The 112,707-nt window shown below is 60.8% G+C and carries 105 protein-coding genes, 3 pseudogenes and 1 riboswitch (2 of these 109 only partly in view); of the genes and pseudogenes, 55 read left to right on the forward strand and 53 right to left on the reverse strand.

What is annotated here, in order from left to right:
* A protein-coding gene (locus C4J91_RS19355; RefSeq protein ID WP_124363797.1) for a sigma-54-dependent transcriptional regulator crosses the window boundary here: on the reverse strand, nt 1-776 show its 5' portion. The gene continues 787 nt to the left of window position 1, outside the view; 776 of the gene's 1,563 nt are visible here — the first part of the coding sequence; its start codon is at nt 774-776; the stop codon falls past the left edge of the window.
* Nucleotides 777-1,033: 257 nt separating this feature from the next.
* On the opposite strand from C4J91_RS19355, the gene phhA reads away from it, so the two are divergent.
* The 3 genes from phhA (at nt 1,034) to C4J91_RS19370 (ending at nt 3,472) form a co-directional block, all read left to right on the forward strand.
* Entirely contained in the window at nt 1,034-1,825 is a 792-nt protein-coding gene (gene phhA / locus C4J91_RS19360; RefSeq protein ID WP_124363798.1) for a phenylalanine 4-monooxygenase, read from the forward strand.
* A gap of 97 nt (nt 1,826-1,922) precedes the next feature.
* Nucleotides 1,923-2,279, forward strand: a complete 357-nt coding sequence (locus C4J91_RS19365; protein ID WP_124363799.1) for a 4a-hydroxytetrahydrobiopterin dehydratase — start codon at nt 1,923-1,925, stop codon at nt 2,277-2,279.
* Complete coding sequence (locus C4J91_RS19370) at nt 2,279-3,472, forward strand: amino acid aminotransferase (protein ID WP_124363800.1); 1,194 nt, start codon at nt 2,279-2,281, stop codon at nt 3,470-3,472. The genes C4J91_RS19365 and C4J91_RS19370 overlap by 1 nt, the downstream gene beginning before the upstream one ends.
* A gap of 126 nt (nt 3,473-3,598) precedes the next feature.
* On the opposite strand, the gene C4J91_RS19375 is transcribed toward C4J91_RS19370, so the two are convergent.
* Nucleotides 3,599-4,408 carry a UDP-2,3-diacylglucosamine diphosphatase gene (locus C4J91_RS19375; protein WP_124363801.1) on the reverse strand — a complete coding sequence of 270 codons (810 nt, stop codon included), beginning with the start codon at nt 4,406-4,408 and terminating at the stop codon, nt 3,599-3,601.
* A 137-nt stretch (nt 4,409-4,545) separates the two neighbouring features.
* Here C4J91_RS19375 and C4J91_RS19380 point away from each other — a divergent pair, with 137 nt between their 5' ends.
* Entirely contained in the window at nt 4,546-5,295 is a 750-nt protein-coding gene (locus C4J91_RS19380) for an AraC family transcriptional regulator (RefSeq protein ID WP_124363802.1), read from the forward strand.
* Between the two features lie 94 nt (nt 5,296-5,389).
* On the forward strand, nt 5,390-6,271 hold the full coding sequence (locus tag C4J91_RS19385; RefSeq protein WP_124363803.1) for a DMT family transporter: 882 nt from the start codon (nt 5,390-5,392) through the stop codon (nt 6,269-6,271).
* Between the two features lie 2 nt (nt 6,272-6,273).
* Here the strand turns inward: C4J91_RS19385 and C4J91_RS19390 are convergent, their stop codons facing one another.
* Entirely contained in the window at nt 6,274-6,561 is a 288-nt protein-coding gene (locus C4J91_RS19390; protein WP_124363804.1) for a SelT/SelW/SelH family protein, read from the reverse strand.
* A gap of 83 nt (nt 6,562-6,644) precedes the next feature.
* On the opposite strand from C4J91_RS19390, the gene C4J91_RS19395 reads away from it, so the two are divergent.
* On the forward strand, nt 6,645-8,834 hold the full coding sequence (locus C4J91_RS19395; RefSeq protein WP_124365191.1) for a patatin-like phospholipase family protein: 2,190 nt from the start codon (nt 6,645-6,647) through the stop codon (nt 8,832-8,834).
* A 130-nt stretch (nt 8,835-8,964) separates the two neighbouring features.
* On the opposite strand, the gene C4J91_RS19400 is transcribed toward C4J91_RS19395, so the two are convergent.
* Both C4J91_RS19400 and recQ read right to left on the reverse strand, forming a co-directional pair.
* Nucleotides 8,965-9,399 carry a MarR family transcriptional regulator gene (locus C4J91_RS19400; protein ID WP_065884521.1) on the reverse strand — a complete coding sequence of 145 codons (435 nt, stop codon included), beginning with the start codon at nt 9,397-9,399 and terminating at the stop codon, nt 8,965-8,967.
* Between the two features lie 121 nt (nt 9,400-9,520).
* A complete protein-coding gene (recQ, locus tag C4J91_RS19405; protein WP_124363805.1) occupies nt 9,521-11,647 on the reverse strand; it encodes a DNA helicase RecQ in 2,127 nt (708 codons plus the stop codon).
* A 277-nt stretch (nt 11,648-11,924) separates the two neighbouring features.
* Here recQ and C4J91_RS19410 point away from each other — a divergent pair, with 277 nt between their 5' ends.
* The 3 genes from C4J91_RS19410 (at nt 11,925) to C4J91_RS19420 (ending at nt 16,504) form a co-directional block, all read left to right on the forward strand.
* Nucleotides 11,925-12,512, forward strand: a complete 588-nt coding sequence (locus C4J91_RS19410) for a YecA family protein (protein ID WP_124363806.1) — start codon at nt 11,925-11,927, stop codon at nt 12,510-12,512.
* Nucleotides 12,513-12,532: 20 nt separating this feature from the next.
* Nucleotides 12,533-12,916 carry a YbaN family protein gene (locus C4J91_RS19415; RefSeq protein ID WP_124363807.1) on the forward strand — a complete coding sequence of 128 codons (384 nt, stop codon included), beginning with the start codon at nt 12,533-12,535 and terminating at the stop codon, nt 12,914-12,916.
* Between the two features lie 117 nt (nt 12,917-13,033).
* Entirely contained in the window at nt 13,034-16,504 is a 3,471-nt protein-coding gene (locus C4J91_RS19420) for a hybrid sensor histidine kinase/response regulator (RefSeq protein ID WP_124363808.1), read from the forward strand.
* Between the two features lie 123 nt (nt 16,505-16,627).
* Here C4J91_RS19420 and rmuC read toward each other — a convergent pair whose 3' ends face one another.
* Nucleotides 16,628-17,992: a DNA recombination protein RmuC gene (gene rmuC, locus C4J91_RS19425; RefSeq protein ID WP_164484589.1), complete on the reverse strand. Its 1,365-nt coding sequence runs from the start codon at nt 17,990-17,992 to the stop codon at nt 16,628-16,630.
* Nucleotides 17,993-18,167: 175 nt separating this feature from the next.
* Nucleotides 18,168-18,491 carry a sel1 repeat family protein gene (locus C4J91_RS19430; RefSeq protein WP_124363809.1) on the reverse strand — a complete coding sequence of 108 codons (324 nt, stop codon included), beginning with the start codon at nt 18,489-18,491 and terminating at the stop codon, nt 18,168-18,170.
* Nucleotides 18,492-19,337: 846 nt separating this feature from the next.
* On the opposite strand from C4J91_RS19430, the gene C4J91_RS19440 reads away from it, so the two are divergent.
* From C4J91_RS19440 to C4J91_RS19450, 3 genes are all read left to right on the forward strand, one after another.
* Nucleotides 19,338-19,562, forward strand: a complete 225-nt coding sequence (locus tag C4J91_RS19440; RefSeq protein WP_010208698.1) for a hypothetical protein — start codon at nt 19,338-19,340, stop codon at nt 19,560-19,562.
* Nucleotides 19,563-19,838: 276 nt separating this feature from the next.
* Nucleotides 19,839-20,321 (forward strand): hypothetical protein, encoded by a 483-nt coding sequence (locus C4J91_RS19445; RefSeq protein WP_124363810.1) that lies wholly within the window; start codon nt 19,839-19,841, stop codon nt 20,319-20,321.
* 145 nt (nt 20,322-20,466) lie between these two features.
* Nucleotides 20,467-21,744: an OmpP1/FadL family transporter gene (locus tag C4J91_RS19450; RefSeq protein WP_124363811.1), complete on the forward strand. Its 1,278-nt coding sequence runs from the start codon at nt 20,467-20,469 to the stop codon at nt 21,742-21,744.
* Between the two features lie 65 nt (nt 21,745-21,809).
* Here the strand turns inward: C4J91_RS19450 and C4J91_RS19455 are convergent, their stop codons facing one another.
* From C4J91_RS19455 to cobO, 13 genes are all read right to left on the reverse strand, one after another.
* On the reverse strand, nt 21,810-22,361 hold the full coding sequence (locus C4J91_RS19455) for a glutathione peroxidase (protein WP_124363812.1): 552 nt from the start codon (nt 22,359-22,361) through the stop codon (nt 21,810-21,812).
* Nucleotides 22,362-22,511: 150 nt separating this feature from the next.
* Nucleotides 22,512-23,720 (reverse strand): MFS transporter, encoded by a 1,209-nt coding sequence (locus C4J91_RS19460; protein WP_124363813.1) that lies wholly within the window; start codon nt 23,718-23,720, stop codon nt 22,512-22,514.
* A gap of 54 nt (nt 23,721-23,774) precedes the next feature.
* On the reverse strand, nt 23,775-24,179 hold the full coding sequence (locus C4J91_RS19465) for a MarR family winged helix-turn-helix transcriptional regulator (protein WP_124363814.1): 405 nt from the start codon (nt 24,177-24,179) through the stop codon (nt 23,775-23,777).
* Nucleotides 24,180-24,221: 42 nt separating this feature from the next.
* Nucleotides 24,222-24,950: an adenosylcobinamide-GDP ribazoletransferase gene (locus tag C4J91_RS19470; protein ID WP_124363815.1), complete on the reverse strand. Its 729-nt coding sequence runs from the start codon at nt 24,948-24,950 to the stop codon at nt 24,222-24,224.
* A gap of 2 nt (nt 24,951-24,952) precedes the next feature.
* Nucleotides 24,953-25,528 (reverse strand): alpha-ribazole phosphatase family protein, encoded by a 576-nt coding sequence (gene cobC, locus C4J91_RS19475; protein ID WP_124363816.1) that lies wholly within the window; start codon nt 25,526-25,528, stop codon nt 24,953-24,955.
* Nucleotides 25,525-26,580 (reverse strand): nicotinate-nucleotide--dimethylbenzimidazole phosphoribosyltransferase, encoded by a 1,056-nt coding sequence (gene cobT, locus C4J91_RS19480; protein ID WP_124363817.1) that lies wholly within the window; start codon nt 26,578-26,580, stop codon nt 25,525-25,527. Before cobT ends, cobC begins: the two co-directional genes overlap by 4 nt.
* Nucleotides 26,577-27,098, reverse strand: a complete 522-nt coding sequence (gene cobU, locus C4J91_RS19485) for a bifunctional adenosylcobinamide kinase/adenosylcobinamide-phosphate guanylyltransferase (protein ID WP_124363818.1) — start codon at nt 27,096-27,098, stop codon at nt 26,577-26,579. The genes cobT and cobU overlap by 4 nt, the downstream gene beginning before the upstream one ends.
* A gap of 148 nt (nt 27,099-27,246) precedes the next feature.
* Nucleotides 27,247-28,698, reverse strand: coding sequence for a cobyric acid synthase (locus C4J91_RS19490; protein ID WP_124363819.1), 1,452 nt, complete (start codon nt 28,696-28,698; stop codon nt 27,247-27,249).
* Nucleotides 28,695-29,684, reverse strand: a complete 990-nt coding sequence (gene cobD / locus C4J91_RS19495; RefSeq protein ID WP_124363820.1) for a threonine-phosphate decarboxylase CobD — start codon at nt 29,682-29,684, stop codon at nt 28,695-28,697. Before cobD ends, C4J91_RS19490 begins: the two co-directional genes overlap by 4 nt.
* Entirely contained in the window at nt 29,677-30,585 is a 909-nt protein-coding gene (cbiB, locus tag C4J91_RS19500) for an adenosylcobinamide-phosphate synthase CbiB (protein ID WP_124363821.1), read from the reverse strand. The genes cobD and cbiB overlap by 8 nt, the downstream gene beginning before the upstream one ends.
* Nucleotides 30,582-31,232: a 5,6-dimethylbenzimidazole synthase gene (gene bluB, locus C4J91_RS19505; protein WP_124363822.1), complete on the reverse strand. Its 651-nt coding sequence runs from the start codon at nt 31,230-31,232 to the stop codon at nt 30,582-30,584. Before bluB ends, cbiB begins: the two co-directional genes overlap by 4 nt.
* A complete protein-coding gene (locus C4J91_RS19510; RefSeq protein WP_124363823.1) occupies nt 31,229-32,611 on the reverse strand; it encodes a cobyrinate a,c-diamide synthase in 1,383 nt (460 codons plus the stop codon). The genes bluB and C4J91_RS19510 overlap by 4 nt, the downstream gene beginning before the upstream one ends.
* A complete protein-coding gene (gene cobO, locus C4J91_RS19515) occupies nt 32,608-33,219 on the reverse strand; it encodes a cob(I)yrinic acid a,c-diamide adenosyltransferase (protein ID WP_124363824.1) in 612 nt (203 codons plus the stop codon). Before cobO ends, C4J91_RS19510 begins: the two co-directional genes overlap by 4 nt.
* A 78-nt stretch (nt 33,220-33,297) precedes the next feature.
* Nucleotides 33,298-33,559: riboswitch (cobalamin riboswitch) on the reverse strand.
* A gap of 99 nt (nt 33,560-33,658) precedes the next feature.
* On the opposite strand from cobO, the gene C4J91_RS19520 reads away from it, so the two are divergent.
* Nucleotides 33,659-34,972: a sorbosone dehydrogenase family protein gene (locus C4J91_RS19520; RefSeq protein WP_124363825.1), complete on the forward strand. Its 1,314-nt coding sequence runs from the start codon at nt 33,659-33,661 to the stop codon at nt 34,970-34,972.
* A gap of 134 nt (nt 34,973-35,106) precedes the next feature.
* On the opposite strand, the gene C4J91_RS19525 is transcribed toward C4J91_RS19520, so the two are convergent.
* The 5 genes from C4J91_RS19525 to C4J91_RS19545 form a co-directional block, all read right to left on the reverse strand.
* On the reverse strand, nt 35,107-35,646 hold the full coding sequence (locus C4J91_RS19525; RefSeq protein WP_124363826.1) for a C40 family peptidase: 540 nt from the start codon (nt 35,644-35,646) through the stop codon (nt 35,107-35,109).
* Nucleotides 35,647-35,790: 144 nt separating this feature from the next.
* Nucleotides 35,791-36,420, reverse strand: a complete 630-nt coding sequence (locus C4J91_RS19530; protein WP_124363827.1) for a C40 family peptidase — start codon at nt 36,418-36,420, stop codon at nt 35,791-35,793.
* Between the two features lie 213 nt (nt 36,421-36,633).
* Nucleotides 36,634-37,338, reverse strand: coding sequence for a DnaA regulatory inactivator Hda (gene hda / locus C4J91_RS19535; protein WP_124363828.1), 705 nt, complete (start codon nt 37,336-37,338; stop codon nt 36,634-36,636).
* A gap of 205 nt (nt 37,339-37,543) precedes the next feature.
* Nucleotides 37,544-38,617 carry an AI-2E family transporter gene (locus C4J91_RS19540; RefSeq protein WP_124363829.1) on the reverse strand — a complete coding sequence of 358 codons (1,074 nt, stop codon included), beginning with the start codon at nt 38,615-38,617 and terminating at the stop codon, nt 37,544-37,546.
* Nucleotides 38,618-38,669: 52 nt separating this feature from the next.
* The gene (locus C4J91_RS19545) at nt 38,670-39,710 is read right to left on the reverse strand and encodes a DUF2066 domain-containing protein (protein ID WP_124363830.1); all 1,041 of its coding nucleotides are present in this window, start codon (nt 39,708-39,710) and stop codon (nt 38,670-38,672) included.
* 340 nt (nt 39,711-40,050) lie between these two features.
* Between C4J91_RS19545 and purM the strand changes: the two genes are divergently transcribed.
* The 7 genes from purM to C4J91_RS19580 all read left to right on the forward strand — a co-directional run bounded on the left by purM (nt 40,051) and on the right by C4J91_RS19580 (nt 48,479).
* Entirely contained in the window at nt 40,051-41,109 is a 1,059-nt protein-coding gene (gene purM, locus C4J91_RS19550) for a phosphoribosylformylglycinamidine cyclo-ligase (RefSeq protein WP_124363831.1), read from the forward strand.
* Nucleotides 41,109-41,759, forward strand: coding sequence for a phosphoribosylglycinamide formyltransferase (purN, locus tag C4J91_RS19555; RefSeq protein ID WP_124363832.1), 651 nt, complete (start codon nt 41,109-41,111; stop codon nt 41,757-41,759). Before purM ends, purN begins: the two co-directional genes overlap by 1 nt.
* An 8-nt stretch (nt 41,760-41,767) precedes the next feature.
* On the forward strand, nt 41,768-42,481 hold the full coding sequence (locus tag C4J91_RS19560) for a DUF3108 domain-containing protein (RefSeq protein WP_124363833.1): 714 nt from the start codon (nt 41,768-41,770) through the stop codon (nt 42,479-42,481).
* 358 nt (nt 42,482-42,839) lie between these two features.
* Nucleotides 42,840-43,028, forward strand: a complete 189-nt coding sequence (locus tag C4J91_RS19565) for a hypothetical protein (RefSeq protein WP_124363834.1) — start codon at nt 42,840-42,842, stop codon at nt 43,026-43,028.
* A 198-nt stretch (nt 43,029-43,226) separates the two neighbouring features.
* The gene (locus tag C4J91_RS19570; protein ID WP_124363835.1) at nt 43,227-45,152 is read left to right on the forward strand and encodes an IucA/IucC family siderophore biosynthesis protein; all 1,926 of its coding nucleotides are present in this window, start codon (nt 43,227-43,229) and stop codon (nt 45,150-45,152) included.
* A complete protein-coding gene (locus C4J91_RS19575) occupies nt 45,142-46,368 on the forward strand; it encodes an MFS transporter (RefSeq protein ID WP_124363836.1) in 1,227 nt (408 codons plus the stop codon). Before C4J91_RS19570 ends, C4J91_RS19575 begins: the two co-directional genes overlap by 11 nt.
* Nucleotides 46,365-48,479, forward strand: coding sequence for a TonB-dependent receptor (locus C4J91_RS19580; protein WP_124363837.1), 2,115 nt, complete (start codon nt 46,365-46,367; stop codon nt 48,477-48,479). Before C4J91_RS19575 ends, C4J91_RS19580 begins: the two co-directional genes overlap by 4 nt.
* A gap of 66 nt (nt 48,480-48,545) precedes the next feature.
* On the opposite strand, the gene C4J91_RS19585 is transcribed toward C4J91_RS19580, so the two are convergent.
* From C4J91_RS19585 to cysM, 5 genes are all read right to left on the reverse strand, one after another.
* Nucleotides 48,546-49,091 (reverse strand): DUF2058 domain-containing protein, encoded by a 546-nt coding sequence (locus tag C4J91_RS19585; protein WP_014719402.1) that lies wholly within the window; start codon nt 49,089-49,091, stop codon nt 48,546-48,548.
* Nucleotides 49,092-49,116: 25 nt separating this feature from the next.
* Complete coding sequence (gene mazG / locus C4J91_RS19590) at nt 49,117-49,950, reverse strand: nucleoside triphosphate pyrophosphohydrolase (protein WP_124365193.1); 834 nt, start codon at nt 49,948-49,950, stop codon at nt 49,117-49,119.
* Nucleotides 49,951-50,104: 154 nt separating this feature from the next.
* Entirely contained in the window at nt 50,105-52,348 is a 2,244-nt protein-coding gene (gene relA / locus C4J91_RS19595; RefSeq protein WP_124363838.1) for a GTP diphosphokinase, read from the reverse strand.
* 119 nt (nt 52,349-52,467) lie between these two features.
* Nucleotides 52,468-53,820 carry a 23S rRNA (uracil(1939)-C(5))-methyltransferase RlmD gene (gene rlmD / locus C4J91_RS19600; RefSeq protein WP_124363839.1) on the reverse strand — a complete coding sequence of 451 codons (1,353 nt, stop codon included), beginning with the start codon at nt 53,818-53,820 and terminating at the stop codon, nt 52,468-52,470.
* Nucleotides 53,820-54,722: a cysteine synthase CysM gene (cysM, locus tag C4J91_RS19605; RefSeq protein ID WP_124363840.1), complete on the reverse strand. Its 903-nt coding sequence runs from the start codon at nt 54,720-54,722 to the stop codon at nt 53,820-53,822. The genes rlmD and cysM overlap by 1 nt, the downstream gene beginning before the upstream one ends.
* A 288-nt stretch (nt 54,723-55,010) precedes the next feature.
* Between cysM and C4J91_RS19610 the strand changes: the two genes are divergently transcribed.
* Nucleotides 55,011-56,159 carry a DDE-type integrase/transposase/recombinase gene (locus C4J91_RS19610; RefSeq protein WP_124361143.1) on the forward strand — a complete coding sequence of 383 codons (1,149 nt, stop codon included), beginning with the start codon at nt 55,011-55,013 and terminating at the stop codon, nt 56,157-56,159.
* Between the two features lie 79 nt (nt 56,160-56,238).
* Here the strand turns inward: C4J91_RS19610 and C4J91_RS19615 are convergent, their stop codons facing one another.
* Nucleotides 56,239-56,838, reverse strand: a complete 600-nt coding sequence (locus C4J91_RS19615; RefSeq protein ID WP_124363841.1) for a tRNA-uridine aminocarboxypropyltransferase — start codon at nt 56,836-56,838, stop codon at nt 56,239-56,241.
* 5 nt (nt 56,839-56,843) lie between these two features.
* A complete protein-coding gene (locus tag C4J91_RS19620; RefSeq protein WP_003175387.1) occupies nt 56,844-57,737 on the reverse strand; it encodes a LysR family transcriptional regulator in 894 nt (297 codons plus the stop codon).
* Nucleotides 57,738-57,889: 152 nt separating this feature from the next.
* Between C4J91_RS19620 and speB the strand changes: the two genes are divergently transcribed.
* The 4 genes and pseudogenes from speB (at nt 57,890) to C4J91_RS19640 (ending at nt 60,857) form a co-directional block, all read left to right on the forward strand.
* Nucleotides 57,890-58,840: an agmatinase gene (gene speB / locus C4J91_RS19625; protein WP_124363842.1), complete on the forward strand. Its 951-nt coding sequence runs from the start codon at nt 57,890-57,892 to the stop codon at nt 58,838-58,840.
* Nucleotides 58,840-59,203 (forward strand): annotated as a pseudogene (locus C4J91_RS19630) (DUF4440 domain-containing protein). Before speB ends, C4J91_RS19630 begins: the two are co-directional and overlap by 1 nt.
* A 21-nt stretch (nt 59,204-59,224) precedes the next feature.
* Nucleotides 59,225-59,374 (forward strand): annotated as a pseudogene (locus tag C4J91_RS19635) (hypothetical protein); the annotation flags it as partial.
* Between the two features lie 100 nt (nt 59,375-59,474).
* On the forward strand, nt 59,475-60,857 hold the full coding sequence (locus tag C4J91_RS19640; RefSeq protein WP_124363844.1) for a sodium:solute symporter: 1,383 nt from the start codon (nt 59,475-59,477) through the stop codon (nt 60,855-60,857).
* A gap of 53 nt (nt 60,858-60,910) precedes the next feature.
* Here C4J91_RS19640 and C4J91_RS19645 read toward each other — a convergent pair whose 3' ends face one another.
* The 3 genes from C4J91_RS19645 to C4J91_RS19650 form a co-directional block, all read right to left on the reverse strand.
* Nucleotides 60,911-62,989: an FAD-dependent oxidoreductase gene (locus tag C4J91_RS19645; RefSeq protein ID WP_124363845.1), complete on the reverse strand. Its 2,079-nt coding sequence runs from the start codon at nt 62,987-62,989 to the stop codon at nt 60,911-60,913.
* A 397-nt stretch (nt 62,990-63,386) separates the two neighbouring features.
* On the reverse strand, nt 63,387-63,509 hold the full coding sequence (locus C4J91_RS27865) for a PA1414 family protein (RefSeq protein ID WP_017737772.1): 123 nt from the start codon (nt 63,507-63,509) through the stop codon (nt 63,387-63,389).
* 143 nt (nt 63,510-63,652) lie between these two features.
* Nucleotides 63,653-64,546 carry a LysR family transcriptional regulator gene (locus tag C4J91_RS19650; RefSeq protein ID WP_124363846.1) on the reverse strand — a complete coding sequence of 298 codons (894 nt, stop codon included), beginning with the start codon at nt 64,544-64,546 and terminating at the stop codon, nt 63,653-63,655.
* Nucleotides 64,547-64,649: 103 nt separating this feature from the next.
* Here C4J91_RS19650 and C4J91_RS19655 point away from each other — a divergent pair, with 103 nt between their 5' ends.
* Nucleotides 64,650-65,849 (forward strand): MFS transporter, encoded by a 1,200-nt coding sequence (locus C4J91_RS19655; protein WP_124363847.1) that lies wholly within the window; start codon nt 64,650-64,652, stop codon nt 65,847-65,849.
* Here C4J91_RS19655 and C4J91_RS19660 read toward each other — a convergent pair.
* The 3 genes from C4J91_RS19660 to C4J91_RS19670 all read right to left on the reverse strand — a co-directional run bounded on the left by C4J91_RS19660 (nt 65,761) and on the right by C4J91_RS19670 (nt 68,687).
* Nucleotides 65,761-67,203: an NCS1 family nucleobase:cation symporter-1 gene (locus tag C4J91_RS19660; RefSeq protein ID WP_124363848.1), complete on the reverse strand. Its 1,443-nt coding sequence runs from the start codon at nt 67,201-67,203 to the stop codon at nt 65,761-65,763. The genes C4J91_RS19655 and C4J91_RS19660 overlap by 89 nt on opposite strands.
* Before the next feature lie 195 nt (nt 67,204-67,398).
* Nucleotides 67,399-67,797, reverse strand: coding sequence for a DUF2177 family protein (locus C4J91_RS19665; RefSeq protein ID WP_124363849.1), 399 nt, complete (start codon nt 67,795-67,797; stop codon nt 67,399-67,401).
* A gap of 53 nt (nt 67,798-67,850) precedes the next feature.
* Nucleotides 67,851-68,687 (reverse strand): S1 RNA-binding domain-containing protein, encoded by an 837-nt coding sequence (locus C4J91_RS19670; protein WP_124363850.1) that lies wholly within the window; start codon nt 68,685-68,687, stop codon nt 67,851-67,853.
* A 324-nt stretch (nt 68,688-69,011) separates the two neighbouring features.
* Here C4J91_RS19670 and C4J91_RS19675 point away from each other — a divergent pair, with 324 nt between their 5' ends.
* The 3 genes from C4J91_RS19675 (at nt 69,012) to C4J91_RS19685 (ending at nt 71,054) form a co-directional block, all read left to right on the forward strand.
* Nucleotides 69,012-69,191 (forward strand): hypothetical protein, encoded by a 180-nt coding sequence (locus C4J91_RS19675; protein WP_003193095.1) that lies wholly within the window; start codon nt 69,012-69,014, stop codon nt 69,189-69,191.
* A gap of 204 nt (nt 69,192-69,395) precedes the next feature.
* Complete coding sequence (locus tag C4J91_RS19680; RefSeq protein WP_124363851.1) at nt 69,396-70,118, forward strand: TorF family putative porin; 723 nt, start codon at nt 69,396-69,398, stop codon at nt 70,116-70,118.
* 66 nt (nt 70,119-70,184) lie between these two features.
* A complete protein-coding gene (locus C4J91_RS19685) occupies nt 70,185-71,054 on the forward strand; it encodes a DUF6279 family lipoprotein (protein ID WP_124363852.1) in 870 nt (289 codons plus the stop codon).
* 41 nt (nt 71,055-71,095) lie between these two features.
* Here C4J91_RS19685 and C4J91_RS19690 read toward each other — a convergent pair whose 3' ends face one another.
* Nucleotides 71,096-71,497: a transcriptional regulator gene (locus C4J91_RS19690; RefSeq protein WP_124363853.1), complete on the reverse strand. Its 402-nt coding sequence runs from the start codon at nt 71,495-71,497 to the stop codon at nt 71,096-71,098.
* Nucleotides 71,498-71,653: 156 nt separating this feature from the next.
* Here C4J91_RS19690 and C4J91_RS19695 point away from each other — a divergent pair, with 156 nt between their 5' ends.
* On the forward strand, nt 71,654-71,926 hold the full coding sequence (locus tag C4J91_RS19695; RefSeq protein WP_124363854.1) for a hypothetical protein: 273 nt from the start codon (nt 71,654-71,656) through the stop codon (nt 71,924-71,926).
* Between the two features lie 116 nt (nt 71,927-72,042).
* Here C4J91_RS19695 and C4J91_RS19700 read toward each other — a convergent pair whose 3' ends face one another.
* Together C4J91_RS19700 and C4J91_RS19705 are read right to left on the reverse strand one after the other, a co-directional pair.
* The gene (locus C4J91_RS19700; RefSeq protein WP_124363855.1) at nt 72,043-73,389 is read right to left on the reverse strand and encodes a DEAD/DEAH box helicase; all 1,347 of its coding nucleotides are present in this window, start codon (nt 73,387-73,389) and stop codon (nt 72,043-72,045) included.
* Nucleotides 73,390-73,529: 140 nt separating this feature from the next.
* Nucleotides 73,530-74,291 carry a methyltransferase domain-containing protein gene (locus C4J91_RS19705; RefSeq protein WP_124363856.1) on the reverse strand — a complete coding sequence of 254 codons (762 nt, stop codon included), beginning with the start codon at nt 74,289-74,291 and terminating at the stop codon, nt 73,530-73,532.
* Between the two features lie 107 nt (nt 74,292-74,398).
* On the opposite strand from C4J91_RS19705, the gene C4J91_RS19710 reads away from it, so the two are divergent.
* Complete coding sequence (locus C4J91_RS19710; protein WP_124363857.1) at nt 74,399-75,211, forward strand: DUF1206 domain-containing protein; 813 nt, start codon at nt 74,399-74,401, stop codon at nt 75,209-75,211.
* Between the two features lie 132 nt (nt 75,212-75,343).
* Nucleotides 75,344-76,405, forward strand: a complete 1,062-nt coding sequence (locus tag C4J91_RS19715) for an SDR family oxidoreductase (protein WP_124363858.1) — start codon at nt 75,344-75,346, stop codon at nt 76,403-76,405.
* Nucleotides 76,406-76,409: 4 nt separating this feature from the next.
* On the opposite strand, the gene C4J91_RS19720 is transcribed toward C4J91_RS19715, so the two are convergent.
* Nucleotides 76,410-76,775 carry a histone-like nucleoid-structuring protein, MvaT/MvaU family gene (locus tag C4J91_RS19720; protein ID WP_124363859.1) on the reverse strand — a complete coding sequence of 122 codons (366 nt, stop codon included), beginning with the start codon at nt 76,773-76,775 and terminating at the stop codon, nt 76,410-76,412.
* Between the two features lie 341 nt (nt 76,776-77,116).
* On the opposite strand from C4J91_RS19720, the gene C4J91_RS19725 reads away from it, so the two are divergent.
* Nucleotides 77,117-77,434, forward strand: coding sequence for a hypothetical protein (locus C4J91_RS19725; protein ID WP_124363860.1), 318 nt, complete (start codon nt 77,117-77,119; stop codon nt 77,432-77,434).
* On the opposite strand, the gene C4J91_RS19730 is transcribed toward C4J91_RS19725, so the two are convergent.
* The 3 genes from C4J91_RS19730 to C4J91_RS19740 form a co-directional block, all read right to left on the reverse strand.
* Nucleotides 77,427-78,290, reverse strand: coding sequence for a carboxylate/amino acid/amine transporter (locus tag C4J91_RS19730; RefSeq protein ID WP_124363861.1), 864 nt, complete (start codon nt 78,288-78,290; stop codon nt 77,427-77,429). The genes C4J91_RS19725 and C4J91_RS19730 overlap by 8 nt on opposite strands.
* Before the next feature lie 202 nt (nt 78,291-78,492).
* Nucleotides 78,493-79,092 (reverse strand): FMN-dependent NADH-azoreductase, encoded by a 600-nt coding sequence (locus tag C4J91_RS19735; protein ID WP_124363862.1) that lies wholly within the window; start codon nt 79,090-79,092, stop codon nt 78,493-78,495.
* Nucleotides 79,093-79,243: 151 nt separating this feature from the next.
* A complete protein-coding gene (locus C4J91_RS19740) occupies nt 79,244-79,558 on the reverse strand; it encodes a 3-phosphoglycerate kinase (protein ID WP_124363863.1) in 315 nt (104 codons plus the stop codon).
* A gap of 49 nt (nt 79,559-79,607) precedes the next feature.
* Here C4J91_RS19740 and C4J91_RS19745 point away from each other — a divergent pair, with 49 nt between their 5' ends.
* From C4J91_RS19745 to C4J91_RS19760, 4 genes and pseudogenes are all read left to right on the forward strand, one after another.
* Entirely contained in the window at nt 79,608-80,531 is a 924-nt protein-coding gene (locus C4J91_RS19745) for a LysR family transcriptional regulator (RefSeq protein ID WP_124363864.1), read from the forward strand.
* Between the two features lie 64 nt (nt 80,532-80,595).
* Nucleotides 80,596-80,819: pseudogene (locus tag C4J91_RS19750) on the forward strand (alpha/beta fold hydrolase); the annotation flags it as partial.
* 3 nt (nt 80,820-80,822) lie between these two features.
* Nucleotides 80,823-81,386, forward strand: a complete 564-nt coding sequence (locus tag C4J91_RS19755; RefSeq protein WP_124363865.1) for a peptidylprolyl isomerase — start codon at nt 80,823-80,825, stop codon at nt 81,384-81,386.
* A 94-nt stretch (nt 81,387-81,480) separates the two neighbouring features.
* Nucleotides 81,481-83,313 (forward strand): ABC transporter ATP-binding protein, encoded by a 1,833-nt coding sequence (locus C4J91_RS19760; RefSeq protein WP_124363866.1) that lies wholly within the window; start codon nt 81,481-81,483, stop codon nt 83,311-83,313.
* A gap of 143 nt (nt 83,314-83,456) precedes the next feature.
* Here the strand turns inward: C4J91_RS19760 and C4J91_RS19765 are convergent, their stop codons facing one another.
* On the reverse strand, nt 83,457-84,581 hold the full coding sequence (locus C4J91_RS19765) for a GNAT family N-acetyltransferase (protein WP_124363867.1): 1,125 nt from the start codon (nt 84,579-84,581) through the stop codon (nt 83,457-83,459).
* Between the two features lie 283 nt (nt 84,582-84,864).
* Here C4J91_RS19765 and C4J91_RS19770 point away from each other — a divergent pair, with 283 nt between their 5' ends.
* Nucleotides 84,865-86,187, forward strand: a complete 1,323-nt coding sequence (locus C4J91_RS19770; protein ID WP_124363868.1) for a putative porin — start codon at nt 84,865-84,867, stop codon at nt 86,185-86,187.
* Between the two features lie 31 nt (nt 86,188-86,218).
* Here C4J91_RS19770 and C4J91_RS19775 read toward each other — a convergent pair whose 3' ends face one another.
* The 4 genes from C4J91_RS19775 to hrpA all read right to left on the reverse strand — a co-directional run bounded on the left by C4J91_RS19775 (nt 86,219) and on the right by hrpA (nt 92,416).
* Complete coding sequence (locus C4J91_RS19775) at nt 86,219-86,452, reverse strand: anti-sigma factor (protein ID WP_124363869.1); 234 nt, start codon at nt 86,450-86,452, stop codon at nt 86,219-86,221.
* Nucleotides 86,446-87,060, reverse strand: coding sequence for an RNA polymerase sigma factor (locus tag C4J91_RS19780; RefSeq protein WP_124363870.1), 615 nt, complete (start codon nt 87,058-87,060; stop codon nt 86,446-86,448). Before C4J91_RS19780 ends, C4J91_RS19775 begins: the two co-directional genes overlap by 7 nt.
* Before the next feature lie 26 nt (nt 87,061-87,086).
* Entirely contained in the window at nt 87,087-88,208 is a 1,122-nt protein-coding gene (locus C4J91_RS19785; protein ID WP_124363871.1) for a beta-ketoacyl-ACP synthase III, read from the reverse strand.
* 296 nt (nt 88,209-88,504) lie between these two features.
* The gene (hrpA, locus tag C4J91_RS19790) at nt 88,505-92,416 is read right to left on the reverse strand and encodes an ATP-dependent RNA helicase HrpA (protein ID WP_124363872.1); all 3,912 of its coding nucleotides are present in this window, start codon (nt 92,414-92,416) and stop codon (nt 88,505-88,507) included.
* 331 nt (nt 92,417-92,747) lie between these two features.
* Here hrpA and C4J91_RS19795 point away from each other — a divergent pair, with 331 nt between their 5' ends.
* Nucleotides 92,748-93,986, forward strand: coding sequence for a hypothetical protein (locus tag C4J91_RS19795; RefSeq protein WP_124363873.1), 1,239 nt, complete (start codon nt 92,748-92,750; stop codon nt 93,984-93,986).
* Nucleotides 93,987-94,119: 133 nt separating this feature from the next.
* On the opposite strand, the gene aceK is transcribed toward C4J91_RS19795, so the two are convergent.
* Nucleotides 94,120-95,850 carry a bifunctional isocitrate dehydrogenase kinase/phosphatase gene (gene aceK, locus C4J91_RS19800; protein ID WP_124363874.1) on the reverse strand — a complete coding sequence of 577 codons (1,731 nt, stop codon included), beginning with the start codon at nt 95,848-95,850 and terminating at the stop codon, nt 94,120-94,122.
* 153 nt (nt 95,851-96,003) lie between these two features.
* Here aceK and C4J91_RS19805 point away from each other — a divergent pair, with 153 nt between their 5' ends.
* A complete protein-coding gene (locus C4J91_RS19805) occupies nt 96,004-96,888 on the forward strand; it encodes a DMT family transporter (protein ID WP_124363875.1) in 885 nt (294 codons plus the stop codon).
* A gap of 32 nt (nt 96,889-96,920) precedes the next feature.
* On the opposite strand, the gene C4J91_RS19810 is transcribed toward C4J91_RS19805, so the two are convergent.
* A complete protein-coding gene (locus tag C4J91_RS19810) occupies nt 96,921-97,781 on the reverse strand; it encodes a DMT family transporter (protein ID WP_124363876.1) in 861 nt (286 codons plus the stop codon).
* Between the two features lie 423 nt (nt 97,782-98,204).
* Between C4J91_RS19810 and C4J91_RS19815 the strand changes: the two genes are divergently transcribed.
* Both C4J91_RS19815 and C4J91_RS19820 read left to right on the forward strand, forming a co-directional pair.
* A complete protein-coding gene (locus C4J91_RS19815) occupies nt 98,205-98,996 on the forward strand; it encodes a CPBP family intramembrane glutamic endopeptidase (RefSeq protein ID WP_124363877.1) in 792 nt (263 codons plus the stop codon).
* 95 nt (nt 98,997-99,091) lie between these two features.
* Nucleotides 99,092-100,657 (forward strand): PAS domain-containing methyl-accepting chemotaxis protein, encoded by a 1,566-nt coding sequence (locus C4J91_RS19820; RefSeq protein WP_124363878.1) that lies wholly within the window; start codon nt 99,092-99,094, stop codon nt 100,655-100,657.
* A 95-nt stretch (nt 100,658-100,752) separates the two neighbouring features.
* Here the strand turns inward: C4J91_RS19820 and C4J91_RS19825 are convergent, their stop codons facing one another.
* Nucleotides 100,753-101,445, reverse strand: a complete 693-nt coding sequence (locus tag C4J91_RS19825; protein ID WP_124363879.1) for an alpha/beta family hydrolase — start codon at nt 101,443-101,445, stop codon at nt 100,753-100,755.
* A 79-nt stretch (nt 101,446-101,524) separates the two neighbouring features.
* Between C4J91_RS19825 and ccoN (C4J91_RS19830) the strand changes: the two genes are divergently transcribed.
* The 13 genes from ccoN (C4J91_RS19830) to C4J91_RS19890 all read left to right on the forward strand — a co-directional run.
* Nucleotides 101,525-102,949 carry a cytochrome-c oxidase, cbb3-type subunit I gene (gene ccoN, locus C4J91_RS19830; protein WP_124363880.1) on the forward strand — a complete coding sequence of 475 codons (1,425 nt, stop codon included), beginning with the start codon at nt 101,525-101,527 and terminating at the stop codon, nt 102,947-102,949.
* 10 nt (nt 102,950-102,959) lie between these two features.
* The gene (ccoO, locus tag C4J91_RS19835) at nt 102,960-103,568 is read left to right on the forward strand and encodes a cytochrome-c oxidase, cbb3-type subunit II (protein ID WP_124363881.1); all 609 of its coding nucleotides are present in this window, start codon (nt 102,960-102,962) and stop codon (nt 103,566-103,568) included.
* Between the two features lie 3 nt (nt 103,569-103,571).
* On the forward strand, nt 103,572-103,772 hold the full coding sequence (locus tag C4J91_RS19840) for a cbb3-type cytochrome c oxidase subunit 3 (protein ID WP_124363882.1): 201 nt from the start codon (nt 103,572-103,574) through the stop codon (nt 103,770-103,772).
* Nucleotides 103,769-104,683: a cytochrome-c oxidase, cbb3-type subunit III gene (gene ccoP / locus C4J91_RS19845; protein ID WP_124363883.1), complete on the forward strand. Its 915-nt coding sequence runs from the start codon at nt 103,769-103,771 to the stop codon at nt 104,681-104,683. The genes C4J91_RS19840 and ccoP (C4J91_RS19845) overlap by 4 nt, the downstream gene beginning before the upstream one ends.
* A gap of 391 nt (nt 104,684-105,074) precedes the next feature.
* Nucleotides 105,075-106,517 (forward strand): cytochrome-c oxidase, cbb3-type subunit I, encoded by a 1,443-nt coding sequence (gene ccoN, locus C4J91_RS19850; RefSeq protein ID WP_124363884.1) that lies wholly within the window; start codon nt 105,075-105,077, stop codon nt 106,515-106,517.
* Nucleotides 106,517-107,125: a cytochrome-c oxidase, cbb3-type subunit II gene (gene ccoO / locus C4J91_RS19855; protein ID WP_124363885.1), complete on the forward strand. Its 609-nt coding sequence runs from the start codon at nt 106,517-106,519 to the stop codon at nt 107,123-107,125. Before ccoN (C4J91_RS19850) ends, ccoO (C4J91_RS19855) begins: the two co-directional genes overlap by 1 nt.
* Before the next feature lie 5 nt (nt 107,126-107,130).
* A complete protein-coding gene (locus C4J91_RS19860) occupies nt 107,131-107,316 on the forward strand; it encodes a CcoQ/FixQ family Cbb3-type cytochrome c oxidase assembly chaperone (protein WP_003193169.1) in 186 nt (61 codons plus the stop codon).
* Nucleotides 107,313-108,290: a cytochrome-c oxidase, cbb3-type subunit III gene (gene ccoP / locus C4J91_RS19865; RefSeq protein WP_124363886.1), complete on the forward strand. Its 978-nt coding sequence runs from the start codon at nt 107,313-107,315 to the stop codon at nt 108,288-108,290. Before C4J91_RS19860 ends, ccoP (C4J91_RS19865) begins: the two co-directional genes overlap by 4 nt.
* A 170-nt stretch (nt 108,291-108,460) precedes the next feature.
* Entirely contained in the window at nt 108,461-108,715 is a 255-nt protein-coding gene (locus tag C4J91_RS19870; RefSeq protein ID WP_124363887.1) for a type II toxin-antitoxin system Phd/YefM family antitoxin, read from the forward strand.
* Nucleotides 108,715-109,125, forward strand: coding sequence for a type II toxin-antitoxin system VapC family toxin (locus tag C4J91_RS19875; protein WP_124363888.1), 411 nt, complete (start codon nt 108,715-108,717; stop codon nt 109,123-109,125). Before C4J91_RS19870 ends, C4J91_RS19875 begins: the two co-directional genes overlap by 1 nt.
* A 206-nt stretch (nt 109,126-109,331) precedes the next feature.
* Nucleotides 109,332-110,735, forward strand: coding sequence for a cytochrome c oxidase accessory protein CcoG (gene ccoG / locus C4J91_RS19880; protein ID WP_124363889.1), 1,404 nt, complete (start codon nt 109,332-109,334; stop codon nt 110,733-110,735).
* A 15-nt stretch (nt 110,736-110,750) separates the two neighbouring features.
* On the forward strand, nt 110,751-111,290 hold the full coding sequence (locus C4J91_RS19885) for a FixH family protein (protein ID WP_124363890.1): 540 nt from the start codon (nt 110,751-110,753) through the stop codon (nt 111,288-111,290).
* Between the two features lie 123 nt (nt 111,291-111,413).
* Nucleotides 111,414-112,707, forward strand: the 5' portion of a protein-coding gene (locus C4J91_RS19890) for a heavy metal translocating P-type ATPase (RefSeq protein WP_124363891.1). It continues 1,151 nt past the right edge of the window; 1,294 of the gene's 2,445 nt are visible here — the first part of the coding sequence; its start codon is at nt 111,414-111,416; its stop codon lies off the right edge, out of view.

Below are 112,707 nucleotides of genomic sequence, written 5' to 3' on the forward strand. Positions count from 1 at the left end.
GGCGACTGGCCGCGCGGGCTGGCGAGGTGACAGGCACGGGCCAGCAGTTCCTTGCCGGTTCCGGTTTCGCCTTCTATTAATAGAGGTGCATCCAGCGGCGCCATGCGCCGGGCTTCGCGCACCACGGCGGCCATCACCTTGGAACTCTGGAAGATGCTGTCGAAGCCGCGCAGTTCCTGCTTGCGCACGTTGTAGATACGCTCGCCCACCCGGTCGGCGCGGTGCAGGGTCAACACCGCGCCGGCCATGGCTTCGCTGTCATCGTGTTCGGAAGATTGCAGCGGCGCGATATCCGCCAGGAACACATCGCCCTTGACCTTGACCCGCAGCCCGTTGATCCGCGACTTGCTGGCGCGCACCAGTTCCGGCAAGTCGAAGTCTTCGGCGTAGCGCGACAGGGGAATGCCCGGCACTTCGTCCACCCGCACCCCGAGCAACTGCGCCGCCGCACGGTTGGCCGCAACGATGGAGCCGCCCATGTCGATGGACAGCACCGGAAACTCCAGGGCGCCCAGCAGCGCATTGAGTTCCATGTGCCGACGCTCGCTGGGCATCAGCCCTACCCTTTTCACGCCGAATACGCCGGCGATCGCCTCGAACTGCGGGCGCAACGCCTGGAACTGCATGTTCACCAGGTTTGGGCAGAACAGGTAGATGGCATTGCCATGCTCGCCGCCGACCTCGCCCTTGGCGACGTTCACGCCGTACTCCACCAACAGGTTGAGGATGTCCCGCAGGATGCCGATGCGGTTCTGGCAATGCACTTTGATACGCATGAAAAGGCCCGAAAAGTGGGTAGGCGCCGCGTCTTTTTGCCGCTGGGCGCAGATAGTCGTCAAGATTATGTGACAGCTCGGGCGCTTTTCCCAGCCTAAGGCAACGACGAGCGTCGCACCCGTAACGAATAGTTTACAAAATTCGGTAATTTTTCCTACTCAAAGGCCTTTGAAGCCGCTGAAAACCTGCGCTGCGCGGGTTATCAATAGACACACAGCAGGACATAACAAGAACGAATGCCTAGCAGGAGAACCGTATGAAGCAGACGCACTACGTGGCCCGCGAGCCCGATGCGCAAGGTTTTATCCACTACCCACCGGAAGAACACGCGGTGTGGAACACCCTGATCACGCGCCAGTTGAAAGTGATCGAGGGCCGTGCCTGCCAGGAATACCTGGACGGCATCGACAAGCTTGGCCTGCCCCTGGATCGCATCCCACAGTTGGGCGAGATCAACAAAGTGCTGGCCGACACCACCGGCTGGCAAGTCGCCCGCGTGCCGGCGCTGATCCCTTTCCAGACCTTCTTCGAATTGCTTGCCAACAAGCAGTTTCCGGTAGCGACCTTCATTCGTACCCGTGAGGAACTGGACTACCTGCAAGAGCCGGATATTTTCCACGAGATCTTTGGCCACTGCCCGCTGCTGACCAACCCCTGGTTCGCCGAATTCACCCACACCTACGGCAAGCTCGGCCTGGCGGCCACCAAGGAGCAACGGGTGTACCTGGCGCGCCTGTATTGGATGACCATCGAGTTTGGCTTAGTGGATACCCCAGAAGGCCGGCGCATCTACGGTGGCGGTATTCTGTCATCGCCCAAGGAAAGCGTGTATTGCCTGTCGGACGAGCCTGAACACCAGGCCTTCGACCCGCTGGAGGCGATGCGCACGCCGTATCGCATCGACATCCTGCAGCCGCTGTACTTCGTGCTGCCCGAGCTCAAGCGCCTGTTCGACGTGGCGCAGGAAGACATCATGGGCATGGTCGAGCGCGGTATGCAGCTAGGTCTGCATGCGCCGAAGTTTCCTCCAAAACCCAAAGCCGCGTGAACCTTGTGTTTTAACGCCAGGTGAATCTGTTCCCTGGCCCCGCGTTGCTTTAGGGTAACGCCACTGACCTTCAATCATTCGAATTCAGGACACCTTCATGACCACCTTGAACCAAGCCCATTGCGAAGCCTGCCGCGCCGACGCCCCACAAGTCAGCGATGAAGAACTGCCGGTACTGATCAAACAGATCCCGGACTGGAACATCGAAGTGCGCGACGGGGTGATGCAATTGGAAAAGGTTTTCCTGTTCAAGAACTTCAAGTTCGCCCTGGCCTTCACTAACGCCGTGGGTGAAATCTCCGAAGCCGAAGGCCATCACCCTGGCCTGCTCACCGAATGGGGCAAAGTCACCGTGACCTGGTGGAGCCACTCCATCAAGGGCCTGCACCGCAACGACTTCATCATGGCCGCGCGCACCGATGAAGTGGCCAACAGCGCCGAGGGCCGCAAGTAATGCATTTCGATGCGATTGGCCGCGTGCCGGGCGACCCGATCCTCGGGCTGATGGACCTGTATGCCCAGGATGCCAACCCGAACAAGTTCGACCTCGGCGTGGGCGTCTATAAGGATGACCAGGGCCTGACGCCGATTCCGCACTCGGTAAAACTCGCCGAGCAACGCCTAGTCGATAGGCAAACCACCAAGACCTACATCGGCGGTCACGGCGATGCAGCGTTCGGCGCACTGATCAGCGAGCTGGTGCTTGGCGCCGATTCGGCGCTGCTGCGTGAACAGCGTGCCGGCGCCACCCAGACGCCAGGCGGCACCGGGGCCCTGCGCCTGAGCGCCGACTTTATCGCCCACAGCCTGCCCGGCCGTGGCGTGTGGCTGAGCGACCCGACTTGGCCGATCCATGAAACCATTTTCGCCAAAGCCGGGCTCAAGGTCAGTCACTACCCTTATGTGGGCAGCGACAATCGCCTGGATGTGGCGGCGATGCTTGCCACCCTGTCCGGCGTGCCCGAGGGCGACGTGGTCTTGCTGCACGCCTGCTGCCATAACCCGACCGGCTTCGACCTGTCCCAGGATGACTGGCGCCAGGTGCTGCAGATTGTGCGCGAGCGCCAATTGCTGCCGCTGATCGATTTTGCCTACCAAGGCTTTGGCGACGGCCTGGAGCAGGACGCCTGGGCGGTGCGCCTGTTCGCCACCGAACTGCCGGAAGTGTTGATCACCAGTTCGTGCTCGAAAAACTTTGGCTTGTACCGCGACCGCGTTGGCGCCTTGATCGTGTGTGCGGCCGATGCGCAAAAGCTTACGGATGTGCGCAGTCAACTGGCCAATATCGCGCGTAATCTGTGGTCAACGCCGCCGGATCATGGTGCCGCCGTGGTCGCGACCATCCTCGGCGATGCCGAGCTGAAACAGCAGTGGAGCGATGAAGTCGAGGCAATGCGTTCGCGCATCGCGCAGTTGCGCGCCGGGCTGGTGGACGCGCTGGCACCCCACGGCCTGGCCGAGCGGTATGCGCATATCGGGACGCAGCGTGGGATGTTTTCCTATACCGGGTTGAGTGCCGAACAGGTCCAGCAACTGCGTGAAAAGCACAGTGTGTATATGGTCAGTACGGGACGGGCCAACGTGGCGGGGGTGGACGCCACGCGCTTGACGCTGCTGGCCCAGGCCATCGCCGACGTCTCCAACTGACTAAACCGGGAACTAAATGTGGGAGGGGGCTTGCCCCCGATGGCGGTGGATCAGCTAGAGATAAGCTGGCTGACATTCCGCTATCGGGAGCAAGCCCCCTCCCACATTTTGACCGAGTCAGGACCTTCAGCTCGTGACCATCTCGGCCTTCAACTGCGCGTCCCTGGCCTGCGCATCCGCCAGCCGATACAACTCGATATGCCCATCCCAGTGCTCGATCAGCGCCGTGCACGACTCCACCCAATCGCCGCAATTGAGGTAATCCACCTCCCCTACCTTGCGGATTTCGGCATGGTGAATATGCCCGCACACCACCCCGTGCAACTCCCGCTTGGTCACTTCGTGGGCGATTGCCTCTTCGAAATCGCTGATAAAACTCACGGCGGTTTTCACCTTGTGTTTCAGGTAAGCCGAGAGCGACCAATACCCGTAGCCATAGCGCGCTCGCCAGTGATTGAGCCAGCGGTTCAAGGTAAGGGTAAACTCGTAGGCCGAGTCGCCCAGGAAGGCGAGCCAGCGGTGATAACGGGTGATCACATCGAACTGATCGCCATGGATTACCAGCAGATGGCGACCGTCGGCGGTCACGTGCACGGCCTCGTCCACCAGTTGGATATTGCCCAGGATCAGCTTGGAATAGCGCCTTAGAAACTCGTCATGGTTGCCGGTGACGTAAATCACCTCGGTGCCGCGCTTGGCCATGGTCAGCAGGCGGCGAATGACGTTGGTGTGGGCTTGCGGCCAATACATGCCGCCACGCATTTTCCAGCCATCGATAATGTCGCCGACCAGATACACCTTGTCGGCGTGGTAGCCCTTGAGAAAGTGCGACAAGTGCTCAGCCTGGCAATCCCGAGTGCCCAGGTGCACATCGGAAATCCACAGGGTACGCACCCGTTGCTTGCGGCTGGGCTTGGCGAATTCGGCACGGGTCATGGGGGTCCCTCGACGCTGTTTTCGCGAGCTTGCGCCCTGGCGATTAATAGCCCGTGACAACTGCGCGTCAGTCTGATGACAACGCTTGGCCGCCCTTAAGCGATGTAGACTGGGGACTTGCCGCCCAGGAGAGCGCAATGAGCCCCAGTCTTACGCTTCGCCAGTACACCGATGCCCCCATCGCCCATAGCCATGACCATGCGCAATTAGTGTTCGGCCTGTCCGGGCGCCTGGATTTCGAAGTGGATGGCTGCGGCAACCAAGTGCAGGAAAGCAGCGTGATGATCCTGCCCTTTGCCGCTCACCACGCCTGCGGCAGCCGCGAGGGTAGCCGCTGCCTGGTGCTGGATGTGCCAACCGAGCATTGGCTGTTGCAAACATTGGGTGACCACGCCGATGCCAGTCGCCGCCTGCTCGACCGGCCGGCCCGACTGGCGCTGGATTCGCGACAGCACCAGTTAGTGCAATGGCTGGCTGGCAGCCCGATACATGATCCAGTGATCGCCCAGCAAGGCGCGTTGCTGCTGCTCGCCAGCCTCAATCATCCGCAAGCGATGCCACCACCGGGGCGGCGCCTGCCTTATGCCGCGTTCAACGCGCATATCGAACGCCACGCCGCTCACCCGCTGCATGTCGCGGACCTGGCACGGATTGCCTGCCTGTCGGTTGCGCGTTTGCACGCGCGCTTCATGGTCGAATGCGGGCAGACCCCCATGGATTACGTGCGCAACCAGCGCCTGCAAATGGCATTGACCCTACTGCGCGAGACGCCGCTGCCCGTTGGTGAGATCGCCGCACGCGTGGGGTACCGCTCGCAAAGTGCCTTCGCTGCAGCCATGTTGCGCGAGTTTGGCGCCTCGCCGGGCACAATGCGGCGAACGTCATAGGAAGAGTTTCGCGCTAAAAATCGCGAGCCGCACGACAGACACCCCTTTCGCCAAACCTCTAGACTGATTGTCACTTCCGTTGGTAGGCATCGCAATGACTCCCCGCTCAGCCCTCGGCGCCCTGCATATCGGCGCATTGATGTTTGGCCTCACCGGTGTATTCGGCAAACTGGCGGCCGCCTCACCGTCCATCATCGTATTCGGGCGGGCCGCATTTGCGGTGATTGCCCTGGCGGTCTTCGCGCGCTTTGCCAGCAATGCGCCCTGGAAAAACCTGCAGATGCGCGACTGGCGCCGCCTGCTGGTCAGCGGCGTGCTGCTTGCCGCGCACTGGGTGACGTTCTTCATCGCGGTCAAGGTCGCCGGGGTGGCGGTGGCAACGTTGGGGTTTGCCGCCTTCCCGGCCTTCACGGTGATCCTTGAAGGGCTGATCTTCCGCGAGCGGATTCGCGCCAATGAAATGGTGCTGGTAGCGCTGGTCAGCATCGGCCTGGTTCTGGTGACCCCGGACTTCAACCTGGCCAGCGACGCCACGGGCGGCTTGCTCTGGGGCATCGCGTCGGGGCTGCTGTTCGCCTTGTTGTCATTGAACAACCGCGCCAGCTCCGGACGCATTCCGGCGGTACAGGCCGCGTTGTGCCAGAACGTGGTGGTCGCAGTCTGCCTGCTGCCCGTGGCGGCACCGGGGCTTGCGGACGTGCGTGCGCTGGACTGGCTGTGGATCGGCCTGCTGGGCGTGTTCTGTACCGGCCTGGCCCATAGCCTGTTTGTCGCCAGCCTCGCGGTGATCAAGGCGCGCACCGCGTCGGTGGTGTTTGCCATGGAACCGGTCTACGGTATCACGGTGGCCTGGCTGCTGTTCGCCGAGACGCCCACCTTGCGCATGCTGCTGGGCGGCGCGCTGATCATCGTCGCCATCGTGCTTTCCGGCCTGATGGGCAGCGCCAGCCAGGCCAAGCCGCCGGCTGCGGCCTGACGTCACGGCGTACGGTCGTTATGCCCAAGGTCGCGCTGCGGGTCGATCTGATCGCGCACGCGCTGCTTGAGCACCTTGGCCTCCGGGAAGCCGCCATCGGCCTTGCGCTCCCAGATTTGTACATTGTCGCAGGTGATGCGAAACGCACCGCCGGTTGAGGGCGCCAGGGACACCTTGGCTAAATCCTCGGCAAACGTACTCAACAATTCCTGGGCCAGCCAGGCGGCACGCAACAGCCACTGACACTGGGTGCAATAGGTGATAACGATCTCGGGTTTGCTTGCGGACATAACGTGAAAGGCTCCTGCGTGACGGCGTCAGTGGATCGCATGGCTATAATACCGGCCTTTATCGCCCAGCCTCGAGATTCATGATGCGCCGCCTGTTGTCTTGCCTGCTCCTCTGCCTGCTCCCCCTTCTTGCCGATGCCGTTGAAAGCCCACGCCCGAAAATCGGCCTGGTGCTGTCGGGCGGCGCCGCCCGTGGCCTGGCCCATATCGGTGTGCTCAAGGCTTTGGAAGAACAGGGCATCCAGGTCGATGCGATTGCCGGCACCAGCATGGGCGCGGTGATTGGCGGGCTGTATGCCTCGGGCTACAAGATCGACGAGCTGGAAAAGCTCGCCCTGAATATCGACTGGCAACAGGCGCTGTCCGATGCACCGCCCCGGGAAGACGTGCCGTTCAGGCGCAAGCAGGATGACCGCGATTTCCTGGTCAAACAGAAACTCAGCTTTCGCGACGACGGCAGCCTCGGCCTGCCGCTGGGCGTGATCCAGGGCCAGAACCTGGCATTGCTGCTGGAAAGCATGTTCGCCCACAGCAGCAACACGCGTAATTTCGACAAGCTGCCAATTCCGTTCCGGGCCGTGGCCACCGACATCACCACCGGCGAAAAAGTCGTGTTCAGCAAGGGCCACCTGCCCCAGGTGATACGCGCCAGCATGTCGATCCCCGCCGTGTTCGCACCGGTAGAGCTGGACGGGCGCCTGCTGGTGGACGGCGGCATGACCGACAACATTCCCCTGGATGTGGCGCGGGAAATGGGCGTGGACATCGCCATCGTGGTGGACATCGGCACGCCGCTGCGCTCACGCAAGCAATTGGCAACCGTGGTCGATGTGCTCAACCAGTCCATCACCTTGATGACGCGGCGCAATTCCGAGGAACAACTCAAGGCCTTGCACCCCAGGGACGTGTTGATCCAACCGTCCCTGGCAGCCTACGGCGTGACGGATTTCGGCCGCGCCAAGGACATGATCGATGCCGGCTACCGCGCCACGCGTGCCCTCGACCTGCGCCTGGCGCACCTGCGCCCCGCCGAACCGGTAGACCCGCAACTGACCGCCGCGCGCACGCCCGGCGAACGCACCCCGATCATTACCGCGATCAAGGTGGAAAACGACTCCAAAGTCAGCGACGACGTGATCCGCTATTACATCCGCCAGGAGCTGGGCGAACCGCTCAACCTCGGCCGCCTGCAATCGGACATGGGCACGCTGTACGGCCTGGACTACTTCGAGCAGGTGCAATACCGCGTGGTGAAAAAAGCCAAGGACAATACCCTGGTCATCGGCGCACGCGGCAAGCGCAGCGGCACCGACTACCTGCGCCTGGGGTTGAACCTGTCGGATGACATGCGCGGCGACAGCGCCTTCAACCTTGGCGCCAGCTATCGGATGAACGGCATCAACCGCCTCGGCGCCGAATGGCTGACGCGGGTGCAGATCGGTGATCGCCAGGAGCTGTACAGCGAGTTCTACCAACCGATGGACACGGGCTCACGCTACTTCGTCGCGCCCTATATCCGTGCCCAGGCGCAGAATGTCGAGCTGATCATGGACAACGACCCCATCTCGGAATATCGGCTGGAGCGCTACGGTTTCGGCTTGAACGTCGGGCGGCAGATCGGCAACAGCGGCGAGATTCGCTTTGGCGTGGGCGAAGCCTGGGGCAAGGCGAACGTGCGTATCGGCGACCGCGACCTGCCGAGCATGAGTTTCAGTGAGGGCTTCTATGAGCTGAAATACTCGTTCGACTCTTTCGATAACGTGTACTTCCCGCACACCGGCGAAGACATCGCCTTGGCTTACCGTGAGTTCGAGCCGGGGTTGGGTTCCGACCAGCGCTACCGCCAATGGGAGTTCAAGCTGGACAAAGCCATGAGCCACGGCCCCGACACGCTGATCCTGGGCGGACGCTACGGACGCACCCTGGATAAATCCGACGTGGTGGTCTCCAGCTTCCTGCTGGGTGGCGCACGGCAACTGTCAGGCTTTCGCGAGGACGCGATCTCGGGCCAGAACGTCAGCCTGATGCGCGCGGTGTACTACCGCCGGCTGACACCGCGCTCGTACCTGCCGCTGGATTTCCCGTTGTACCTGGGAGCCTCGGTGGAACGGGGCCGGGCGTGGAACAACGATAACCAGTTCGACAGCGGGTATATCAACGCGGCGAGTGTTTTCCTGGGCTTTGATACACCGCTGGGCCCGCTCAATTTCAGTTATGGATTCAATGATGACAACCAGAAAGCGGTGTATCTGAACCTCGGCCAGACTTTCTGACACAACGCAGAATAAATGTGGGAGGGGGCTTGCTCCCGATAGCAGAGTATCTGTCAGCAATTCTGTAGCTGACCCACCGCTATCGGGAGCAAGCCCCCTCCCACATTTTTGATCTTCACTAAACCTGGAATCAGGACTTTTCCAGATTCGCCAGGATGTGCCCGTGCACGCGCATGCATACGCGCAAATCCTCTTCGTCCACCCCAACAAACAGTTCATGGCGCAACGCCGTGGCGATGGTCTCGATCTGGTCGATGAGGGGCCGAGCGGTGTCACACAACAGAATACGTTTGGCGCGGCGGTCTTCCACTACCGCCTGGCGTTGAACCAGGCCTTGGCCTTCCAGGCTGTCGAGCAGACGCGCCAGGGTCGGTCCTTCTACCCCGACACTTTGTGCCAGTTCACGCTGAGTCGGTGCTTCGGTAAAACGGGCCAGGTGCAGCAGCACCAGCCATCGCGCCTGGGACAAGCCCAGCCCCGCGAGACGGCGGTCCAGCTCGGCGCGCCAACCTCGGGACATTTGCGCCAACTGCATGCCAAATCGGTGTTGATCGGTTAACGGCATAAAAAACTCATGTTTTAGACTGAAAACAAAGTGTGGCTAATTATTAGTCAGCTAAGCATGAGCCATGCCAGTAGGCAAGGCCCCGTATGTACTGATTCGTTACATTGTCGTAATTGGCACACTAAATTTCGAATTCAGACTGCAAAGCGGCGCGTACGCAGTACAAAACGCCCTCGGGAACACGCCCGGTAAACAACGGCGCGATTTCCGCGACAGGTGGCAATTCGCCTTCCCCGTCGAGAAATGCATCCTGGATTTCACCAAGCAAATCTTCAGGCAAATCAAGAGCCTGCTCCAACGACAATTGCTGCTTGCCGATGGCTTCGGCCAGCAACGTGTACACGTTCTTTTCCGAGCATTGCAGCTGGCCGGCGATCTGGATCGGGGTCATGCCGGCGCGAGCCAGGCTGATCAGCTCGTGGCGAATATCGGCGATTTCCTTCGGTGCTTCGACCTGGCCGCCGAGTACTTCGAGGAATGCCTGGCCATAACGCTCCAGCTTGCGCGCGCCCACACCGCTGACCCTGGCCATCTCGGCCATGGTGGTGGGCTGCTCGCGAAGCATCTCCAGCAATGTGGAGTCAGGGAAGATGACATACGGCGGCACGCTGTGTTCCTGCGCCAGTTTGCGCCGCAGGGTACGCAAGGCTTCCCACTGTTCGCGCTCTTCGCCACGCACCAGCTGGCTGGCCTGGCTGGTGCTGCTCTTGGCGGTGGTCTGCGGCTTGAGGTCGCGGCGCAGCTCCAGGCTGACTTCGCCCTTGAGCAATGGCCGGCAACTGTCGTTCAAGCGCAGGCCGCCGTAGCCTTCGATATCGATGTCGACCAGCCCGCGCGCGACCATCTGGCGGAACAGCGAGCGCCATTCGCCTTCGGCGCGGGCCTTGCCGACGCCATAGACCGAGAGTTTCTCGTGGCCAAAGCTGCGGATTTTTTCGTTGTCCTTGCCCAGCAACACATCCACCAGATGGCCCACGCCATAGCGCTGGCCGGTGCGGTAGATCGTCGACAATGCCTGGCGCGCCGGCTCGGTGGCGTCCCAGGTCTGCACACCGTCGATGCAGTTGTCGCAGTGGCCGCACGGTTGCGGCATGTCTTCGTCGAAATACGCCAGCAGCGTCTGGCGGCGGCAGCGGGTCTCTTCGCACAGCGAGAGCATGGCGTCGAGTTTGTGCTGCTCCAGGCGCTTGTGGCGCTCATCGCCTTCGGAGTTCTGCAGCATCTGCTTGAGCATCACCACATCTTGCAGGCCGTAGACCATCCAGGCATCCGCCGGCAGGCCGTCACGGCCGGCGCGGCCGGTTTCCTGGTAATAAGCCTCGAGGGACTTGGGCAGGTCCATGTGCGCCACGAAACGCACGTTGGATTTGTCGATCCCCATGCCGAAGGCGATGGTCGCCACCATGATCAGGCCTTCCTCGTTGAGAAAGCGCTTCTGGTGTGCCGAGCGCGTTTCATTGGGCAGGCCGGCGTGATAAGGCAGCGCCGGGTAGCCTTGTTCACAGAGGAACGCGGCGACTTCATCGACCTTCTTGCGTGACAGGCAATAGACGATACCCGCATCGCTGCGCCGCTCCGAGAGGAAGGCCAGCAGCTGCTTGCGCGGCTGCTCCTTGGGCACGATGCGGTAGAAAATATTCGGCCGGTCGAAGCTCGACAGGAAGCGCTCGGCGTTCTGCAAATGCAGGCGCTCGACGATCTCTTCGCGGGTACGCTTGTCGGCGGTGGCGGTCAGGGCGATACGCGGCACATCAGGGAACAGCTCCGCCAGTTGGCCCAGCTGCAGGTACTCGCGGCGAAAATCGTGGCCCCACTGCGACACGCAGTGAGCTTCGTCGATGGCGAACAGGGCAATTTCCAGGCTCTGCAGGAACGCCAGCATGCGCGGCTGCACCAGCCGCTCCGGTGCCAGGTAGAGCATCTTCACTTCGCCGCGCTTGATCCGCGCCGCCAGGTCGCGCTGCTGCTCGGCACTCAGGGTGGAGTTCAAGGCAGCGGCGGCGACGCCGAGTTCTTCCAGGGTGGCGACCTGATCGTCCATCAATGCGATCAGCGGCGACACCACCACAGCCAGGCCATTGCGCAACAGCGCCGGCACCTGGAAGCACAACGATTTGCCGCCACCGGTCGGCATCAGGACCAGGGCATCGCCGCCATTGGCCACGCGCTCAATGATCGCACCCTGGCGGCCACGAAAACTGTCGTAGCCGAAGATGTCCTTGAGGACGCGTTGAGCCTGCTCGAGCATGTAAAACTCCAAAATGGTGCGCAAATCCCTCTGTACAGGCTGGCCGAAAAAACCCGCTTTCATGGAAAATAATCCGTAAGCGAAGTTTTCCCGGAGTGCTGCGTGGCCTGCAGGGGCATCACAAAACGCGGCAGTATACCCGAGCGTTCACCGGCAAAGGGCGCGACTGACGAATAGACCGCCTCTGTCTAAAACCGCGCAAAAATGCCGTGCGGCTGGCCTGGGCGCTCAAGAAAGCCTAGAATTCAGCATCGTTTATTCCCAAGGTAGCCCTTCAATGTCCTTCGCTGAGCAACTAACCCGCCTGCAAGCCTTCCTCGACGCCGATGAGCTGCATGACGAGGCGCTGGACTACGTGGCCGCCCACGGCTACCTGACCGCCCTGTCGATCTGCTCCGAAGACGTGCCCGAGCGTGAATGGATCGACGCGCTGTTCGCCGAAGAACCTCACTACGCCGACGACGCCCAGCGCGAAGAAATCGAAGCCACCCTGCTGGCCCTCAAGGCCCACATCGGTCGCCAACTGGCCTCCGATGAAGAATTCGAGCTGCCTTGCGAGCTGGACCTGGGTGAAGACCCGGACGACTCCGACCTTCGCGGCTGGTGCATTGGTTTCATGGAAGGCGTATTCCTGCGCGAAGCCGCCTGGTTCGAAACCGCCGAGGAAGAAGTCAGCGAAATGCTGCTGCCGATCATGGTCGGTTCGGGCCTGTTCGACGACCAGCCGGAGTTTTCCGATATCGCCGCCGACGCCAACCTGATGGACGATATGATCGTGCAGATCCCCGAAGCCCTCACCGCGCTGTACCTGCTGTGCAACGCGCCTGACGAAAAACCGGCGATCCTCAAGCCACGTCACCACTGAGTCGCTTGCCCGTGGACCCCATGGGCAAGCGTTCGCCGCTCCTGCGTTACGCACTGCTGGCCATCGGCTGGCTGAGCGTAGCGCTTGGGGTGATCGGCATTTTCCTGCCGGTATTGCCGACTACACCCTTTCTCCTGCTGGCTGCCGCCTGCTTCGCTCGAAGCTCCCCGCGTTTCTACCACTGGCTGGTCGACCACCCGCGCCTGGGCCCCTGGATTCGTGATTACCTCGACGGTAACGGCATCCCGCTCAAGGGCAAGGTCTACGCCATCGGCTTGATGTGGCTAAGCATCGCCATTTCCTGCTACCTGGTGCCATTGCCGTGGGCACGCGGCTTCATGCTGACCAGCGCGGTGCTGGTGACGATTTACATCCTGCGCCAGAAAACCCTGCCCCCTCGCTGAACACGCCTGCGACATTCGCCCTCACACGACCTTGGTCGACACTGACTAACCCCAGGCATCATGCGAGACTGTCCAACCGGGTCCGGAATGCCCGGTGTTTCTATGCTCGGAGTTACCATGACGCTGTCCAGCGGGCTGATCGCCGCCGTTGCCCTGGCCTATATGGCCATCATGTTTGCCATCGCCTTTTACGGTGACCGTCGCCATGCGCCGCTGCCGCCGCGCGTGCGTGCGTGGGTCTATAGCCTGTCGCTCGCCGTGTATTGCACCAGCTGGACCTTCTTCGGCGCCGTAGGCCAGGCTGCCGAACAGCTTTGGGCGTTCTTGCCGATCTACCTGGGACCGGTGCTGTTGCTGGTGCTGGCGCCCTGGGTGCTGCAGAAGATGATTCTGATCAGCAAGCAGGAAAACATCACCTCCATCGCCGACTTTATCGCCGCGCGCTACGGCAAATCCCAATCCCTGGCGGTCGTGGTCGCGTTGATCTGCCTGGTTGGCGTATTGCCCTATATCGCCCTGCAGCTCAAGGGCATCGTGCTCGGCGTGAACCTGTTGATCGGCTCCGGGCCCGACACCACGGGCACCCGGGCCCAGGACACCGCGCTGATTGTGTCGCTGGTGCTGGCGCTGTTCACCATCGTGTTTGGTACGCGCAACCTCGACGCCACCGAACACCACCGGGGCATGGTGCTGGCGATTGCCTTTGAATCCTTGGTCAAGCTGTTCGCGTTTCTGGCGGTCGGTGCGTTTGTGACCTACGGGCTGTACGACGGTTTCGGCGATCTGTTCAGCCAGGCGATGCTTGCACCGCGCCTGGAGGAATATTGGAAAGAGACCATCAACTGGCCGTCGATGGTGGTGCAGACCGGCGTCGCGATGATGGCGATCATCTGCCTGCCCCGGCAATTTCATGTGACGGTGGTGGAGAATATCGACCCGCAGGACTTGCGCCTGGCCAAATGGGTGTTCCCGGCGTATTTGATCCTCGCCGCGCTGTTCGTGGTGCCCATCGCCCTGGGCGGCAAGATGCTGTTGCCCGGTTCGGTGCTGCCGGACTCCTACGTGATCAGCCTGCCGATGGCCGAAGCCCACCCGGCCCTCGCGGTACTCGCGTTCATCGGCGGTGCCTCGGCGGCCACCGGCATGGTGATCGTGGCCAGCATCGCCTTGTCGACCATGGTCTCCAACGACATGCTGCTGCCCTGGCTGCTGCGCCGCTCCAGCGCCGAACGGCCCTTTGAAGTGTTCCGCCATTGGATGCTGTCGGTGCGCCGGGTCAGCATCGTGATCATCCTGTTGCTGGCCTATGTGAGTTACCGGCTGCTGGGCTCCACCGCAAGCCTGGCGACCATCGGCCAGATCGCCTTTGCCGCCGTGACCCAGCTGGCACCGGCGATGCTCGGCGCGCTCTACTGGAAGCAGGCCAACCGGCGCGGGGTTTTTGCGGGCTTGGCGGCGGGTACCTTCCTGTGGTTCTACACCCTGGTCCTACCGGTTACCGCGAAAAGCCTGGGCTGGTCGCTGAGCATTTTCCCCGGCCTGACCTGGATGCACTCGCACCCGTTCGGGTTTTCCGTGACCTCACTGACCTTGGGCACCGTATTCTCGCTTGCCGGTAATTTCACGCTGTTCGTGTGGGTGTCGATGCTGTCGCGCACGCGGGTGTCCGAGCATTGGCAGGCCGGCCGCTTCATCGGCCAGGAAACCAGCCAGCGCACCAGCACCCGCTCCATGTTGTCGGTACAGATCAGCGACCTGCTCAGCCTGTCCGCGCGCTTTGTCGGCGAAGAACGGGCGCAGCAGAGCTTCATTCGTTTCGCCTATCGCCAGGGCAAAGGCTTCAACCCCAATCAGAATGCCGACAACGACTGGATCGCCCACACCGAGCGCTTGCTGGCGGGCGTGCTCGGTGCATCCTCGACGCGAGCAGTGGTGAAAGCGGCGATTGAAGGGCGGGAAATGCAGTTGGAGGACGTAGTACGCATCGCCGACGAAGCGTCCGAGGTGCTGCAGTTCAACCGCGCCCTGCTGCAAGGCGCGATCGAGAACATCACCCAGGGCATCAGCGTGGTCGACCAGTCGCTCAAGCTGGTGGCCTGGAACCGACGCTACCTGGAGCTGTTCAACTACCCCGACGGCTTGATCAGTGTCGGCCGGCCGATTGCCGACATTATTCGCTACAACGCCGAGCGCGGCCTGTGTGGCCCCGGTGAAGCCCAAGTGCATGTGGCGCGACGCCTGCACTGGATGCGCCAGGGCCGTGCGCATACCTCCGAGCGCTTGTTCCCCAACGGACGCGTGATCGAGCTGATCGGCAATCCGATGCCCGGTGGCGGTTTCGTCATGAGTTTCACCGACATCACCGCGTTCCGCGAAGCCGCACAAGCGCTGACCGAGGCCAATGAAGGCCTGGAACAACGGGTGACCGAGCGCACCCATGAACTGTCGCAACTCAACGTCGCGCTGACCGAGGCCAAGGGCGTGGCCGAGTCCGCCAGCCAGTCGAAGACCCGTTTTCTGGCGGCCGTCAGCCATGACCTGATGCAACCGTTGAACGCCGCGCGGCTGTTCTCCGCCGCCCTCTCCCACCAGCATGAAGGCCTCTCGAGCGAGGCCCGGCAACTGGTGCAGCACCTGGACAGTTCACTGCGCTCGGCCGAGGACTTGATCAGCGACTTGCTGGATATCTCGCGCCTGGAAAACGGCAAGATCAATCCCCAACGCCAGCCGTTTGTCCTCAACGAGTTATTCGACACCCTGGGCGCCGAATTCAAGGCACTCGCCCATGAACAGGGCTTGCGCTTCCGTTTGCGCGGCAGTCGCCTGCGGGTGGACAGCGACATCAAATTGTTACGACGAATCCTGCAGAATTTCCTGACCAACGCCTTCCGCTATGCCGATGGCCCGGTGCTGCTGGGCGTGCGTCGGCGCCAGGGCCATTTGTGCCTGGAGGTCTGGGACCGTGGCCCTGGCATCCCGCCGGATAAACAGAAAGTGATTTTCGAAGAGTTCAAGCGCCTCGACAGCCACCAGACCCGCGCCGAAAAAGGCCTGGGCCTGGGCTTGGCGATCGCCGACGGCCTGTGCCGCGTGCTGGGCCACCGCCTGAACGTACGCTCATGGCCGGGCAAAGGCAGCGTGTTCAGCGTGCGTGTGCCGCTGGCGCGCAGCCAGGTCAGCCCGCAGCCGAAGGCCACCGTAGAAAACGGTGTGCCCTTGAGCGGCGCACGGGTACTGTGTGTGGACAACGAGGAAAGTATCCTGATCGGCATGCGCAGCCTGCTTACGCGCTGGGGCTGCGAAGTCTGGACCGCTACCGGCCAGGCCGAGTGCGCGGCCCTGTTGGCCGAAGGCATGCGCCCGCAACTGGCGCTGGTGGATTATCACCTGGACCACGGCGAAACCGGCACCGAACTGATGAGTTGGCTGCGGGCGCAATTGGCCGAGCCGATTCCCGGCGTAGTGATCAGTGCAGACGGGCGCCCGGAGATGGTGGCGCAGGTGCATGGAGCGGGGCTGGATTACCTGGCCAAGCCGGTGAAGCCGGCGGCATTGCGGGCGCTGCTAAGTAGGCACCTGCCTCTGTAGGCGGGATGTACTCGGTAAAAAATGTGGGAGGGGGCTTGCTCCCGATGGCTGTGCATCAGCAATGGATTTGTTGACTGACACACTGCAATCGGGGGCAAGCCCCCTCCCACATTTTGATCATGTTTATTCAGGGGAATGCGCCACGCCATCCGAATCGGTCATCGCGCGTTCGAGCAAATCCGCCGGCAGGCTTTTGCTGGCACGCGCGCCCAGCAGGCGCAGTTGCTCGGTGCGACTGACCAGATTCCCGCGTCCATCGGTCAGCTTGTTACGCGCCGCGCTGTAAGCCTTGTCCAACTGCTGCAAGCGGTTACCCACTTCGTCCAGATCCTGGATAAACAACACGAACTTGTCATACAGCCAACCGGCGCGCTCGGCGATTTCCCGGGCGTTCTGGCTCTGGCGTTCCTGCTTCCACAGGCTGTCGATCACCCGCAGGGTGGCAAGCAAGGTGGTGGGGCTGACAATCACGATATGACGGTCGAAGGCTTCCTGGAACAGGTTCGGCTCGGCTTGCAGCGCCGCGGAAAACGCCGCCTCAATCGGCACGAACAGCAGCACGAAATCCAGGCTGTGCAAACCTTCCAGGCGCTTGTAATCCTTGCTGGCCAAACCTTTGACGTGATTGCGCAAGGACAGCACATGCTGCTTCAACGCCGCCTGGCCAATCACTTCGTCATCCGCCGCAACGTACTGCTGATAGGCGGTCAGGCTGACCTTGGAGTCCACCACCACCTGCTTGTCGCCCGGCAACATGATCAGCACGTCGGGCTGGAAGCGTTCGCCATCCGGGCCTTTGAGGCTGACCTGGGTCTGGTATTCGCGGCCTTTCTCCAGGCCCGCATGCTCCAGCACCCGCTCTAGGATCAGCTCGCCCCAGTTACCCTGGGTTTTCTGGCCTTTGAGGGCGCGGGTCAGGTTGGTGGCTTCGTCCGACAGGCGCAGGTTCAATTGCTGCAGGCGTTCAAGCTCTTTGGCCAGGGAAAAGCGTTCGCGAGCTTCGTTCTGGTAGCTTTCTTCAACGCGCTTCTCGAAGGATTGGATGCGTTCCTTGAGCGGGTCCAGTAGTTGCCCCAGGCGCTCCTGGCTGGTTTCGGCAAAGCGTTGCTCACGCTCATCGAAAATCTTCCCGGCCAATTCGGCGAACTGCGCGCGCAGCTCGTCCCGGGAACCCTGCAGATCGGCGAGGCGTTGTTGATGGCTGTCCTGCTGTTCACGCAGCTCGGCGCGCAAGGCGGCGGCCAAGGCGTCAAGCCGGCGCAGCTCGGTTTCCTTGGCGCTGCGGTCCAGGTTCCAGGCGTGGGCGGCGTCGCGGGCGTTATCGCGGTCGATCTGCAACAGCTCGACTTCGCGGCGCACCGCAGCCAGGTCGGCCTGCTTGGCGGCATTGGCGTGGCTCAGATCGCTGATCTCGTCGCGGCTGGCGTCCAGTTGGGCAGCAAGCCCTTCCTGGGCCAATTGCGCGGTCGCCAGGCGCTCTTCCAGCAGTTCCCAGCCGGTGGTGCGCGCGGTCAGCCGTCGTTGAATCTGCCAGCACAACGCCAATAACGGCAGCGCGGCGCCAGCAAGCCCGAGGGCGACACTGGTCCAGTCGAAAACCATAGCCATTTCTGCCATCACCAAAAAAGAGCAAGGTTAACTAAGCAATGCCCGGGAGGACAGCTCAGTCTTCGACCTGGCCCAGTTCGCGCTGGGCGCGACGGTCGCCGGCGCGGGCCGCCGAACGCAACAGATCCTGGCCGATGCGCCGGTCGCGGGCATTTTCGCATTCACGGCACATCAATTGGCCCAGGCGGCTCTGCGCGGCCACCACGCCTTCGCGGGCAGGCTGCTTGAGCAGGCGGCCAGCCAGGTGCTTGACGTTGGTACTTTGTCCCAGGCGCGGGCTGTCGAGGAGCCACAAGGCGACTTTCAAAGAAAAGCGCTTGGGCACGGTAACAGTCTGGGGATTGTCGGTAACAGAAGGTGATACTGAGCGAAACTTCATAAAGCACTGTGGGGCAGGACGGAAGGCGCGCCACTCTACTCTTTTTTTCGTACAGGTAAAGCTGAAAAAACCCGGCACGCCCGTTCTAGAGCAAGCGCTTGGGACAATCCACAGAAGCTGTGGATAACTCAGTGGACAACCCGCCTTTAACTCGCGCAAAGGCCCATGGCATGGGGGCCGCAGTCAAACTGACGATTTTTTCACCAATAAAAAAAAGCCAGATTTTTCATTGACTTAAATTTTGATTGCAGGCAAACGAGCAGGCTTGCGGGCTGTTGCCAGGGAAGTTACCGACGCTGCGACTAATGTGCACAAGTACCCAGCCAACGGTTATATCGCTGGCATTTTTTGATCCGACACACTCGGGAAATGTTACTGCCGGGAAGCTGGGCAGTGGACGGCTGATGGTTTTTTTGCCAAGGCACTTCCTTTCCTTGTTTCGATCCGTTACTATCCGCAGCGTTAGTACCAAGCTGAAAGTCAATTCTGGTCGACATATCCCTAGAACTTCATGGGATCGACCACCTCGATGGTTTCCAGGTATCACTTGCGACGACACTGCCTTTGAACAAGCAAAGGGTGCCGCGAAGTCTGCATACTCTGACCGAACCAACCTGCAAATTGATCAGGATCTTCACCCTGGGCCCAGAACCTTTGCCCCTGTTGTGTTGCCTGCCCTCCTAAGTACCTACCTGCCAGCCCAAGCGCGCCTAATTCAATAGCGCTTCAAACTGGCTGCTTTGTTCCAGACTAGGTTCTTTCGTTTGATCAATGGTGATCAGCGTTTCTGGAACGTTTTAACGTTGCACGGTTCTTATCCGTGTCATTTGTAGGAACACCAATAATATGAACGCTCAAATCCACACTCAGGATGCCATCCGCACCCTCACCAACGCTTTTGCCCCAATGAACTGCCTGATCATGGCCGCTCGCAAAGGCTGCTTCAGCTTCACCCTGGTCAACGAACACGGCATCGCACGTCACAGCGAACGCCTGTACCCCGATCAATACTCCAGCGCAGAACCGCTGCAGGCCGTGATCGAGCGTACCCGTCAGGCACTGATTGCCTGATCGACCCGAGTCGCTGAAACACAAAAACCCTGTCTGAAAAACAGGGTTTTTTATTGCCTGGAATTTGCTCGCGGAATTTTTTACTAAGCACGAATAGATATAAACGTTATAACCAGATAAAGAAGATGTTTTAAAAACAGTCCTTTACAGGATGAATATGACACTACACTTCAACTCAAGCGGCATGATCCGCTTGCGACGGGCCTGAGATCCGATCCACCGCTGCCAAGCCCTCCTTCTCAGGCTCGTCATTCATTCCCACTTACTGAGGTTTGTATGGGTATTGCCGCCAGCGAATTGTGTCGTTATGTGATCAGGCCGACCTTGCTGTACCTCGGCCGCCATAACCCGACCGCCGAAGCCCTGCTGCTGGGCATCGCCGCCAGCCAGTCGGAACTGGGCTCGGCCTTGCATGATCGACGCGGCCATGGCCTCTACAGCATCACCGAACCACGTCATCGCGCCCTCTGGGATACCTACCTGGCACTCGACCCTGAACGTGCGAGCCTGGTGCGCGGGTTGGCCAGCCAACATGCGTTCCTCACTGCGCCCCAGTTGGAACTGACGGTGAACCTGCGTTACGCCACGGCAATCGCCTGGTTGCTGGTGGAACAACACCGTCCTGCCTTGCCCGCGCCCGGCGATGTATTGGCGATGGCACGTATCTGGAAAGAAATATTTCACCCTCAAGGCCGCCTGCGAGATTTCTCACAGGCCTGGCAAAGCTGTGTCAGCCCAATGAAACAGGTGGCCTGCTGACCGGGCAAATTGCAAGATTCGCCAAAAAACCGGAAATCTGGTCGGATTGTCCTACAAAACCGCTCTATCTCCTGCATTACAGCCTATAGCGCGATGTTAAATTTATTGATACTTTCCGCAGCGGTGATCACACGGAGTTCTAATAATGAAAAAAGTAATGCTCAAGACCACACTTAGCCTCGCCGTTGCCATGGCCTCCTCCCAACTGTTCGCCAGCGGCTTCGCCCTGAACGAACAGAGTGTCAGCGGAATGGGTACTGGCTTCGCAGGTCGCTCCTCTTCTGCCGATGACGCAAGCACTGTCTACGGTAACCCTGCCGGTATGGCTCGCCTGAACGGCCAGCAGATCACCGGCGGTGTCGCAGCCATCGATGCCTCTACCGATCTCAGCGACACAAGCGGTCGCTCTCGCGGCAGCAACAAAGGCGACATGGTGCCATTCACCGCCGTACCTTTTGGGTTCTACACCAATAAGCTCAACGACCAGTGGGCTGTCGGCTTTGGCGTGTATGCGCCGTTCGGCCTGATAACCGACTACGAAAGCGGCTTCCAGGGCCGTGGCTTTGGCAGCAAGAGCGAAGTGAAAGTCATCACCTTGCAACCAACGGTCAGCTACGCCTTCAACGATCGCGTGTCCGTCGGCTTCGGCCCGACCATCAACCGCATTGGCGGTACCCTGGAATCGGACATCACGCTGAACCCTGCCGCGCCGGACACCAATATCAAGATCAAGGGTGACGACACCGCGCTGGGTTTCAACGTCGGCGTGCTGGTACAAGCCACCGATACCACCCGCGTCGGCCTGACCTATCACTCCAAGGTCAGCTACAAGCTGGAGGGCCACACCGAAGTCACCGCGCCGACCGCGACCTCTCCGTTCCTGCGCAGCAACCGTTACGACGCTTCGCTGAAGATCGATACGCCTGAGTCCTACGACCTGTCGGTGACCCAAGACCTGACCGACGCGTGGAAGCTCTACGCCGGTGCAACCTGGACCCGCTGGAGCCGCCTGAAAGACATCACCGTCAAGAACGACGGTGTCACCGGCGCAACCGGTGGCGCACTGGCCCCAGCATTGGTAAGCACCATCAAGGAAGACCAGAACTGGCACGACACCTGGGCTTACGCCCTGGGTACTTCGTACCAGCTGACCAAGCAAGTGGTGCTGCGTACCGGCCTGACGTTCGATCAGTCGCCGACCAACAACACTGACCGCTCGCCGCGCATTCCTACCGGCGACCGCACCATCTTCAGTCTGGGCCTGGGCTACGAGGTCATGCCGAACATGACCATCGACGTGGCCTACTCCTACCTGAAGGAAGAGGACGTCAAGGTTGCACGCTCCAACCAATTGGCCAGCTACAACGCCAAGTATGAAAACAGTGCCAACGGTTTCGGCCTGGGCATGACCTACCGCTTCTGATTGGTTGCGGTATAAAAAAGCCCCGCTCTCCTGTACAGGAGGCGGGGCTTTTCAATGAGCGGCGATCAGGGTTTGGACGCCAACGCCTCTTCTACCGCCTTGATCAACTCCGGACTGTCAGGCTTGGTCAGGCTGGAAAAATTGGCGATGACGTTGCCCTGGCGATCCACCACGTACTTGTAGAAGTTCCACTTCGGCGGCGCGTCGGTCTGTTGCGCCAGCACTTTGAACAAATTGACCGCGTCCGGTCCCTTGACCTTCTGCGGTTCGGTCATGGTGAAGGTCACGCCGTAGTTCACGTAGCAGACCTTGGCGGTTTCTTCGCCGGTCTTGGCTTCCTGCTTGAAGTCGTCGGACGGCACGCCAATCACCTCCAGGCCCTGGCCCTTATAGCGCTGGTACAACGCTTCGAGGCCTTTGAATTGCGGGGCGAAGCCGCAGAAGCTCGCCGTGTTGACGATGACCAGGGGCTTACCCGCGAAACGCTGGCACAGGTCAATGGATTCCTTGGCCCGCAGCTTGGGCAATTGGCCCTCCAGCAACGGCGGGCAACTGGCCGCCAGGGCCACGCTGCCAGCAGCCATCAGGATGGGTACAGCGAGCCAGCGCATCAACATGGGAAAAGTCCTTGCATGGGTTCAGACATAGAACTTAACAGATCGCCATGCCCAACTGCATCAACGCCAGGCCGCCACGCTGCCAGCCCCACCAGGCCAACAGCAACAACACCAGCCCTGTCACCAGGGCCGTGCACCGCAGTGCTGCACTCATGCCGCCTCCATTTGCGCCTGCACGCGCGCCACTGGCCGTTCACGCACTGGCCAGTTCAGGGCCGCCGCGAGCAGGCTGAGCAGAATCGCCACCTGCCAGATCAAATCGTAGTTACCGGTTCGATCATAGACCACCCCACCCAACCAGCCACCGAGGAACGAACCGAGTTGATGGAACAGGAACACAATTCCGCCCAACATCGAGAGGTTGCGTACACCGAACAAGGTCGCAACAGTGCCGTTGGTCAGCGGCACGGTAGACAGCCACAGGAATCCCATTGCCATGCCAAACAGGTAAGCCGTGACTTCGGTGACCGGCGCCCACAGGAACAGCACAATCACCACCGCGCGCAACAGGTACAAGCCGGTGAGCAAGCGCGGCTTGGACATGCGCCCACCCAGCCAGCCGGCCGTGTAGGTGCCGAACACATTGAACAGCCCGATCAACGCCAGCACCGTAGTGCCAGCGGTAGCCGGCAGATGCTGGTCCACCAGATATGCCGGTAGATGCACGCCGATAAACACCACCTGGAAACCGCAGACGAAAAAGCCGAAGGACAGCAGCCAGAACCCGGAATGGGAGCACGCCTCCTTCAACGCTTCGCGCAGGGTTTGCTGACCGACCGTGGTCGGCAGTGGCCGGTCCTTGAGCATGGCCACCAGCGGCAGGATCAGCGCGACCATCAAGCCCAACGCCAGCAGCGCCGCAGACCAGCCCAGCCACCCGATCAAGCCGAGAGTCCCTGGCACCATGGCGAACTGGCCAAAGGAGCCGGCGGCGCTGGCGATGCCCATGGCCATGCTGCGTTTTTCCGCTGGTACGGCGCGGCCGACCACACCGAGGATCACTGAAAACGACGTGCCGGACAGGCCAATGCCGATCAGCAACCCCGCGCTCAGGGACAATGACCACGCAGAGTCCGACATGCCCATCAGCACTAGGCCCACGGCGTACAACACGCCGCCGACGAACACCGCCTTGGTCGCACCGAAGCGGTCAGCCAGGGCCCCGGTGAACGGCTGCGCCAGACCCCAGATCAGGTTCTGCAAGGCAATAGCAAAGGCGAACGTCTCGCGCCCCCAGCCAAATTCGCTGCTCATCGGTGCCAGGAACAGGCCAAAGCCGTGCCGCACGCCCAACGACAACGCCAGGATCAGCGCACTCCCCACAAGAACCCAGCCACTGCTGCGCCACATCGAGGTCATTTCTTATTCTCCGCTCGCGGGTATATACCCGCTTATAGTCGAACGAACCGCCGTTCAGGCGAGTTCATCCAGCAAGGCCAACAACGTTTCGCGCTTTTCGGCGCCCAGTTGATCGATCAATTTCTGTTGCGCCGCTTCCCATGCCGGCAAGGCCGCAGCCAACCGTTGCTGACCGGCCTCGGTCAACTGCACTAGGCGGTTGCGCAGGTCATCGCCTTCGACCAACCGGACCAGGCCGTCACCTTCCAGTACGCGCAGATTGCGCCCCAAGGTGCTGCGGTCCAGGCCCATGGCTTCTGCCAGGCTGGAAATGCTCGGCTGATCGAGACGTTGCAGGTTGCTCAGCAAGGAATACTGGGCAACGTTGATCCCGAAGCCGTCGAGGGCGCCGTCGTAGTACCGGCTGACGCCACGGGCGGCGCGTCGCAGGTTGGTGCACAAACATTGGGAGGCAAGCATAGAGCGTGTATATACCCGGAGTTAAGCAAATGCAAGAAGGTGTTACAGCGCCAGCCCGATCAACACGGCCGCCTCGAGCAATTCCAGCAGGGCACCGGCGGTATCGCCGGTCGTGCCACCCAGACGCCTGATCATCATATGGCGCAAGCCGATAAAACAGCCCGCCGCGAGCAGTACCGCTATCCCACCGCTGAAACCACCGATCAGGATGCAGGCCAGTCCGCTGAGGATCAGCACCTGCTGGCCGACAATCCTCGGTAAATGATCCGACAGCGCCTGACCCAATCCACCGGCACGCACATAGCGCGTGGTGAGAAACAGCGCCAGCATCGAAGCCCGGCCGATCAATGGCGCGAGAATCAGCGCGGCGCCATTATGCTGCTCGATCAGGGCCACCAGCGCGGTGAATTTGAGCAGCAACACCAGGCCCAGGGTTACCACGGCAATCGGCCCGCTGCGCGGGTCTTTCATGATGCTGAGGGTGCGTTCGCGGTCGCCGAAGCCGCCGAGCCAGGCGTCGGCACTGTCCGCCAGGCCGTCCAGGTGCAGGCCGCCGCTGAGCAGCACCCAGGCGGTCAATAGCAGCGCGGCGTGCAGCAACAATGGCGCGCCCGTCAACAGGCTGTTCAGGCCCCACAGCAGCAGGCCAAACAGCAGGCCGACCACCGGGTAAAACAGCAACGAACGCCCCAGTTCCTGAGGTTGCGGCATGCCTGGCAGGCGTATTGGCAGACTGCTCAGGAACTGCAGGGCGATCCAGAATGGCAGCATGTTCAGGCCCCTTCCTTCAACGTGCCATCGGTGGCCACTTGCAGGCTGAACAGCCCGCCATGACCGACTTCGACATTCAGCAAGTGCTCACGCGGCAGGCCGCGCGCGCGCGCCAATAACAGCCGCATGACGCCACCGTGGCTGATCAACAGCACGCGTTCACCGGCATAGGCCTGCTGTAGACGTAAGACGGCGCCCAGCACCCGGTCGGAAAACGCCGCCACCGGCTCGCCTTCTGGCGGCGTAAAGCGGTAGGGGTCCGCCCAGAACAAGCCCAAGCCCTCGGCGTCGGTTTCCATCAACGCCGCCGCGCTCTGCCCTTCCCAAGCGCCGAAGTGCAGCTCTTGCAGGTCTTTTTCCAGACTGACTGGAAGGTTGAGACGCCCGCCCAATTCCTCAGCAAAGCGCGCACAGCGTTGCAACGGCGAACTGATCAGCCGGTCCCACGGCCCCTGCCCCAGCACGGCGGCGCGCATCTGCTCCCAGCCCCTGGTCGTCAAGGCATCATCCAGGCTGCCGCGCAGGCCGCCGCCCAGCTCGGTTTCACCGTGGCGCAGCAGGTCCAGGCGCAAGGTCATGCAGGGCGATCCGCCACGGCGGCTTCGGCGAACGTCGCCATCTGGCCGTGCAACGCACAGGCCAGGCGCAGCAACGGCACCGCCAGCGCCGCACCGCTGCCTTCGCCCAGGCGCAGGCCCAGGTCCAGCAGCGGCTGTGCGTCGAGACTGTGCAGCACGTGACGATGGCCCGGTTCGGCGCCACGATGGCCGAACACCAGCCAGTCGCGGCAGGCCGGATTCAAGCGCGTGGCCACCAGCGCGGCGACGCTGCAGATAAACCCGTCCACCAGCACCACGATGCCTGCCTGGGCGCAGGCCAGGTAGGCACCGACCAGCGCGGCAATTTCAAAGCCCCCCAGGTTGAACAGCGTCTGCAACGCGTCGTCGCGCTGGGCCGCGTGCAAGCTCACGGCGCGCTCGATGACTGCCGCCTTGTGGCTGACGCCTTGGGCATTCAGCCCCGTGCCCGGACCGGTCAGGTCACTCACCGGGCAATCGAGCAGCGCACACGCCAACGCGCTGGCGGCGGTGGTGTTGCCAATGCCCATTTCACCACCGATAAACAGCTGTGCGCCGTGCTCCAGAGCGCGGCGTGCGCTGTCTCGGCCGGCCTGCAAGGCCTGGCGCCCCTGCACCTGAGTCATCGCCGGGCCATGGACAAAGTTGGCCGTGCCCGCGCCGATATTCAGGTGGCGCACGCCGGGTAGATCCAGGGAGGGCGAGACCGTGCCGAGGTCGACCACTTCCAACTGCGCATCCAGCTGGCGAGCCAATACGCTGATGGCCGCGCCACCGCTGACAAAATTGTGCAGCATCTGCCCGGTCACGGCCTGGGGAAACGCCGACACACCTTCGGCGACCACGCCATGGTCGCCGGCAAAAATCGCAATCCACAGCTGCTCCACCGACGGTTTGACCCGGCCCTGCAACCCGGCCAACTGCACTGCCAGTGCTTCCAACTGGCCGAGCGAACCGGCGGGTTTGGTCAACTGCTGCTGACGCGCCAACGCCTGTGCTTGCGCAGCGGCGTCGATGGCCTTGCAGGGGTTGAGCCACCAGAAATCCGTCATAACGCAGTACCTTTCAAAGTCAGGGGCAGGCCGGCAACCGTCAGCACTACGCGCTGACACCGTTCGGCCAAGGCTTGATGCAGCCAACCGGCTTCATCCACATAACGGCGAGTCAATTCGCCCAGCGGCACGACACCCAGTCCGGTCTCGTTGCTGACAAAAATGATCTGCCCCGGCAGTGCAGCCAGGGTTTCCAGCAACTGGTCGCGCTCCGAAGCAAGGCGCTCGGGATCTTCCAACATCAGCAGATTGGTCAGCCACAAGGTCAGGCAGTCCACCAGCAGGCAACGCTCGGCAGCGGCGTTGTCGCGCAACACCCGCGCCAGTTCGATGGGCTCTTCGATCAGGCCCCAGTGCTCGGGGCGACGCGCACGGTGCAGGGCAACGCGCTGGTTCATCTCAGCGTCCAGCGGCTGGCTGGTGGCGATATACGTCACCGGTAAACCGCTGGCGCCGGCGAGTGTTTCAGCGAGACGGCTTTTGCCCGAACGGGCGCCGCCGAGAATCAATTGATGCATGAGCCACTACCTTTTCCAGTCAGCCGAAAGACTGCCCATTGTGGGAGGGGGCTTGCTCCCGATAAGGGCGCTTCAGACACTGATGCATCGACTGATACACCGTCATCGGGGGCAAGCCCCCTCCCACATTGGCCCTGTGTACATGCCGTCAGAGTCCGCACAAACGACGCAACAATTCAGTGTCCAGATGGTTTTCCACCAGATCCGCCAAGCGCTCGATATCCCGCTCACGCAGGGCGTGATAGTCGACTGCCTGCACGTCCTGCAAACCCGCCCAGCGCAGCAGTGCACTGCACGCCGCCGGTGTCTCGAACAGCCCGTGCAGATAAGTACCGAGAATCTGCCCGTCTGCACTCTGCGCGCCATCACTGCGCCCGTCGTCGAGCCGCACGGCGGCATTCGCCAGCGCCGGGCCGGCCGTCACCCCCGCATGGATCTCATACCCGCTGACCTCGGCATCCTCCAGCAACAAACGCCCGCGCACATTGCGCAATTGCTTCTCTTGCTCAAGCGTCGTGCTGAACGCCAGCAGCCCCAGGCCAACACTGGAGCCGACGGGCCCTTCCAGGCCGAGCGGGTCATGCACCTGCTCGCCGAGCATCTGCAGGCCACCACAAATCCCCAGCACCTTGCCGCCATAGCGCAAATGCCGCGCCACGGCGGTATCCCAGCCATGGGCACGCAAGTACGCCAAATCACTGCGTACACTTTTCGACCCCGGCAGGATGATCAGGTCGGCGGCCGGGATCGGCTGACCCGGCCCGACGAATTGCAGGTTCACCTGGGGATGCAGGCGCAGCGGGTCGAAATCCGTGTGATTGCTGATGCGCGGCAGCACCGGCACCACCACGTTGAGCACCTGGGCGGCCTTGTCGGTCTGGCGCTGGTCGATGCCATCTTCGGCCTCGAGGTGCAGGTCCATCACGTAGGGCAACACGCCCACCACCGGCTTACCGGTACGCGCCTCCAACCAATCCAGCCCCGGTTGCAGCAGCGCGATATCCCCGCGAAACCGGTTGATGATAAAACCCCGGACCCGCGCCTGTTCGCTGGGGGACAACAATTCCAGCGTACCGACCAGATGGGCGAACACCCCGCCGCGATTGATATCGGCGATCAACAGCACCGGGCAATCCACGGCTTCGGCGAAGCCCATATTGGCGATGTCATTGGCGCGCAGGTTGATCTCGGCCGGAGAACCCGCGCCTTCGACCATCACCACCGGATAGGCCTGGCTCAACCGTGTGTGGGAGGCCAGCACCGCCTGCATCGCGATGGCTTTGTAGTCGTGGTAGGCAACCGCGTTCATGCTGGTCACGGCGCGGCCATGGATAATCACTTGGGAACCGGTGTCGCTGTTGGGCTTGAGCAGCACCGGGTTCATGTCGGTGTGGGGCGCCAGGTTGGCGGCCTGCGCCTGGACCGCCTGGGCGCGGCCGATCTCGCCGCCTTCGGCGGTCACTGCGCTGTTGAGCGCCATGTTCTGTGGCTTGAACGGTGCCACTGCAACCCCCTGGCGCACCAGCCAGCGACATAGCGCGGTCACCAGCGTGCTCTTGCCGGCGTCGGAGGTGGTGCCCTGCACCATCAACGTAGTCATGTCGCTTCCTTGTAGGCGGCCAGTGCCGTCTCAAGACGCTGCCAATCGGCCTCGCTGTCGGGCAGACCGAAACGCACGCTGCTGTCGTGAACGAACAGGCGCAGCAGAATGCCGCGCTGGGCCATGAATTCGTGCAAGCGTTCGGCGTGCGGGGTGATCAACCACTGAAACAAGGCGCAGCCACCCTGGGGTTGAAAACCCTGGCGCTCAAGCAGGTCAGACAGGCGCTGGCCGGCCTCGATGCAACGCGTGCGCTGGCGAGCGTGCCCAGCGCTGTCGCGCAGGCATGCCTGGCCGAGTACCCGTGTCGGCCCGCTGACCGCCCAGGGCCCGACCTGTTCGGCGAGCAATTTGAGCAACCGGCGCTCGGCCAGCACAAAGCCCAGGCGCACGCCGGCCAGGCCGAAGAACTTGCCGAATGAGCGCAGCACGATCAAGCCGACTTGCTGGGTGTGGCTGGCCAGGCTCAAGTGCGGCGTCACGTCCATGAAGGCTTCGTCCACCACCAGCCAGCCGCCGCGCTGGGCCAGCCGCGTATGCCAGTCGAGCAGGCGCTCCGGGGCCAGGCTCAAGCCGGTGGGGTTATTCGGATTAACTACCACCAGCACGTCGAGACCGTCGAGAAAGAAATCGACTTCCTGCTCTTGCACTTCGCGCACCACATAACCGGCACGACGCCAGGCTTCGGCGTGTTCGGCGTAGCACGGCGACAGTACGCCGACCTTGCCGGAACGACGCAGGCGCGGCAGCAACTGAATCGCGGCCTGGGAGCCCGGCACCGGCAGCACGTGAGCCGCGCCATAGTAGTCGCTGGCGGCTTTTTCCAGGCCGTCATCGGCTTCCGGTAGCCGTGCCCAGGCGCGCAAGGGAATCTCGGGGATCGGCCACGGCCAGGGCGCCAGGCCACTGGACAAATCGAGCCAATCCGCCTCCGCGATGCCGTATTCAATTGCCGCCTTACGCAGCCGACCACCGTGTTCAAGCATAAAATTGCGCCCCCGCGCACAGAACCAGCAGCCACAACCATACGCCGCGCTGCACCAGTTGCCAGCCTCGGTCGATGGCGTCAGCGTCAGCCGGCGGGCCTTCGCCCAATGGCGGGCGCTGGTGCACCTCGCCGTGATAAATCGCCGCGCCACCCAGTTCGACGCCCAGCGCACCGGCGCCAGCGGCCATCACCGGGCCAGCGTTGGGGCTGTCCCAGGTCGGCCCCTGGGTGCGCCAGCATTTGAGCGCCAGGCGAGTCTTGCCCAGCAACGCGTAGGTCAAGGCCACCAGGCGTGCAGGAATATAGTTGAGCCCATCGTCGATCTTCGCCGCCGCCCAGCCGAAGCGTTCGAAGCGTTCGTTGCGATAGCCCCACATGGCATCAAGGGTATTGCTCAGGCGATAGAGCACCACGCCCGGCACGCCGGCGACTACGAACCAGAACAGCGCGGCGAACACGGCGTCGCTGCCGTTTTCCAGCACCGACTCGGTGGCCGCGCGAGCGACCTCGGTGCGATCCAGCTCGCTGGTCTGGCGGCTGACCAGGTAACTCACGCGCCGGCGCGCCTCTTCCAGGTCATCACTGCGCAGGGCCTGGGCGACCGGAATCACGTGTTCCCCCAGGCTGCGCATGCCCAGGGCGCAGTACAACGCCAGGATTTCCAGCACCCAACCGATGTACGGCGCCCAGGACAATGCGGTGGCCAGCAGGGTCAGCGGCACCACCGCGATAAACCACGCGGTTACGCCATGGCTGCGCCAGCCACGACCGCCTGAATTGAAACGCTGTTCGATGCGCCCGGCAAAATTGCCGAACGCCACCAGCGGATGCCAGCGCCTGGGCTCGCCCAGCAGCGCATCCAGCGCCACTGCGGCAACACACAGCAAGGCCACACTCATTGACTCACTCCCCACAGGTTTTCGTACAGCATGTCACTCAATGGCCGCGGCTCAGTCCAGCCTTCGAGCTGCAACATCGGTGCCGGATAGAACTCGGCGACCGGTCCCAGGCACAGCACCGCCAGGGGTTTGGCGCCCGCCGGCAAACCCAGCAGGTCGGCCAGGGCCTGGGGTTCGAACAGCGACACCCAGCCCATGCCCAACCCCTCGACGCGGGCCGCCAGCCACAGGTTCTGGATCGCGCAGGACAACGACGCCATGTCCATTTCCGGCAAGGTGCGACGGCCGAAGATGTGCCGCTCGCGATCGTCCATCAGCGCTGCCACCAGCACTTCGGCGCAGTCGTGGATGCCTTCGACCTTGAGCTTCATGAAGTCATCGGAGCGCTCGCCCAAGGCCTCGGCGGTGCGCAGGCGCTCTTCTTCGACCAGTTGTTGAATGCGCCCTCTTAATTGACGGTCGCTGATACGGATAAAGCGCCACGGTTGCATCAGGCCGACGCTGGGTGCCTGGTGGGCAGCCTGGAGCAGGCGCTGCAATAACTCAGGCGCGACGCTGCCACCGCTGAAGTGGCGCATGTCGCGGCGTTCGGCGATGGCGCGGTAGACGGCTTGGCGGTCGGCCTCGGGGAAGGCGTTGTCGGTCATGGCGTCATCGGGGGCAAGCCCCCTCCCACAGGGGAATGCATTTCAAGGGTGGGAGGGGGCTTGCCCCCGATAGCGGCTTCAAGGCCTGGCACAAAAAGTGCGGCCACCGCCGCCGGGTTCGACGGAAAGTAAAAGTGTACATAGGACGCGGTCATCCGCCCCTGCCGATAGACCGCCTCAGCCCCGCGCCCACCATTGGGGCTCATGCCACGGGCGATCGGCTCGCATGCGGTGCTGGTCAGGGAATGGTGATAGGTGTGCCCGCGCAATGTGCCTTCGGGCAACTCGACGCTTTGCAGCGCCAGCGCTGCCAATTTCTTTTGCATCACTGCATCGCCCTGCAGCAGGCCGAGCAGTTCGGCGCGGTTGCCGTCGACATCGGTAAGCGAGTCCAGCAGGTACAGCATGCCGCCGCATTCGGCGAGCAAGGGCTTGCCGGCTACATGATGAGCGCGGATGGCGGCGAGCATCGGTGTGTTTTGCGACAGGGCCCGGTGATGCAGCTCCGGGTAACCGCCGGGTAGATAGAGGCTGTCGGCTTCAGGCAATGCGCCGTCATGGATCGGTGAAAAGAAACGCAACTCGGCGCCCATCGCGCGCAACAAGTCGAGGCTGGCACCGTAGGTAAACGCGAAGGCTTCGTCACGGGCCACCGCAATGCGTACCCCGGCGAGCAACGGCTCGGCGGTGATCACCTGCGGCGCGGCAAATGTCACCGGTGGCGGCACGGCGACTTCGCAACTGCTGCCCAACGCTTGGGCGGCAGCGTCCAGACGCAGGTCGAGGTCATTGAGTTCGCTGGCTTGCACCAGGCCCAGGTGACGGCTGGGCAATTCGATACCGGTTTCACGCGACAGCGCGCCGTACCAGCGCAATCCCTCGGTGAGGCTGCCTTCCAGCAACTGCGCATGGCGCAGCGTGCCGACGCGGTTGGCGAGTACGCCGGCGAATGGCAGGTCCGGCTGGTAGCGCGCCAGGCCCAACGCGAGGGCGCCAAAGGTCTGCGCCATGGCCGTGCCGTCGATCACTGCCAGCACCGGCACGCCGAAATGCCGCGCCAGGTCGGCGCTTGACGGGGTGCCGTCGAACAGGCCCATTACGCCTTCGATCAGGATCAGGTCGGCCTCCCCCGCTGCTTCCCACAACAAACGACGACTTTCCTGCTCGCCCACCATCCACATATCCAATTGATACACCGGCGCGCCGCTGGCGCGTTCGTGAATCATCGGGTCAAGGAAGTCCGGCCCGCATTTGAATACACGCACCTTGCGCCCCAGGTTGCGGTGCAAACGCGCCAACGCGGCGGTGACGGTGGTTTTGCCCTGGCCGGACGCCGGTGCGGCGATCAAGACGGCCGGGCAATGACGGGGCTGATTCAAAGTTCGACGCCTTTCTGTGCCTTGATACCGGCCTGGAACGCGTGCTTGAGCATCCCCATTTCGGTGACGGTGTCACCCATTTCGATCAGCTCAGGCTTGGCGCCACGGCCGGTAACCACCACGTGCTGCATCGGCGGGCGCGCCTGCAGGTCGCCGAGCACCTGGTCGAGGTCAAGGTAGCCGTGCTTGAGGGCGATGTTCAGTTCGTCGAGCACGACCAAGCCGATGGAAGGGTCATTGAGCATCGCCCGGGATACCGCCCAGGCTGCTTCGGCGGCGGCGATATCGCGCTGGCGATCCTGGGTTTCCCAGGTGAAGCCTTCGCCCATCACATGAAAGCGGACCTGCTCGGGGAAGCGGCGGAAAAACAACTCTTCGCCGGTACTGTTGCGCCCCTTGATGAACTGCACCACGCCGCACTGCATGCCATGCCCCATGGCCCGGGCCAACATGCCGAAGGCCGAACTGCTTTTGCCCTTGCCGTTGCCGGTCAGCACCAGCAGCAAACCGCATTCATTGGGCGAGTTGGCGATGCGTTCATCGATCACGGCTTTTTTGCGCAGCATGCGCGCCAGGTGGCGTTCGTCGCGGTCGGGGGTATCGGTCATGGCAGCTCTCCGTTGGGGCTGGACAAAAACGGCGGGCAGGAAAAAGGAAAAACAGACAGCCAAGCATCGCCCACCGTGATGCTGTTGGATGTTTCAGGCCGGTCTCCGGGCTCATGAGTGGCGCCCTACCTTTTGTAAAAAAAGGTAGGGCATACCAACGGCGCGCCTTCCCATATCGCCTGCGATACAGTGGCCAACAGCACCGTCTTGACTCATTTACCGTTGCGGGGGCAGCGCCGGAATTGCGGCGGCACTGTGTACAAGTGCGCTCACTCACCGGCTTCCCTGTTTCACTCTGTCGACGCATACGCCACAGAGCACCTGGAACAAGCCGCGAAGGTTAGTGGGTTGGGGGTGGAGCGTCAATTAAAGCTGGCCCTGTACTTGAACCATCAAGGTGATGTGCTTCTCTACCCTTACAGGTATTCAGGAGAACACCATGCACAAAACCAGACTTGCCTTACTGATCATGCTCGCCGGCACCCTCGCCGCCTGTGGAGAAAGCTCTACCCTGCAGGTAGCCGACGGCACCGGGCCCTCGCCCAGGTTGCCGGAACCGAACAAGACGCTGATCCCCACCGTGAACATCGCGCCGGCTGTCGGTTGGCCCGACGGCGCCAAGCCAACGGCCGCTGCCGGCACCCAGGTCACCGCATTCGCCGAGGGCCTGGAGCATCCGCGCTGGCTCTATGTGCTGCCCAACGGCGACATCCTGGTGGCCGAGACCAATGCACCGCCCAAGCCCGATGACGCCAAAGGCGTGCGCGGCTGGGTCATGGAGAAAGTCATGGGCCGCGCGGGCGCAGGTGTGCCGAGCCCGAACCGCATCACCCTGCTGCGCGATGCCGATCACGACGGCGTCGCCGAAACGCGCACGGTGTTCCTGGAAAACCTCAACTCGCCCTTCGGCATGGCTCTGGTCGGCAACGACCTGTACGTGGCGGACTCCGACAAGTTGCTGCGTTTCCCCTATCAACCTGGGGAGACCGCGATCAAGGCGGCCGGCACCAAAGTCGTCGATTTGCCGGGTGGCAGCCTCAACCATCACTGGACTAAAAACGTGATCGCCAGCCAGGATGGCAGCAAGCTGTATGTCAGCGTCGGCTCCAACAGCAACGTCGGCGAGAATGGCCTGGAAGCCGAAGAAGGCCGGGCGGCGATCTGGGAAGTGGACCGCGCCACGGGCCAGCATCGTATTTTCGCCTCAGGCCTGCGCAACCCCAATGGCATGGCGTGGGAGCCACAGAGCGGCAAATTGTGGACGGCGGTGAACGAGCGCGATGAAATCGGCAGTGACCTGGTGCCGGACTACATCACCTCGGTCAAGGACGGCGCATTCTATGGCTGGCCGTTCAGCTATTACGGGCAGCATGTGGATGTGCGCGTCACCCCGCAGAACCCGCAACTGGTTGCCAAGGCCATTGCGCCGGACTATGCGGTCGGCCCGCATACCGCGTCGCTGGGGCTGACATTCGCGCAGGGCAATACACTCCCGGCGCAGTTCAGCAACGGTGCGTTCATCGGCCAGCATGGTTCATGGAACCGCAAGCCGCACAGTGGCTATAAGGTGATCTTCGTGCCGTTCGAGGGCGGGCAGCCGAAAGGCAAGCCGGTGGATGTGCTGACCGGGTTCCTCGATAAAGATGAGAACGCCATGGGCCGGCCGGTGGGCGTGGTGATCGATCAGCAAGGGGATTTGCTGGTGGCCGATGATGTGGGGAATAAGGTGTGGCGGGTGTCTGCGGTCAAGTAGACCCTCTCAAGCACACCACAAAACAATGTGGGAGGGGGCTTGCTCCCGATAGCAGTGTGTCAGCCACTGGAGATAGTGACTGATACACCGCTATCGGGAGCAAGCCCCCTCCCACATTTGGTTTGGTGTTTGATTCAGGGATTGCGCGCCAAGTTTGCCGGCAACACGCGCTTGGCACTCAGGTAAGCATTCTGCCAATACGCCTTCGACAACGTATCCAGCTTCACCGTACCGCCAGTCTGCGGAGCGTGCACAAAACGGCCCTCACCCACGTAGATGCCGGCGTGGCTCACCCGCGAACCACCACCGGTGGCGAAGAACAGCAGGTCACCGGTTTGCAGGTTCTGCTCGCTGACGTCCTGGGCACGCATCACGATCAACTCGCGGGTAGTGCGCGGCAAGGTGATACCGGCTGCGTCGCGGTAGACAAAGCCAATCAGGCCGCTGCAATCAAAGCCCGAGTCCGGCGTGTTGCCGCCCCAGCGATACGGCGTGCCCACCAGGCCCAGCGCGCGAAAGAGCACGTCTTCGGCGGCAGGGGAGAAATTCTGGGTGGAATAGTTGAACACCGGCTTAGGCTTGACGGCTACAGGAGCAGGCGGCGGTGGACGGCTTGCGCAGGCGCTGAGGAGCGCGGCGCAAACGAGAAGAAAGAGGCGGGCCGAGGTCGACATGGGCAGAACAATCCTGGTCTGGATGCGGCTTTTGCTGCCGAACGCTGAAAACCAGAACGCGCAAGCAAAGCTCGCGCGAACGGATTACAACAATGTCCAGGGATTCTAGCGCTTACACGTCAAACTTCAAGTATCACTTTAACTTTACTTACTGGCGGTAACCGTAGACGGGGCCATGGCGAGTGCACGCTTGGCTTCGATGAAGGTTTTGCTCCAGTAGCTGTCACCCAAGTTATCGACCCGCACCCCACCGCTACGACGGCTGCTGGAGTGGATAAACTGGTTATCGCCCAGGTAGATACCGGCGTGGCTGACACGACCGCGACCGGCTGTACTAAAGAAAAGCAGATCACCGGGCTTGAGGTTGTTGCGTGCGACCAACGGTGCTTTCACGTTGATCATTTCGCGGGTGGAGCGCGGCAGATTCATGCCAGCTTCTTCACGAAACAGGTAACCGATAAAACCGCTGCAATCGAAACCGGCTTCGGAGGTACCGCCGAAACGGTAGCGGGTACCGATCAGGGACATGCCGCGTTCGAGAATGCTGTCGGCCAGAACGGGAAGCTGATAAGGCTTGCTGCCGGAGAAGTCGGCCAGCTCTTTTTCGGTTGCCAGCTCTTCTTCATAAACAGAAGCAGACTGTGCAGCAACGAATTTAGCCTGATTTTGAACCTGTGGTTTGGGCTGTTCTGCCACCTGCTGAGGGTGGGAGGCGCAACCAAACAACAGGGTAACGAGTGCGAGAGGCACGAGGGGTGCGAAGCGATTTAGCATGGGCACGACCGTGGCTGATGTGTAAAGAAGGCGAGACTATGCCTTCTATCACATCGATTTGCAAATTCAATCGAACTCTTTGTGACTTCCTGTTTGGACCACGCCATCTAAGCCGTTAATCCCAGAGACCTGCCCTGTGCGTGGCCAAACCGGCCAAAACGCAGGTTTTCTGACGCCTGGAATTTGCCGAAGCCCTGAAAACACAAGGCTTGGCTACCAGCCTAGGGTTTCTTTGAGGAAGGGAATGGTGAGCTTGCGCTGGGCCTGCAACGAGGCCTGATCGAGCTGTTCGAGCAACTCGAACAGCGCGCTCATGCTGCGCGTGCCACGGGTGAGGATAAAGTGCCCGACCTCGTCGGTCAGGTGCAGGCCGCGCCGCGAGGCGCGCAGTTGCAGGGCACGGAGTTTGTCTTCGTCGGACAAGGGCCGCATCTGGAAGATCAACGCCAGCGTCAGCCGCGACTTGAGGTCGGCCAGCTTCACCGGCAGTTCACGCGGCGACGTAGACGCGGCGATCAACAGGCGGCGGCCACTGTCACGCAAGCGGTTGAACAGATGAAACAGCGCCTCTTCCCAGTCCGCCTTGCCCGCAATGGCCTGCAAATCGTCCAGACACACCAGTTCGTACTGTTCGAGGTTGTCGAAGATCCCCACACCATGGTCCATCAGCTCAGCCAACGGCAGGTAAACCGCCGGCTCGCCCATCTGCTCGAAACGCAGGCACGCGGCCTGCAGCAAGTGGGTACGCCCGACGCCATGCTTGCCCCACAGATAGATCAGGCTTTCAGTCCACCCGGCGTCGGCTTCGCAGAGGCGCTCGACATAGCCGAGTGCAGCGGCATTGGCGCCTGGGTAGTAGTTGATAAAGGTAGCGTCGTCACGCAGACGCACACCTAGGGGCAGCTGAATCGGTTTCATGCTGACTGAACGGCTCCCATCGAACCGTGAGTGGCCTCTGTGTAAAGTTTGCAAAGTTTATACGCGTGGCGCCGGGCGCACAATGCAGCAGACCATAAGCAAAATCAAAGGTTTGCGTTAACCTGTTGGTTTTGCGCGAATTGTTTGACGCGCCCGCCACATTAAACAACAAACCCGGCGATGCGCCGGGTTTGTGATGCCACGATTACAGATCGGGATCTTCAACGCCCGTGTACACATCCGAATCCTTGTACACATCGTGAACATGCCGCACCAGCACCATGATCACCGCCGCCACCGGCAGCGCCAGCAGGATGCCGGTAAAGCCGAATAGCTCACCGCCCGCCAGGATCGCAAAGATCACCGCCACGGGATGCAGGCCGATGCGGTCCCCCACCAGCAGCGGGGTCAATACCATGCCTTCCAGCGCCTGGCCGACCATGAACACCGCGACGATGCCCAGCATCGGATACAGGTCGCCGCCAAACTGGAACAGCCCCGCCACCAGCGCCGCGCCGATGCCGATCACGAAGCCCATGTAGGGCACGATCGCGGCCAGGCCGGCGATCAGGCCGATCAACAGGCCCAGCTCAAGGCCGATCGCCATCAAGCCGGCGGCATAAATGATGCCCAGCGCCAGCATCACCAGCAGTTGCCCGCGCACGAACGCCCCCAGTACCTCATGGCACTCGCCCGCCAGGGACACGATGCGCTCCTCGCGGTCGCGCGGCAGCAGGCTGCGGATCTTGGCCATCATGATGTCCCAGTCCCGCAGCAGGTAGAACGCCACCACCGGGATCAGCACCAGGTTGGTCAGCCAGCCGATCAGCGCAAGGCTGGAAGCGGTGGCCTGGCTGAGCACCATACTGACGATATCGGTGGTCTTGTCCATGTGTTCGCTGATCGCGGCCTTGACCTTGTCGAACTTCCAGAACCCGTCCGACAGCCCAAGCTTGGCCTGGGCCCATGGCATCGCCGTGTGCTGCAACCAGTCGAGCATCTGCGGCGCCAGTTCGTAAAGTCGATACAGCTGCTTGGCCAGCATCGGCACCAGCACCAACACCAGCGCGGTGATGATCAGGGTGAACAAGGCAAACACCGCGATCACGCCCCAGGTGCGCGACAGGCCGGCCTTCTCCAGGCGATCCACCACCGGATCGAACAGATAGGCGAGCAGCAACGCCACCAGAAATGGCGTCAGGATCGAATGCAGCAAGAACACAAAAACGCACAGCAGGACAATCCCGCCAAGCCACACCCAACGACGCGTATCCGCCATGAACCACTTCCTCTGTTATTTGCTTGCCGCTTCTATATAGAAGCCAGGCCACTTACCAACGAAAACGTAACTGCGCCTGGGGCTCAGGCGCGGCAGCCGGTTGTGCGCCATCGGCCGGCGGTTGCGGGGCGGAGGCTTCACCTGCCGGCACTTCCTGTAACTTGGCCAGGCTCAACTGGGTGCGTAACTGATCGGCGCTGCCGTTGACGCGATACACAATACGAGTGCCGTCTACCCGCTGCGGCTGACCACCAAAGGGCTCGAGCAAACGACCCAGGACGGCATAGCGCTCCAGGTTCATGCCCTGCACCTCCAGCAACTGTTCGGCGCTGACCCCCGGCTTGACCGCAAAGCGCGGCGCGAGCTTCTCGCTGACGGCGAGTAACACGGCATCAGCCACCGCGCCAGTGTCAGCGCCCTGGACGCTGCCCTGCTCGGTCTTGTCACCCAGCCACAGGCGCCATTTGGCCTGCCACTGGTTGCCCTCCTGGCGCGCATGCACCGCCAATAACGCATCGGCGCCGTAGCGCTCGGAGGCGGCGCGCAGCGGCGTGGCGTCGGCACTTTCCAGGTTCGGCGCGGTGGCGACCACCTGTTCGTCCAGGTCACCCAGCGGCAGGCGCAACGGCAAGCCTCGGTGCTGGGCCGCCCGGCGCAGCGCTTGAGCCACCGCCTGGCCGTCGCCGACCAGGCTGCTGCCTTCGGTAGAGTCGTTCAGCCACCAGCCGAGGATCGAGGGCCGATTGCTGCCCCAGATCGCCAGGCCAGCATCACGCAGGGCGCGATCGGTGCTGACCGGGTCAAAATCCACCTGCAGGCTTTCCGGCGGGCCGGCGTCGTAGCCGTACTGGCTGATGATTTGTTGCGGGTCCTTGCGGATCGCCGCCAGGCCTGGGCCCTCGGCGGCCTTGGCATCGCCGGTCAGGCGAATGACCAGGGTTTGCACAGCGCGCTGGGTGGCCTGGTCACGCTCCTGAGGTGACTGGCTGCTGACCGGTTCGAGGACTTGATAGAGGCCATTGAGGGTTTCGGCATGACTCGCCAGGCTGACCAACGACAAACAGCCTACAAAAAAGAATTTACACAGACGCATGGAAGATTCCCGAACGACAAATTTAGCGGCTGGAACAGACCGCGTGATCTCGGTTTGGCAAGGCTGTGACACAGCGACCGGTAAAACATTCACGGGTCTCGGTAAGTTTTCATACTGTCATAACGATAGCGGATTCAAGGCTATACCTTAATACGGTGCATTACCGGGCCGATTCGGTTTTTTTTAGACTCATATGCCCTGCCCGTCGGCCCGAGGATGGCCGCTGCCCCTCAAGCCTGATAAAATCGCGCGCCTTCGCAGACCGTCAACGGCTGGGCCTTCGCCAAAAGTGCCTGCCCGCTCGGTCGTTACCCAGAAATCCCCCTTAAAGGCCTGGATCATGAGCAAGCAACCCTCCCTGAGCTACAAGGACGCCGGTGTAGACATCGACGCCGGTGAAGCATTGGTCGAACGCATCAAGAGCGTCGCCAAGCGCACTGCGCGCCCCGAAGTCATGGGTGGCCTGGGCGGTTTTGGCGCCCTCTGCGAAATCCCGGCCGGCTACAAGCAGCCTGTACTGGTTTCCGGCACCGACGGCGTAGGCACCAAGCTGCGCCTGGCACTGAACCTGAACAAGCACGACAGCATCGGCATCGACCTGGTTGCCATGTGCGTCAACGACCTGGTGGTGTGCGGCGCCGAGCCGTTGTTCTTCCTCGACTACTACGCCACCGGCAAACTCAATGTCGAGACCGCGACCCAAGTGGTCACCGGCATCGGCGCCGGCTGCGAACTGTCGGGTTGCTCCCTGGTCGGCGGCGAAACCGCTGAAATGCCAGGCATGTACGAAGGCGAAGACTACGACCTGGCCGGTTTCTGCGTCGGCGTGGTGGAAAAATCCGAAATCATCGACGGCTCCAAAGTCGCTGCCGGCGATGCCTTGCTCGCTCTGCCATCGTCCGGCCCGCACTCCAACGGCTACTCGCTGATCCGCAAGATCATCGAAGTGTCCGGCGCCGATATCGAGAACATCCAGCTCGACGGCAAGCCACTGACCGACCTGCTGATGGCCCCGACGCGCATCTACGTCAAGCCACTGCTCAAGCTGATCAAGGACACCGGCGCCGTCAAGGCCATGGCCCACATTACCGGCGGCGGCCTGCTGGACAACATCCCGCGCGTGCTGCCAAAAGGCGCCCAGGCGATTGTCGACGTGGCCAGCTGGCAGCGCCCTGCGGTCTTCGACTGGCTGCAAGAGAAAGGCAACGTCAACGAAACCGAAATGCACCGCGTGCTGAACTGCGGCGTGGGCATGGTGATCTGCGTGGCGCAGGAGCACGTTGAAACCGCGCTGAACGTACTGCGCGAAGCCGGCGAGCAGCCTTGGGTCATCGGCCAGATCGCCAGCGCTGCCGAAGGCGCGGCCCAGGTTGAACTGAAGAACCTTAAGGCGCATTGATGCCTGTCACCTGTGATGTCGTGGTGCTGCTTTCCGGCACCGGCAGTAATTTGCAGGCCCTGATCGACAGCACGCACACCGGCGACAGCCCGGTGCGCATCGCTGCGGTAATTTCCAACCGCAGCGATGCCTACGGCCTGCAACGCGCCAGGGACGCGGGTATCGAGACCCGCTCGCTGGATCACAAGGCGTTCGACGGTCGCGAGGCCTTCGACCGCGCCTTGATCGAACTGATCGACACCTTCAACCCCAAGCTCGTCGTACTTGCCGGCTTCATGCGCATCCTCAGCGCTGATTTCGTGCGGCATTACGAAGGGCGCCTGCTCAATATCCACCCTTCCCTGCTGCCCAAGTACAAAGGCCTGCACACCCATCAACGCGCCCTCGATGCCGGCGACCGCGAGCATGGCTGCAGCGTGCACTTTGTCACCGAGGAACTCGATGGCGGGCCTCTGGTCGTACAGGCAGTGGTTCCGGTAGAGTCGGATGACTCTGCGCAGACGCTTGCGCAACGGGTTCATACCCAGGAACACAGGATTTACCCGTTGGCTGTTCGCTGGTTTGCCGAGGGTCGGTTGATTCTTGGTGAACAGGGTGCATTATTGGATGGTCAGTTACTCGCGGCCAGCGGCCACTTGATTCGAACCTAGGAGATTTTATGCGTCGCGCCCTGCTCTTCGCTTTTGCGCTGTTCGCTCTGCCTGCCGTGCAAGCGGCGGACCTTCACCCCTTCTCCGTCAGCTACACCGCCGACTGGAAACAACTGCCCATGAGTGGCTCGGCTGAACGCAGCCTGACCAAGAACGGCGACGGCACCTGGACCTTGAACTTCAAGGCCTCGATGATGATTGCCAGCTTGACCGAAACCAGCGTGATCCTGTTCGACAAGGACACCCTGCAACCCAAGAGCTACAGCTTCGAGCGCGGCGGTTTGGGCAAGGCGAAGAAGATCAACCTGGATTTCGATCAGGCGACCAAGAAGATCACCGGCTTTGAAAACAAGGACCCGGTTAACGTCACCCTCGAAAGCGGCATGCTCGACAAGTCCACCTATCAACTCGCCCTTCAGCGCGATGTGGCTGCCGGCAAGAAAAGCATGAGCTACCGAGTGGCCGAAGGTACGGATGTGGATACCTATGACTTCCGCGTCATGGGCCCGGAAAAAGTCCAGACCAAGGTAGGCTCCATCGACGCGATCAAGGTTGAACGCGTGCGTGATCCATCCCAGAGCAAGCGCATCACGCAGATGTGGTTTGCCAAGGACCAGGGCGGCATTCTGGTTGCCTTGCGCCAGGTTGAAACGGATGGCAAGGAATACAACATCATGCTGCAGGATGGCACCGTTGACGGTAAGGCTGTCAAAGGGAGCTGATTGCCCTGATGAGTTAAAAAGAGCCTCGCTGAATGCGGGGCTTTTTTTCGCCCGGATTTTTTGCGTTGAAAGCTCTACCGCCATCGGGAGCAAGCCCCCTCCCACACTTGGAATGCATTCCAAATGTGGGAGGGGGCTTGCTCCCGATGGCGTCAGTAGGTTGCCCCCAACATGAAACTTTTGTCATTTAAGTCATGCCACCAGCACCAAACGCCACGGTTTACACGGCCTGCGGGAATGTTGCGTTTCCTGCAATGAATTGTTGCGCGCAAAATCGGTTTACTTAGCAAGCTAACAAACCATATAACAAAGGCCTGCGACGACTTGCCGCAGATCAACCAGAGATTGGAGCAAGCAGATGACTGTAAAAGTAACTGAACGCGACGATGAACATATGTCCCATGAAGCGGTAGGCCACGGGATTCACATCTGGGACGTACATCAACAAGATTTGCTGGTCGGCATGTTTCACAACGAGAGCGATGCCCACAATTATAAAAACGAACTTGAATCGCTTGAAATGAGACGCCAGGCAGAAGGCTCCTGAAACCCTGAAATCGCGTAGACGCCCCGGCCCACGCAGCCAGGGCCGCCTACAAACAGAAACCCCGCCTTTTGAGCGGGGTTCTTCGTTTTCTAAAGTGGCCGTTTTCCTAAAACGTAACAACAAATAGACAATTGGTAATGATTCTCGATAGTATCGCTCCGCTTTTCACTCGGCCCCACGAAAACGGAGTTTGACCTCATGCATGGACACCTCACCACACCGGAACAATCGCTGCTTGGCCGCTGGGGTGAAGCGCTGGCTACGCGTCAATTCCAGGCCAGGCACATCACCCTTCAGACACTGGTCGCCACCTTGGCGCCCGCCTGCGAACGTAGTTTTCAACGCCTGATCCAGGCCCTGTTTCGTGAAGGCCTGCTCGATCCGAACACCCTCAGCCATGACGAAGACGACCACTGCTGGCTGGTGCTGCCCGACCAGAGCCGCCTGCGCTTTGAGCACCTGCGCCCCGGCCGCATGGCCAGCTGGGATTTGCGAGGCAAGGTCAGCGTCCTGCGGGTTGGGCAGCCCGAACAGACCATCCAGTTCCCGTCGCAGTTGCTGACCTTACTGAACACCCGCCTCGAGTCGCCTGCCGCCCCAGAAGTCCTGGACCGCCTCAACACAGAGATCGACGACAGCTTCATCAACGACACCCTGTGCCTGGCCTTCCACGAGCAATGGACGCTCGAGCTGCACGCCTCGATGGACCCCGTACATCAGCACAACCTGCTCAGCTACCTCAAGCACGATCCAGAGGCTGGCAACCCGACGTCAGTGCTTGAGCAATGGGGCACGCTCGGCCATCCCTGGCACCCCAACTACAAGACTAAGCTGGGTTTGGCGACAGACCAAGTGATCGAATTCTCGCCTGAGTTCGAAGCGCGTTTCCCGGTATTGCTGTGTGCGCTGCACCGCCAGTACGCCCATGTCGAAAGCCTGGCCGGCACGGCAGATTACTGGCAGTGGTGGCAAGGGCAATTCCCCCAAGCTGCTCGCCAGTTGACGGCGCACCTGACCGTACAGGGCCTTGAGGCCCGCGATTATCTGCCGCTGCCTGCCCACCCTTGGCAAGCTCGCCAGGAGCTACCGCAGCTGTTCGCCAATGAAATCGGCGACCAGCTGTTGGTGCTCACCGATATCGTTGCATTCACGGCCCACCCAACCATGTCGTTCCGCACCGTTTTGCCTGAAGGCCGCAGCGACGCGCCCATGGTCAAGCTTCCGGTTTCGCTGCGCCTGACCAGCGTGCAGCGCACGGTGTCGCCACGCTCGGCGCGCATGGGGCCGCGGATCAGCCATCTGTTGCAGACCATCCTGGCGCGTGAGCCCGGGCTGCAGAACATCCTAAGCATCCTCCCCGAGCGCCTGGGCATGCATTTCAAGCCACAGCCGGTGAATGACGAGCACTCCCGCCACCTGGCGGTGCTTTATCGCGACAACCCGCAGAGCCTGCTCCAAACCGGCGAAATGGCCGTCCCGGTGGGCAGCCTGTTTGCCACCGACCAGCATGGGCAGCCGTTGCTGAGGCAGTGGGTCCGCCTGAGCCAAGGCGCCGACGATGCACAGGCCCTCTGTGCGTTTTTCAAGGACTACGCATCCATTGCCGTGCCGGCCCTGCTGGGCATGTACCTGCGCTATGGCGTGGCCTTCGAGGCTCATCAACAGAATTCCTTTATGGTCATGGGTGCGGACGGGCAAGTCAGCCGTCTGCTGTTGCGCGATTTCGGCGATATTCGGATCGACCGCAAAACCTTGCACGCCCAGGGTCTGGATATCGAACTGCATGATCCGAAAATGACCTTGTACGACGATGCAGGTTTCGTACGCGACAAGCTGCTGCACACGGTGTTCATGTGCCACTTGGGCGAGCTGGTATTGCTCGGCGCGCGCCACTTCGAGGTTCCCCAGGCGCTGTTGTGGGATGAACTGTCAGCGCAGGTCAGCCAGTGCTTCGATGATGTGCGCAGCGAGGTCGACCCTCAGCGCTGGCTGACCGAACGTGCCGCGCTGCTGGAACAGGACTGGCCGGCCAAGTCGTTCATGCGCATGCGACTGATGGAAAGCCATGCCGATATCGTCGGGCGCCTGCCCAACCCGCTGAGTAGCGCCGCCAATGTCGGCTAACAGCACGGCGCTGCGCTTACTGGTGGTGATTCAGCTGGTGTCGATGGGCGCCATGGAAATGAGCGGTCCTTTCTGGCCATTGCAAATCCAGAAGCTGCTTGGCGCCGCCAACGCCCAGTACACCGGCCTGCTGTCTGCGCTGGTGTATGCGGGGCCGATGATGGCGGCGATGGTGCTCACGCCCATGTGGGGGCGCCTGGGTGATCGTACCGGGCACAAGCCGATGATCATCCGCGCGCTGCTGGCGCTGGCGGTATGCCAGGCGCTGGCCGCCATCACCTACGATCCCTGGCTGCTGGTGGCGATCCGGGTAGCGCAGGGTGCGCTGGCCGGCTTTATTGCGGCCGCGCAGGCCTATGCGCTGGCCTACTGCGGCGATAGCGGTCGCGGGCATATCCTGGCGCGGCTGCAATCTGCCACCGCCGTGGGCTCCCTGGCCGGGCCGGTGTTGGGCGGCTGGCTGATGGACATATCCGGTTTCGCATTGCTGTGCTACAGCGCCACCGCAGTCTGCCTGTTGTGCGCAATAATCAGCGCCTTCTTACCCAACGACTCACCACGATCGAGACCCGCGCGTACCTCGACGCCCGCCGCACTCCCCAAAGGCTGGCTCGGCGCGATGCTGGGGATCATCGTCTTGATCCAAGCAGCCAAGATGATGCCGCAACCGTTCTACGCCTTATATGTTGCCGATGTTCTGCACGCGCCCGCGTGGCTGATCGGCTCCAGCTATGCCGCCAGCGCATTAACCCTGGCGCTGTCCGCGCCGTTGTGGGGCCGCCTGTTTGATCGACATCAACCTGCACACACGCTGCGCATCATTGAGTGGGTCACCTGGGCCTGCGCCTTCACGCTGGCCTTCACGGCATTGGCGAATGAATGGTTTGGCTTCCTCGCCAGCCGGCTGCTGTGGGGGGTGTGGCAAGGCGCTTTGCTGCCGGTGGCCTACACGCTGATCGCCAACACCGTTGCACCCAGCCAGCAGGGGTTTGCCCTGGGCCTGGGCAACAGCGCCGCCAAGGCCGGCGCGCTGTGCGGCGCGCTGCTGGGTGGCATCGGCATGGCCATGGTGGGCCTGGCGCACAGCTTCTGGCTGGTCGCGCTGACATATGCCCTGGCTGCGCTGGGCATCCGCGCCATTCGTTCGCTCACTCGCACACCTGAGACGTCCGTTTTTTCTGTCACTACTTCTAATAACTCAAAGGCAAGGTCATGAACACATTACAATGGGCCGTTCTGCTGCCCCTGCTCGGGTCGATCAGTGCGCCCGTCTGGGCCGATCAAACTGAAGAAACGCCGGCGACCAGCCTGCAACTACAGGCCACGGTGGTCTCGGCCACGCGCAGTGAAACCAGCATTGCGGCGATCCCGGGCTCGGTGCAGGTCATCAATGAAGAACAACTGCGCCAGCAGACCTCGGCAGGACGCCGGGTTGCCGATATTCTCGGGCAACTGGTCCCAGGCATCGCGCCCTCCAGCGGCGGCATGAGCAACTTCGGCCAGACGCTTCGCGGGCGCAATACGCTGATCCTGATCGACGGGGTTTCCCAGAACGCCACGCGTGACAACTTTCGGCAGCTCAACAGCGTGGCACCGGAAAGCATCGAGCGCATCGAAGTGATTTCCGGCGCCAGCAGCGTCTACGGCGCCGGCGCATCGGGCGGCATCATCAACATCATCACCAAGCGCAACAAAGGTGAAGACCTGGCCTTCAGCAGCAAGATCGGCATGACCGCCGGTGACAACCTCAGTCACAAAGGCTTTTCCTACCAGGCATTCCAGAGCGCAACAGGCCGCCAGGGCCCGCTGGACTGGTATGTGTCGGGCAACGCCGTGCAACGCAACGACCAGTTCGACGGTAACGGCAAGCGCATTCCCCAGGACACGTCCCAGGGCAGCAACATGGACACCGACACCTACGACCTGCAAGGTCGCTTCGGCTACGAGCTGGATGACGACAAAAAGCTCAGCCTGTCGCTGCAAGACTACAAAGACGAACAAGACACCCGCTACACCAAGAACCCACGCATCACCAGCGAGGCAGTCGCGGTGAAAGGCCTGGACCTGGACGACCAGCCGTCCACCCACAACCAGGCGGTCAACCTCAATTACGCCGACAAGGACTTCTACGGCCAGGGCTTGCAGGTCGAAAGTTACTGGCGCCGCGCCGATGCGCTGTTCTTCCCGGACCTGTCCCGGGGCCGAGCCGGGGTGTCGGACAACAACAGCGTGCAAGATGTGTATGGCCTGCGCGCCGCGATCGACACGCAAATGCCGGACATCGGCCCGGCGACCGGCAACCTGGTCTGGGGGGCCGACTATGATCATGAAACCTCGCGCCAACGCGGCGACCAGTACCGCGTCAACGGCCTGACGTACACCAAGACGGGTACCACCTTCGAGCTGGGCCCGGACATCCAGACCACCACCAAGGCGATCTTTGGCCAGCTGTCCTATGACATCGGTGACTGGACGTTGCGCGGTGGCGTGCGCCGTGAATGGATCGAGAGCAAGGTCGACGACAGCATCGCCTATGGCGAAATCGTTCAGACCGGCAACCGCGCGACACTGCCGGGCGGCACCCTCAAGTATGACGACACCCTCTACAACCTCGGCGCGGTGTACCACCTGAGTGAAAACCAGGATGTGTTCGCCAACTTCAGCCAGGGCTTTTCCCTGCCGGATATCCAGCGCTTCCTGCGTGACGTCAACAGCACGTACAACATTCAAGACCTCAATGCCCAGGCGTTGAAGGTCAACAGCTATGAACTGGGCTGGCGTGGCAACTGGGACAAGTGGCTGGCCAATGTCACGGCGTATGAAAACACTTCGGATGTGACGCAGTTCTATGATGCCAATGACCGCGTGCTACGCCTGATCAACCAGAAAGAGCGCGTGCGCGGTATCGAAACCAGCCTGACGTACAACGTCACCGACCAGTGGTCGGTCGGCGGCACGTACGCCTATTCCAAAGGCGAGACCCAGCAGAACGGCAAGTGGATCGACCTGCCTGCCACCCGTATCTCCCCGGCCAAGACCACCGCGTTCGTCGGCTATGACCGTGGCGACTACAGCCTGCGCCTGCAGGGCATGCGCTTGGCCAACTATGACGCCGCGTTCAAGGACAACAACGGGCGCGATATCCAGGGCTACACGCTGGTAGACCTGCTGGGCTCGGTAAGGCTGCCGGTGGGTCGCCTTGAAGGTGCGGTGTACAACCTCTCCAACCGCAACTACCAGAACATGTTCGCCCAGGCCAACGCCCGTGCGCCGTACCCGAATGCCGAAGGTCGTACCTTCAGCCTGAGCTACGCGGTGGATTGGTAACAGGCTGGCGCGGCACGGTAAAAACACAAACCCCGCCTTTTGGCGGGGTTTGTTGTTTTCAGCGGTTTACCACATCAGGTCATCCGGGATCTGGTAGGCGGCGTACGGATCATCCTCATCCGGCACCTGGCTTTCGGTCAGGATATTGAGCTGCACGATACGCTCCGGCGCGCGCTCCTGGATCTTCAGCGCGGCTTCGCGCGGGATCACCTCGTAGCCGCCGCCGTGATGCACGATGGCCAGGGAGCCGTTGCTCAGCTTGTTACGCATCAGCGTGTTGACCGACAGGCGCTTGACCTTCTTGTCATCCACGAAGTTGTAGTAGTCCTCGGTGGTCAACTTGGGCAGGCGCGAGGTTTCGATCAATTGCTTGACCTGGGCCGTGCGGGCCTTGGCCTCGGCTTTTTCCTGCTGCTGACGGTTCAGCTCCTGGTCGCGCTTGACCTTTTCGGCGTGCGCCTCGGCTGCCAGGCGCGCCTGGGTGTCATCGACCTCGGCCTGACCCTTGTGGACCAGCCGCTGCTGTTTCTGCTTCTCTTTGCCGACCTGCTTGGCCTGCTTTTGGTTGACCAGACCTGCTTTGAGCAACTGGTCGCGAAGGGAAAGGCTCATGGTGCGTACTCACTTAGGCAACTGCTCAACCGCAGCTGGAAACATTCTTTTCCTGGCGTTTGGCTTCGCCCCACAGGGCGTCCAACGTTTCGAGGGTGCAATCTTCTATGGGTTGATGCGTCTCGCGCAATGCCTGTTCGATAAATCGGAAACGCCGCTCGAACTTGGCATTGGCGCCACGCAACGCGGTTTCCGGGTCGACCTTGAGGTGACGGGCCAGGTTGACCGCCGCAAACAGCAGGTCACCGACTTCATCGGCAATGGCTGCCGAGTCGTTATCGGCCATGGCTTCGAGCACTTCATCCAGCTCTTCGCGCACGTTATCCACCACCGGCAACGCCGACGGCCAGTCGAAACCCACCTGGCTGGCGCGCTTTTGCAACTTGGCGGCACGGGACAGGGATGGCAAGGCAGTGGGCACGTCATCGAGCAGGGACAATTGCTCGGGTGCGTCGGACTTTTCCGCGCGCTCCTCGGCCTTGATCTGCTCCCAACGCTGCTTGACCTGCTCTTCGCTCAGTTGAGGAATATCCAGCGGTGCATACAGGTCGCCGGTCGGGAACACATGGGGATGACGGCGGATCAGCTTGCGGGTGATGCTGTCGATCACCCCGGCAAATTCGAAGCGCCCTTCTTCCCGCGCCAGCTGGCTGTAATAAACAACCTGGAACAACAGGTCGCCCAACTCGCCTTGCAGATGATCGAAGTCGCCACGCTCGATGGCGTCGGCCACTTCATAGGCCTCTTCCAGGGTATGCGGCACGATGGTGGCGTAGGTTTGCTTGATGTCCCATGGGCAGCCGTATTGCGGGTCGCGCAGGCGGCTCATGAGGTGCAGCAGGTCTTCAAGTGAATACATCATCGTATTTCCAATCAGGTATGAACACCGCCGATCCAATGTGGGAGGGGGCTTGCCCCCGATTGAAATGGGTCAGTCAATAAAGGTGCCAGCTGACCCTCCCTCATCGGGGGCAAGCCCCCTCCCACATTTTAATCCGCGTTCATCCAGCTGTTCATGGGGTGCGATTACGCCGCGTCTCAATGATGTTCGGCAACTGCGATATCCGTCCCAGCAACCGCCCCAGCGCGTCCAGCCCCGGAATCTCGATGGTCAGGGACATCAATGCGGTGTTGTCCTCTTTATTCGAGCGGGTGTTGACCGCCAGCACGTTGATCCGCTCATTGAGCAGCACCTGCGAGACGTCGCGCAGCAGACCGGAGCGGTCGTAGGCACGGATGATGATGTCCACCGGGTACGTGAGCACCGGCACCGGGCCCCAGCTGACCTGGATGATCCGCTCCGGCTCGCGCCCGCCCAGCTGCAGCACCGAGGCGCAGTCCTGGCGGTGAATGCTCACCCCGCGTCCCTGGGTGATGTAGCCGACGATGGCGTCGCCCGGCAACGGCTGGCAGCAGCCGGCCATTTGCGTCATCAGGTTGCCCACGCCCTGGATCTGGATATCGCCACGTTTGCCAGGCTTGTAGCCGGTGGCCTTGCGCGGGATCAGTTCCAGCTGTTCGTTGCCGCGCTCCGGCTCCACCAGTTGCTGGGCCAGGTTGACCAGCTGGGCCAGGCGCAAATCACCGGCACCGAGGGCGGCGAACATGTCTTCGGCGATCTTCATGTTGGCCTTTTCGGCCAGCTTGTCGAAGTCCACCTGGGGCAGGCCCAGGCGTGCCAGTTCGCGTTCGAGCAAGGTCTTGCCGGCAGCGACGTTCTGGTCGCGGGCCTGCAGTTTGAACCAGTGCACGATCTTCGCCCGCGCCCGCGAGGTGGTGATGTAACCCAGGTTCGGGTTCAGCCAGTCGCGGCTCGGCGTGCCGTGCTTGCTGGTGATGATCTCGACCTGCTCACCGGTTTGCAGGCTGTAGTTGAGCGGCACAATGCGCCCGTTGATCTTGGCGCCCCGGCAGTTGTGGCCGATTTCGGTGTGCACGCGGTAAGCGAAGTCCAGTGGCGTGGCGCCCTTGGGCAAATCGATGGCGTGGCCGTCGGGGGTGAAGATGTAGACCCGGTCCGGTTCGATATCCACGCGCAACTGTTCGGCCAGGCCGCCGATGTCGCCGAGTTCTTCGTGCCATTCCAGCACCTGGCGCAACCAGGAGATTTTCTCTTCGTACTGGTTGGAACCGGCCTTGACGTCGGTGCCCTTGTAGCGCCAGTGCGCGCAAACGCCCAACTCCGCCTCTTCGTGCATGGCGTGGGTGCGGATCTGCACTTCCAACACCTTGCCTTCAGGGCCGATCACCGCCGTGTGCAGCGAGCGGTAGCCGTTTTCCTTGGGGTTGGCGATGTAGTCGTCGAACTCTTTGGGAATATGCCGCCACAGGGTATGCACGATCCCCAGCGCGGTGTAGCAATCGCGCATTTCCGGCACCAGCACACGCACGGCGCGTACGTCGTAGATCTGGCTGAACGCCAGGCCCTTGCGCTGCATTTTGCGCCAGATCGAATAGATGTGCTTGGCGCGGCCGCTGATGTCGGCATCGACGCCGGTGGCCTGCAACTCGGCGCGCAACTGGCCCATCACGTCGCTGATAAAGCGCTCGCGGTCGAGCCGCCGCTCGTGCAGCAGCGTGGCGATCTGTTTGTATTGATCGGGTTCGAGGTAGCGGAAGGACAGGTCCTCCAGCTCCCATTTGATATGACCGATACCCAGGCGGTGCGCCAGCGGCGCGTAGATGTCGAAGACCTCGCGGGCGACGCGGTTGCGCTTCTCGTCGTCGGCGGTTTTCACCGCACGGATCGCGCAGGTACGTTCGGCCAGCTTGATCAGCGCGACGCGCACGTCGTCGACCATCGCTACCAGCATCTTGCGCAGGTTTTCCACCTGGCCCTGGGTACCCAGCACCATCGATTGGCGCGGGCTGAGGCTGGCACTGATGGCCGCCATGCGCAGCACGCCGTCGATCAGCTTGGCCACCACGGCGCCGAAACGCTGGCCGACGGTCGGCAACGGGATATGCCCTTCACGCACACCGCGATAGAGCACGGCGGCGATCAGCGAATCCTGGTCCAGCTTGAGATCGGCAAGGATCTCGGCGATTTCCAACCCGGTACGAAAGCTCGACGTGCCTTCCGCCCACAGGTTCTTGGCCGCATTGTCCTGTTGTTCAGACTCACGAGCGAACTCGCAGGCTGCTTTCAAGGCTTCACGGTCCAGTGCCGGGTCGACACTGACGGCATGATCCAGCCATGCCTCGAGATTGATACTGCCGTCGGTGTTGATCGGCTGGTGTGCTCTCACCTGTACCATCTTGCTTACCTTCCCTACGACGCACCTTGGATGCGCCAAAAATCATCGCCGACCTTGCTGCAGGCTCCCTGGCATTCACGGCCCTGGAGACTGCAGGCCAGTCGGATTAAACGGGCATCCTAGCCCGCTTCAAATAACGCCATGGCCTCGACATGCGCTGTCTGCGGAAACATGTCGAGGATCCCGGCACGCTTTAGCCGGTAACCTTGCTTGACCAACTCAACCGTGTCCCGCGCCAGCGTAGCGGGGTTGCAGGACACATACACCAGGCGCTTGGCTCCCAGGGCGGCCAGTTTGCGCACAACCTCCTGGGCACCATCGCGGGGTGGGTCCAAGAGTACCGCAGAAAAGCCCTGTTTGGCCCATTCCGCGTCGGTCAGGGGCTGGGACAAATCGGCCTGAAAAAACTGCACATTATGCAAATTATTGCTGATGGCATTCTCTGCTGCGCGCTCCACCATAGCCTGAACGCCTTCCACCGCAACGACTTCGCGTACCTGACTGGCCAGTGGCAGGGCAAAATTGCCCAGCCCGCAAAACAGGTCCAGCACTCGCTCATCGGGTTGCGGCGCCAACCATTGCAGGGCCTGGGCTACCATCGCCTCGTTGACCCCGGCGTTGACCTGCACAAAATCTCCTGGCCGGTAAGCCAGCTCCAAATCCCACGCCTCAAGGCGGAAACCGAGCGCCCTGCCCGGCTCGACCGGTTGCGGCTGCCCCTCGCCCTGCAGCCACAATTGGGCGTCATGGAAGCTGCAAAATTCCTGCAGTACCTGCATGTCCGCGTCCGACAGCGGTGCCATATGCCGAAGCAACACGGCGATGGACGAGCCGCTGAACAGCTCCACATGCCCCAACGCCTGAGGTTTGCTCAAGCGGCGCAGCATGTTCGGCAGACGCTGCATGATCGGTTGCAAGGCCTGTACCAGTACCGGGCAATCGTCGATGGCGACGATGTCCTGGCTGGCCACCGCGCGAAAACCCACCTCGAGTTTTTTCGCCTTGGCATCCCAGCGCACGGCCACGCGGGCGCGGCGGCGGTAGCCGAATTCCGGCCCGCTCAGGGGCGCGGCCCACTCTTGCGGTTCGACACCGGCCACGCGCGACAATTGCTCGGCGAGCATGCGCTGTTTCAGGGCAAGTTGTTCGTCGTGAGGCAAATGCTGCACGCTGCAGCCGCCACAGCGGCCAACGTGGGCGCAGGGTGCGGGGCGGCGCAGTTCGCTGGCCTTGAACACACGCTCGGTGCGCGCCTCGACCACCTTGCCGTGGGCGCCGAGCACCCGCGCTTCCACCTCTTCGCCGGCCAGCGCACCGTTGACGAACCAGGTGCGGCCTTCGAAGAACACGATGCCGCGACCGTCGTTGGCCAGGCGCTCGATGGTCAGGCGCTGCTTCTTGCCCACGGGGATTTGCGGGGCCCGGCTGCCGCCCGTCGGTTGGAAGCGCAGGCCTTTCTCGTGCTTGGCCATCAGTTGGGTTCGTCGAAGATGCCGGTCGACAGGTAACGGTCGCCTCGGTCACAGATGATCGCGACGATCACCGCGTTTTCGACTTCCCTGGACAAACGCAACATACCGGCCACGGCGCCGCCGGACGACACGCCGCAGAAGATGCCTTCTTCACGGGCCAGGCGGCGGGTGGTGTCTTCGGCTTCGCGCTGGGCCATGTCGATGATGCGGTCCACGCGCGTGGCGTTGTAGATTTTCGGCAAGTACTCTTCGGGCCAGCGCCGGATACCGGGGATTGCCGCGCCTTCCATCGGCTGCAGGCCGACGATTTGAATCGCCGGGTTCTGCTCCTTGAGGTAGCGCGAATTGCCCATGATGGTGCCGGTGGTGCCCATGGAACTGACGAAATGGGTGATGGTGCCCTGGGTCTGGCGCCAGATTTCCGGGCCGGTGCTGGTGTAGTGCGCTTCGGGGTTATCCCCGTTGGCGAATTGGTCCAGCACAACGCCACGGCCTTCGGCGGCCATGCGTTCGGCGAGGTCGCGGGCGCCTTCCATGCCTTCTTCCTGGGTGACCAGCACCAGTTCGGCGCCATAGGCGGTCATCGCCGCCTTGCGTTCGGCGCTGCCGTTGTCGGGCATGATCAGCACCATCTTGTAACCCTTGATCGCGGCGGCCATGGCCAGGGCGATCCCGGTATTACCCGAAGTGGCTTCGATCAGCGTGTCGCCCGGCTTGATCTGCCCGCGCAGTTCGGCGCGGGTGATCATCGACAACGCCGGGCGGTCCTTGACGGAACCGGCCGGGTTGTTGCCTTCAAGCTTGAGCAACAAGGTATTGCTGGTTTCACCCGCCATGCGTTGCAAGCGGACCAGGGGGGTATTGCCGACGCAATCGGCGATTGTAGGGTACTGCAAGGTCATGGCGTATTCGCAATCCAGACTGCGGGGCGCACATCATACCGGGAAAGGTCGGCGGGCCATATCACGCAAAGTGCGGTGCTTATGGCTTATAGGAATAAGGCAGAGGTGTGGTGCCTATGAGGGTGCCATCGGGGGCAAGCCCCCTCCCACAGTTGATCGCGTTCCAACATGAGAATGCGGTCGAATGTGGGAGGGGGCTTGCCCCGGTACAAACCGGGGACATCGTTTACATTTCTAACCGGGGACATGGTTTACAGGTTAATACGCATGATCAGGAGGTAACTGATCATGCCCTGGAACCAAGAGTCTCCGATGAATCAACGAATCAGACTGGTCGCTGACTGGCTTTCTGGTAATTACACCAAAAGCCAGCTGGCGCGCCGCTTTAACGTAAGTCGGCCTACCGTCGACAAATGGATCGGCCGGCACAATGGCGATTTAAAGTCGTTAGCCGAACTGTCCCGACGCCCTCACAACAGCCCCAATAAAACCGACGATGAAATCCTGGCCCGTGTGGTGGCGATGAAGGAGGCGCACGATAAATGGGGTCCGAAGAAGCTTCTCGAGCTATTGCGACTTGAAGATCCCTCCATCGCCTGGCCTTCCCCAAGTACAGCAGGCCAATGGCTTGATCGACTTGGGCTCGTCCAAAAGCGGCGCTTCAAGCGCAGACACGGTAATTCCCCTGTAGTAATGCGCGAGGCCAACGAACCTAACCAGACGTGGTGCGCCGACTACAAAGGGCAATTCAAAATGCATAACGCGCAGATGTGCTTCCCTTTGACCATCACAGACCACGCTTCCCGGATGATTTTGGCGTGCAGGGCTCATTCAAAGATCAAGACTGAACCTGTTAAACAAGCCTTTGAGAGACTGTTTCAGGAGTACGGCATGCCCGAAGTTATTCGGTCGGACAACGGTGTTCCGTTTGCCTCTCCTGGCCTGGCAAGAATATCCACGCTGGCAGTTTGGTGGATACGTCTGGGCATCTATCCGGAGCGCACCATGCCAGGAAGACCGGCCCAAAATGGTCGCCATGAGCGGATGCACCGTAGCTTGAAACTGGAGCTGCCCTTAGGAGAAAACTTAATCGAGCAGCAGCTTTTGCTGGAGCATTTCAGGCATGAGTTCAATTACGTGCGCCCTCATGAAGCGCTCGGTATGAAGCGTCCAGGGGACGTGTATGTGCCGTCTACGCGGATTTACCCAGGATGCTTGCCGGATGTGGAGTATCCGTCCGAAATGAAGGTTCGAAGCGTCAGACAGGACGGGTCGATCAAGTGGAACGGCAAGTTGGTATTTATCAGCGAGGCGCTGTCAGGGGAGCAGATAGGGCTTAAAGAGGCTGAGGATGATGTTTGGGATTTGTACTTGTGTGATTATCCCCTGGGAAGGCTTGGGCGAGGTATGACCCGCGTCCAAGCCTCAAATGTGTAAACGATGTCCCCGGTTTCAGATGTAAACGATGTCTACGGTTCTACACCCCGATAGCCGCACCTCGATAACCAGCCGGGCCCTAATCCCCACCGCCATGATTTCTCTGAAAAACCCCTTCCCCCATCGCCGCAATCTGCCCCTCGATCAATGCTTCAAAGGGTTTCAACAACGGCTCAAACGATGTCGGCGCTTCCAGTACCTGCAACGCTTGCACGATCGCTTCGACCGTCGACAAGGCTCCAGGCCCCGGCGCCTTGCGCAAGCGATACCGGGAGACGCCGCCGTTGGCCAGCGTCACCCGAGGCAACGCTGCCAGCAACGGATTGAGGTGCAGCAACTTGCGCGCCTTGCGCCAGGTGCCGTCGGGCACCACCAGTAGCAGCGGCTGATCACCAGGCGTATAGCCTTGCAATGGCTGAGCATCATCGGCCGGGAACAGCAGACGCGCCTGATAACCGGGCGGGCTCAATAACGTCGCCAGATCCTCGAACACCTCCCCCACCACCAACTGCGCATTGGTGAGCCCCAACGCCGCCAGTCGCGCAGTATTGAGCGCATGGTTGACCTCGCTCGGATGCTGCAACAGCAGCACGCGCGTGCGACTGTCGAGGCTGGGGATCAGCGAACACAAACAGTGGCTGAGTGGCCTGAGGCAACGGGAACACTGGGGTCTGGACATGGTTTTCAGGCCTGGTTGAGCTGGGCTTTGAGTAAATCGCGGAAGGTCTGGATCAGCGGCTCGCGGCTGCGCCCCCGACGCATGATCATCGAAAAAGGCGCCTGGTAGCCAAAGGTCGCCGGCAGCAGCACGCGCAGGTCGCCCTTGTCGGCCCAGGCTTGCGCGTAGTGCTCGGGTAAATAGCCGATGTAGGCGCCCGACAGCACCAGGATCAGTTGCGCCTCCATGCTTTCCACCGTCGCGGCGCTGTGCTTGAAGCCATGGCGCGCCAGTTCGGCCTGGCTCCAGTAGCCGCGCCCGACCATGCGTTGCTGGGTGATGACCTGCTCGGGGATGCGCCGCTCGTTGAACAACGGATGCCGGGTGCTGCAATACAGCCAGTGCTGCTCGCGGTACAACGGCATATAGATCAGCCCGCTCATGCGGTTGGAGAACGCGCCGATGGCCAGGTCCAGGCGATTGTCCTGCACCCCCAGTTGCAGTTCATAAGGGCTCATCACCGACAGATGCAAATGTACCGCTGGATGTTCGAGGCTGTAGGCGCCGATCACCTCAGCAAACGGCAGGGCTTTATCGCTGACGGTGGAGTCGAGCACGCCGAGCTTGAGGGTGCCGCGTAATTCGCCCTTCAACGCGGCGGCATATTGCTCGAAGCCTTCCAGCTCGGCCAATAAACGCAAGGTTTCCTGATGAAACAGCTCGCCCTTGCTGGTCAGGCTGAAGCCGCCCCGCCCGCGGTGGCACAGCACCAGGCCCAGCGCCGATTCCAGCTGGCTCATGTAGGTGCTGATGGCTGACGTCGACAGGTTGAGTTCGTGCTGCGCATTGGCGAACCCCTGGTGGCGCACGACGCTGACGAAGATGCGCAGGAGTTTCAGGTCGGGCAAGGCGTTGGCCATGGGTTCTCCGGATTCAGCTCAAGCGGCGCAGTCTACCCCAGGCTTTAGTTTAGAAAAATCTGAACTAAGTATTTGCCCGTGGCGATTCTTTCGTTTCCATGTATTTCGCAGAATCGGCCCCCAGATAACCACAACAACGATGAGGCAATCCCGTGGACAAGATTTTCCACCAACCACTGGGCGGCAACGAAATGCCGCGCTTCGCCGGCATCGCCACCATGATGCGCCTGCCCCACCTGCAAACGGCCAAGGGCCTGGACGCCGCGTTTGTCGGCGTGCCCCTGGACATTGGCACCTCGCTGCGCGCCGGTACCCGCTTCGGCCCGCGTGAAATCCGCGCCGAATCGGTGATGATCCGCCCGTACAACATGGCCACCGGTGCGGCGCCGTTCGATTCGCTGTCGGTTGCAGACATCGGCGATGTGGCGATCAACACCTTCAACCTGCTGGACGCGGTGCGCATCATCGAAGAGGCCTACGATGAAATCCTCGAGCACGACGTCATTCCCCTGACCCTGGGCGGCGACCACACCATCACCCTGCCGATCCTGCGGGCCATCCACAAGAAACACGGCAAGGTCGGGCTGGTGCACATCGACGCCCACGCCGACGTCAACGACCATATGTTCGGCGAGAAAATCGCCCACGGCACCACCTTCCGCCGTGCCGTGGAAGAGGGTTTGCTCGATTGCGACCGCGTGGTGCAGATCGGCCTGCGCGCCCAGGGCTACACCGCCGAAGACTTCAACTGGAGCCGCAAACAGGGCTTTCGTGTGGTTCAGGCCGAAGAATGCTGGCATCACTCCCTCGCGCCCTTGATGGCCGAAGTGCGCGAAAAAGTCGGCGACGGCCCGGTGTACCTGAGCTTTGACATCGACGGCATCGACCCGGCCTGGGCGCCCGGCACCGGCACCCCGGAAATCGGCGGGCTGACCACCATTCAGGCGATCGAGATTATCCGTGGCTGCCAGGGCCTGGACTTGATTGGTTGTGATTTGGTGGAAGTTTCACCGCCCTACGACACCACCGGCAATACCTCACTGCTCGGCGCCAACCTGCTGTACGAGATGCTCTGCGTACTGCCTGGCGTGGCACATCGCTGATGAGCGTGCCAGCGGTGTTAGAGGCGGCGGCCGCGCTGGTCTCGGCCTTCGCTCGCAACGACCGCGCCGCTTACTTCGGCGCGCTGCTCAACCGCGATGCCTACCAGACGTTGTGGAACAGCTGGCGCCGGGACGAGGGGTTCGTGCACCTCAAGCAACGCCGTTGTCAGCCTGCACGGTGACGTGGCGATTTTCATGCATGACGTCGCCACCGAGCTGCGCATGAACGGGGAGCATCACTTCAGCCAGGAACGCGAGACCATCGTCTTCACACGGCAAGGGTCGCGCACAGAACAACAAGGCCTGTGGCTGGCCTGTCACGAACATTTGTCCGCTATGCCGGAAGGGCTGCCGTCCCCTTAGCCAATGTGATCGGAGCTGATCATGAATAATAAAAACAACCAAAACAGTATTCGCACCATAGAAACCAACGGGGTCGAACAGATCCCCGACCACGAACGCACCGCCGCCCCCAAAGATCTGTTCCGGCTGATCTTCGGCGGTGCCAATACCTTTGCCACTGCGGTCTATGGACCAGCCGCCCCGCGCAGTCAGCGCACGGACGCGCGCGTCCCAGCGGTGGCGCAACCCGCCGTCTGATCCCTATAAAAACGATAATCGGAGACTCGCCGTCATGGCTTTGGATTTATTCGTCGTACTCATCTACGCCGCCGGCATGCTCGTGCTCGGCTACTACGGCATGCGCCGCGCCAAGACCCACGAAGACTACCTGGTCGCCGGGCGCAACCTCGGCCCGTCTCTCTATATGGGCACCATGGCCGCCACGGTGCTGGGTGGTGCCTCCACCGTTGGCACCGTGCGCCTGGGATATGTGCACGGCATTTCCGGTTTTTGGCTGTGCGCCGCGCTGGGCACGGGGATCATTGCGCTGAACCTGTTCCTGGCCAAGCCGCTGTTGAAACTGAAAATCTTCACCGTCACCCAGGTTCTGGAAAAACGCTACAACCCCATGGCTCGCCAGGCTAGCGCGGTGATCATGCTGGCCTACGCGCTGATGGTCGTGGTGACCTCGATCCTGGCCATCGGCACCGTCCTGCAGGTGCTGTTCGACCTGCCGTTCTGGATCTCGGTGCTGCTGGGCGGTGGCGTGGTCGTGGTGTATTCGACGATTGGCGGCATGTGGTCGCTGACCCTGACCGATATCGTGCAGTTCGTGATCAAGACCGTCGGCCTGATGTTCATCCTGCTGCCGATCTGCCTGTACCGTGTCGGCGGCTGGGACGAACTGGTGGCCAAGCTGCCGGCGTCGAGTTTCAGCTTCACTACGATCGGCTGGGACACGATCATCACCTACTTCATGATCTACTTCTTCGGCATCCTGATCGGCCAGGACATCTGGCAGCGCGTATTCACTGCCCGTGACGAAAAAGTCGCCCAGTACGCAGGCACGTTCGCCGGCTTCTATTGCATTCTTTACGGCCTGGCGTGCGCTTTGATCGGCATGGCCGCGCACGTGCTGATCCCGGACCTGGAGAACGTCAATAACGCGTTCGCCGCCATCGTCAAAGCCTCACTGCCGGACGGCATTCGTGGCTTGGTGATTGCCGCTGCCCTGGCGGCAATGATGTCAACCGCCAGCGCCGGGCTGCTCGCCGCCTCCACCGTACTAACCGAGGACTTACTGCCACGCTTGCGCGGTGGCAAACAATCGAGCCTGGGCGTTAACCGCCTGTTCACCCTGCTGACCGGCATGGCCGTGCTGGGTATCGCGCTGGTGGTGAACGATGTGATCAGCGCCCTGACCCTGGCCTACAACCTGTTGGTAGGTGGCATGCTGATCCCGCTGATCGGCGCGATCTTCTGGAAGCGTGCAACCACCTGCGGGGCGATCACCTCGATGACGCTGGGTTTCGTGACCGCATTGTTATTCATGTTCAAGGATGGGCTGGACGCAAATACCCCGATTTACTACAGCCTCGCGGTGGCGTTGGTAAGTTTTGTGCTGGTGAGTGTGTTGTCGCGTAAACCGGGGGCGGTGGTGGCAAGGGCGGTTTGAGAGCGGTTCCCTCAGCGGGTGCGACAGCGGATGTCGCACCGGTTTTTTATCATTCACCGTTCATGCGCTCTGGCCTGAATCGTTTCCTGAACCAAAGAGGCCCACACCAACCCCTGTGTGGTGCCCCCTGCATAGGTTCCCCCGGCCGCGATTTGATGGTGGGCGGACCAATGCACTATCGACAGTCCATCTGAGGTGCCCGGCCTGGCACATTCGATTATTTGCAGGTCGCCCTTTTCGACCGCATTGCGGTAGGACCGTGGAAAGTGCCGAGATACCGCGGCAAGGCACGCCTCGAGTACGTGTTCCTTGTGCTCCAACGTCGATCCAGGTGCAACCTGCCCGCCGGAGATCAGAATGTGATCCCCGTCCAGGCGGCAATTCATGACACCGATGGGTAGATCGTACTGCAGCTTGAGCCCGCACATTTCGGCCCCTTCATTCTCTTTGGCGCACAGTTTGAAAAACCAGCCAATGACCGGGATTACAGTGGGTTCCTCTACCCCCATGGCAGTGACAACGAAGTGATCTTTACTCAGCTCGGCAATTTGTACCGGGTTCAGATGATACGGCCGAAATTGAACCCCCGAACGCTGCAACAGACGCTCTAACTCCCGCGTCAGATCATTAAACGCTACCTCATAACCCGATACTTCCACGGCCCGACCGACGCCAGGGACGCCATAACTTGCCTGGAATTGCCGTTGGCTGATCTCTGCGACTTCACTTCCCGGTTTGCCGCTCGGCCAAGTCCTTCTTTGGATATCGCGTTGCTCGCGGATCGCGCCCTCTACGTCAGTGGCATCGTCCCTATAGGCTCTTACAATCCGCGCGCGCGCACAGGGTGCCAGCGACGGGTTATCGGCCAAAAGCTTTTCAAACAGTTCAATGCCTGCCCGATTGCACTCAACGGCCAAATGCTGGTTTCCTGACAGCAGGAACGGGTTATGCAGCGGTTTTGCCGTTGTCTCCGTCGCTGACAGATGACGCATGTTCACCTGCTTGTGACTGGCGCCGTCGCTCTGCCGGTTGCCGCCGTATACGTCGACCTGATAATTCGCCAGGCGAAACATCACGGCTTGGAACAGGCCGTTAATCCCTCTACCGATGATCGATACGCGTGGCGCCTGGGGGTCTATCTGTTGAGAGGGGATCGTCAATGGCTGCGCAAGTCTGCGCCTGACGAGGCCGTGCAAAGCCGTCAAGCTCAGTTGAATGGAGACCGCATAATCCAGATCGCACTGGCAGCCTTCGGTAGTTGCCGCCTGCGCAGTCAGCGTCGCCGGGTTGCGCCATGTAGAGACACTGCAACCGAGCTTTTGCGTGCGCACTCGAAACGCGTCCAGTGTTATCGGCCCATAGTCCAATACAAGCTGGATGCCCTCGGCTTGCGCCAGGGTCTGCAAAGCGTCATCGCTGAAGACGTCCGGTTTGGCGACGCAAACCAGGCGGGCCTGCGGGTGCATACAGCGAATAAGAGCGCGGTCAATGCGATGAGTAGAGTCATTCGTCAACGATAAGCAGAGGGCGACTGCACTGGCCCCTCCCACCGCATCCAACCAATCCACCACAAATGACACTCGACTGCCTTGTACTACGTTCCTGTCAGGCGCCAGACGGTATCGGCTCAATACCTTGATTTGAACTTCGGGATCTCGCTCAAGCAGTAACTTGACGAGTTCCTGACCGACATTGCCATATCCCAGTACGCAGATGTCACGGGGTAACGAGCCATCGGCAAGTGTCAGCCAGCGCACCATATAAGCCGCGACGTGCGGCGCGTTGACCCCAGGCGTGTTGACCACTTGAATGCCGCTGAATGCGCACAGATCCAGTTGCACCTTATCCAGACTCGTGCCTCTGCGTATCAGATGGAGGTTTCCGAATGGGTGGGCTGTACGCCACAGGTCTATAACGTCTGCATCCATGGCCTGGTCCCCAACAACGATCGTTGATGGACGCAAAAGCCCGATCTGTGTGAGCAATGCCTGTTTGTTTATTGTCGGGGGGAGAAACACGATGTTGTTGGGAGCGTTAGCCTTCCAGGCTCTGGACACCGGGGCGATATGTAAAATGCTTTCGAGTGTGGCGATCAGGGATGCGGCGACTGGCGGAACGGAAGAGCGCGTCATAGCGTTGTCTCCAATAACTCTGACTTAGTTACGCCTCGCAGAGAGGCTTTCTAAAGTTTGGAGTTACGGAAGCAGCCGCTTTTCTATTCCGATCGCTTTATGGGCCGTTCCATAAACGTTGCAACAGCCCATGAACCATGAGCATGGCTCCGTAACGGAATTCAACCTACGCTCATCCTAAAAAATGAGTAAGCCAGCCAATTCTGACGAACGAGTGGTCCAATTCCGACAGTTGAAAGTGAAGGAGCCAGGTGGCGTAACCGCTTTTCATACCTGCCACAAACAAATGTGGGAGCGGACTTGCTCGCGAATGCGGTAAACCAGTCAGCTATCTATCGACTGACTCACCGCATCGCGAGCAAGCCCGCTCCCACACGAATCCTGGGTTGGCTTGGGATCAGCGCCGACGAGGGCGGCGTTGCTCATCATCGGTACGAATCGGTACCGGCTGCAGCGGCGGCTCGATCAAACCCAGCGCAACGCCAAGGTCATGGAGCCAGGTTTGAATTTTCTCTTTCATGATTTGCCCCCTTTGAGGGTAATGCGAGTAGGCGCCTGTTCTGTCGCCGTTTCCTACATTGATAGTAGCGCTAAGTCTTACGTATTGCTTGTGCGAAAGCACAACGAACTATTACTGAATGGATCTGAATCCTGTCGGATCGTTCAAGCAATTTCACGCCTGTCTTGCAAGCACTCTGCCCGGTCCGACTGCTGCAGCTCGATCCATGCATTGAGGTTAGCGCCGAGCATACCCTTTCGCCACATCAACCAGGTGGTAGCAGTGGCAAAAGGCCCAGTCAGCGGATGAACGGACACGCTGTCCTTGCCTGGCAGGCTGTCGAGCATCGATTCAGACATCAACGCCACGCCGGAACCGGCGATGACACACGCGAGCATGCCTTGGTAAGACTCAATCTCGATGGCCCGGCCCATGGCCACGCGATCGTGGGAAAACCAGCTTTCCAGGCGGGTGCGATAAGCGCAGCTGCGGCGGAACGTGAATACCGAGCGGCCGGCGACGTCTTGGGGCCCGCGTACTGGCGGGTGGTCGGCTTCGCAAATGATCACCAGGCGCTCTTCGCACAGCGGCACGCCGTCCAGCGTGGCCAAGGCCAGCGGGCCATCCACCAGCGCCGCATCCAGCCGTCCGGTGATCAAGCCTTCCAGCAGCTCGCCGCTCGGCGCAGATTGCACTTGCAGGTTCACCCTCGGGTAGGCCTTGTGATAACGCGCCAACAGTTTCGGCAAGTGAATCGCTGCCGTGCTGTACATGCTGCCGAGTACAAAATCACCGGCCGGTTGCCCGCCCTGCACGGCGCCGTGGGCTTCGTCGTGCAGCGCCAGTAGACGGATGCTGTAGTCCAACAGCACTTTACCCGCAGGAGACAGCTGCAAACGCTGGCGTTCACGCACAAACAGCTCGACGCCGAGCTGTTCTTCCATCTGCTTGAGCCGAGTCGAAAGGTTCGACGGCACGCGGTGCAGGCGCTCGGCGGCGCGGGTAATGGAGCCCTCCTCCGCCACCGCCTGGAAGATGCGCAGTTGACTGAACTCCATACCTTTCTCCAAAACTGAACAAGTCCATCACTATTATTCATTTTTACAGAAAGTCAATCCGCTTTAGCCTGACGGTCTTCGCTTTATTGCAGGACACCTGAACATGTCACCGCTGATTCGCTTAACCGCCAGCTTTGTCGCCCTGATGATGGCCATGGGCATCGGCCGCTTTGCCCTCACCCCGCAGATGCCGCATCTGCTCAGCGAAGGCCAGATCGACCTGACCGGCGCCGGACTGATCGCGGCCGCCAATTACCTGGGGTATTTCGTGGGTGCTGTGGACTCGATATTCGCTCGCAGTCATCATCATATTAAGGGCCGCTTGTACGGTGGCCTGTGGCTCTGCGTGCTGCTGACCCTGGCGTCATACTGGGCCCACGGGTTCTGGCCGCACCTGTTGCTGCGTTTCGGCACCGGTGTCGCCAGCGCCTGGACCCTGGTGATGATCACCAGCCTGAGCCAGCCACTGGCGATTGCCGCTGGCAGGCCGCGCCTGGGAGCGCTGGTATTTGCGGGGCCGGGGGTGGGAATTTTGCTGACGGGTTTGCTGGCGTTGGGCTCCAACCTGCTGGGGCAAAGCTCCGCGACGCTGTGGTTGGTGTATGGCGCAGTGGCACTGGTGATGCTACTGGCCATCCTGCCCTTCTTGCCGAAACCGAGCGCGTCGGTTGCACCCGCCCCCAGCACCGGCAATAACAGCAGCATTGCGCACTTAGGCTGGATCTACTTCCTGTACGGCCTGGGCTACATCATTCCGGCCACCTTCCTGTCGCAGATGGCCAGCGCGCAGTTCAAAGGCGCCTGGCAGGCCGACTTGTTCTGGCCTTGTTTCGGCCTGGCCGCCGCAACGGGCGTGGTGATTGCCAGCCTGCGCCGCAAGGACCCGAACACCACCCGGCGCTGGCTGATGACCACGCTATGGCTGCAAGCCGCTGGCGTGTTCACTTGCCTGCTGGGCAATGGCTGGGGGCTGGCGCTGGGGGTGTTACTGTGCGGTGCGCCGTTTCTGGCCTGTATGCAATTGGTCATGGCACGCTTGCGCGAGGTAGCGCCCAATGGCTATCAACGCAACACCGGACTCTTGACCGCCAGCTTTGCGATCGGCCAATTGAGCGGCCCGCTGCTGGCTTCCGTGAGCAGCCACTGGAGCGGCAGCCTGCAACCGGCGTTGGTGATTGCCGGTTGCGGCCTGTTGGTGGCGGGCAGCGTATTGATCAGCCGGCGACCACAGGGGTCGGTACGCGGACCTGCTCGCGCCGCGTCAGCACCAGAAAAAACAGCCCGCCCAGCAAACATCCGGTAAACCAGGCGAAATTGGCCATGCCCTGCAACGCCGGCGTGAAGGTGATCGCCACGCCCATCAGCGTCGCCGGCACCAAAGCCTTGACCGCCGTCCAGTTCACACCGCCATCGAAGTAATAGCGCCCGCTCGGGCTGTCATCGAACAGCGCATCCACGTCGATGCGCTGTTTTTTGACCAGGTAGAAATCCACCAGAAGGATGCCAAACAGTGGTCCGATAAATGCGGCGAGGATATCCAGGGTGTAATGGATCATCAGCGGGTTATTGAACAGGTTCCATGGCGTGATAAAGATCGATGCCACCGCCGCGATCATCCCCCCTGCGCGCCAACTGATTTTGCTTGGCGCAATGTTGGCGAAGTCGAACGCGGGCGAGACAAAGTTGGCGACGATATTGATACCGATGGTGGCGGTGACAAACGCAAAGGCACCCAACAGGACGGCCATGCTGTTGTCGATACGCGACACGGTGGCAATCGGGTCATGCAGCATTTCGCCAAACACCGGCAGGGTGCCCGAGACGATCACCACGGTAACCAGGGAGAACGCCAGGAAATTCACCGGCAGCCCCCAGAAATTGCCACGGCGCACGTCCTGCACGCTGCGGCAGTAGCGGCTGAAATCACCAAAATTCAAGGTCGGCCCGGAGAAGTACGACACCACCAGCGCCGTCGCCACGATTACCTGGCCGAACGCCTGCCAGCCCGACAGCGATTTTTCCGCCAGGGTAAAACTGATATTCGCCCAGCCGGCCTTCCAGACAATCCAGCCGGCCAGGACAAACATCACCGCGTACACCACCGGGCCGGCCCAGTCGATAAAGCGGCGGATGGACTCCATGCCCGCCCAGAACACAGCGGCCTGCAATACCCACAGGCTGAGAAAGCCGAACCAGCCCAAGTAGGACAAACCCGCAAAATGCGGCTCGGCATATATGGCCATCGACGGGAAGAAGCGCAGCACCACGATGATCAAGGCACTCGACGCCAGGTACGTCTGAATCCCGTACCACGCTACCGCGATCAGGCCTCGGATCACCGCAGGAATATTCGCGCCAAACACGCCAAATGCCAGCCGGCAGATCACGGGGTAAGGAACCGCCGCTTGCTGACTCGGTTTGGCCACCAGGTTGGCGATCAGTTGCACAATGCAGATACCCGCGAGCAAGGCGATCAGCACTTGCCAACTCGCCAGCCCCAGGGCAAACAGGCTGGCGGCGAAGACGTAGCCGCCGACGCTGTGCACATCGCTCATCCAAAAGGCGAATATGTTGTACCAGGTCCACTTTTGCGGCAGTGGGCCCAGATCCTGGTTGTATAACCGTGGGCTGTAGCCTTTGGGCAATTGTTCAGTCATCGCTGGACTCCTCGAAATCGCCCTGCGCTGACGTCGCGGTATGCATACGGTCGGCTACATGGGTTGTATACGAGGTATTCAGCAGGATGCGTGCCAATGGCACACAATCCCCGTGGAACGGCGCTCCAAAGGGATTATCAAGGTTTAGCTATTAGGGATATGCGCAGCAACGGTGCACGACAATCCTGTACACAATCACTGGCGCACCCGTTGTGCACACAGGTAGCCGACGGTGCAACAGATCGCTGTCAGAACCGTGCCCCACGCCATGTCCATCACCGCCAAGCCCGCAGACCAGCCTTGCAGCGTGGCCCAATTGCTCAGGTCGTAAGTGCCATAGGCGACCAACCCGAGCAAGGCGCCCAAACGCGCAGCGCGTTGCCAGCTGGCGCTGGGCAAGACCACGAACACCACGCAACCGAGGACGTACAGCAGATAAAACACGACCGCAGGTAACAGGCGCGGCTGGTCGAGCATCAGCGAGCCGAGCAGGCTTTTATAGGTGGGCCCCATGAGGACGCCGAGCCAAAGGCCGTCGAGCACCAGGAAGGCGAACAGGGTGCCAAGATAGGCAAACAGCGTTTTTTTCGACATTGGACCGGTCCACTGCAGGAGCGAGTTTGCTCCTACAGCAGAGCAAACCGCACTCAGCTTAGTTCAATGCGGTCCGCATGAATCACAATCTGCCCCTGCTTGTAGAGCGCACCAATGGCCTTTTTAAAGTTGCCTTTGCTCACGCCAAACAAGTTGCTGATGACAGCAGGATCGCTTTTATCACTGACCGGCAAAGTGCCGTTGTTGTCACGCAACTTGGCAAGAATCTTCGAGTTGAGGCTGGACGCCGCTTCCTGGCCAACCGGCTGCAGGCTCAGGCTGATGTTGCCATCGGCGCGGATCTCCTTGATAAAGCCTTTCTCTTCCTTGCCTGGGCGCAGGAACTTGAACACCTCGTTCTTGTGGATCAGGCCCCAGTGCTTGTTGTTGATGATCGCCTTGAAGCCCATGTCCGTGGCTTCGGCCACCAGCAGGTCGACTTCCTGGCCCACCTGGTAATTGGCCGGCGTTTTGTCCAGATAGCGGTCAAGGCGCGCGGTGGCGGTGATGCGTTTGGTGTGCTTGTCGAGGTAGACATGCACCACGCAATACTCACCGGCGCTCAACTGACGCTTTTCTTCTGAGTAGGGCAGCAACAGGTCTTTTGGCAGCCCCCAATCGAGGAAAACGCCGATACTGTTGACTTCCACCACTTTTAAACTGGCAAACTCGCCCACTTGAACTTTGGGTGTCTCAGTGGTGGCGATAAGTTTGTCATCGCTGTCCAGATAAATGAAAACGTTAAGCCAGTCTTCATCTTCACTGGGAATATCTTTGGGGATATACCGATTAGGCAAGAGGATTTCACCGTCCTGCGCACCATCCAGGTACAAACCAAAGTTAGTGTGTTTAACCACTTGCAAGCTGTTGTAGCGCCCGACTAAAGCCATTTCCAGATACCCTCATTGCGTGGGCGGTATTCTACCCGGTTTGTGTCAGGCACGCCCGCGCGCCTGAAAAATCCGCAGGCTGACGTGGCGCTACAGTGGCACCGCCCCGCTCGTCTGATCATTCCTACAAATTTTACCGGTCGCCAACGCCCCGTCATCACAAGCTTCCGAGTTAAAACAGTAAGTTAGCTGATTAAATCAGCGATCAAGTTCGGCGCGTATCCAGACGCTACGTTAATGTTTGAGGGATATTTGCCAAGCAATTGTCAAGTATTTCCTGTACGATGCCTGGCCAAGTTAATTTTCTACAGGTTAGTGGCCGCCATGCGTGTAAAAGCATCCAACAGCAAAGCAAAGCCAGCTCCCGCCGTTGAAACCAGCGAATCGATCAACAGCCAGATTGCTGCGTTTCTCAAGTCCGGTGGCGAAATCCAGCAAATAGCCAAGGGCGTAAGCGGCCAGACTTTCGGCCCGTCCAAGCAGATCAGCCTGGGCAAGAAGTAACACTGCGCAACGCACCTGGTTCCTAAGCGTCTTGCCTTCAAGGCGCTAGGACTAGAGCCCGAAACACCCTCCGCTTCACCCTTTATTGCGCAAAAACGACGAACGGGCCTCACCTGCGCGCATTCGCCGGTATCCTTGCACACGTCTAGCACGGGCATCCGCCTGATTTTTCGTTACTGCTCCTCGCTTTTCATGGAGTGAAGCATGTTCAAACCCTGCACGTTTCTGATCGTCGCCCTAATCGCCAGTCCGCTTGCCCAAGCGCAGATCTTCCAGCGCGAATTGGGCGACTTCGACCTTAAATTGGGCACCACGCCCAGCCGCAGCATGGCCCAGGGTCTGGTCAAGCCCACCGCGCCCGGCAGCGACTCGTTCCACGGTGGCCTGGACTTGAGCCACGACAGCGGCGTGTATTTCGGGCAGTTCTCGCCGAATATGGACCTGTCCTCCAAGAGCACGCTCGAAATTGATTCCTACATGGGTTTCAAACACCCTTTCGACCAGACCCTGGGCTACGAAGTCGGCCTGATCCACTACAGCTATCCCAAGCTCAGCCCCCTGGACAGCCAGGAGTTCTACGGTGGCCTGAACCTGTTGGGCAACCGCTTTGGCGCCTCCTTCAGCAACGACCCCGACCGCCAGGACAGCACGCTGTTTGCCGACCTTGGCGGTACCCAGCCTTTCGGCATTGGCGTCAGCATGAAGTACACCACCCATCAGCTGGGCACCCCGGTTTCGGTGGAAAACGGCTCCATTCGCACGTTCAGCGACTGGTCGGTACAGTTCTCCCGAGAATGGAAAGGCATTGACCTGGACTTGATCTACAGCGACTCCAGCCTCAGTGGTGGGGACTGTTCGGCCTACTCCGGACACAATTCGCAATGTGATGGGCTGTTGACCTTGAAGGCCGTGCGATCGTTTTATTGATGGGCTGAACTGTCGCCCCCGCCGCAGGTTCACATGCATTAACCCCATCCGTGCAAGGATCCGCCCATGTTGCGTCGGCTCAAATTTCTAGCGTTATTGCTGACCCTGAGCCTGGCGCTCGCCGGCTGCAACCGCGTAGGCCTGGCCTACCGCAATCTCGATGTGATCATCCCCTGGACCCTCAACGACTACCTGGACATGAACGCCGGGCAAAAGAGCTGGTTCAACGACAGCCTCAAGCAGCACCTGGCATGGCACTGCACCACGCAATTGCCGGGTTACCTGGATTGGCTGGACCGCTTGCAAACGATGGTCGACAGCAATCAGGTCACGGACGCGGCCTTACAAACCCGTACCGTGGAAGCCAAGCAGGCCATCGGCGAGATTGCGCGTGAAATCACCCCGACTGCGGTGCAATTGCTGCAAGGTCTGGATGACCAACAGGTCAAGGAGATGAACGACGCCCTGGCCAAAGACCTGCGCAAACGCCAGGACGAATACCTCAAGCCGCCACTGCCCCAGCAGATCAAGCAACGCGCCGAACGCATGAGCAAGCGCCTGGACGCCTGGATCGGCCCGCTCAGTACACGCCAGCAAAGCCGGGTGATGGCATGGTCCGTCGCGTTGGGCGATCAGAACACCGACTGGATCGGCAACCGCGCCCGCTGGCAGGCTCAATTCATCGACGCCGTGCAGCAACGCCAAAGCGCCGACTTCCCGCGCAAGATGCAGCAACTGCTGGTCGACCGTGAAAGCCTGTGGACCCCTGAGTACCGCAGCGCCTACGCACAAACCGAAGCCGCGGCGCGCAGCCTGATCGTTGACCTGATGGCTGAAAGCACCGCGCAGCAACGCCTGAAGCTGACCCAGAAAATCGACGCCGTGCGCAGCGACTTCAAGGCGCTGAAGTGCCTGAAGGCGACTCCTTCCCAATAAACGTGGAAGAGGGCACACCCGCTACCACTCGCGCGTGAACGCTAAATCGCACCACCGGCAATAGCCGCCTCGGACGCGACACGATCAAAGGTTTGTTCATCCAGCGCGTCGTCCTGCTGGTCCAGCACATGACGCGGGTGATTCTCCCCCGGGATTGAGCTATCAATCAGCGAGAGCAGGCTTGCACCTCGCGGGGTCAGAATGAAATTCTCACCATTGCCGCCCTCTTCCTCGGGGCGCGACTCGATAAACCCGCGCTTGAACAACAGCGCTTCATAATCGGCGGCGGTCTTCTTCAACGCATCCAGATTGCCGGTGGGCTCACCCGCCGTGGCCTTCTCGGCGGCTTCCTGCTCAGCGTATTTGCGGGGAGCAAAGCTGCCCTCGCCGTTTTGCACTTCATGCAACAGCCGCTCGATCAGATCCCAGTTGTAAGTCGTCATCCTGATTCCTCCTGCAGGCGTAGAAAAATTAGCCCGTCAGAACTAATGACCCGCCCGCGCGCTGGCCGTTCAGCTGGATGGACGGGGCGTCATTTCCCTGAACTTTCCAGGCGTTTGCCCCCTCAACCGAACATCATCGCCAAGGAGGTCCGAACCATGAAAACCCTGATGAAACTGGCCATTGCCGCCACGCTGCTGGGCGCCCTGCCCGCCTGGGCTTGCACGCCCGAAGAGGCCACGGCCAAGCGTGAGGCGCTGGCCAAGGAAGTGAGCCGGCTCACTGAGCAGAACCCTGCCAAAGCCAAGGAGATGAATGACCAGTTGCAGAAGATGGATCTGGACACCGAAAGCGCGCAATTTCCCGACAAATGCCAGTTGATCGACGCCCGGCTCAAAGAGTTGAAGGAAGCTGCTGCCAAGACTGAATGAATTAAGAGCGGCGCGGAGCGCCACTGGCTGCGCTCCCACGCGGAGCATGGGAGCGATCAAACTGAGCGCATAAAAAAACCGGACAATGTCCGGCTTTTTTTCGTCTAGCGCAGGCCTTACTCGGCAGCGGGTGCTTCCGGCTTGCGGCGCTTGAGCGGGGCCATGCCGTCCTTGCTGACGAGCGACAGGTTGTCGGTCTTCGGCCGGTTGGCGATCTTGCGCTTGGTCGGCGACTTGGCACCGGCTTTCTTCTTGTCGCCCTTGGCGTCAGTCTTTTTCTTCTTCACGCCGACAGCCTTGCCCGACGCCTTGACCTTCTTCGGCCCGGTGTAGGTGCCTTTGACTTCCTTGATAGTGCGGCGCTCGAACGATTGCTTCAGATAGCGCTCGATGCTCGACATCAGGTTCCAGTCGCCGTGGCAGATCAGCGAGATGGCCAGGCCATCGTTGCCGGCACGCCCGGTACGGCCAATACGGTGAACGTATTCGTCGCCGCTGCGCGGCATGTCGAAGTTGATCACCAGGTCCAGGCCATCTACGTCAAGGCCGCGCGCGGCGACGTCGGTGGCGACAAGGATCTTCACGCCACCGGCCTTGAGGCGGTCGATGGCGAGCTTGCGGTCCTTCTGGTCCTTTTCGCCGTGCAGCACGAACGCTTTGTATTCCTGCGCCACCAGGCGGCCGTAGATACGGTCGGCAGCGGCGCGGGTGTTGGTGAACACGATCGCCTTCTGGTAGGTCTCGTTGGCTAGCAGCCAGTTGAGGATCTGTTCCTTGTGCACGTTGTGGTCAGCGGTGACGATCTGCTGACGTGTGGTCGCGTTCAGATCGCTGACGTTGTTGACCTGCAGGTGCTCGGGATCGTTCAGGACCTTGGCGACCATCTCGCGAAGGGTCGAGCCGCCGGTGGTGGCGGAGAACAACATGGTCTGCTGGCGGTTGACGCACTCGGCCACGAGGCGTTGCACGTCATCAGCAAACCCCATGTCGAGCATGCGGTCGGCTTCGTCAAGCACCAGCACTTCGACTTCCTTGAGGTCGAGATTGCCAGCATTGAGTTGCTCGATCATGCGCCCTGGGGTGCCGATCAGGATGTCCGGCACCTTGCGCAGCATGGCGGCCTGGACCTTGAAGTCTTCTCCGCCGGTGATCAGGCCGGACTTGATGAAGGTGAACTGCGAAAAGCGCTCCACTTCTTTCAAGGTCTGCTGGGCCAGCTCGCGGGTCGGCAGCAGGATCAGGGTCTTGATGCTGACGCGGACTTTGGCCGGGCCGATCAGGCGGTTGAGAATCGGCAGGACGAACGCAGCGGTCTTGCCGCTACCGGTTTGCGCCGTCACCCGCAGGTCACGCCCTTGGAGCGCGAGCGGGATGGCCGCTGCTTGCACAGGCGTAGGCTCGACAAATTTAAGCTCGGCCACGGCTTTGAGCAGGCGTTCGTGCAGGGCGAATTGGGAAAACACGGGTGCTACCTCGAAGAAATACAAAATATCAGCTGCATAGGGTACCGGTTTCGGGCGTCCAAACCGAGTTTCTTTACGCGAACAGGGCCAATCAGCTGTTTTTTATCAGCATTTTTCTCCCCGTACCGAGGTGCCTGGGATCAAGACTGCCCCGGCTTATAGGCCCACGCCCCGAACATTACGTCCCCGACGTATATCCCACCTGACTGCGTTCGCTCATCAATCAGACGTTGTTCCAGCGTTTCAATGTTGACCTCATCTGGTGTCGCAACCCCCAGCGCGACGATGCGTGGCAAGCAGGCACGTACGATGTAGCCCAGGCCGTAAGGTGTATCAGGGGTTTGTACGACGCATTCGGCACGCACATCCGCGACACGCAATCCGGCAGTGGTGAAGATACCGTGCAGGTTAAAGCCGATATGCAAGTCGGCGCCTTCGCGCGCGATCATCTGCTGTATCCAGCCTTGAGCCGTTCTGTGCAGGGTGAAGGCGTCAATACTGGCTGGGGCCATCGTCGTATCATGCTCCTGGAAAACCATCACCCCGCCTGGATGAAGATGCTTGGCCAGTGCACTGACGGTGGCCACGGTATCTGCCTGGTACATGAGCACTCGTCTGCCCACGATGGCGTCGAACATGCCGATAGATTCATGCAGGTCGAGTAACCCACTTTGAATGAAAGTGGGCGCAGGGTACTTATCGGATACCTCGCGTTTGCGCGCTGTAGCAAGCGCATTATCATCGTGATCAACCCCGACGACTTCGCCCGTCTTGCCGACCAGAGTGCTTAGCAGGAAGGAAACGTCCCCCGTTCCGCAGCCGACATCCAGAACACGCATGCCATCACGTATTCCTGCATCAATAAGAAGTTGTTTGGTGAAGTCACGCTTGGCAAGGTTCATGTCTTGGCTCCGAAATTCAGCCCGGAGTCTGACGGACGCTTGCTGTTAATAGAACCCCACCCAGCGAGAGGGGTCTGCTTTTGTATCAAAGCTCGGGAATACATCGAATGTCCGCACAACAAGGCCTGGTAATACTCGCTCGGGGAGGCTACGCCGCTCGGGGCGTGCTGTATTTGATCATCGGCATCTTCGCACTGCTGGCAGCACAAGATTCGACAAAGCCGAAAGACAGCCACAAGAGCCTGGAAGCACTGCTTAGCCAACCCTTCGGCTATTTTCTCGTTGGGGTTGTGGTGGCGGGCCTACTCGCATTTGCGGCTTGGCGCGTTCTGCAAGCTACGCGTGATGTGGACCATCATGGCAAAGAACTTAAAGGCTTGGTAATTCGCGCGGGTCTGTTAGCGGGAGGTATGGTTAACGGCGCTCTCGCGCTCTTTGCATTGGGCCTGCTTATTAGCGGCATTAAAAGCTCGGGTAATTCCAGCGGGCAGACCAAAGACTGGCTGGCGCATCTCTTGTCATGGGATCACTCGAATGTGTTGGTGTACCTGATCGCACTCGTTCCGCTGGGTGTGGGTATCGCTCATATCATCAAGGGGTGGAAAGCCTCGTTCGAGAAATATTTTGAGGCCGATGAAGACGTCATGCAGTACGTCCGCCCAGTGTCGCGGTTCGGTCTGATTGCCCGTGGAGTAGTTTTTATAGAGATCGCGTTGCTGCTGGCAATCAGCGGTTCCACTTATCAAGCCATGAATCCACCAGGTATGAAAGAAGCCCTGAACGCGCTGCAGAATCTTCCAGCGGGATGGCTGATATTGATGGTGATGGCCTTGGGGCTGATTGCGTTCTCGGCTTACAGCTTCTCTGAAGCCTTCTGGCGCAAGATCAATATGGATGTGCCGGGGGTGCCGAGGCCGTAGTTCCATGCCGGCTCAGCGAAGGGTTGGGCCAGTTCTACCTTGTGCCGTGCAGCTCAATGCGGATCCGGTTTAGGTTCAGGTTGAACCTCTGTTGCTCAGGCGGACTCCCAAACCTAAATCCAGGAGAAACGTATGAGCCAGACAGCTTTAGTCGTGGGCGCCAGCGGAATCGTCGGCAGCGCCATCACTCAGTTACTAATCGAGAACAACTGGCAGGTCGCCGCGCTGTCGAGGCACCCGTCGCAAGCGCAAGGTGTTATCCCTGTCGCGGCAGACCTTCAGGATCCAGCTTCGCTGCAACATGCGCTGGCGGATTTGAAACCCACTCATGTATTCATTACTACATGGTCACGGCAAGCCACGGAAGCCGAGAACATTCGCGTTAATGCCGCCATGGTACGCAATGTGCTCACCGCCATTCGCCCAGCCAAGAGCGTTGAGCACGTGGCCCTGGTTACTGGCCTGAAACATTACCTCGGCCCGTTCGAAGCGTATGGTAAGGGCAGCCTTCCGCAAACACCGTTTCGCGAAGAACAGGGTCGTCTGGATATCGAAAATTTCTACTACGCCCAGGAAGACGAACTATTCGCCGCCGCTGAAAAGGACGGCTTCACATGGAGCGTTCATCGCCCGCATACCGTCACCGGGGTTGCGGTAGGCAACGCGATGAATATGGCAACCACCCTCGCCGTCTATGCCTCGATTTGCAAACAAACCCATCGCCCTTTTGTGTTTCCCGGCTCAAGAGTGCAGTGGGACAGCCTCACCGATATGACGGATGCACGGCAGTTGGCGAAACAACAACTGTGGGCGGCCACCACGCCGGCTGCGGCCAATCAGGCATTCAACGTCACCAATGGCGATGTATTCCGTTGGAAATGGATGTGGGGCCGAATTGCCGACTATTTCGCCTTGCCTGCTGCCGATTATCCCGCTTCGCTCTCTCCCCTTGAGAAGCAGATGGCTGACGATCAAGCCGCATGGACGCAAATAGTCGCGGAACACGGCCTGAAAGAACCCGATATAGGTCGCCTGGTGTCACCATGGCACACGGATGCAGACCTTGGTCGCCCCATTGAAGTTGTCACGGATATGTCAAAAAGCCGTGCCATGGGCTTTACCGCCTACCAGGCGAGCGATCAAGCATTTTTCGACGTGTTCGACAAACTACGCGATATGCACTTGATACCTTAGGTCGTCACTTCGCCAGCCAGGACTCAACAGTCGCGGAGCCATGTTCTGCTTTCCAAGCCTTTAATGTTTTGTGATTGCCGCCCTTGGTTTCGACGACTTCACCGGTATGAGGGTTTTTATAAACTTTCAACTGGCGTGGCTTGCGGCTGCCGGCTTTGAATTCGACGGCTGGAGCGCGACGCCCTGCTTGTGGATCAAGCAAGTTGATAACGTCCTTCAGGCTGTAGCTGTATTTTGCGAGTAAATCGCGCAGCTTCGTTTCGAATTCAATTTCTTTCTTGAGGCCGGCATCACCCTTCAAAGCTTCGAGGGCCTGAAGCTGTTCGGCAAGGTGTTTTTCGAGCTGGCGGAATTCTGCGAGTTTAGACATTGGAAACCTCTTCTAGATGTGTTGTTACGTTACACCAAAAAAGCCCCGAGCATGAGCTGATAGAACTGTAAGCGTACGCCCTATTAATAAATTGAATCCGAGGTAACGGACCAGGGTCATTTACTATGAGAGTAGAAGACGGCAAAGCAACGGGGGACATTTATGAGCCTTCCAATGACAATCTTCAGCATCATCGCCGCATGGATGTCGGTAGCCATTTCTATGTTGTGGGGGGTATTGCGGATCGCACGCAGGTATCACTCCCATCGTCAAAGTAACCCTGGCTGGGAGTACCAACCCAAACTGAGCCCGACAGCATAACGAGCCTCTTGGAGCCATTGATGTATCCAAAAACGCCCGATGGCCGCTATTTCGTAGTCAATGGCAAACTCTGGCGGTGCAGTAATCCTTTACTACCCTCAGACGTTCGGCAGCGTTTGGTTAACGAACTGATGGACGCGCGTCGTGAAGTAAAAACCGCGAAAGCGTCAGGTGATGAGGGCCAGCTGAAAAGCGCGAGGGCGAAGGTTCAAAAGGCCAAGGTTGATCTGGGTGAGCGCGGGCCCGTCTGGTGGGATGACGGTTCACCCGACTTCAATCAATGTCAGGTGAAAAACACGCCCTATTCGGCCTGGCACAAGTCTCTCGCTGCTATGTAAGCGACGCCCGCTTGATCCCCAACCGACTGACCCACACCGCCGCCAGAATCACCAGGCCGCCGAGGGCCAGTCGTCCCAGCGGCTCATGCTGGTTCCAGATCAGCAGGTTCAGCAGCAGCCCCACCGGCACATGCAGGTTGTTCACTACCGCAAGGGTGCCGCCATTGACCAGGCAGGCCCCCTTGTTCCACCAGTACATGCCCAGCGCAGTGCTGACCAGTCCCAGGAACACCAGCACGCCCCATTGCAGCGGCGCCTGGGGCAGGAAGTCCGCCTTGCCGAACAGCAGGAACGCAGGTAACACCACCACCAAGGCGCCCAGGTAGAAATAGCCGAAACGCCGGTAGTGCGGCTGATCACTTGGATAGCGCGCCACCAGGTGTTTGTACATGACTTGCCCGGCGGCGTAGGTGAAGTTGGCCAGTTGCAGCAGCAAAAAGCCCATCAGGAAGTGCGGGGTGATCTGGTCGAAGCGGATTACCGCCGCGCCCGCCACCGCCACCAGCGCGGCGACCAGTGCCCAGGGATTGAAGCGCCGGTTGAGCGCGTCTTCGATCAGGGTGACGTGCAACGGTGTCAGGACAGTGAACAGCAACACCTCCGGCACCGTCAGTACGCGAAAGCTCAGGTAGAGGCACACGTAGGTCACGCCGAACTGCAGCGCACCGATGATCAGCATGCTGCGCATGAATGCCGGTTCCACCGCGCGCCAGCGGGTCAATGGAATGAAGATCAGCCCGGCCAGGACCACGCGCACCAGTACCGCGAAGTAGCTGTCGACGTGACCGGCGAGGTATTCGCCGATCAAGCTGAAGGAAAATGCCTGAATCAGGGTAACAACCAGTAAATAGCCCATGTGCGCCTCGTTTCGAATGGCGCGACATTAAAGCTTTTCGATGTTTGAAGAAACTCGAGGCAAAAAAAACCCGACCTCGCTAAAGCGGCAGTCGGGCAGGAGCACTCAGGAGCAACAAGTGCAAAGGGAGGTTCGGTACGCGTACTTGAAGGGATTGCGTGGCGCTAGATAAACACCGGGGGATTATCTGGCGATTAAAGGATCAAGCCACTTGGGCAAGCAGTGCCTTTGCATGGTTGAGGCCTTTTTCCTGGAAGTCACCGCTCAGGTTCACGCCTTCGGCATGGATGAAGGTGACGTCGTGAATCCCGATAAACGCCATGACCTGGCGCAGGTACGGTTCCTGATGGTCCGATGCAGCGCCGGTGTGAATGCCGCCACGGGCGGTGAGCACGATGGCGCGCTTGCCAGTCAGCAAACCTTGCGGCCCGGTGGCGGTGTACTTGAAGGTAACCCCGGCGCGCAGCACATGGTCCAGCCAGGCCTTGAGGGTGCTGGGGATGGCAAAGTTGTACATCGGCGCCGCCATTACCAGGACGTCTGCAGCGAGCAATTCGTCGGTCAATGCGTTGGAGCGGTCCAGGGACGCCTGTTCGATAGCGTTGCGTTGTTCGGCGGGTTTCATCCAGCCGCCCAGCAGGTTGGCGTCCAGATGGGGCACGGGGTTGAGCGCCACGTCGCGCACGGTGATCCGATCGCCTGGATGAGTGGCCTGCCATTGACTGATGAACTGCTGGGTCAGTTGGCGGGAAATCGAATCCTGCTGGCGAGCGCTGCTTTCGATGATCAGAACGTTGGACATGGCCATGTAGGCTCCATCGGTAAATGCTGTAAGTCGATGGAGAAAAGATTAACCAGGGCCCATTCGATTAAAAAGCACAAAAAACTGCTATAACCCATCTATAAATTTGTTTATAAGCGGAGTAATTCCTTGGGCATGCTCCGCTTTTGCTTTATTTCGGCCCGCACGTCAGGGCGATGCGCATCTTGATGATCGCGCGGTTGAACTTGACCGTGGTGTTAGTGCTTTTGCCCGCAGGTACGGTGACAGTACGACGACGCGGCGCTTCAGGGCCGTTGGTAAAGACCACCGAACACACCGCCGCTGCCGTGCCGTAGTTGTTGAGCTGAATCGAACTGATATCGCCGTCCACATCGGACGCGGTGTAATCGATGCTTACACCCTCGATCTTTTTCGTCACGTCGATGGGATAGGCGAACGCGCTCATCGGCAGCAGCGCCAGCAACACACAACAGAATTTTCTCATTCGGCAGTCTCCAATAAGGACCGCCAGCTTAGGACAAGAGGAGCTCATCTTGAAAGCGCCCCGCGTTACCCTCGATCAATGGCGCACGTTGCAAGCCGTGGTCGACCATGGCGGCTTCGCCCAGGCGGCCGAAGCGCTGCACCGTTCGCAGTCATCGGTGAGCTACACCGTGGCGCGCATGCAGGACCAGCTCGGCGTGCCGCTGCTGCGCATCGACGGGCGCAAGGCGGTGCTCACCGATGCCGGTGAAGTGCTGCTGCGCCGCTCGCGGCAACTGGTGAAAAACGCCAGCCAACTGGAAGACCTCGCCCATCACATGGAACAAGGCTGGGAAGCCGAGGTGCGGCTGGTTGTGGATGCGGCCTACCCCAATGCGCGCCTGGTGCGCGCCCTGACCGCATTCATGCCGCAGAGCAGAGGGTGCCGGGTGCGCTTGCGTGAGGAGGTGCTCTCCGGCGTCGAAGAGCTGCTGATAGAAGGCGTGGCCGACCTGGCGATTTGCGGGTTCAGCATCGCCGGTTACCTGGGCACGGAAATGAGCGATGTGGAATTCGTCGCCGTGGCCCACCCCGAGCATGCATTGCACCGCATGAATCGTGAACTGAGCTTCCAGGACCTGGAAAGCCAGATGCAGGTGGTCATCCGTGACTCCGGCCGCCAGCAACCGCGCGATGTGGGTTGGCTCGGCGCCGAACAGCGCTGGACCGTCGGCAGCCTGGCCACCGCCGCCGCGTTTGTGGGCAGCGGCCTGGGTTTTGCCTGGTTGCCCCGGCACATGATCGAGCGCGAACTTGCCGAAGGCGTGCTCAAACAACTCCCGCTGGAACAGGGCGGCAGCCGCCATCCCACATTCTATTTGTATTCGAACAAGGATAAACCCTTGGGCCCGGCGACGCAGATCCTCGTGGAACTGTTGCGCACCTTTGATACCGCTCCGCTGGACGCGCCCTTCGCGGCCCCCCGGCAAGCCTGAAACGGAGTTCACCCATGGCCTGCGTTCAATTGTGCAAGCTCGAGGCGATAGTGCACTGTGGCGGCAGGAACAACGCTCCAGAATCACCTGTCCAACCCAGGTCATCAACGCCGACCACGATTACACCCCCGTGGCGCAGAAAGAAATCTATGTAAAACTGCTGCCCAACGCGCGACTGGTGGTGATTGAAGATTCCGCCATGCCACGCCCCTGGACCAACCCGAAGTCTTTAACGCTACCCTGCTCGACTTTCTAAACTCCGTCGACGCCACTACCCAGGATCACTGACCCATGCTGAAAAAAATCGCCTTCTTTGCCGGTTCCGTTCTGTTCGCTGCCAACCTGATGGCAGCCGAGCCCGTCAAGGCGCCCCACGTCTTGATCTCCACCACCAATGGCGACATTGAAATCGAACTGGACCCGGTCAAGGCGCCGATCAGTACCAAGAATTTTCTCGCCTATGTCGATAAAGGCTTCTACACCAACACGATTTTTCACCGTGTGATCCCAGGCTTCATGGTCCAGGGCGGCGGGTTCACCCAGCAGATGTCGCAGAAGCCGACCGAAGCACCGATCAAGAACGAAGCCAGCAACGGCCTGCATAACGTTCGCGGTACGCTGTCCATGGCCCGTACCAACGACCCGAACTCGGCCACCAGCCAATTCTTCATCAACGTGGCCGACAATGCCTTCCTCGACCCGGGTCGCGATGCCGGTTACGCCGTATTCGCCAAAGTGGTCAAGGGCATGGACGTGGTCGATGTCATCGTCAACTCCCAGACCACCACCAAGCAAGGCATGCAGAACGTGCCAATCGATCCCGTCCTGATCAAGTCGGCCAAGCGCATCGACTGAGGTCTGCGGGTAGACCTGCAAGTAGCTCCGCACGTTGCCCACAAGGCGGCGTGCGCATTTGAAAGGAGAGCCCGCACGGCGGGCGTCAAGCCTAATGCTCTATCGTCGTTTTGAACAACTGATCGACATCTTCCGCGATGCGCCCAGCGCGGCCCCTCCCGAAAAAGTCCTGCCCTTCTATCTCTATTACCTGCGCCAAGTGTGGCCCTGCTTTGCCGCGTTGCTGGTAGTGGGACTGGTCGGTGCGCTCATCGAAGTCGCGCTGTTCAGCTACCTGAGTCGCATCATCGACCTGGCCCAGGGCACACCGCCGGCGAATTTCTTCCAGGTCCACAGCGCGGAGCTGATCTGGATGGCCGTGGTCGCGCTGCTGTTGCGCCCGATCTTCAACGGCCTGCACGATTTGCTGGTGCACCAGACCATCAACCCCGGCATGATCAGCCTGATTCGCTGGCAGAACCACAGCTACGTGCTCAAGCAGAGCCTGAACTTCTTCCAGAACGATTTCGCCGGGCGCATCGCCCAGCGCATCATGCAAACCGGCAACTCCCTGCGCGATTCGGCCGTGGCGACGGCGGAGGCCATCTGGCATGTGTCGATCTATGCGATCAGTTCCCTGGTGTTATTTGCCGAGGCAGACTGGCGGCTGATGGTGCCGCTGATCACCTGGATCATCTGCTACAGCCTGGCACTGCGCTACTTCGTACCACGGGTCAAAGAGCGCTCGGTGATTTCCTCCGAGGCGCGTTCCAAGTTGATGGGCCGCATCGTTGATGGCTACACCAATATCACCACGTTGAAGCTGTTCGCCCATACGCAGAATGAGCAGGAATACGCCAAGGAAGCGATCATCGAGCAAACCGAAAAAGCCCAGCTGGCCGCCCGCGTGTTGACCGGCATGGACACGGTGATCACCCTCCTGAACGGCCTGTTGATCGTCACCACCACCGGCCTGGCCCTGTGGTTGTGGACCCAGTCGCTGATTTCCGTGGGCGCGATTGCCCTGGCCACCGGCCTGGTGATTCGTATCGTCAACATGTCCGGCTGGATCATGTGGGTGGTCAATGGCATTTTCGAAAATATCGGCATGGTGCAGGACGGCCTGAAAACCATCGCCCAGCCGCTGGCCGTGACAGACCGCGACAACGCCCCGCGCCTGAGCGTGCCCCATGGCCAGGTGCGTTTCGAGCAGGTGGATTTTCACTATGGCAAGCAGAGCGGAATCATTGGCGACCTCAACCTTGAAATCAAGGCGGGGGAAAAGATCGGCCTGATCGGCCCGTCCGGCGCGGGCAAGTCGACCCTGGTCAACCTGCTGTTGCGCCTGTACGACCTGCAAGGCGGACGCATCCTGATCGACGGCCAGGACATCGCCGAAGTCGCCCAGGAAAGCCTGCGCGCACAGATCGGCATGATCACCCAGGACACTTCGCTGCTGCACCGCTCGATCCGCGACAACCTGCTGTATGGCAAGCCGGATGCAACCGACGAAGAGCTCTGGGCCGCCGTGCACAAGGCCCGCGCCGACGAGTTTATCCCGCTGCTGTCAGACGCCGAAGGGCGCACCGGCCTGGATGCCCACGTGGGCGAACGCGGCGTGAAACTCTCCGGCGGGCAACGCCAACGCATCGCCATTGCCCGTGTGCTGCTCAAGGACGCGCCGATCCTGATCATGGACGAAGCCACCTCAGCGCTGGACTCGGAAGTGGAAGCGGCGATCCAGGAAAGCCTGGAAACCCTGATGCAGGGCAAGACCGTGATTGCGATTGCGCACCGCCTGTCGACCATCGCGCGAATGGACCGCCTGGTGGTGCTGGAGAAAGGCCAGATCGCCGAGAGCGGCAGCCATGCCCAATTGCTGGCACACGGCGGGCTGTATGCGCGGTTGTGGCAGCATCAGACGGGTGGGTTTGTCGGGATCGATTGAAGGCATCGAAACCCAGGGCAAGGGGTAATGCCAGTCAGTTAAGGACGAACACTGTACCTGTGGCGAGGGAGCTTGCTCCCTCGCCACAGGTTACTTTTTACCCTTTCTACTTCTTAACTGGCTGGCATTAGGGCAAGGAGCAGTCAGCCCTGCCGATAAGGCAGGGCCTCCCGCGCCTCTTCGGCATACGCCAGAACCCCCACCCGCTCGCGTTCGAGGAAATCCTCCACGGCGTTTTTCAACCCCGGATGGCGCAGGTAATGCCACGAACGGGTGATCACCGGTTCAAAGCCGCGAATCAATTTGTGTTCACCCTGGGCGCCCGCGTCGAAGCGTTGCAGGTCGTGGGCGATGGCGTAGTCCATGCCCTGGTAGAAACAGGTTTCGAAATGCAACCGGTCGAATTCGGCCAGGCAGCCCCAGTAGCGGCCGTAGAAACTGCCGCCACCGATCAGGCTGAACGCCATGGCTACCGGGCGTGAGCCCTGTTTGGCCAGTACTACGCGGATCGCCTCGGGCATGCGCTCGGCCAGCAGGCTGAAAAACGCCCGGGGCAGGTAGGGCGACTGGCGACGTACCGCGTAGGTGTTGGCGTAGCAGGCGTAGACGAAATCCCACTGGGCTTCGCTCAGCTCGTGCCCCTGCAGCCACTCGAACTCAATGCCCTGCCCCGCCACCTGCTCGCGTTCTTTGCGCATCTGTTTGCGCTTGCGTGAACTCAGGGCGTCGAGAAAGTCCTGGAAGTCGCGGTAGCCACGGTTCTGCCAGTGGAATTGGCAGCCCAGGCGCTGCAGCCAGCCGGGTTGCCGGGCCAGTGCGTCGTCGGCCAACGTGTCGGTGAAGTTGATATGGGCGCCGGAGAGCCCTTCGATTTCCAGGTAACCGGGCAGGCTGTTCAACAGCTCGAAGCCGTCTTCGACATTGGCGGCCAACAGCCGCGGGCCGCTGACCGGACTGAACGGCACAGCCGTCAACAGCTTGGGGTAGTAGTCGATGCCGGCGCGCGCGCAGGCGTCAGCCCAACCGTGATCGAACACGTACTCGCCGTAGGAATGCCACTTGCGATAGCCGGGTAATGCGGCCACCAGCCGATCACCTTCCCAATGCAGCAAATGCTCCGGCTGCCAGCCCGACTGGGGCCCCAGGCTGGCACTGTCTTCCAGCGCGCTCAGGAAGGCATGCCGCACGAACGGCTGGGCCTGCGGCACCAGGGCATCCCAGGCCTGCGGGGTGATTTCGGACAGGCTGTGCAGGCGTTGCAACGGCATCGGCATCCTCTCTGTTTCTGACGTGAAAGCCTGGCGAGTATCGCCTATCACAGCCCTATGCACATCACCAAAAATGGCCGGACACAGCTCTAAACCGATAGTTCCATCGGCAAACAAGTTGTCATGCAGATGAAATCACTTAGCCACTACTCCGTCATAAACCGCCGCGATACTGACGCCTGTTTTCAGAGCACCCGGGTTGCCGGGTGGCATTTTTTTCCGTCCGTCATCGGTCGGTTGTGTCCTGGAGGGGTTGTATCCCTCCTCACTTTCGGAGATTGATATGCGTCTTGCTTCCACTAAAACTGCGGCGGCCCTGTGTGGCGGCCTGATGCTGGCCCTCAGCGTTCCGGCCAGCGCTGCAGTCGACGCTAAGTTGCTCGACATGCTCAAGGCCAACGGCCAGATCACCGCTTCGCAGTACACCGAATTGCAAAACGAGTTGGCCAAAGACCAGAAAGAACAGCAGATCGCCCGGCAAGCTCAACAAGAAACCAACGAACAGATCGCCGCCACCGCGAAAAAAACCAACGAGCTGAGCAGCTTCGACCAGAAGCTGGCCTGGGCCGCCAAGACTCAGTTCAAGGGCGATGTGCGCTTTCGCCAGGAAACCATCAAGATCGATGGCGAGCCCAACAACGGTGGGCGTGACAAGGACCGTCAACGTATCCGGGCCCGCCTCGGCGCCTACACCGAAATCAACCCGCAAGTGGACACCGGTATCCGTATCGCCACGGGCGGCGGTGACGATGCGCGCTCCACCAACCAGGACCAGGATGGTTACTTCGATAAAAAATCGATCTGGCTGGACCTCGGCTACATCGACTACCACCCGGACCAGATCAAGAACCTGCACGTGATCGGCGGCAAGATGCTGCAACCGTGGGTGAGCATGGGCGATGTGATCTGGGACAGCGACATCAACCCCGAAGGCCTGGCAGTCACTTACAAATATCCATTGGGCGCCAGTGCCGAACTGTTCGGCAGCCTGGGTAACTACAACCTCAAGGACAACGTCGACGGCGACGGCGTGCAATTTCGCCACGACCTGCGCCTGACCTCCGGCCAGTTGGGCACGCGCTTCTCACTCACCGACAACCTGAAAATGACCCTGGGCGGCAGCGTCTACGCTTACCAGAACGACAAGGACAGCCGCTGCACGACCACCACCACGCCTTGCGCACTGGCGGTCAACGGCAACTCGGCCAATAATGAATTCCGCCTGTATGAAGGTTTTGCCCAGGCGGACATCGGCGGCCTGGCAGTGCCGTTGGCCTTCTACGGCCAATACGTGAAAAACAACGATGCTGTGACCGATCAGGACACCGCCTGGTTGGTGGGTGCCAAGTCCAAGGTGTTCGGTTTCAACCTCGACTATAACTACCGCGATACGCAACGCGACGCGGTCGTGGGCGCCTTCACCGATTCGGACTTCGCCAACGGCACCACCGGTTCGCGCGGTCACAAGATGAAGGTCAGCTACGACATCGACAAGAACTTCGCCCTGGGCGCCACGTACTTCCTGACTAAGGCTGACTACGCCAGCCGTACCCAGCGTGACGCCAACACCAACACGCTGCAACTGGATGCTGAAGCCAAGTTCTAACTTCACCCTGTAGGCGCGAGCGTGCTCGCGCCTACACGTCTTTACGTCGTTCGGCGGCGAGCCGTTCGGCCAGTGCGTCCGCATCTTTCACTGGCTCCTGCGGCATGATCCGCAACGTCGCCTGCATCAGGCGCATCTGGCGAATGAAACGCCGGCAGTTCGGGCAGAACATCAAGTGATGACGCACCAGCAGACGCTCACGAAAGGTCAATTGCCCATCGAGGTAGTCACTGGAACGTGCCACTTGTTCTTTACACGTCAACATTCGCCCGTTTCCTCAAAATGCTCCACGGTTGCGAAGACTTTAAGCCGTGCTCGATGCAACAGCACGCGCACATTGGAGAGTGAGAGCGTCAGAAGATTACAGATTTCTTCCAGCTCCAGGCCCTGGCGCTCGCGCAGCACCAGCACGCTGCCCTGCAACTCGGACAAGCTCAGAATCGTATGCTCCAGGCATTTACGCAATTCCTCCTCGGTCAGCAAGGCTTCCGGCGTGTCCTGGTGCCAGGCATAAGGGGCGACAGCCCAGTGGCCATCGTCCGGGGTGAAGCGGTCATCACCGATGGTGCCGTGGGGGGAAGGCAGGTCGTCGAGTAGCACCTCGCGACGATTTTGCTTGTAGCGGCCCTTGGCGGCGTTCGCCGTGATGGTCAGCAGCCAGGTCTTCAGGCTGGAACGCCCTTCGAACCGGGCGAGGTTGCGGACCACCGACAACCAGGCATCCTGCACCACCTCGTCAGCATGCCGCTGCCCGACGATGGCATAGGCCACCGCCCGCATCGCACTCTGGTAAGTGGTGACCAGTTCCTTGTAGGCCCGCTGTTCGCCCTTGAGCAAGCGTTCAAGCAGGTGCGCGTCGTCCGCTGCGGCCATTCAACACCTCGATGTAAACGCGCACATCAGCGTTTGCGCAGGATCACACTGCCGATGGAATAGCCCGCACCGAACGAGCTGAGCACCGCCACGGAGCCCTTGGGCAAGTCGTCCTGATAGGTGTGAAACGCAATCACCGAACCCGCCGAGCTGGTATTGGCGTAGGTATCGAGGATCACCGGTGCTTCTTCCACCGAGGCCTCGCGGCCGAGCAGTTTTTTCACGATCAGGTGGTTCATGCTCAGGTTGGCCTGGTGCAGCCAGAAGCGCTTCACATCGTTGACGCCCAGCTGGTTTTCCGCCAGGTGCGTAGCGATCAGCTCGGCCACCATCGGGCACACATCGCGGAACACCTTGCGGCCTTCCTGCACGAACAATTTGTCCGGCGCGCCGATGCCCTCTTCCGCCGTGCGGTTGAGAAAGCCAAAGTTATTGCGGATGTTGTTGGAGAACTGGGTCAGCAGCTTGGTGCTCACCACATCGAACTGATGCTCGGACGTCGCCAGGTCAGCCCGCTCGAGGATTACCGCCGTGGCGGCATCACCAAAGATGAAGTGGCTGTCACGATCACGGAAATTCAGGTGGCCGGTGCAGACTTCCGGATTGACCATCAGGATCGCCCGGGCCTGGCCCAGCTGGATGCTGTTGGCGGCATTCTGGATACCAAACGTGGCCGACGAACACGCCACGTTCATATCGAAACCGAAGCCCTGGATACCCAAGGCTTCCTGCACCTCAATGGCGATGGCCGGGTAGGCGCGCTGCAGGTTGGAACAGGCGACGATCACGCCGTCGATATCAGCGGCGGTCTTGCCTGCGCGCTGCAGGGCCTGTTCGGCGGCGCCGACGGCCATCTGGCAGAGCACCGACCATTCGTCGTTACTGCGCTCGGGCAGGCGTGGGGCCATGCGCTGAGGGTCGAGGATGCCGTCCTTGTCCATCACGAAACGGCTCTTGATGCCCGAGGCTTTTTCGATGAACGCCGCACTGGACTCAGTCAGCGCCTGCACGTCACCGCGCTCGATGGCAGCGGCGTTTTCGCGGTTGAACTGCTGCACATAGGCATTGAAAGACTGCACCAGCTCTTCGTTGGAGATGCTGTTGGCCGGGGTGTACAGGCCAGTGCCGCTGATGACGACGTTATGCACGGTCGTTCCTCTAAATCTGTCAGGCAGAAGATATTGGTACCGTCGTACCAAACTGTGAGTCGTTCGATTCCGTCCAGCAGGCATCGAACTGGCAACGCTTTATTCATCTTGTAACCGCGAAGTTTGCCACAACGCCGGTGATTTGGCGCCATATGCCAGACAAACATCTCATTGTGGGAGGGGGCTTGCCCCCGATTGCGGTGTGTCAGAGCCAGACTCTGCAACTGATACACAGCCATCGCGGGCAAGCCCCCTCCCGCATTTGACCCTGTTCAGTTCAGGAAACCGGGAATGCTTCAGGGCTCGACCTGGCTCCATTGTTTGCTCAAGCGCTTATCGGAAATCGGCACCTTGGTCCCCAGTTGTTGGGCAAACAACGACACCCGGTATTCTTCCAGCCACCAGCGATAGAGCTCCAACTGCGGATCACGCTTGCCTTCCTGGGCGTGTTTATTCAGGCGATTCTGGTACTGCGCCCATAGGCCACTCAACTCGGCGCTCCACACACGGTCCTTCTGCACCTGGCTCGGCAGTTTTTCCAGGCGCAGCTCGATGGCCTTGAGGAAACGCGGCAGCTCCTTGAACCAGTGGGCCGGGGTCTCGCGCACAAACCCTGGGTACACCAGGTTGCTCAGCTGCTGCTTGATATCGTTCAAGGCCACCGCCTGGGCGAGGTCGATCTTGCCTTTGAAGCGTTTTTGCAGGCCGTGCCAGAGTTTCAGTACTTCCAGGGTCAGACGCGCCAGACGCTCAGCCTGTTCGGTCCAACCGCCACGTTTGCGCTCGGCCAACGCGGCCAGCCCAGCGCCATCGCGCGGCAACGCGGCTTCGCCTTCCAATACGCAGGTATCGAGGCTGGCCAGCAGGATATCTTCCACCAGCGCCTCGACACGCCCCAGTTCGCGGTACAGCAGGCCCAACTCGGTCAGGCCCGGCAATTTGCCGCGCAGGAATTTCGCCGGTTCCGCCAGTTGCTGCATCAACAGGCGCTGCAAGGCACGCCGATGCTGGAACTCGGCCTCGGCGGCCGTGGAGAAACGCCCTTCCTTGACCGTGCCGTTTTCTTCCACCAGCGCGGGGTACACCGTCATCGACAGGCCGGCGATGTTTTGCTGGGTTTTTTCGGCCACCGGTGCAAACACCTTGGCGTGCACCGGCTGCTGGCTTTTCGCGGTTTGCGGCACCGCCAGGGCGGCCTGGCTGGCTTGGGCGAAACGCGCGGTCAGCTGTGCCAGGTCACGGCCTTCGCCGAGGAATTTGCCCTCGCCATCGACCACTTCCAGGTTCATCTTCAAATGGTTTTCCACCTGCTGCGCGGCCTCCGCCCAGGCTTCATCGCTGACCCGCGCACCGGTCATGCGCAACAGTTCGCGACCCAATGCCTGGGGCAGCGAACCCTGGCCAAACTCGATGCGCTGCAGCGCCGCCTTGACGAAATCCGGCACCGGCACGAAGTTTTTGCGCAGCGCCTTGGGCAGGTTACGCACCAGGGCGATGCACTTGGCTTCGATGACTCCCGGCACCAGCCATTCCAGGCGCTCGGCGGGCAACGCCGGCAACAGCGGCGCCGGCACGCGCAGGGTTACGCCATCGCGCGGGTGGTTGGGTTCGAAGTGGTAACTCAAGGCCAGCGCCAGGTCGCCCAGGTGCAAGGTGTCCGGGTAATGCGCGGCGGTGACTTCACTGGCTTCGCGGGCCAGCACGTCTTCTTCGCGCATGATCAGCAGTTGCGGGTCTTTCTGGCTGTTGACCTTGTACCAGCTGTCGAAGGTGGCGGTCTGGTGGATCTCTGCCGGCAAACGCGCATCGTAGAAGGCGTAGAGGGTTTCTTCGTCGGCCAGGATGTCGCGACGGCGCGCCTTGGCTTCCAGTTCGTCGAGCTGCTCCAGCAGTTGCTGGTTGGCCGTGAGGCACTTGGCTCGGGACTGGATCTCTCCACGCACCAGGCCTTCGCGAATGAACAGCTCGCGGGACACCACCGGGTCGATCGGCCCGTAATGCACCGGCCGGCGTCCAACCACGATCAGCCCGAACAGCGTGATCTGTTCAAACGCCACCACCTGGCCGCGCTTTTTCTCCCAATGGGGTTCGAAGTGGTTTTTCTTGATCAGGTGACCGGCCAGTGGCTCGATCCAGTCGGCGTCGATCTTGGCCACCATGCGCGCATACAGCTTGGTGGTTTCCACCAATTCAGCGGTCATCAGCCATTGCGGGCGCTTCTTGCCAATGCCCGAGGAAGGATGAATCCAGAAACGCCGCTGCCGGGCACCGAGGTAGTCGCCGTCCTCGGTCTTCTGGCCGATCTGGCTGAGCAAGCCGGACAGCACCGCCTTGTGCAATTTCGGGAAATCGGCGGGTTCCTTGTTGATCGTCAGCTGCATGTCGCGACAGATCAGGCTCAACTGGCGATGGGAATCGCGCCACTCGCGCAAGCGCAGGTAGTTAAGGAAGTTTTTGCGACACCAATTACGCAGCGGGCTGGCGGTCAGTGCCTGGCGCTGTTCTTCAAAGCCGCGCCACAGGTTGACCAGACCGGCGAAGTCCGAATCCGGGTCTTTCCACTGCGCATGGGCCTGATCGGCGGCCTGTTGGCGTTCCGGCGGGCGCTCGCGCGGGTCCTGGATCGACATGGCGCTGGCCACGATCAGCACTTCCTGCAAGCTGCCCAGCTTGGCCGCTTCGAGCAGCATGCGGCCCATGCGCGGGTCCACGGGCAGGCGCGCCAGTTGGCGGCCCAATGGTGTGAGCTGGCTGTTACGGTCCACCGCCGACAGCTCTTGCAGCAGGTTGAAACCGTCGCTGATGGCCTTGCCATCCGGCGGTTCGATAAACGGGAAGTCGGTGATTTCACCCAGGCGCAGGTGCAGCATCTGCAGGATCACGGCGGCGAGGTTGGTGCGCAGGATCTCAGGGTCGGTAAATTCCGGGCGCCCGATAAAGTCCTCTTCGCTGTACAAGCGAATGCAGATGCCAGGCTCGACCCGGCCGCAACGGCCTTTGCGCTGGTTGGCGCTGGCCTGGGAAATCGCCTCGATCGGCAGGCGTTGCACCTTGGCGCGGTAGCTGTAGCGGCTGATGCGTGCGGTGCCGCTGTCGATCACATAACGAATGCCCGGCACGGTCAGCGAGGTTTCCGCGACGTTGGTCGCCAGTACCACGCGCCGGCCTGGGTGTGATTGGAAAATGCGCTGTTGCTCGGCGGGTGACAGGCGCGCATACAGCGGCAGGATTTCAGTGTGCTTGAGCTGCGCCTTGCGCAGCATCTCGGCGGCGTCGCGAATTTCGCGTTCGCCGGGCAGGAACACCAGCACATCACCGGGGCTGCGGCGTTCGCTGCGCTCGTAGGCGGCGATTTCGTCGAGGGTGGCGAGGATCGCCTGGTCGACGGTCAAGTCATCTTCGACGCGATTGCCCTCCTCGTCCTGCTCCAGGGTCAGCGGGCGGTACCAGGTGTCCACCGGGAAGGTACGGCCTGATACCTCCACGATGGGCGCATCGTCGAAATGCTTGGAGAAACGCTCCAGGTCGATGGTCGCGGAGGTGATGATGACTTTCAGGTCCGGGCGACGCGGCAGCAGGGTCTTGAGGTAACCCAGCAGGAAGTCGATGTTCAGGCTGCGCTCATGGGCTTCGTCGACGATGATCGTGTCGTAGCGCTCCAGGTAGCGGTCGTTCTGGGTTTCCGCCAGTAGAATACCGTCGGTCATCAGTTTGATCAGCGTATTGGAGTCGCTCTGGTCCTCGAAGCGCACCTGATAGCCGACCAACGCGCCGAGCGGCGTGGCCAGCTCTTCGGCAACCCGGCTGGCAACGCTGCGCGCAGCAATCCGGCGCGGCTGGGTGTGGCCGATCAGGCCGAACTGGCCGCGGCCGATCTCCAGGCAAATCTTCGGCAACTGGGTAGTTTTACCCGAACCGGTCTCGCCGGCGATGATCAGCACCTGGTGCTTGTTCAGCGCGGCCTTGATTTCATCGCGCTTGGCGGCAATCGGCAGGCTGTCGTCGTAACGAATTACCGGCAGGCTGTCCCGCCGCGCCGTGACCTGGGCGCAGGACGCCTGCATACGCGATACCCACTGCGCCAGCTTCTGCTCATCGGGCTTCTTGCGCAGCTCAAGCAACTGGCGCCGCAAGCGGTTGCGGTCGGCAAGCATGGCGTGATCGAGGGTTTTAAGCAGTTGGTCGATGGTGGGCGCTTGGTCGGTCATCAGGTACGCAAAGGTCTTTTAATGAGGCAGGTAAGCCTGCGGTGACATGATCGTAGACGGCAATTGTCGCAGATTTCTGTCCTTGTAAACGAGCCAAGCCCTTTCATCACGGCAACACGGCCGCTTCATACGCGTGAGCCGGCTATTTTTAGCTCGACGGGGTCGTGCCACCTACTCTCTCATTCGACTTTTCACGCAGGGCTATCAGAACGCGCATCTGGCCTGGTGAGGATCCGGCGCGATTTACTGCGGCACGCGACCCCACCCGCACACCCACCCCACGCGGCTCGCCAAGGAAAAACCTCATGCCCACCGTACCGGAGAAACCATTATGTTCGGATCAAAACCATTGCCCGCCTACCAACCCGGCGCCACCTTGGGCAGGCTGTTCCAGCAAACCCACGCCATCCATGAAGCGGTGGTTGAAAGCCTGATAGGGCAAGGCCAGCGGCACATGCTCGATAAATGCCGGCACCTTGAACACGCATTGTTTGGCCCTATCAGTCGAATGCCCGACCGTGCCGCGCAGGAAAAAGGCCATCAGCTTCAGGCCTGGATGCACAGTTCAAGGATTGATGAAGCGCTTGCAGCCTTAGACCAGGAAAGCCACAAACACTTCGCCGTGCAACCGGATGACAAAACAAGCCTGCACGCCCTCCAGCAACGCTACGAGCAACTGACCGCTCGCGTGGAGCGCCGCGATGCCCTGCTGGGTCGACGCGCAGCGTGGGCCGCCGCCATTGCGCCACCGTCCTGCGAGCTGGACCCGATAACGGTTGCCGTGCTGCCGCCTGCACGCCTGAGCAACCAGCTGAGTGGGCACACTCTGGAACAGGCGGTCAAACATATCAACGCTCTGGAGAAAGAGATTGCCCTGCTGGACAACCACATCAGGCAAGAGCCGCAGCCTCTGTCTCACGCCGAGGAAGACATCTTTCTCAGACAACGCAACGCCATGACCGAGTCTCGCAATGCATGGGCAACGGGCCGTTTGAAAGGCAGCAGCCAATTCAAGTCCTCCCTTGGCCTGGTCCCGGAGCGTAAACGCCTGGAGCAGAGTCTGGAGCGGCACAAGCAACTGGCACCGGTGGAACTGACACTCCACCGACTGGAACGCACAGTCGAGACCGTGCAGCGCAACGGCCTGGGGGAGAAACTCTCGGCCCAGGCGGTCGATGCCGCACGGGACGTCTTGGTGAATTTGCGCGACGCCTGGCGCAACGGCAACCTTGATGGCAGCTCGATCGAGGGCATGAACCCTGCGCTGCTGCTGACCCCGCCAAACAACCGCCGAATCAAACTGGAATTGGCCGTCATCGAAAAGGCCTTTGTACAACTGAACGCAGTGCCCCGTACGGAACAAGCTGGCATTGCCGAGGAACGTGCGCAGTTCAAGGCAGTGATTGATTCCCCAAACAACATGCAAGTCAAACACGCGGCGATCAGTCAACTTAAAGATCGCAATAAACAGCGAGCGCTGGTCGCTGAACTGAACACCGATTTGCGCACTATCTACACCGATCTGACAAACACGCTGGCCCTTCATCGCTTGACCGCTACGCAACCGTAACGCATAGCGATTTAAACAACCGTACACCAGCTTCAACCCAGCCCGGCCAAAAGAGCTCGACCACGCGTTTCAAAAACAGGCGCCCAGTGGCTGATTGCACATCGCAGTCGGCCACTGGGCCACGCTTAACTCTTCAACTCGCCAGCCCCTCTTCATCACGCGGGTCCTTGCGCCGATACGGAAACACGTCAATCACCTTCCCCGCGCGAATGGCCTCCTGCAGCCCTTTCCAATAGTCCGCGTTATACAGCTCACCATGCAGCTCATCGAACAGCTTGCGCTGGCCGGCGTCGGCGAACAGAAAAGGCGGGAATTCCTCAGGAAACACATCCAGCGGACCAATGGAGTACCACGGTTCGGAGGCCATTTCATCCTCTGGGGTACGCGGCGGGGGAATGTGGCGGAAGTGGGCCTCGGTGAGAAAGCAGATTTCATCGTAGTCATAAAACACCACCCGGCCGTGACGGGTAACGCCGAAGTTCTTGAGCAGCATGTCACCGGGAAAGATATTCGCCGCCGCCAATTGCTTGATCGCCAGCCCGTAGTCTTCCAGGGCTTCACGTACCTGGGCGGGGTTGGCGTTTTCCAGGTAGAGGTTGAGCGGGGTCATGCGCCGTTCGGTCCAGCAGTGCCGGATCAGCACGGTGTCACCTTCCACTTCGACAGTGTCGGCGGCCACTTCCAACAACTCGGCAAGGCAGTCGGGCTCGAACTTGCTCAAGGGGAAGCGAAAGTCGGCGAACTCCTGGGTATCGGCCATGCGCCCCACGCGGTCGACACTTTTGACCAGGCGGTACTTCTCGATCACCGTGGCGCGGTTGACGTTTTTCGACGGTGAGAAACGGTCCTTGATGATCTTGAACACGGTGTTGAAGCCCGGCAGGGTAAACACGCTCATGACCATGCCACGCACGCCCGGCGCCATGATGAACTGGTCATCGGTGGTGGCCAGGTGATTGATCAGTGCGCGGTAGAACTCCGACTTGCCGTGTTTATAGAAGCCAATGGACGTGTACAGCTCGGCGATGTGCTTGCCGGGCAGGATGCGCTTGAGAAAGTCGATGAACTCGGCAGGCACGGGCACGTCGACCATGAAATAGGAGCGCGTAAAGGAAAAGATGATCGACACCTCAGCTTCGTCGGTGATCAACGCATCGATCTGAATGCCCCGCCCTTCGCGGTGCAGCAATGGGATCACCAACGGCCATTGTTCGTCGCGGGTGTAGATACGCCCCACCAGGTAGGCGCCTTTATTGCGGTAGAGCACCGAGGAAAACAGCTCGACGTTCAAGTCCGGGTCTTTGCACACCCAGTCCGGCAGGTTTTCGCGCAGTTGGGCTTCCAGGCGTTGCAGGTCGGCAGGCAAGTCGGCGTAGGGTTCACTGAAGCTGTAGTCCGCAAAAATCTGCGCAAGCATCTGCGCCATGTTGCCTGCAGGCGTGTAGATGCGGGTCTGCGCCGCCCGCGCCAGACGCTGGGTGGGGCGCGTGGTGTGGATAAACATGCAGCCGTCGCTGATCAGGTCATGGCTGAACAGGCTGCAAAACACCGAGTTGTACCAAGTTTCGGACAGCTCATCGTCAAAGCGCAGGTCGATCAGGCCGATGTAGGCGCTTTTCACCTGGGGCCACAGGTCGATGTCCTGCAACACGCCCGCCTCGAAAGCAGCCCGCAGACGCGCCGTGACCTCACCCACTTTCTCTTCATACAGGCTGATGCGCGCCGCCGAAGCGGCTTGCCCTTGCTGCCATTGGGCCTTTTCGAAACGCTCGCGAGCGCCATCGGTGATCTGGCGAAAGTGCTCACGATAGTCGTCGAAACCGTCGAGGATCATCCGGGCGATAGCAAGGGCGGACTGCGGCATGCGGAAAACCTCGAACGGGTATCGGGAAGCCCTGAGCTTAGCCAGTGAACCCCGGCAGGAGAAGGAGGATTTTTCATCGGCCGCCGTACTTAGCGATTGTGTCGACCGGAACGCTGGGCAACACTCCCCGGCCTGATCGTGTAGGAGTTTTCCGTGAAACCTGTCGACACTCTGTACTTGCTGGGGCTGGCCGCCATCTGGGGCGCGAGCTTCCTGTTTATGCGCATCATCGCGCCGGAAATCGGCAGCGTGCCGACTGCGTTTTTCCGCGTATCAATCGCTGCCGCCGGCTTGCTGGTGATTCTGGCGATGATGGGTGTGAACTGGGACTTCCAGGGCAAGTTCAAGACCATCCTGCTGTTGGGCGTGATCAACTCCGGGATTCCGGCGACCCTGTATTCGGTAGCGGCACAGGTGTTGCCGGCGGGTTACTCGGCCATTTTCAACGCCACCACGCCCCTGATGGGCGTGCTGATTGGTGGCATGTTTTTCAGTGAACGCCTGACGCCGTCGAAAATCGCCGGCGTGTGTCTGGGCCTGTTCGGCGTGGGCGTGCTGACCCGTGCGGGGCCGGTGGCGTTTGACCTGCAATTGTTGACGGGGGCACTGGCATGTTTGCTGGCCACCACGTGCTATGGCTTTGCCGGATTTCTCGCCCGGCGCTGGCTGGATCAGCGCGGTGGGCTCGACAGCCGCCTGTCGGCCCTGGGCAGCATGCTCGGCGCCACGTTGTTTCTGCTGCCGTTGTTCGCTTACAGCGCCATCCGCCAGCCGCCGGCGAGCTGGGGTGGGTGGCAGGTGTGGATGTCGTTGCTGGGGTTGGGCCTGGTGTGTACGGCCTTTGCCTACATTCTGTACTTTCGCCTGCTGTCCTCCATCGGCCCGGTCAAGTCAATGACCGTGACCTTCATGATCCCGCCGTTCGGCGTACTGTGGGGCGCGCTGCTGCTGGATGAGCCATTGTCCATGGCCCATCTGTATGGCGGAGTATTGATTGCCGGGGCGTTGTGGTTGGTGTTGCGGCCGCAGAAACTGTAGGAGCGAATACGCTCGATCCTACAGCGCGAGCATCAGTCTTTACGGAATACGAAGACCAGGCCGACAATGATTAGCCCCATCCCCAACAGGCTCAACAATGCCAGCTGATTACCGAAGATCAGGTAATCCATCACCGCCGTCACCGCTGGCACCAGATAAAACAGGCTGGTGACGTTCACCAGATTGCCCCGGGCGATCAGGCGATACAGCAACAGCGTTGCCAGCACTGACACCACCAGCCCCATCCACAGCACCGGTAGGTAAAAGCCCGCATTGTGCTCGAAATGGAATGGCTGGAACGGCACGAACACCGCGCACAACAACAGCCCAGACAGGTATTGCAGCGGCAACGTGCCCAAAGGATTGTCGGTGATGCGCTTTTGCATGATCGAGCCAAACGTCATGCTTGCCAGCGCCAGAAGCCCGAACAGCATCCCAGTCAGGGACATGCCGGCCAGTCCGATGCCTTGGTAAACCACCATGATCAACCCGGCCAAGCCCAATCCCAGGCCGAACAATCGCCGCCAGGAGCGCTGGCGCTCCATCAGCACCACGGTGAGGATCGGCTGTACGCCCATGATGGTGGCCATCACCCCAGGGGTGACTTTGAGATCCAGGGCCAGCAGATAAAAAATCTGGTACGCCCCCAATAACACCAGACCCGTCGTTGCGGCATACCGCATGGGTTTGCCAGGACGTGGCAGCTGCAACTTGAGGATCGGCACCAGCACCACTAGCCCGACCAGGGCGATGGCAAACCGGATCAGCAAAAAGGCAAAGGGTGAAGCATGAGCCAGGCCCAGCTTGGAGAAAATCGCCCCGCTGCTCCACAACAGGACAAACAGGCTCGTCGAGGCCGCCGCGGCCACGGATTGTTTCGAAAGAACAGACATGAGTTACCACCTGTGATCAGGCAAAAAAGCCGACTCGGTAAATACCGAATTTCAGTAGGTTTTTTCAGGTAGGCACAGGGCTACAGCGAACAGCTGATCAGCCCGAAATGCCAACACCCGGCGGTGATACGACTGCGTACACCGGCGCGCTACTGACAAGTGGGGGGTAGTGACTGATCTGCGCAGGCTGCTTGGCGCCGCACGGCACGACCACAGCGTTGACCGCTGAATCGACTACTGCTATGCGCTGGGAAGCTGGCATGTGCTGATCTTTTTGAAGGGATAAAGACGCGTCGACTATAACCAGCGGCAAACTTATTTGGCAATCCTTTCCCTCACAGCCTTTTGCGTGGAGGAGTTTTCATGCCCTTGAACCGGACCGCTCGCTATAATGCCGCCCGTTTTTTTTCGAAGGACTTCACAATGGCTGCCCTGCCCTGGCTGTACCTCGCGCTGCTTTCCATCGGCTATGTCGTGGCCTTGATCTACGGGCAATTGGGCGTGTTGGCGGCGGTCTCCGTGGCGCTTTTGCTGATCGCAGGATATGCCGTGCGCCAGCAACGCAACCCCTGGGCACGCTACCTCGGCCATGGTCTGTTCATCGTGCTGGCGTTGGGCCTGGCGATGCACTGGCTACCGGGTTTCTACAATGGCCGAGGCATCGCGCCTCAGCGGTTCACCGCCGATGCCGTGCCGTTCTCGATGTACCTGAACCAGGACAAACCGCTGATCGGCTTCTGGCTGCTGCTGGCCTGCCCATGGATCGTGACGCGGCGCTCATTGCGCCTGTCGATGTGCGTTACCGCCCTGGCCGTGACCCTGACGGCAATCGCAGCCTTGGGTGGCGCAGCGCTGCTGGGGATGATCAGTTGGGCACCGAAATGGCCGGACTCGGCGTGGCTGTGGGTGTTGAACAACCTACTGCTGGTGACGCTGGTGGAAGAAGCGCTGTTTCGTGGCTATATCCAGGGCGGTCTGAGCCAGCGTTTCAAACACCTGCCCTACGGCGAGAACCTCGCGCTGTTGCTGGCCTCTTTGTTATTCGGGCTGGTACACCTGGGCGCAGGTTGGCAGTGGGTGCTGCTGGCGAGTATTGCCGGCGTCGGTTACGGCCTGGCGTATCGCTTCGGCGGGTTGGGCGCGGCCATTGCCACGCACTTTGGCTTGAATCTGCTTCACTTCGGGCTGTTCACTTATCCGATGCTGGCCAGCTGAGCTGTAACCCGCTCGTCCGGATTGTTGCAAAAAATAAGTTAAATAAATGCCCGGCATGGCCGATAACCCCTGAAAGCCTTGCGGATTGAACAATCATGCGTAATAACCAACCCGTTACCCAGCGCGAACGTACCTTCCCCGCTCAGCAACGGTTGATCTCCACCACAGACGCCAAGGGTGTGATCACCTACTGCAACGACGCCTTTGTCGAAATCAGTGGGTTCACCCGCGACGAACTGACCCGCGCCCCGCACAATCTGGTGCGTCACCCGGACGTTCCGGCGGCGGTGTTCGCGCACATGTGGTCGACGCTCAAACAAGGCTTGCCATGGATGGGCATTGTCAAGAATCGCTGCAAGACCGGTGACCACTACTGGGTTAACGCCTATGTGACACCGGTCTTCGACGGCAACCAGGTGATCGGCTACGAATCGGTGCGCATCAAGCCCACCGCCGAGCAGATCCGCCGGGCCGAAGCGCTCTATCAACGCATCAACCAGGGCAAGTCGGCCGTTCCCCAGCGGGACAAGTGGCTGCCGGTGCTGCAGGACTGGCTGCCGTTTATCCTGGTCAGCCAATTGAGCTTCATGATCGGTGCCACCCTCACGTCCCAATGGGGTTTTGCCTTGGCGGCAGCGCTGTCGGTGCCGTTGGGCCTGTTGGGCCTGAGCTGGCAACAGCGCGGCCTCAAGCGTTTGCTGCGCCTGGCCGAGCAGACCACCTCCGACCCGTTGATCGCGCAGATGTACACCGACAGCCGCGGCGCCCAGGCGCGACTGGAGATGTCGATCCTCAGCCAGGAAGCGCGTCTGAAGACCTGCCTCACCCGCCTGCAGGACACCGCCGAACACCTCAACGACCAGGCCGCGCAGTCCAACACCTTGGCGCACAACAGCTCCAGCGGCCTGGAGCGCCAGCGCGTAGAGACGGAACAGGTAGCCACTGCGGTCAATCAGATGGCAGCGACCACCCAGGAAGTCGCCAGCCACGTGCAGCGCACGGCAGATGCCACCCAGGAAGCCAATCGCCTGACCGGCCGCGGCCGCGATATCGCCGGGGAAACCCGTGAGGCGATTCAGCGCCTGTCGGTGGCGGTGGGCGAAACCGGTATCACCGTCACGCAACTGGCCAAGGACAGCGATGAAATCGGCGGCGTGGTGGATGTGATCAAAGGCATTGCCGACCAGACCAACCTGCTGGCCTTGAACGCCGCCATCGAAGCGGCGCGCGCCGGTGAGATGGGCCGTGGGTTTGCGGTGGTGGCGGATGAAGTGCGCCAGTTGGCGCAACGCACCGCCGAATCGACCGGGCAGATCCACACGCTGATCGCCAAACTGCAGCAGACGGCCGCCGCCGCCGTGCAAACCATGGACGCCGGGCATCGCCAGGCCGAAGAGGGTGTGGCACGGGTGATGGAAGCGGATCAGGCGCTGGTCGGTATCAGTGAGGCGGTAGCGAATATCACCGACATGACCACGCAGATCGCCGCCGCGACTGAAGAGCAAAGCGCGGTTGCCGAAGAGATCAGCCGTAACATCAGCACCATTGCGTTGCTGGCGGACCAGACCTCGGAGCAGGCGATGAACTCGGCGCAACTGAGTGAAGAGCTGACGCATACGGCCAATACCCAGTACTCGCTGGTAGAGCGTTTTAACCGATAGACCGCTATCGGGGGCAAGCCCCCTCCCACATTCGACCGAGTTCCAAATTTGGAATGTGGTCAAAATGTGGGAGGGGGCTTGCCCCCGATTAGGCCCTAACCGGCACCAAGAAACCCAGCCACCTTCACTGCAGCGGCCTCCAGATGCTGCTCATGACTAAACCCCGAAGCTTTCAACGGCTTCAAATCATGATCCCCCGCCACCAGCCACATCACCTCGATGCTCGGCGACAGCTCATACCCCTCCACCGCCGGCCGATTACCCAGCGCATCACGCTCGCCCTGCACAATCAGCGTCGGCGTCTTCAGTCCGGCCAGGTGCTCTACCCGAGGTTTTTCCGGCTTGCCCACCGCATAGAACGGATAGCCCAGGCACACCAACCCAGCGGCGTCCAGTTCGTCGGCCAATAAACTGGCCATCCGCCCGCCCATGGATTTGCCGCCAATCGCCATCTTGCCCGCGACATTACGCCGCACCAGGGCATACACCTCCCGCCACGCCTCCAGCAGTTTCGGCGCCGGGTTCGGTGGGCGCTTGCCCCCCTCCAACCGGCGCTGGGCCATGTAGGGAAACTCGAAGCGCACGACGTTAACGCCATGCCCGGCAAGGCGCGCAGCCATGTCGTTCATGAACGCCGAGTCCATCGGCGCGCCAGCGCCGTGGGCCAGGATCAATGTGACGGGCTCGCCTGAAACCGCCTGCGCTGCGACATCCCATAACCAGCCGCGTTCACGCACACACTGCGCCCATTGATCCCCGTCAATACTGGCCTTGTGCTCTTTGCCCATGCTTGCCTCGCTTTTTAGTCTGCCTATAACTCCAGCCCAAGTGCCGCTCCGGCTTGGGTTGAACCGTGGATGGGGAACCATGAACACTACTTTAAGTACCGCCTATAACTACAAGGTGGTCCGCCAATTCGCCATTATGACGGTGGTGTGGGGCATCGTCGGCATGGGCCTCGGGGTTTTTCTCGCGGCCCAATTGGTTTGGCCTGCGCTCAACTTCGATTTGCCCTGGACCAGCTTCGGTCGCCTGCGCCCGCTGCACACCAACGCCGTGATCTTTGCCTTCGGTGGCTGCGCACTGTTCGCCAGCTCCTTCTATTCGGTGCAGCGCACCTGCCAGACACAGCTGTTCGCACCGAAAATCGCCGCGTTCTGCTTCTGGGGCTGGCAGCTCGTCATCCTGTTGGCCGCGATCAGCCTGCCGCTGGGCTACACCAGTTCCAAGGAATACGCCGAGCTGGAATGGCCGATCGACATCCTGATCACCATCGTCTGGGTGGCCTACGCCATCGTGTTCTTCGGCACGATCATGAAGCGCAACACCAAGCACATCTATGTGGGTAACTGGTTTTTCGGCGCATTCATCATCACCGTGGCGATCCTGCATATCGTCAACAACCTGGAAATCCCGGTCAGCCTGACCAAGTCCTACTCGCTGTACGGCGGTGCGACGGATGCGATGGTGCAGTGGTGGTACGGGCATAACGCCGTAGGCTTTTTCCTCACCGCCGGCTTCCTTGGGATGATGTACTACTTCGTGCCCAAGCAGGCCGAACGCCCGGTGTATTCGTATCGTTTGTCCATCGTGCACTTCTGGGCGCTGATCACCCTGTATATCTGGGCCGGCCCCCACCACCTGCACTACACCGCGTTGCCGGATTGGGCACAGTCGCTGGGCATGGTGATGTCGCTGGTGCTGCTGGCACCGAGCTGGGGCGGCATGATCAACGGCATGATGACGCTCTCGGGCGCCTGGCATAAGTTGCGCAGCGACCCGATCCTGCGGTTCCTCGTGGTGTCCCTGGCGTTCTACGGCATGTCCACCTTCGAGGGCCCGATGATGGCGATCAAGACCGTCAACGCCCTCTCCCACTACACCGACTGGACCATCGGCCACGTACACGCCGGCGCACTCGGTTGGGTGGCGATGATTTCCATCGGCGCGCTGTACCACATGATCCCCAAGGTCTTCGGGCGTGAGCAGATGTACAGCCTCGGCCTGATCAACGCGCACTTCTGGCTGGCCACTATCGGCACCGTGCTCTACATCGCGTCGATGTGGGTCAACGGCATCGCCCAGGGCCTGATGTGGCGTGCGATCAATGAGGACGGCACCCTGACCTACTCCTTCGTCGAAACCCTGGTGGCCAGCCACCCGGGCTACATCGTGCGGCTGGTGGGCGGTGCGGTGTTCCTCAGCGGCATGTTCCTGATGGCTTACAACACATGGCGCACCGTGCGCGCGGTGCAGCCCGCCGACGCCGTGCCTGTCGCGCAACTGGCCTGAGGAGGTTGTGATGAAACACGAAGTCATTGAAAAAAACGTCGGCCTGCTGATGCTGCTGATGGTGCTCGCCGTGAGCATCGGCGGCCTGACCCAGATCGTCCCGTTGTTCTTCCAGGACGTGACCAACAAGCCGGTCGAAGGCATGAAACCCTACACCGCGCTGCAGCTGGAGGGCCGCGACATCTACATCCGTGAAGGCTGCGTGCAGTGCCACTCGCAGATGATCCGCCCGTTCCGCGCCGAGACCGAACGCTACGGCCATTACTCGGTGGCCGGCGAAAGCGTGTGGGACCACCCGTTCTTGTGGGGCTCCAAGCGCACCGGGCCGGACCTGGCCCGCGTGGGCGCACGCTACTCGGACGACTGGCACCGCGCGCACCTGTACAACCCGCGCAACGTGGTGCCCGAGTCGAAAATGCCGGCCTATCCGTGGCTGGTGACGGCTCAGGTCGACAGCAGTCACACCGAGACCAAACTGAACGTCATGCGCACCCTGGGCGTGCCGTACACCGACGACGACATTCGTGGCGCGGTCGCCAGCCTCAAGGGCAAGACCGAAATGGACGCGCTGGTTTCCTACCTGCAAGTGCTCGGCACTGCCATCAAGAGCAAGAGGTGAGCCATGGGATTTGAATTCGACGCGGGCACCATCCGCGGCCTCGGCACGCTGGTGGTCGCCATCGCTTTCATCGGCTTGTCGCTGTGGGTGTTCAACAACCGCCGCAACGCGGACTTCGAGCAGGCGCGCCTGCTGCCGTTCGCCGATGAACCTTCTCCCTCCGACGCTCAAGAAGCGCCCGCACCAAGGAGCACTCGGCCATGACTACCTTCTGGAGTACATGGATCTGCGTACTGACCCTCGGCAGCCTGATCGGCCTGACCTGGCTGTTGATCGGCACCCGCAAGGGCGAAACCCACGGCAGCGTCGACCAAACCATGGGCCACGCCTTCGACGGCATCGAGGAATACGACAACCCGCTGCCCCAGTGGTGGTTCATGCTGTTCGTCGGCACGCTGGTGTTTGCCGTCGGCTACCTGGTCCTCTACCCGGGCCTGGGTAACTGGAAAGGTGTGTTGCCGGGCTATGAAGACGGCTGGACATCGACCAAGGAATGGGACAAGGAGATGGCCAAGGCCGACGCCAGGTTCGGGCCGATCTATGCCAAATTCGCAGCGATGCCGGTGGAAGAAGTGGCCAAGGACCCGCAAGCCTTGAAGATGGGCGGTCGCCTGTTCGCCTCCAACTGCGCAGTGTGCCACGGCTCGGATGCCAAGGGCGCGTACGGCTTCCCCAACCTGGCAGACAGCCACTGGCGCTGGGGCGGTTCGGCCGCAGCGATCAAGGCCACCATCCTGGGCGGTCGCCACGCGGCGATGCCGGCCTGGGGTGAAGTGCTGGGCGAGGATGGGGTGAAGAATGTTGCCGCGTATGTACGCCACGACCTGGCCAAGTTGCCCTTACCGGCCGACAGCACGGCCGACCTGGCGGCGGGCCAGGCCGCATTCAACACCACCTGTGTTGCCTGCCACGGGCCGCAGGGCCACGGTGTGGAAGCCATGGGCGCGCCAAACCTGACCGAGCCTGCAGGGTTTATCTACGGCACCAGCCTGGCGCAGCTGCAACAGACCATCCGTCATGGTCGCCAGGGCCAGATGCCTGCGCAGGAAGTGCTGCAAGGCAATGACAAGGTGCACCTGCTGGCGGCTTATGTTTATAGCCTTTCCCATCAGTAACAGCAGATGAGCTGCAAGTCTTAAGCATCAAGCTGCAAGAGAAGAGCGTCTAACTCGGATCTTGCAGCTGCTTTTACTTGCAGCTTGCAGCTTGAAACTTCCCATTGCCGCTGCGCGGCTCCTTTCCCCTCCTGCCATTCGGGTCTACGCTTGCTTTCAAGCGAAGCGATTGCGGTGCACCCAACGCCCCTCGTCAAGGCTTCGATATTTTCCTGTCCACTTGATCAGCTTTCAATTAGGATTTTATCCTTACGCCAAACATGGAAAGGGCGCAGAATCTGGCGTGGAACGCATTGATACAGGTCAGTCATTGCGTTGCAATGGCCCCTCGCTTTCTACATACTTGCGGCCGATTTTACCTATAAAAAAACCTAAACCGTGGAACCTTAGAATGAGCACAGCAATCAGTCCGACTGCTTATAACTATAAGGTCGTTCGCCAGTTCGCCATCATGACGGTGGTCTGGGGGATCCTTGGCATGGGGCTCGGGGTGTTCATCGCCTCGCAACTGGTTTGGCCGCAATTGAATTTCGACCTGCCCTGGACGACCTTCGGCCGCCTGCGCCCGCTGCACACCAACCTGGTGATCTTTGCCTTCGGTGGCTGTGCGCTGTTTGCCACCTCCTACTACGTCGTGCAACGCACCTGCCAGACGCGACTGATTTCCGATGGCCTTGCCGCCTTTACCTTCTGGGGGTGGCAGGCGGTCATCGTCGGCGCCATCATCAGCCTGCCCCTGGGCTACACCACCACCAAGGAATACGCCGAGCTGGAGTGGCCGATCGCCATTTTGCTCGCCATTGTCTGGGTGACGTACGCCGTGGTGTTCTTCGGCACCATCGTCAAGCGCAAGACCAAGCACATCTATGTCGGCAACTGGTTTTACGGGGCGTTCATCCTGGTCACGGCCATGCTGCACATCGTCAACCACGCGTCCCTGCCGGTCAGCCTGTTCAAGTCCTACTCGGCCTATGCCGGCGCGACGGACGCGATGATCCAGTGGTGGTACGGGCATAACGCCGTGGGCTTTTTCCTCACCACCGGCTTCCTCGGGATGATGTACTACTTCGTGCCCAAGCAGGCCGAACGTCCCATCTATTCCTACCGCCTGTCCATCGTGCACTTCTGGGCGCTGATCACCCTGTACATCTGGGCCGGTCCGCACCACCTGCACTACACCGCGCTGCCGGACTGGGCGCAGTCGTTGGGCATGGCGATGTCGATCATCCTGCTGGCGCCGAGCTGGGGCGGCATGATCAACGGCATGATGACGCTCTCGGGCGCCTGGCATAAGCTGCGCACCGACCCGATCCTGCGCTTTCTGGTGGTTTCGCTGGCGTTCTACGGCATGTCGACCTTCGAAGGCCCGATGATGGCGATCAAGACCGTCAACTCGCTCTCCCACTACACCGACTGGACCATCGGCCACGTCCACGCCGGCGCTCTGGGCTGGGTGGCGATGATCTCCATCGGCGCGCTGTACCACATGATCCCCAAGCTGTTCGGGCGTGCGCAGATGCACAGCGTCGGGCTGATCAACACGCACTTCTGGCTGGCCACTATCGGCACCGTGCTCTACATCGCCTCGATGTGGGTCAACGGCATTACCCAGGGCCTGATGTGGCGTGCGATCAACGACGACGGAACCCTCACCTACTCGTTCGTTGAAGCGCTGCAAGCCAGCCACCCGGGCTATATCGTGCGCGCCCTGGGCGGTGCGTTCTTCGCCACCGGCATGCTGTTCATGGCCTACAACGTCTGGCGCACCGTGCGTGCCTCCGACCCTGAGCAAGCTGAAGCCGCCGCCAAGATCGCCGTCGTGGGAGCCCACTGATGAAGCATGAAGTAGTCGAGAAGAATATCGGCCTGCTGGCCTTCTTCATGGTCATCGCCGTGAGCATCGGCGGCCTGACCCAGATCGTCCCGCTGTTCTTCCAGGACGTGACCAACAAGCCGGTCGAAGGCATGAAACCGCGCACCGCCCTCGAACTGGAAGGCCGCGACGTCTATATCGCCAACGGTTGCGTGGGCTGCCACTCGCAGATGATCCGCCCGTTCCGCGCCGAAACCGAACGCTATGGCCACTACTCGGTCGCCGGTGAAAGCGTGTGGGACCACCCGTTCCTGTGGGGTTCCAAGCGTACCGGCCCGGACCTGGCACGCGTGGGCGGGCGTTACTCCGATGACTGGCACCGCGCGCACTTGTACAACCCGCGCAACGTGGTGCCGGAGTCGAAAATGCCGGCGTACCCGTTCCTGGTGGAACACAAGCTCGACGGCAAGGACACCGCGAAAAAAATGGAAGTCCTGCGCACCCTGGGCGTGCCCTACACCGACGAAGACATCGCCGGTGCGGCAGCCGCCGTCAAAGGCAAGACCGAAATGGACGCGTTGGTGGCCTACCTGCAGGGCCTTGGCACCCTCATCAAAAGCAAACGGTGACCGGCATGGATATCGGAATGATTCGTGGCCTGGGCACCGTCGTGGTGATGGTGGCCTTTATCGGCTTGGCGCTGTGGGTGTTCAGCCCACGGCGCAAATCGGAATTCGACGACGCGACCATGCTGCCTTTTGCGGATGACCCGGAAGCCATCAAGCACGTCGAGCAAGCGTCTAGGAGTAACAAAGAATGACTACGTTCTGGAGCCTGTACGTCACAGTCCTCAGTCTGGGTACCATCTTCGCCCTGACCTGGCTGCTGCTGTCGACCCGCAAGGGCCAGCGCGCCGAACAGACGGACGAGACCGTCGGCCACTCGTTCGACGGAATCGAGGAATACGACAACCCGCTGCCCAAATGGTGGTTCATGCTGTTCGTCGGCACTATCATCTTCGCCCTCGGCTACCTGGCGCTGTACCCTGGCCTGGGCAACTGGAAAGGCCTGCTGCCGGGTTACAACTACCTCGACAACGACAAGCAAACCGCGTTCGCCAACGGCCAGACCGGCTGGACCGGCGTGCACGAATGGGAAAAGGAAATGGCCAGGTCGGAGGCCAGGTTCGGGCCGATCTTCGCCAAATTCGCCTCGATGCCGATTGAAGAAGTGGCCAAGGACCCGCAGGCCCTGAAGATGGGCGGGCGTCTGTTCGCCTCCAACTGCTCGGTGTGCCACGGTTCCGACGCCAAGGGCGCCTACGGTTTTCCCAACCTGACCGACGCCGACTGGCGCTGGGGCGGCGACGCAGCGACCATCAAGCAAACCATCATGCAGGGCCGCCATGCGGTGATGCCAGGCTGGGCCGAAGTGATCGGCGAGCAAGGCGTGGCCGACGTAGCGGCGTTCGTGGTGACCAACCTCGATGGCCGCAAGCTGCCGGAAGGCGCCAAGGCCGACGTCGCCAACGGCGCAAAACTCTTCGCCGCCAACTGCGTGGCCTGCCACGGCCCAGCCGGTAAAGGCACCCCGGCCATGGGCGCACCGGACCTGACTCATCCGGGTGCGTTCATCTACGGTTCGAGCTTCGCCCAACTGCAGCAAACCATTCGCTATGGCCGCCAGGGCCAGATGCCAGCGCAGGAACAACTGCAGGGCAACGACAAGGTGCACTTGCTGGCGGCGTATGTGTACAGCTTGTCCCATGGGGATAAGAAGGCTGAGGAGCAGTAATTCGTCGAATACAACAAAGCCCCGCGCAGCAAAAACTGGCGGGGCTTTTTGTTTCTGGCGTTCAGAATCTGTCAAACAGGCATGGACTACCACTCGCGGCCTCGGACTTGCCGCACACAACCACAAGTAGTAACGTAACTACATCACATCCGACAAAGGGGGGCCGCCCCATGACCATCACCACCATTTCCAGCCGCGAATTCAACCAAGACACAAGTGGTGCCAAAAAAGCCGCACGCCAAGGGCCTGTTTTTATCACTGATCGCGGCAAGCCCGCCCATGTACTGCTAAGCATTGAGGACTACCAGAAATTGACAGGTCTGAATGCCGACATCGTTGACCTGCTGGTGATGCCGGAAGCGGCGGATATCGACTTCGAAACCGAGCGCGCCGTGATCATTCATCGACCCGTGGACCTTCCCTGATGTATCTACTCGACACCAATGTTATCTCCGAACTTCGTAAACCTCAGGCTGATGCAAACGTCATTGCCTGGGCAAAAAGCGTGATAGCGCCACGCATGTTCATTTCCGCGATCACGCTCAAGGAACTGGAAACCGGAGTGCTGCGCGTTGAGCGGCGAGACCCGACTCAGGGGAAGGTGTTGAGGGCCTGGCTCAAGCGCCATGTGATGCCCGCCTTTGATGCCCGAATCCTGCCCGTTGATGCGGCGGTCGCGTTGCGTTGTGCGCACTTGCATGTTCCAGACCGGGCCAACGAGAGTGACTCGTTGATCGCCGCAACCGCTCTGGTTCATGGGCTTACCGTCGTCACGCGCAACGTCAGCGACTTCAAATCCAGTGGTGTTGCGCTGATTAATCCATGGGAGGAATGACCTGCCTACCCACAAAACCATCCATACTTCACAAGTCAATTGATCCAGATCACGTACACCATCAATTGATTTCCCCCAACGCGACCAAAGGTCGCACCCTTCACGTACCACCGGGGGCGTATCATTAGGCCACTGCAACATCCTTAATTTGACCCCGGTTGGCACGTACTGGCCGAGGCAAATCTCCACCGCCGTGGGATGCAATGATGAGCAACCAGATACCGGTACACGACGTTACCCCGCCTGCCAAAACCGTCGATCTCTATGCGTCACGAGAGAAAATCTACACCCGCGCTTTCACCGGGCTGTTCCGCAATCTGCGCATGCTCGGCGGTGCCGGCCTGTTCCTGCTGTACTTCGGCACGGTGTGGCTGAACTGGGGCGGCCACCAGGCGGTGTGGTGGAACCTGCCGGAGCGTAAGTTCTTTATTTTCGGCGCAACCTTCTGGCCTCAGGATTTCATCCTGCTGTCGGGCATCCTCATCGTCGCGGCGTTTGGCCTGTTCTTCATCACGGTTTACGCCGGCCGCGTCTGGTGCGGCTATACCTGCCCGCAAAGCGTGTGGACGTGGATCTTCATGTGGTGCGAAAAGGTTACCGAAGGCGATCGCAACCAGCGCATCAAGCTGGACAAGGCGCCCATGGGCGTCAGCAAATTTCTGCGCAAATTCAGCAAGCACACGCTGTGGCTGCTGATCGGTTTTGTCACCGGCCTGACCTTTGTCGGCTACTTCTCGCCGATCCGCGAACTGGTATTGGACTTTTTCACCGGCCAGGCCGACGGCTGGTCGTATTTCTGGGTGGGTTTCTTCACCCTCGCCACCTACGGCAACGCCGGCTGGCTGCGCGAACAGGTGTGCATCTACATGTGCCCCTATGCGCGGTTCCAGAGCGTGATGTTCGACAAGGACACGCTGATCGTTTCCTACGACCCACGCCGTGGCGAAGTGCGTGGCCCGCGCAAGAAGGGGGTCGACTACAAGGCCCAGGGCCTGGGCGATTGCATCGACTGCACGATGTGCGTGCAGGTGTGCCCCACCGGCATCGACATCCGCGACGGCCTGCAGATCGAGTGCATCGGTTGCGCTGCCTGCATCGACGCCTGCGACAACATCATGGACAAGATGGAGTACCCACGCGGCCTGATCAGCTACACCACCGAGCACAATCTGTCCGGACAGAAAACCCATAAGTTGCGCCCGCGCCTGATCGGTTACGCCTTGGTGTTGCTGGCGATGATCAGCCTGCTGGTGGCCGCGTTCTTCATGCGTTCGCTGGTGGGCTTCGACGTAAGCAAGGACCGCGTGCTGTACCGCGAAAACGCCGAAGGGCGCATCGAAAACGTCTACAGCCTGAAAATCATGAACAAGGATCAACGCGACCACACCTACGTGCTCGACGCCGCCGGCCTGCCCGACCTCAAGCTGCAAGGCCGACGCGAAATCAAGGTGGCCGCCGGCGACATCGTCAGCATGCCGGTAGAATTGTCGAGTGCGCCCGAGCAGTTGCCGTCAAGCACCAACGAGGTAACGTTCATCCTCGAGGACGCCGACGACAACAGCGTCCGCATTGAAGCCAAGAGCCGATTCATCGGCCCACAAGTCCGTTAGACAGGGAACACGAGAATGCCCGTAACCACTGCCGCAAGCCCCTGGTACAAGCACCTCTGGCCCTGGATCATCATCGCGATCCTCGCCTGCTCAGTGACCCTGACCTTGTCCATGGTGACCATCGCGGTGAACCACCCGGACAACCTGGTCAACGACAACTATTACGAGGCAGGCAAAGGCATCAACCGCTCTCTGGACCGCGAACGCCTGGCCCAGACCCTGCAACTGCGCGGCAAGCTGCACCTGGACGCGCTGACCGGTGAAGTCGATCTGCACCTCACCGGCTACAGCAACCCGAGCACCCTGGAGCTGAACCTGATCTCACCGACCCAGCCGGCGAAGGATCGCAAGATCAACCTGACCCGCAGCGCCAGCGAACCGGACCGCTACATCGGCCAGGTCACCGACAAGGTCGAAGGGCGCCGCTTCGTGGAACTGCTCGGCGTGGAAGGCGACAAGACCTGGCGCCTGTTCGAAGAAGAAGAGGTCAGCCACGACACAGACTTGTTGCTGGGCGATGAGCCGTTGCAAGGTGCCGAAGACCTGAAAAAGTAACTGATCATTCCCACGCTCCGCGTGGGAATGCAGCCCATGGCGCTCAGCGCCATAAAAGCGGACGCAGAGCGTCCAGCGAGGCGTTACCACGCAGAGCGTGGGAACGATCTGAGATCCCGAACCATGATCACCCCCTGCTACCACTGCGCCCTGCCCGTCCCCTCCGGCAGCCGGTTCACCACACAAATCCTCGGCGAGCGCCGCGAGCTCTGCTGCCCGGGTTGCCAGGCGGTGGCGGAGGCGATTGTGGCAGGCGGGCTGGAAAGCTATTACCGGCACCGCAGCGAAGCCTCGGCCAACCCCGAAGCGCTGCCGGTGCAACTGGTCGATGAACTGGCGCTGTACGATCGCGCCGATGTGCAAAAGCCTTTCGTACGCCACACCGGCGAATTCGCCGAAGCCACCCTGCTGATGGAAGGCATCAGCTGCGCGGCCTGTGGCTGGTTGATCGAGAAACACCTGCGCAGCCTGCCCGCCGTGGCCGAGGCGCGGCTGAACCTGTCCAACCACCGCCTGCACGTGCGCTGGGCCGACGGGCAGTTACCGTTGAGCCAGGTGCTCAGTGAGCTGCGCCATATCGGCTATGCCGCCCATCCCTATCAAGCGGACCGTGCCGCCGAACAACTGGCCGGCGAGAATCGCCTGGCCCTGCGTCAACTGGGCGTTGCCGGGTTACTGTGGTTCCAGGCCATGATGGCGACCATGGCCACTTGGCCTGAATTCAATATCGACCTCAGCCCCGAGTTGCATGTCATCCTGCGCTGGATCGCGATGTTTCTGACCACCCCCATCGTGTTCTACAGCTGTGCGCCGTTTTTCAAAGGGGCGCTGCGCGACCTGCGCACCCGCCACCTGACCATGGACGTGTCGGTGTCCCTGGCCATTGGCGGGGCTTATCTGGCGGGCATCTGGACCGCGATCACCGGTGTGGGCGAGTTGTACTTCGATGCGGTCGGCATGTTCGCGCTGTTCCTGCTGGCCGGACGCTACCTGGAGCGGCGTGCCCGCGAACGCACCGCCGCCGCCACCGCGCAGTTGGTCAACCTGCTGCCCGCCTCGTGCCTGCGCCTGGCCGCAGACGGGCAAAGCGAACGCATCCTGCTCGGCGAACTGACCTTGGACGATCGGGTGCTGGTCCACCCTGGCGCGGTGCTGCCAGCGGATGGCGTGATTCTCGAAGGCCAATCCAGCGTCGACGAATCCCTGCTTACCGGCGAATACCTGCCGCAGCCCCGTCAGGTCGGCGATGCCGTCACCGCCGGCACGCTCAACGTCGAAGGCGCGCTGACCGTGCAGGTGCGCGCCTTGGGCCACGACACACGCCTGTCAGCCATCGTGCGCCTGCTGGAGCGTGCCCAGGCCGAAAAACCGCGCTTGGCGCAAATCGCCGACCGCGCCGCACAGTGGTTTCTGCTGG

Source organism: Pseudomonas sp. R3-52-08 (assembly GCF_003851745.1).
In the GTDB taxonomy this organism is placed as follows: Bacteria; Pseudomonadota; Gammaproteobacteria; order Pseudomonadales; family Pseudomonadaceae; genus Aquipseudomonas.

Bases quoted from the DNA above. Each gene is read 5' to 3' on its own strand.
- C4J91_RS19840 (WP_124363882.1), top strand. From the start codon at position 103,572: ATGGGATTTGAATTCGACGCGGGCACCATCCGCGGCCTCGGCACGCTG.
- C4J91_RS19540 (WP_124363829.1), bottom strand. From the start codon at position 38,617: ATGGCGGATACGCGTCGTTGGGTGTGGCTTGGCGGGATTGTCCTGCTG.
- cbiB (WP_124363821.1), bottom strand. From the start codon at position 30,585: ATGAGTGTGGCCTTGCTGTGTGTTGCCGCAGTGGCGCTGGATGCGCTG.
- C4J91_RS19570 (WP_124363835.1), top strand. From the start codon at position 43,227: ATGCATGGACACCTCACCACACCGGAACAATCGCTGCTTGGCCGCTGG.
- relA (WP_124363838.1), bottom strand. From the start codon at position 52,348: ATGGTACAGGTGAGAGCACACCAGCCGATCAACACCGACGGCAGTATC.
- cobU (WP_124363818.1), bottom strand. From the start codon at position 27,098: ATGCATCAATTGATTCTCGGCGGCGCCCGTTCGGGCAAAAGCCGTCTC.
- ccoP (WP_124363883.1), top strand. From the start codon at position 103,769: ATGACTACCTTCTGGAGTACATGGATCTGCGTACTGACCCTCGGCAGC.
- C4J91_RS19460 (WP_124363813.1), bottom strand. From the start codon at position 23,720: ATGACCTCGATGTGGCGCAGCAGTGGCTGGGTTCTTGTGGGGAGTGCG.
- C4J91_RS19825 (WP_124363879.1), bottom strand. From the start codon at position 101,445: ATGGGCAAAGAGCACAAGGCCAGTATTGACGGGGATCAATGGGCGCAG.
- C4J91_RS19870 (WP_124363887.1), top strand. From the start codon at position 108,461: ATGACCATCACCACCATTTCCAGCCGCGAATTCAACCAAGACACAAGT.
- C4J91_RS19610 (WP_124361143.1), top strand. From the start codon at position 55,011: ATGCCCTGGAACCAAGAGTCTCCGATGAATCAACGAATCAGACTGGTC.
- C4J91_RS19640 (WP_124363844.1), top strand. From the start codon at position 59,475: ATGGCTTTGGATTTATTCGTCGTACTCATCTACGCCGCCGGCATGCTC.
- cobC (WP_124363816.1), bottom strand. From the start codon at position 25,528: ATGACCTTGCGCCTGGACCTGCTGCGCCACGGTGAAACCGAGCTGGGC.
- C4J91_RS19490 (WP_124363819.1), bottom strand. From the start codon at position 28,698: ATGACTACGTTGATGGTGCAGGGCACCACCTCCGACGCCGGCAAGAGC.
- ccoG (WP_124363889.1), top strand. From the start codon at position 109,332: ATGAGCAACCAGATACCGGTACACGACGTTACCCCGCCTGCCAAAACC.
- ccoO (WP_124363881.1), top strand. From the start codon at position 102,960: ATGAAACACGAAGTCATTGAAAAAAACGTCGGCCTGCTGATGCTGCTG.
- C4J91_RS19560 (WP_124363833.1), top strand. From the start codon at position 41,768: ATGCGTCGCGCCCTGCTCTTCGCTTTTGCGCTGTTCGCTCTGCCTGCC.
- C4J91_RS19615 (WP_124363841.1), bottom strand. From the start codon at position 56,838: ATGTCCAGACCCCAGTGTTCCCGTTGCCTCAGGCCACTCAGCCACTGT.
- C4J91_RS19440 (WP_010208698.1), top strand. From the start codon at position 19,338: ATGAACGCTCAAATCCACACTCAGGATGCCATCCGCACCCTCACCAAC.
- cobD (WP_124363820.1), bottom strand. From the start codon at position 29,684: ATGCTTGAACACGGTGGTCGGCTGCGTAAGGCGGCAATTGAATACGGC.
- C4J91_RS19885 (WP_124363890.1), top strand. From the start codon at position 110,751: ATGCCCGTAACCACTGCCGCAAGCCCCTGGTACAAGCACCTCTGGCCC.
- C4J91_RS19420 (WP_124363808.1), top strand. From the start codon at position 13,034: ATGACGCTGTCCAGCGGGCTGATCGCCGCCGTTGCCCTGGCCTATATG.
- C4J91_RS19685 (WP_124363852.1), top strand. From the start codon at position 70,185: ATGTTGCGTCGGCTCAAATTTCTAGCGTTATTGCTGACCCTGAGCCTG.
- cobT (WP_124363817.1), bottom strand. From the start codon at position 26,580: ATGACGGATTTCTGGTGGCTCAACCCCTGCAAGGCCATCGACGCCGCT.
- C4J91_RS19565 (WP_124363834.1), top strand. From the start codon at position 42,840: ATGACTGTAAAAGTAACTGAACGCGACGATGAACATATGTCCCATGAA.
- C4J91_RS19580 (WP_124363837.1), top strand. From the start codon at position 46,365: ATGAACACATTACAATGGGCCGTTCTGCTGCCCCTGCTCGGGTCGATC.
- C4J91_RS19680 (WP_124363851.1), top strand. From the start codon at position 69,396: ATGTTCAAACCCTGCACGTTTCTGATCGTCGCCCTAATCGCCAGTCCG.
- mazG (WP_124365193.1), bottom strand. From the start codon at position 49,950: ATGTATTCACTTGAAGACCTGCTGCACCTCATGAGCCGCCTGCGCGAC.
- C4J91_RS19375 (WP_124363801.1), bottom strand. From the start codon at position 4,408: ATGACCCGTGCCGAATTCGCCAAGCCCAGCCGCAAGCAACGGGTGCGT.
- C4J91_RS19810 (WP_124363876.1), bottom strand. From the start codon at position 97,781: ATGTCTGTTCTTTCGAAACAATCCGTGGCCGCGGCGGCCTCGACGAGC.
- C4J91_RS19860 (WP_003193169.1), top strand. From the start codon at position 107,131: ATGGATATCGGAATGATTCGTGGCCTGGGCACCGTCGTGGTGATGGTG.
- C4J91_RS19445 (WP_124363810.1), top strand. From the start codon at position 19,839: ATGGGTATTGCCGCCAGCGAATTGTGTCGTTATGTGATCAGGCCGACC.
- C4J91_RS19520 (WP_124363825.1), top strand. From the start codon at position 33,659: ATGCACAAAACCAGACTTGCCTTACTGATCATGCTCGCCGGCACCCTC.
- C4J91_RS19795 (WP_124363873.1), top strand. From the start codon at position 92,748: ATGTTCGGATCAAAACCATTGCCCGCCTACCAACCCGGCGCCACCTTG.
- cysM (WP_124363840.1), bottom strand. From the start codon at position 54,722: ATGACCTTGCAGTACCCTACAATCGCCGATTGCGTCGGCAATACCCCC.
- ccoN (WP_124363880.1), top strand. From the start codon at position 101,525: ATGAACACTACTTTAAGTACCGCCTATAACTACAAGGTGGTCCGCCAA.
- C4J91_RS19780 (WP_124363870.1), bottom strand. From the start codon at position 87,060: ATGGCCGCAGCGGACGACGCGCACCTGCTTGAACGCTTGCTCAAGGGC.
- C4J91_RS19655 (WP_124363847.1), top strand. From the start codon at position 64,650: ATGTCACCGCTGATTCGCTTAACCGCCAGCTTTGTCGCCCTGATGATG.
- C4J91_RS19525 (WP_124363826.1), bottom strand. From the start codon at position 35,646: ATGTCGACCTCGGCCCGCCTCTTTCTTCTCGTTTGCGCCGCGCTCCTC.
- C4J91_RS19735 (WP_124363862.1), bottom strand. From the start codon at position 79,092: ATGTCCAACGTTCTGATCATCGAAAGCAGCGCTCGCCAGCAGGATTCG.
- C4J91_RS19530 (WP_124363827.1), bottom strand. From the start codon at position 36,420: ATGCTAAATCGCTTCGCACCCCTCGTGCCTCTCGCACTCGTTACCCTG.
- C4J91_RS19695 (WP_124363854.1), top strand. From the start codon at position 71,654: ATGAAAACCCTGATGAAACTGGCCATTGCCGCCACGCTGCTGGGCGCC.
- C4J91_RS19470 (WP_124363815.1), bottom strand. From the start codon at position 24,950: ATGCTGCCATTCTGGATCGCCCTGCAGTTCCTGAGCAGTCTGCCAATA.
- C4J91_RS27865 (WP_017737772.1), bottom strand. From the start codon at position 63,509: ATGAAAGAGAAAATTCAAACCTGGCTCCATGACCTTGGCGTTGCGCTG.
- C4J91_RS19385 (WP_124363803.1), top strand. From the start codon at position 5,390: ATGACTCCCCGCTCAGCCCTCGGCGCCCTGCATATCGGCGCATTGATG.
- C4J91_RS19705 (WP_124363856.1), bottom strand. From the start codon at position 74,291: ATGAACCTTGCCAAGCGTGACTTCACCAAACAACTTCTTATTGATGCA.
- C4J91_RS19710 (WP_124363857.1), top strand. From the start codon at position 74,399: ATGTCCGCACAACAAGGCCTGGTAATACTCGCTCGGGGAGGCTACGCC.
- C4J91_RS19875 (WP_124363888.1), top strand. From the start codon at position 108,715: ATGTATCTACTCGACACCAATGTTATCTCCGAACTTCGTAAACCTCAG.
- C4J91_RS19660 (WP_124363848.1), bottom strand. From the start codon at position 67,203: ATGACTGAACAATTGCCCAAAGGCTACAGCCCACGGTTATACAACCAG.
- rlmD (WP_124363839.1), bottom strand. From the start codon at position 53,820: ATGGCCAAGCACGAGAAAGGCCTGCGCTTCCAACCGACGGGCGGCAGC.
- C4J91_RS19670 (WP_124363850.1), bottom strand. From the start codon at position 68,687: ATGGCTTTAGTCGGGCGCTACAACAGCTTGCAAGTGGTTAAACACACT.
- ccoN (WP_124363884.1), top strand. From the start codon at position 105,075: ATGAGCACAGCAATCAGTCCGACTGCTTATAACTATAAGGTCGTTCGC.
- C4J91_RS19765 (WP_124363867.1), bottom strand. From the start codon at position 84,581: ATGCCGTTGCAACGCCTGCACAGCCTGTCCGAAATCACCCCGCAGGCC.
- C4J91_RS19380 (WP_124363802.1), top strand. From the start codon at position 4,546: ATGAGCCCCAGTCTTACGCTTCGCCAGTACACCGATGCCCCCATCGCC.
- C4J91_RS19665 (WP_124363849.1), bottom strand. From the start codon at position 67,797: ATGTCGAAAAAAACGCTGTTTGCCTATCTTGGCACCCTGTTCGCCTTC.
- C4J91_RS19730 (WP_124363861.1), bottom strand. From the start codon at position 78,290: ATGGGCTATTTACTGGTTGTTACCCTGATTCAGGCATTTTCCTTCAGC.
- C4J91_RS19545 (WP_124363830.1), bottom strand. From the start codon at position 39,710: ATGCGTCTGTGTAAATTCTTTTTTGTAGGCTGTTTGTCGTTGGTCAGC.
- aceK (WP_124363874.1), bottom strand. From the start codon at position 95,850: ATGCCGCAGTCCGCCCTTGCTATCGCCCGGATGATCCTCGACGGTTTC.
- bluB (WP_124363822.1), bottom strand. From the start codon at position 31,232: ATGACCGACAACGCCTTCCCCGAGGCCGACCGCCAAGCCGTCTACCGC.
- C4J91_RS19410 (WP_124363806.1), top strand. From the start codon at position 11,925: ATGTCCTTCGCTGAGCAACTAACCCGCCTGCAAGCCTTCCTCGACGCC.
- C4J91_RS19775 (WP_124363869.1), bottom strand. From the start codon at position 86,452: ATGTTGACGTGTAAAGAACAAGTGGCACGTTCCAGTGACTACCTCGAT.
- C4J91_RS19690 (WP_124363853.1), bottom strand. From the start codon at position 71,497: ATGACGACTTACAACTGGGATCTGATCGAGCGGCTGTTGCATGAAGTG.
- C4J91_RS19620 (WP_003175387.1), bottom strand. From the start codon at position 57,737: ATGGCCAACGCCTTGCCCGACCTGAAACTCCTGCGCATCTTCGTCAGC.
- C4J91_RS19715 (WP_124363858.1), top strand. From the start codon at position 75,344: ATGAGCCAGACAGCTTTAGTCGTGGGCGCCAGCGGAATCGTCGGCAGC.
- C4J91_RS19415 (WP_124363807.1), top strand. From the start codon at position 12,533: ATGGGCAAGCGTTCGCCGCTCCTGCGTTACGCACTGCTGGCCATCGGC.
- hrpA (WP_124363872.1), bottom strand. From the start codon at position 92,416: ATGACCGACCAAGCGCCCACCATCGACCAACTGCTTAAAACCCTCGAT.
- C4J91_RS19720 (WP_124363859.1), bottom strand. From the start codon at position 76,775: ATGTCTAAACTCGCAGAATTCCGCCAGCTCGAAAAACACCTTGCCGAA.
- cobO (WP_124363824.1), bottom strand. From the start codon at position 33,219: ATGACCGATACCCCCGACCGCGACGAACGCCACCTGGCGCGCATGCTG.
- C4J91_RS19455 (WP_124363812.1), bottom strand. From the start codon at position 22,361: ATGTTGATGCGCTGGCTCGCTGTACCCATCCTGATGGCTGCTGGCAGC.
- C4J91_RS19645 (WP_124363845.1), bottom strand. From the start codon at position 62,989: ATGACGCGCTCTTCCGTTCCGCCAGTCGCCGCATCCCTGATCGCCACA.
- phhA (WP_124363798.1), top strand. From the start codon at position 1,034: ATGAAGCAGACGCACTACGTGGCCCGCGAGCCCGATGCGCAAGGTTTT.
- C4J91_RS19725 (WP_124363860.1), top strand. From the start codon at position 77,117: ATGTATCCAAAAACGCCCGATGGCCGCTATTTCGTAGTCAATGGCAAA.
- purM (WP_124363831.1), top strand. From the start codon at position 40,051: ATGAGCAAGCAACCCTCCCTGAGCTACAAGGACGCCGGTGTAGACATC.
- C4J91_RS19395 (WP_124365191.1), top strand. From the start codon at position 6,645: ATGCGCCGCCTGTTGTCTTGCCTGCTCCTCTGCCTGCTCCCCCTTCTT.
- C4J91_RS19465 (WP_124363814.1), bottom strand. From the start codon at position 24,179: ATGCTTGCCTCCCAATGTTTGTGCACCAACCTGCGACGCGCCGCCCGT.
- C4J91_RS19575 (WP_124363836.1), top strand. From the start codon at position 45,142: ATGTCGGCTAACAGCACGGCGCTGCGCTTACTGGTGGTGATTCAGCTG.
- C4J91_RS19585 (WP_014719402.1), bottom strand. From the start codon at position 49,091: ATGAGCCTTTCCCTTCGCGACCAGTTGCTCAAAGCAGGTCTGGTCAAC.
- C4J91_RS19820 (WP_124363878.1), top strand. From the start codon at position 99,092: ATGCGTAATAACCAACCCGTTACCCAGCGCGAACGTACCTTCCCCGCT.
- ccoO (WP_124363885.1), top strand. From the start codon at position 106,517: ATGAAGCATGAAGTAGTCGAGAAGAATATCGGCCTGCTGGCCTTCTTC.
- recQ (WP_124363805.1), bottom strand. From the start codon at position 11,647: ATGCTCGAGCAGGCTCAACGCGTCCTCAAGGACATCTTCGGCTACGAC.
- C4J91_RS19365 (WP_124363799.1), top strand. From the start codon at position 1,923: ATGACCACCTTGAACCAAGCCCATTGCGAAGCCTGCCGCGCCGACGCC.
- C4J91_RS19675 (WP_003193095.1), top strand. From the start codon at position 69,012: ATGCGTGTAAAAGCATCCAACAGCAAAGCAAAGCCAGCTCCCGCCGTT.
- C4J91_RS19430 (WP_124363809.1), bottom strand. From the start codon at position 18,491: ATGAAGTTTCGCTCAGTATCACCTTCTGTTACCGACAATCCCCAGACT.
- C4J91_RS19770 (WP_124363868.1), top strand. From the start codon at position 84,865: ATGCGTCTTGCTTCCACTAAAACTGCGGCGGCCCTGTGTGGCGGCCTG.
- hda (WP_124363828.1), bottom strand. From the start codon at position 37,338: ATGAAACCGATTCAGCTGCCCCTAGGTGTGCGTCTGCGTGACGACGCT.
- ccoP (WP_124363886.1), top strand. From the start codon at position 107,313: ATGACTACGTTCTGGAGCCTGTACGTCACAGTCCTCAGTCTGGGTACC.
- C4J91_RS19390 (WP_124363804.1), bottom strand. From the start codon at position 6,561: ATGTCCGCAAGCAAACCCGAGATCGTTATCACCTATTGCACCCAGTGT.
- C4J91_RS19370 (WP_124363800.1), top strand. From the start codon at position 2,279: ATGCATTTCGATGCGATTGGCCGCGTGCCGGGCGACCCGATCCTCGGG.
- C4J91_RS19815 (WP_124363877.1), top strand. From the start codon at position 98,205: ATGGCTGCCCTGCCCTGGCTGTACCTCGCGCTGCTTTCCATCGGCTAT.
- purN (WP_124363832.1), top strand. From the start codon at position 41,109: ATGCCTGTCACCTGTGATGTCGTGGTGCTGCTTTCCGGCACCGGCAGT.
- C4J91_RS19755 (WP_124363865.1), top strand. From the start codon at position 80,823: ATGCTGAAAAAAATCGCCTTCTTTGCCGGTTCCGTTCTGTTCGCTGCC.
- C4J91_RS19650 (WP_124363846.1), bottom strand. From the start codon at position 64,546: ATGGAGTTCAGTCAACTGCGCATCTTCCAGGCGGTGGCGGAGGAGGGC.
- C4J91_RS19740 (WP_124363863.1), bottom strand. From the start codon at position 79,558: ATGAGAAAATTCTGTTGTGTGTTGCTGGCGCTGCTGCCGATGAGCGCG.
- C4J91_RS19400 (WP_065884521.1), bottom strand. From the start codon at position 9,399: ATGCCGTTAACCGATCAACACCGATTTGGCATGCAGTTGGCGCAAATG.
- C4J91_RS19760 (WP_124363866.1), top strand. From the start codon at position 81,481: ATGCTCTATCGTCGTTTTGAACAACTGATCGACATCTTCCGCGATGCG.
- C4J91_RS19450 (WP_124363811.1), top strand. From the start codon at position 20,467: ATGAAAAAAGTAATGCTCAAGACCACACTTAGCCTCGCCGTTGCCATG.